Consider the following 115,343-nt stretch of genomic DNA (forward strand, 5'->3'; position numbering starts at 1 on the left):
CAGACGTGCACAGAAAACAGCAATTCAACAACGAAATCTGAATCCTGTGCTTGACTTGGAAATGTCCATATAGGACATTTCTATTTGGTTATTAGGTAGGACATTTCTACTTGGGAATAACAGCAATATAAGTTAAATAATATCAATGTCTTAAAATCTGTAAAAAAGCTGAGTAGCTAAAAATTCAGATTTTACATGACATTTCAACGTTTCATTAAAAAACCGCCCTTTCGAGCGGTTTTTTTACATCTCAATGCAAATTATTTCTTCACATCAAAACGGTCTGCATTCATCACTTTAGTCCAAGCGGCAACAAAGTCTTTGACAAATTTTTCCTTGTTATCATCTTGCGCATACACTTCTGCGTAAGAGCGCAGAATCGAGTTAGAACCGAACACCAAGTCCACACGTGTTGCAGTCCACTTAGGTGCACTAGTCGCACGGTCTACAATTTGATAATGGTTCTTGCCAACTGGTTTCCAGTTGTACTTCATGTCAGTCAGGTTCACAAAGAAGTCATTCGTTAATACACCTTCTCGGTCTGTAAACACACCTTCTTTGGCGCCAGCGTAGTTGGTACCCAGTACACGCATACCACCGACAAGCACCGTCATTTCAGGTGCAGTTAAACCCAGTAACTGAGCACGGTCTAACAACATTTCTTCAGGCTGTACCACATACTCGTCTTTCAGCCAGTTACGGAAACCATCTGCTTTAGGTTCAAAATCTTCAAACGAATAAGCATCAGTCTGTTCTTGAGTTGCGTCGCCTCGTCCTGCAAGGAATGGAACCTTAATATCCACGCCCGCAGCCTGAGCCGCTTTTTCCACCGCCGCCGTACCACCGAGTACGATCAAGTCTGCAATGCTAACTTTTTTCTCAAGGCCTGCCTGAATTTCTTCAAGTTTTGCCAGCACTTTAGTCAGACGTTCAGGTTCGTTACCGACCCAGTTTTTTTGCGGTGCCAAGCGGATACGTGCACCGTTTGCACCACCACGATAGTCTGAACCACGGAATGTACGTGCGCTGTCCCAAGCGGTATTAATGAGTTCAGCAGAAGTTAAACCGCTGTTTAACAATTTCGCTTTGAGTTCGTCAATTTCAGCTTCAGACAACACATAGTTCACAGATGGAATCGGATCTTGCCAAATTAAATCTTCAGCAGGAACGTTAGGACCCAAGTAACGGGATTTTGGTCCCATGTCACGGTGAGTCAACTTATACCATGCACGTGCAAACACTTCAGCGAAGTAAGCAGGATCGTTATAGAAACGCTCAGAAATTTTGCGGTACTCAGGATCGACTTTCAGTGCCATATCGGCATCTGTCATCATCGGGTTGCGTCGTACATTCGGGTTGTGCGCATCAACAGGCTTGTCTTCCTCTTTGATGTTGGTCGGTTCCCACTGGTTCGCGCCTGCCGGACTCTTGGTTAATGCCCAGTCGTAAGTGAACAAGAGATAGAAGTATTCGTTGTCCCATTTGGTTGGATGCGTGGTCCATGCCCCTTCCAGACCACTGACCATGGTATTGCCGGCATTGCCTGTACCTTCAGGGTTATGCCAACCTAGACCTTGAAATTCAACATCTGCGCTTTCAACATTAGCACCTAAAAGTTCTGCTTTACCGTTACCATGTGCTTTACCTATGGTATGACCACCAGCGGTCAATGCCACGGTTTCTTCATCATTCATACCCATACGGTCAAAAGTGACACGCATGTCTTGGGCGGTACGCAATGGATCAGGCTTGCCGTCTACGCCTTCAGGGTTCACGTAGATCAAGCCCATTTGCACTGCAGCAAGCGGGTTGTCTAGGGTTGAACGGTCTTCATCATTTTCGTAACGGTTTTCAGTCGGTGCGAGCCATTCACGCTCTTCACCCCAGTAAATGTCTTTTTCAGGCGCCCAAATATCAGTACGACCCCCACCGAAACCGAAGGTTTTTAGACCGGCTTCTTCGTAGGCCACTGTACCTGCCAAGATAATCAAATCACCCCATGAAATTTTATTACCGTATTTACGTTTGATTGGCCAAAGCAGGCGACGACCTTTGTCGGTGTTGACATTATCTGGCCAGCTGTTCAATGGCGCAAAACGCTGGTTACCGGTGTTCGCACCACCACGACCATCCTGCTTGCGGTAAGAACCTGCCAAGTGCCATGCGGTACGTACGAACATGCCAATATAGCTGCCCCAGTCTGAAGGCCACCAGTCTTGGCTGCTATTAATCAATTCACGGAGGTCTTGTTTAACTGCTTCTAAATCCAGTGAATTGAATGCTTTCGCATAATCAAAGTCCGGATCCATTGGATTGGTTTTTTTGTCGTGTTGGGAAAGAATGTCGAGATTTAGAGCATTGGGCCACCAATTCGTATTTGAATTAGTCGCACTGCTATGTCCGCCCTGTTGATGGAATGGGCATTTGCCTGTAGCTTGTGAACCGTCTGTCATATCTAAGCTCCAAATTGAATCATTAAGTGATTATTGTCATGAACCGTTAAATGCAATTTTACCTTTTCAACATAGTCTTTTTTTATGCCTAGCTAAAGCTGATTTTACAAATAGAAACCATCGTTTTCCTCTATCTAAGATATTAGGAAAAAAAGATTTTTTAAATTTAAAAAGTTACAATCGAATCTCTAAAGCTATATTTAAAGTACCTATAAAAAAAGAATTTTTTCATAGTTTGATAATAATTTTGACCAACAACAATACTGATAATCCCCCTAAAAATGACTTTAAATTTTGGATTTACAATCTGATGATCAAAGCATTAAGCTGTATACAATATATACTCATCCTAGTCACTTATAACTCAATAAAATAAGACCTAAACCTATGCAAAATAAGATTGAGCACATCATCCAACAACATGACATTATTTTATTTGATGCAATTTGTGTCATATGCAATGGTTGGGCAAAATTTTTAATCAGGCATGATCGAAAATCTAAATTTAAATTAGTGTCTGCCCAATCCCCTTTAGGGGAAGAAATTCTCCAGCATTACGGCATGTCAACCACTCACTACACTACGATGGTAGTCATTCTTAATAGTCAGCTTTATACAGAATCAACTGCACTGCTTAAAGTCATGCAGCATCTCGGCCTGCCATTTTCCCTGATGAATTTAGGTTATCTCGTTCCACGTTTTATCCGGGATTTTCTCTACAGACGTGTAGCCTTAAATCGCTATCAGCTTTTTGGAACAACCGATCACTGCTTGCTTCCATCCGCTGAAAATAAAAGTCATTTTTTGGAGCACGCTATTCGTGACTCATAAACCAACCTTAGAAAGACCACTGCAACTTATTCAGATCACGCTTGCTGTACTTTGGATTTATCAGGGACTCATACCAAAAATTCTATTTCAATCCAGTGCTGAAATAGGTATTTGGCAAACGATCGGGTTAGAACTGCATTTAGCGAAAATAGCTGTTGCCCTATCGGGTATGATTGAAATTATGTTTGGCTATACTTTTCTGATTTGGCAAAAAGCAGCCTTTATCCATCAGCTTAATATTTTAGGTCTGAGCGGATTATTACTGCTTATTATGTTTACAGATCCCTTACAGCTCACCACTGCATTTAATCCAGTGGTGATGAAATTGCCATGATCGCCCTTTCAATGCTTGCCATTCAACTTTTAAATTTGAGCAAACAGCAAGCTTAAAAAAATCAAACCACCAAACGTCGCCCTTCGCGTACACAGATAAACGGTGTCATCAATTTGGAGGTATTTTTCATCGCTGCTTTTAAATCCAACTCAGGTTGTTCGCGACTTTCATCGGTCAGCTGAAAGGTTCGATAATGAACCGCCAACGAACATTTGGAATGTAAATCCTTATGCGCCTGAAAAGCATCCTGCGGATTCAGATGCATATAGCGCATCAGCTCACGCGGCTCATAGGAACCAATCGGTAACAATGAAATACGCGGTGCACCCAAACGACTCTGGATCTCTTTAAAATGCGGTGAATAACCGGTATCTCCGGCAAAGAAGCAGTGATCTTGTCCAGCAAGCACTGAAAAACCACCCCACAGTGCCCGATTCTGATCACGCAAGCCGCGACCCGAGAAATGCTGTGCAGGGGTATAGATAATTTTTAAGTCATGTAATAAAGATGATTGCCACCAGTCCATTTCCAGTACCTGAAAACTTTTTGGCAAATACCATGAATTGCCCAGTCCGGTATAAATCGGCATGGCAAATTTGTCATGCAACCACTGTAAAGTGGCTAAATCCATATGGTCATAATGATTATGGCTAAGTAGCACTGCATGAATGGTCGGCAATTCTTCCAAGGCAATTCCTGCGGGAATGACCCGTTTTGGACCTTTGCCCTGCTTAGGACTGGCATATTCACCCCACACCGGATCGGTGAGCAGGTTATATGGCCCGATCTGCAACAGTACAGTGGCATGCCCCACAAACCACACTTGCCAGTCGTCGATGCTGGCCTCCGGACGATCTTGTGGAATCGCCCGTTTCGCCGTAGCAGATTCAACATACTCATTATTATTTACATCCATCTTCCAGGTGGATGACTTACGCGTGATCAGCCATTTGAAGAGATCGGCACGTCTAGGCCCTTCAGGACGCGGTAAGATATTCAAGAATCGCTCACCATTGTGGTGATTCGAATACATAAATTTGAATGAGGGTTGACGCCAGATATGTGACCAGCAGTCTTGGGTGGGGAGTTGAAAGTGTAATTGTTCAGTCTTTTGCTTCATGTACATTCAATTTCTTAGTCTGACCTAAATATTCAAAATCCGATATTTTGAATATTGCGCCATATATAGCACGTTTTTATTCCAAACGTCCTTTCATACGTTCCAACCACACCTTTTTAGTCTGCGGTTTAATAAACAATGCCACAATTTCAGGATGAATCTGTTTAATTTTCGCTTCAATTCTGTTGACGCAAGCTTCAATGTCATCAGAACTCAAGTTGTCTTCAAACTCCAGACTTAAAGAGGCCACTACCTGATGTGCCCCCATCTGTTCAGTCAACACGCCATTGGCAGAGAGCACCGCTACATCTTCCTGGGCAATCAGCAAGATATTATTACGTAACTCAGGAGCCGCCGACTCACCCAGTAATAAGCCCTTGGTTTCCCGTCCCAGTAAAATAGCCGAGACGGCCAAGACAATCCCAATCAGGATTGAAGCAACACCATCCAGTTCGGGAATATTTAAAGCATGCGCCAGATAAATTCCGATCAAGGCAATGAACAGGCCACATAAAGCTGCGGTATCTTCAAACAAAACCGTGAAGGTCGTAGGGTCTTTACTGCGACGAAAAGCCTCGAAGTAACCTTGCTCACCTTTGATCTTCCGAAAAGCTTTTAAAGCCACAAACCAGGATATCCCTTCACATAAAATCGCGATGCCTAAAACAATGTAATTCAGAGTCGGATTGAGCATTTCCTCAGGGTGACGCACATGTTGTATGCCCTGATAAATAGACACCACTGCGCCTAATGCAAAAACCATCAATGCCACAATAAACGCCCAGAAATACAGTTCACGACCATAACCAAAGGGATGTTTTACATCTCCCGGGCGTTGCGATTTTTTCATGCCGTAAAGCAGTAAAATTTCATTCAGCGTATCGACAACCGAGTGAATCGCTTCACTGAGCATGGCCGAACTGTTGGTAATATAGGCGGCAACAAACTTCACCAAAGCGATGGCCAAATTACCAAGCAAAGCTGCATAGACCACCACTTTATTCGAATCAGACATGCAAGTTTGTCCTAAATTTATTGTTATCAAATAGATCGATTTGATTTTTCTCTATATCCAATTTCATATTAACCAAACTGTCGCGATAAATTCTTTACGTTTTGTTGTTGTATTCTTTAGAGCACCAATCTATTTTTGAAATTCTCCAATAGTTCAAACACATAGCCGCCAAAAATGGATATTAAAGCAAATCCTTTTTCGATTTTGCATCTCAAATTAAACAGCGAAAAAAAGGAGGCTTAAGCTTCCTTTTATACTTTCCGAGATGGATTTAGAGTTTAGAAAAATACTGCTCGCGCCATTCTTTCCAGAAGTACATCATAATCCCGAACATCACTACTGCAATGCCGATGAAAGCATTCGGGCTGATATGCTCATGATTTAAGGTTGCACCTAGTACCAGAGCAATGATTGGCGTCATTACATTACTTAGCGATACAGTAGAAGCTGCCAGACGGCGAATCAGCCAGAAGTAACACAGCATTGCCACAATCGAAGACATGATCATGGTAAACACAAAACCGATGATGGTGTGCATGCCCGGCATTTGAGTTGGGATGTGTTGCCAGATAAAAGGCAATAAACACAACGAGCCTAGCGCTGAAATGATTAGTGAACCGGTGGCTTGTGACATTGGACTTAATGGTGCATTAATCTGTTTGACCCAAAAGATCGAGCTGATATAAGACACCATACTGATCAGCATCAATACCACACCAATCGGATTAATCTTGCTGTCGGCAGAATCGGCAAAAACAAAGCTTAAACCTGAAACGGCAATTGCCATACCCAGCCATTGCAACCCGATTAGCTTTTGGGTTTTGAGAATGACGTGTCCAATTAAGCCTGCAATGAGTGGTGAAAAACCGAAAATCAGGGCCATTAAACCCGAAGTTAAATAGTTCGCCGCAAGGTAAATAAACAGCTGTGCACCAATTAAATTTAAGCTCCCCGCCAGATAACTTTTCATGGAAGTCTGATCAAATGGCAACGGATCACGCATCAGCTTCAATAAAAACAGCGCAATGATGGATGCCCCGAAGTAACGGATAATCAGCACCCACATTGGATGGACTTCCTGCACACTCCACACAATCGCCAGTGGTGTAGTCGCCCAAATCAGAACCAGTAAGGCATAAATACTTGCCGTCACCGGCAATGAAGATGAAGAACTCATAAGTCTCCTAAACGAGGCCAAGAAGTTCTGGATCAGCAACTTCGGAAATAGCGTATAGCGAATTCATTCTGAGATGAAGGTTTAATTTTTGATAAATTCATCAAGTTTCGCGCATAAAAAACAGACCTGAGCAAAGCAAAGGTCTGTTCCGGATTGAGCAAACTAAAACTTAAGCAATCTTGCGTAAATCTTGTGCCAAATCTAAATGTTTTTCAGCTTCGAAAGCAGTATTTTTGCTGATCATTTTTTTCAAATGACGCATTTCTTTCGCAGCATTAACGGTAATACCAGCAACGATTTGACCATCCGTCACACCGTACATCACGAATGAATTGTCTGCACCTTTGGCTGCATCCATTTCACCACGAACCAGCCATTGAGCCGCAGCCATATCACCGACAAACTGGAAATTGATATCCAGTTGGTCAGTCCAGAACCAAGCTGGATTGGCTTTTGGATGTTCAACGCCCATCACGTGACGTGCGAAAATACCGGCTTGAAGGTTGGCATTTTCCCAAGTCTCCACACGACGGTATTGACCATCTGCACGAAGTTGAGTTGCCACATCGCCTGCTGCATAAATATCAGCATTTGAAGTCTGGCAGTTTTCATTGACTTTAATCGCAACATCAACATCCAAACCTGCAGCCACTGCAAGCTGAGCATTGGGCACAATCCCGATCCCGTAAACTACAGCATCAGCGCGAAGTTCTTCGCCACCTTCGAGAGTAACAACCACTTCTTCGCCATCAAGTCGACAATCTGCAATCTTGGTTTCAAGACGAACGTCCACACCTTTGGCACGGTGCTGTTCAAGCAGGAATTCGCTCAGAATACGTGGAGAACAACGACCCATCACCATTGGACCCTGTTCAATCACAGTCACTTGGCAATCTTTGAAACGTGCAGATGACGCAAGTTCAAGACCAATCACACCGCCACCGATGAGCAAGATACGTTGACCGGCTTGAAGCACAGGAACCAGTGCTTGTGAATCTTCAAGGTTACGCAAGGTATAAACGTGTTTACCCAAAGCATCGAAGTTCGGTAAACGACGTGCTGCTCCACCGGTTGCAAGCAGCAACTTGTTGTAGCTGATCACATCGCCATTTTTAAGTTCAATGCTGTGTGCTTCCGCGTTGATTTTCACCACACCATTGCCACGAATCACTTCAACATTCAAATCAGCCAGTTTCTGTTCTGACAGAATTTCAATCTTGGTTTCTTCAGGTTTTAAGATCACATCTTTAGATAAAGGCGGACGTTCATAAGGAAGATGAGTTTCATCACCCACCAAAATGATTTTGCCTTCATACTTGTTGCCACGAAGTTCCAAAATGGCGCTCGCACCGGCTTGACCAGCTCCAACAATAACGATGGTTTCGATGTTACTCATGTGCTTTACCCTTTTAATTCTGCAGATACAATGCCGAAGCCTGCAATCCATTCACTGATTGCTTCATAGACCTGAGTCGTCATTTCGTATTCGCCCAATTCAGAGAGTGCTGCAAAGGCTGCAATCCATGAACGAACTTCCTGACCACCACGGCCACCTTCACGGCGGATTTCAGCTTCAGTCATCGCTTCAATCGCTGCGAAATCGGCATTCTTGAAGGTTTCAAGTAATGCGATATCCCATTCAGCATTTAAAGGCACTGCAACAGAGGTATCCCCTGCTGCCAGTTTTTGACCGACTGCAATGACTTTCGCTTGACGTGCTGTACGTGCTTCAGGACTAGGATTACGACCACAAATCAGGAATTCTTCCACTTCAGGCGGAACAGAACCCATTTGTGGTGTTGGTGGATCATGCGAAAGACCACCTGTTCCTAAAATAAGAACACGTTCATTTTCAAGATTTAAAGATTTGATGAACTGACCAATCGCGCGACCTAAAGCCACTGTACGCTTCGTGGTTGGCATAGGCGCTGCTGCACCATTAATAAATACCGGAATCGTTGGATAACGATCGAGTTGACCCTCGCACAGGAAATGCAAAGGTTGAGTCACCCCATGATCGGCCTGCATGCGGTAAGAATAGGCAACATCTACCCCTTCATCCAATACGCAGCGCACAAGGGCAAGCGCTGTATCTTCAGGCACATTAATCTTGTTGTTCTCTGCACCATAATTCCAGTCGCCTGCGGCTGTGGCACGAATACCCACGCAGAAACTTGGCATTAAGTCGTAAAAGAAACCGTTAAAATGGTCGGGTCCAAAAGTAATAATTAAAGTTGGATCAAAGGCTTTGACTTCAGCTGCCATTTTCTCAAACGCGGCACGAACATTGGTTTCCTGTTCTACACGTTGTGGCGAAGCAAATTCCATTAATGGGCTGTGTGAGGCACAAATAAGTTTAACGGCCATGTTTGACTCCTAAACGGAAGGCAGCCAAAAGGCTGCCGAGTATAGTTCTTTGTATTTAAACGCTTTAACTCTTTAAAGATTTAGTCTTCAAAGAAACCTGCACGCGGCTGACGTAAACCACGAATACCCAAACCACATTCAGCGTTAATTAAAACACCAGTCAGCGGACGGTTATTGGCACGAGACGCCAGCAATACATAAGAACCAGTCATATCTTCAGGTTCTGGTAAGAAATTCAACGGCATGCCACGGGCAATTTTCTCAGGATCACGTGCATCCAGCAGACCAAGATTTTCCTGACCTAACGACGCTGCACCTTTGATATTCACGTTCATGCCTGATGGGGCAACTGCATTGACTCGCACTTTCGGTGCAAGTTCATAAGCAAGTTCTTTCATGATGCCCACGCCCGCATGTTTAGATGCGGTGTAGACTGGACCACCACCCGCTGAATACAATGCAGAGTTAGACAATGTGAAGATGATTGAACCTTCAGATTTCACTAACTCATCCAGCGCAGCTTTGGCACCAAGAATTAACGACTTGGTGTTAATGCCCATGATTTCATCAAAGGCTTTTTCCAGCTGCTCGCCAGAGGTATTCACGATATCAGCGTAGTGATCCCAGATGCCGGCATTACCCACGAAACAGTCAAGCTTACCAAAACGCTCAACGGTCGCTTGAACAGCACGGACATTGTCTTCATAGTTGGCAACATCACCAGCGATTGCAACAATCTTGTCACCAAAGTGTTCTTTCAAAGCATCCACTTTAGCTTGTGAACGTTGCAATACTGCAACCTGCGCACCTTCTTCAAGGAATCGCTCAACTAAAGCCCAACCCAGACCTGAACCGCCACCAGTGATAAGTGCAACTTCGCCTTCTAGCCAACCCATGATTACTCTCCTGCCATCTCTACGAACAATTGACCATCTTCAACAATCACAGGGAAAGTTTTGATTGGATCAGTTGCAGGTAGACATAAAGCTTCACCTGTTTTCAAGCAGAAACGTGCTGAATGCAATGGGCATTCAACCGTACCATCATCTTCAAGATAACCTTCAGACATAGAAGCATTACCATGTGAACAACGGTCATTCATGGCGAAGAACTCTCCGCCATTGTTGAACACTGCAAGTGCTTCAATACCGTTTACGCCGCAATCTACTTTTAGCGCTTCGCCTTCGTCCAATTCATCAACTTGGCAAACAAAAATCTTATTCATTAGAAGAATACACTCAGGTTGTGTGAGTTATAGGTCACTTGATCTAACGTAATTTTACGGTTGAAAATCTGGAAGCCCAAATCACTTTCAACTTTACGGATCTTGTCGTGACGCTTACCACAGTAAATCGTTACGTCTTTCTCTTTTTGCGTACGGTATAACAAATACGTTACGTACACGTCGTATTCGCCTTCAACTTCAGTTGGCTCTACAATCACGTTGCTCACCATGTGAGTAGTACGTGATGGAGGCTCTTCAGCCCAAGCCATACCGGTTTCAAGACGCGCAACACGACGTTCTAAAAGATCTTTGGTGTCGTTAAATACCCAAGTCGTCGGTGGTTCAACTGAACGGCGACGGTCACGGGTTTGTGCATTTGGCGTGGTACGCAGCGTATAAGAAATATCTTCCGCCAACATATCCAGCCAATCACGGAATTTCCAGTCGTCTAGTGCTTTGCCTTCGCGATATAGAAACTGACTAATTTGATGATGAAGTTCTAAACTGATCTGACTCATTTCATTAGCTCCTTCTCGTATTCGTCAGCTGCTTTTTCTACGTCTTCCCATTTTTCATGGATCAATAAATCTGCCCAACGGCGGTACATACCACGTGCTGCAGTTTCAGAGAAAATGTAGTTGGTAATCCCTGGGATACCATCTTCACGTTTTTTCTCGTTACCCAAGCCCATTTCCATAATGAGTGGATTATTACGTGCTTTATAACCACGTAAAACTTTTTGGATTTCAATCCAGTTCTCAGAGTCATCTTGCTCTAGGAAGCCAGCTGGACCGAAGGCACGAGTTGCAGAACGTTCAAATGCTTCTTTCACTTCTTGCGAAGCTTCAGCATCGGCAATACAGAATGCCCACACTTCAGTTTTGTTTGGACCACGTGGGTGCCATACGCGAAGAGTTGCAGTACCGTTCAACCAAGACAGTGTCGGGAACATGGTGTTGTGACCTGCAAGACGCAGTGCACGAACTTCACCCAGACGTTCTTTCACTTCCTCAAAAGTTTCACGGAAGTAGTTGGCAACTTCACCGTCTACCCAAACGTTAGCATCTGGTTTTTCTGTAAAGAAGAAGCCTGAACCATGACCACGTGAACCGTACTGGATCGCGTCTTTAGCCGTTTCCCAAACTGGGCGAGCCGTTTGAGCAGCACCTAATTTCTTGGTCGATTCGTCATCTGGTTTCGCACCCAAAACCTGGATTGCAGATGCGTGAGAGAACAATGCGTGATATTGGTCAGATGCAAACTGTTCAGCTGCAAATTTCCAGTTACATTCGATTTCCCACTTGTGCACACCACCGATGATTTCAGTACCACCTGGACGACGGTCAAGAACACCATCAAGATACCAAGCGATGTCACCCATGTATTCGATCAAGTCAGGTGTGGTTTCATCCCAGCAAGCAAAGATTAAGCCTTTGTAAGACTCAACACGGTTCACTTCAACCAGACCCCATTTTTCTTTGCATGCGCCTTGCGGGAAAGCACGCTCTTCAAGCGGGATGTCTTTCAATGAACCGTCAATACCGTAAGACCAGCCGTGGTATGGGCAAGTGAATGCACGCGTATTACCACAGTCTGCAAAGCTCACACGCATAGAGCGGTGACGGCACTGGTTTAAAAATGCTTTGATTGAGCCGTCTTTTTGACGTGCCACAATAATTGGATCTTCACCCATGTAGGTATTGAAGAAGTCACCAGCCTTAGGAATTTGGCTCTCATGGCAAAGGAACAACCAGGTACGACCGAAGACACGCTCAAGTTCTAATTCGTATAGATCCGGGTCTGTATAGATCGACGGTGAGATACGTCCATTTTGTGCATCGACTAAAGCGTCGATTTCGCGCACATCAATTTTTCCACTCATGAAAAGCTCTCCTGTGACCAGTAACGGCACAAAGTAAATAGACTCAACTTTTAGTGGATAATGGTTTTATAGCGGCTTTTAGTGAAATATTTTTTTTGTTTCAATTAAGATATTTTATGGATTATTAGTAGTGTTATTTCCTATATTAAAATCGTCATGAAAAATGCAAGACCATTTATTTTCTAAATGGCAGAATCATCTTCACGGAATAGTTGTTTATAGATTATACTTCCTCCAAATTATAGTAAGACATTTTTTGGATTACTCATTGGACTGGTTATATGGAATTACGACATCTTCGATATTTTATCACCGTTGCAGAAGAACTGAACTTTAGTAAAGCTGCGTTAAAGCTTTATACCGCCCAACCTTCTTTAAGTCAGCAAATTAAAGACCTTGAAGAAGATGTAGGCGTACAACTGCTCTATCGTACCAAACGGAAAGTTGAACTCACGGAAGAAGGCGCGGTATTTCTAGAACAAGCCCGTTTGACGCTGGCACAGGCAGACAAAGCCATTGCCATGGCACGTCAAGTCTCGCAAGCCAAACAGCAAATGCTGCGTATTGGTTTTGTACCTGTGGCGGAAATGAAAATTTTCCCCTATGTACTACCGAATTTACGTGTGCAAAACCCGGATTTAAAAATTGAATTGCTCAGTCTGAACAACAATGAGCAGATGAAACTATTGAAGAAAGGTGAACTGGATGTCACGTTTACCCGACACAATTCCAATAGTGATGAAATAGAAAGTTTATTTGTTTTACGTGAACCACTTATCTTTATTTTGCCAGAAAACCATCCTTTGGCGAAGTATGAGCGCATTCCAGTTAAGGCATTGAATGGGATCGATTTTATTATTCCTGCTGCTGAACAGTCTTTAACGCTACACAACGCGATTCTGGATTTTGCCAAAGCCAATGGAATTGAATTCAACATTGTGCAAAAAGCAGACAACATCTTGTTTAACATCAACTCTGTAGGCATGGGACTAGGTTGTACCATTCTGCCGGGTTATGTTGCACCCTTGACCACCAGTAATTCTGTCATTCGTACGCTAGATGTTGAGCTTCCTTATCTCGACCTTTATGTGAGTTACCACAAAAACAGTAGCTCTGTCGCTGTACAGAAATTTATTGAATTACTGACCCGAGTGTTTTATCTGAATATCAATCGCGATTGATCAATTTTTTACACATTCACTTTTTTCAATTGAGCACACCATTATTTATCAGAAAAATAATGGTGTCTTTTTTTGCACCATTTTGATTATTTTTCTCTCACATTAGACTGAAGTCTTATAAAAATTCACCGTTTTAAAGCCCCTCATTATGGGAAATAACGTATAACTTTTCTTTCAATCATTTATAAAAATATCTCATAATTAGAAAATTACAACTTAAGTCTAATAAGCCCAGCACAACCTTTTTTAAAATATTTGTAAAAAATAAAGACCAATATAGGGAAAATTATGCAAATAGACCCGCTGCATCGTATAAAAGTAGGTGTTCGATACCACCCTTATTTCTTTTTTACTTTTCCTGCCATCGCTATTTTCTATTATTTTTTGCACTGGCTGACCCCATGGGGCTGGTCTACCTGTCTTTTAATCAGCTGGAATATCGCGATTTATGGCTATTTATTGTTAACCCTAAAGCAATTATGGCATACAGAACATACCAATATTTTGCAACGAGCACGACAACAAGATGCCAGTAAATGGCTGATTTTACTCCTGGTGATCATGACTTTAATCATGTGTTTCATTGCCATCGTTATTGAAATTAATCATTTACCCGCAGATACCACCATTCGAACAGGTCACTTAATCTTATCCATCCTCACCATTAGTTCTGCTTGGTTTTTTATGCATACCATCTTTGCGATTCATTATGCCCATGACTTTTATCTGGCATTGGAAAAACATAAAGATGGCGGACTGGATTTTCCCAAATCACCACAGCCGACATATCCTGACTTTCTGTATTTCAGTTATGTCGTAGGAACTTCAGCGCAAACAGCGGATGTCTCGATTACCACCCAATCTATGCGGGTATTAAACACTTTACACTTGCTGTTGGCGTATGGATTTAACACCACCATTTTGGCCATCAGTATCAATGTGACAGCTAACTTTATTAGCACTTAATTGTTAGGACTTAATTAAAGGCATAAAAAAAGGATGACTGTCGCCATCCTTTTTCATTGTATTCATACAGCGTGATTAAACACCACGAGCTGTTAAATAATTTTTAATTACCGTATTAAATTCTTCAGATTTTTCAACTTGAGACCAGTGACCACATTGGCTGAAGATGTGTGCATCAGCATGTGGAACAATGTTCAATATATCCCATGAACGAGACACAGGAATCACCACGTCTTGTACGCCATGAATCAAAAGTACAGGAACTTTGATTTCTTTCATTTTTTCGAAATCAAGCGGGAATTCGAAACGGTCACGGTCACGTGCGCCAACCACATCCATCAGACGGTCAGACGCGTAATCGTTTTTCGCAGAATCAAAACGTACTTTAACCAGTTCATCAGTGATCAAGTCTTTGTTCACCACAAACATAGACAAGGTTTTCTTGATGCCTTCTTCAGTAAGTACCGGATTTGCATGAGCTTTAAGTGCAGCAGTCTGTTTCGCACCACCAGTACCCATAGACACGATACCCAAAACACGTTCAGGGTAATCAAGTGCCATCTGGAATGCTAACCAGCCACCCAAAGAGTTACCAACTAACCAGGTTTTTTCGATCCCTAAAGCATCTAAAGTACGAATTGCATGATCAACCCAAGCGCGGATACCATAAGCTGTACCTGGTGCAACCACACTTTGACCATAACCGATGGTATCAATTGCGATACAACGTGCTTGCTCACCAATTTGTGGCAAGTTTAACCACCAGTTTGCAGCAGCAGATACGCCTGTACCTGAACCGTGTAAAAATAGAATAGGTGTACCTTCACCAATTTCGTGGTAATGCGTCAACTCGCCTTCAGCGGTTTCAATCCATTTGTCTTCTAAGCCAAAGAATGGATCTGTTTGATAGTCAGGGATTTGAACAGTGCTCATATGGATTCCTCTTACAGTCTTTCGCTTGCGTGTCCCTCTATTACAAGAATTCGACGTCAAGTTGACTCATTAAAATGACTTTTTACATCTTTATATTAACCGTTCAAGACCTGCAAACTGATACAAATTTACGATCAAATCCTATAAAAAAACGATTATTTATGTCTTTGTTTTTATGCAATTAAAATAAAATCATACCCATAATTTGCTTAAGGTATTTCAAGCCAAAATATTGTGAGCTCAAAAAAAAGAGCGACTGATCAACAGTCGCTCTTTTTTCATGCAATGATTTAGAACTTATAGGTATAGGTAGTTGCTACACGATATTCCTTAAGGTCGCTTTTCCAGTCATAGTCAGCATCAATATACATCGCTTGGAAGCCTAAACCTTTCAACTTACCTTCAGGCACTGTGTAGTTCACAATCAAATTCAGCTCATCAGACTTTTGGTCTTTCAAAGTAGTCGTTGGAGATGTTTTCACATCTGCATCTGAACCGATGAAGTACACTGCAGTAGCATTTAAACCTTTCGCACCCAATTCAGAGAAGTCATAACCATAGGTGAATCCCCATGATTTTTCATTCGCATTGGTGAAGGTTGCTACACCCCAGTTTACAAGGTAAGGCTGTGGCACCCAGCCACCCAATGTCGGGAATGCTGTTTCGCCAAACATTTGCTGATAGCCCAACCCGACTGTGTGTGCGCCGTAATTAACTTTTGCACCTGCAGATAATGCCTGGTTATCAATTGGACCATACAGCTTGTCACCTGACTCCGAGTTATCGAAGTAACGGATATGGCTGTCTAATTTAGCTTTTTCACCTAATGTGGTTTTGTAATTCGCACCGACATAATGCTGCTGGTAGATGTCTTTTACATCTGCATACCAGTAGCTTGCACCAATCTCTTTGTTGAATTGATGATCTACACCTGCGATATACATACCGTCGGCAGTTTTACCCGTATCAAACTGACCTGCACCCGGATTGAACTTGGTTAAATCACGAAACTGATTATCATAACGGTTGTTAATGCCATCAATATAAGCAAGGGTTAACTTGGTATCTTTAATGTCTTTAGATTCTAACCATGCACCGCTAAAAGTCGTCAGCAACTGACGTGATGGATCGAAGACCAATACTGGAGATACCGGCAGTAATTCACCGACTTTCAATTCAGTTTGTGAAACCTTGGCTTTTAAGGTCGCACCCACTTTACCAAAATTATCTTTTTGCCCTTTGCCCGGTCCTTCATGCGGTAAAACCCAGTCAGGATTATTGTCACGACCATTCAAACGGAACGCATGCTGAATAAGAAGATCTGCACCAACTTGTACACCGCCACCAATATCTTGATAGCCGGACTTCGCATCCAGGGTAATCCCTTGTGACCATGAACCCCAGTTTTTATCTGGTGTTGCTGCAATCTGACGGTCAAGATAGAAATTTTTGAATTTTAATTGGACTTGGCTATCGTCGATAAATTCTGCATTCGTTGCAGTTGTACCTAGTGTTGCAGCAGCAACACAGATTGCTATCCATAGTGTTTGACGACGCATGGCTCATTCCCAGTGATCAAATTAAGCTATGACACCATCATGCTCAACAATGCAGCCAAAAAAAATCAGACCAGAGTATTAAGATTAAGCGCATTCATCCGGCTTTTTTATTTTTTAAGATTCGCCATCAACGATTGTTAAGAACTTTAAGCAATAAGATATTTTGCCCTAAATTTATTTCATTATTCTTAAAGCCTTGTTCTCTTGTTTATTTTTAAGAAAATATCAGCTTTTGGGCGTTAAATTTTTCTTATTAATCGTTTTTAGGTTTAAGCAGTTTTTAAAGCATCTTAAATAATTGATTATTTTAATATATTTTATATATTTCATGATATTTTTTATCTATAAATAGCAATGTTTAGCCATAAAAAAAGCACCCTCAATGGGGTGCTTTTTAGCACTTAATTTAAAAGAAAAATTTTAAAATTAAGCTTGAGCTTCTTTGGCTTTAGACATGGTCAATGCCAAGTCTTCAATCATGTCTTCCTGACCACCCACCGTACCACGGCGACCCAATTCCATCAGAATTTCACGAGCAGAAACACCATATTTCGCTTCAGCACGTTTAGCAAACAACAGGAATGATGAGTAAACACCTGCATAACCTAAAGTTGCTGCATCACGGTCGGCACGAATCGGTTGCTGCATCATTGGAACAATCAGTTCTTCAGCAATATCCTGAACTTTGAACAAGTCCACACCTGTTTCCATTTGCATACGGTTAGCAACCGCAACAAACAATTCAAGTGGCGTATTACCTGCGCCTGCACCTAAACCGGCAGATGCCAAATCGACACGAGTTGCACCCGCTTGAACCGCTGACACAGAGTTCGCAACGCCCATACCCAAGTTATGGTGACCATGGAAACCGATTTCGATGTCTGAAGCCAAGTTGGCACGTAAAATACCCACACGGTCAGTTACGTCATTCGGCAACATATAACCCGCAGAGTCAGTGACATAGATACAGTTTGCACCGTAAGACACCATTTTTTGAGCTTCTTCGAGAAGTTTTTCTGGAGAAGCCATGTGTGCCATCATCAAGAAGCCCACAGTGTCCATGCCCAGTTTACGCGCAGCAGTAATGTGCTGTTCAGAAACGTCAGCTTCTGTAGAGTGGGTTGCAACACGAATGGTTGCTACACCTACATCGTGAGCCATTTTTAAATGGTCAACCGTACCAATACCCGGAATTAACAGTGCAGATACTTTGGCTTGTTTAAGCTTTGGAATAACCGCTGTTAAATATTCTTCATCCGTTGCAGCTGCAAAACCGTAGTTCACAGAGTTACCGCCTAAGCCGTCACCATGTGTTACTTCGATTAAAGGCACACCAGCATCATCAAGTGCAGTTGCAATTGCAACCATTTGCTCTGGTGTAGTTTGATGGCGCATTGGGTGCATACCATCACGTAACGTCATATCATTAATAATAATTTTTGACATGGTCTGCTCCTTAAGCTTCTGCTTCAGCTTGCGCTGCTTGGTTAGCAATGAGACGTTCTGCAAACATTTCTGCAGTACGTGCAGCAGCTGCAGTCATAATGTCCAGGTTACCGGCATATTTAGGCAAGTAATCACCCAAACCTTCCACTTCCAGGAACATCGAAACACGGTTGCCGTCAAATACTGGACCATTTACAAGTTTGTAACCTGGTACATATTTTTGAACTTCTTTAATCATGGCATGCACAGATGCTGTGATTGCAGCTTGATTAGGTTCGCCTTCAACAAGACAGTGCACAGTGTCACGCATCATTAATGGTGGCTCTGCAGGGTTGATGATGATGATGGCTTTACCTTGTTTCGCGCCACCTACTTGCTCAATTGCACCCGCAGTGGTACGTGTAAATTCATCAATGTTTTTACGTGTACCCGGACCAACCGATTTCGTGGATACCGTTGCGATGATTTCACCATAGTTCACAGCTTGAACACGTGAAATCGCTGCCACCATAGGAATGGTTGCCTGACCGCCACATGTCACCATGTTTACATTCGGTAATTCACCTTGTTCAAGCAAAGCTTCCAGATTTACTGGCGGTACGCAGAATGGACCAATCGCTGCAGGCGTCAAGTCAATCATTTGTACGCCAAGGTCATTCAACTTGCGGCTGTTTTCAGCATGTACATATGCAGAAGTTGCATCAAAAGCAATTTGAATATTGTCTGCTAAAACGTGTGGCAATAAACCGTCCACACCCTCAGCAGTGGTTTTGATACCCATTTTCGCTGCACGCGCCAAACCTTCAGAAGTCGGGTCAATCCCCACCATCCATACAGGTTCTAAAACTTCACTACGTTGAAGTTTGTAAAGCAAATCTGTACCGATATTACCCGGACCGATTAATGCACATTTAATCTTTTTCATTAACGTACTCTCTTAAAATACAGACTTATTCAGCAGCAAATGCAGCAACAACAGAACCAAAGCCTTCAATTTCAACTTTAAATTCATCACCCGTGTGTGCAACAACCATTGGACCCAATGCACCGGTCAATACGATGTCACCCGCCAACAGTGGACGACCACGACGAACCATTTCATCCGCCAGCCAAACCGCAGCGTTTAATGGATTTGCAAGGCAGGCTTTACCTACACCTTGAGAGACCACTTCATCACTACGGGTCATGGTCATTTTGCAGTTCACCAAATCCAGGTTTTCAAGTTTCACTGGACGTGAACCCAAAACAAAAGCCGCTGAAGAGGCATTATCGGCAACAGTATCAATCAGTGAGATTTTCCAGTTTTCGATACGGCTATCCACCACTTCTACCGCGGGCAAGGCATATTCAGTCGCACTGATAATGTCTGCATAGGTATGATGTTCTTTAGTAAGATCTTTATTAATCACCAATGCGATTTCTGCTTCAACTTTAGGCTGAATCAAGAGACCTGCCGGAATTGCTTCGCCATCCCCATACGACATGTCTGCAAACAACATCCCGAAGTCAGGCTGATCTACACCGAGTTGAGCTTGTACAACTTTTGAAGTCAAACCGATTTTGCGGCCGACTAAACGACGTCCTTCGCTTAGGGCACGTTGGGTATTTACTTCTTGAACTGCGTAGGCAATATCTACATCCGCACTTTCACCACCCAGTTGCGGGCGAATCGGTGCAATCGCAGTTTGTGACAACTCAGCTTCTCTAAGCGCTAAGGCGACTGATTCAACAACAGCAGAATTCGACATCAATGTTTCCTTAAACTGCAAAAAATTGGACTTATACCGTGATCGATGGAAATGGAATGAACAATCAGAAAAATTCTATGCAAATGATCAAACCGATCAGCAAATCGGTGCTGCCCATCTTGGAAAAACGTGTATATGTATAAACTGATTTAGAATCTAAAAAATGCGCTTTTTATGCCAATACTTATTTTATTTTTTACAATAGCTATTACCTATAAAAGGAATTCTACTTTTTTGATTGATACAAAGCACTTAGCCTAGATATTGCATGATATCCGAGTCAGCAGCTCTGCAATACAGGTGATTCATTTTAACAATCAATCCCGCCTACGACTAAAAGATGAGAGTATCGCTGTATTTTGGGTAAAAACGACATATTCATTGTTCAATCAACATGATATTTTTAAATAATTAAAAACAAGGACTTAAAATATTAGCAATGAAAATCAGAACACTGTTGTTAACGGCTTTACTCACCCCTTTATGTCATACAGCCTTTGCACAAGATTATCAAAACCAACTCAAAAACAAATATTTAATTTTAAATGGCGCAAGTTGTGCAGGACTAAAATTTAATCCTCAAGCAACCGCTGCGGCCTGGCAAAATGAAATGGAATGTAGTCGTGGCTACTCCAATACCGATGCATGGCGTATTAGCTGGATTACACCAGAAATTTTTATGATGACTGAAGTCATTCGTCCCAATGAAATTTCACCGCCGCGTAATGATCTTTATAAAATTATGAGTATCCAAAATAAAACCGTCACTGTGGTCAATTACTGGACCGGTTGGGGTAACCACAAACCTGATGTGCAAAAATTTAGAATTCAATAAGTTAATTTAGAATTTAATACGTATAAAAAAGGGTGATTTGAAATCACCCTTTTGAGCATCCGATGGATCTTAAACTGCCTGTTTTAAATTCACCTGATTTAAGAGCACCTGATGCAGACTTGCGACATCCTCTGCAATGGCAAGCGGATTATATTGGGCCAGCGTTTCAGGTGTATGCACCCCATAACTCACCCCAATACGTGGCATGGCAATGTTTTGTGCCATTTCCAAGTCATAAGATGTATCACCGACCATAATCGCATTTTCAGCATTGACACCGGTAATGTGCAAAATTTCTGCCAGCATCAGAGGATCAGGTTTAGATTTGGTTTCACTTGCTGCACGGGTCACGACAAAAAGCGCATGACTCTGGGTTTGACTTAACACACGGTCTAAACCTTTACGGCTTTTCCCGGTGGCAACCGCAAGTTTTACCCCCTGCTGCATTAGATCATTCAACAATTCCGCCACACCCTCAAACCATGCATCACCTTTCGAGTTTTCAACATAGTGAGTCGCATAACATTGCAAAATATCAGCGTGCAATTCAGGCACCTCTGGAAATAACACTTGCGCGACTTCCGGTAGACCTAAACCAATGATGCTTTTCGCAGCTTCATGCGTTAAGGGTTGCTGAAATTGCATGGCAGCAAATTTTAGGCTGTCAACAATCTGACCGACTGAATCAAATAAAGTGCCATCCCAATCGAAAATGACAAGTTCTACCGCTTTTTTCATGAATTAATCCAATATTTGATTCAATGCAAAACCTAGCATTTATCTTTAAATATCTCGGTCGATCTCTTTACCCACAAAAGAGGAATAAAATTTTCAGAGAAAATTCAAAACAAATATCTGCCATGCAATGGCGACATGGATGTCGCCATTGCATATCGTTTTTACATCATAAATTTTTTTAATTACTCTTGGGTGACGGGACTACTCATCGAATACTCCCGCTGCTTGAGAGAAGAACTTCAGTCTTGGTCACGATCCGTTAAAACCGGTTCTTTATCTTTCTTCTGTGCACGTAACTGTGCCACCAGACTCTGCATGTCTTCAGGCAATGGCGCTTCAATGGTTTCATAACCCGGAATTTCCAGACGCAATGCATGCAAACATAAACGACGTGCTTTCGGACCTTTGTATGCAGTTTCATGACCATATTTTTCATCGCCAATTAAAGGATGACCAATACTTAAACCATGTACACGAATCTGATGGGTACGACCTGAAAGCGGCGATGCATAGACAAGCGTTGCATGCATAAAGCGCTCAGCCACATTCCACTGCGTTTTAGACTCTTTACCTTCTTTAGAGACGCATACACGACGCTCGCCATTGGCAAGCTCATAACGGTGTAAAGGTGCATCAATCAGTTGACGATCGATCACGACATTGCCTTTCACAATCGCCGCATAGGTTTTTTTAATTTTGTGTTCACGCAGTAAATCTTGCAGGGTTTTTAAAGTACTGCGCTTTTTACTGATCATCACCAGGCCGGAAGTATCACGGTCAATACGATGAATCAGTTCCAGATATTTCTTGCCGGTTGCTGCGCGTAAACCTTCAATCAGACCATAGGCCACGCCACTACCACCGTGCACGGCAATCCCTGAAGGTTTATTCACCACCATCAGGCCTTCATCTTCATAAACCACACGGCTGAGCAGGCTTTGAGCCACTTTGTCCGATACCGGTACCGGCGTTTCATCTTTAGGCTCATAACGAATGGGCGCAACGCGAATTTGGTCGCCAATTGCAAGTTTCGTTTCCGCTTTGATACGCTTTTTATTGACCCGAACTTGTCCTTCACGCATCAAACGATAAATACGACTTTTAGGCACACCTTTAAGCCGGGAAAATAAAAAATTATCGATGCGTTGGCCTGATTGATGCTCGTCCACTTCAAACCAAGTGACACTTTGCCATTCTTGCGTAGAATTCATACAGTTACTATGACCCAAAAAAATACTAAAATTGATTAAAAACTGATCACTTAGGCTATGCTTTACACAAGAAACATAAGCTTAACCCATAGGCAGATGATGCAAGGTTTGATATAGTCAGCACACGGATACCACTGTTAGTGTGAAAAAATTTAATCACTTCAATATTTTTGAAGCTCAACATTAAATTTCACCATTCACATTAAATACGGAAAGGTCCCTAAAGAATATGCCGACGCCGAAGGCTTATTATATCGGCAAAAAAGCAAACTGTTGCGTTTAATTGTACTTATGTACATAAATCAGTTTGCCCTAAAAAATATGTCGCCAACCTCAAGTTGGTTTTTAAACGTAAACTGATACACATCAGATTAGTCGCACCCTGAAGTCGCATTCAGGCTACAACGTTGATGCATTGGATCTGCACATAAAGCAAAGATACGATGATAATTCCGTATCAAGACGCTCTATCTTAATGGAAGGGATGATCTTCAAGCTGCGTGACAGTGAAAGTTACTCACATCTAATGCACCGTTTGTCCGCCAGTGAAGCGTTCAGGTGACTTTAATCGTTTAAAGATTGAAGCCGTATTGCCATCCTCAATACGTGAATCAAAAACCGAAGCCCCAAAAAAAGGCCGGTAAAAAAGCTCAGACCACAAGCGTTTATTTGAGATCTGGGTATTGATCCGTAATGTGTGATGTTCGCTACGTGAATAGCGATGTTTTGTTGTGTATCACTATTAGGTGTTACACCCATGAAACGTATGTTGATTAATGCAACACATGCCGAAGAGATTCGCGTTGCACTTGTCACTGGTCAGCGTCTTTACGATTTTGATTTAGAGAATCGTACCCGTGAACAAAAGAAATCCAATATCTATAAAGGTCACGTGACTCGCGTTGAACCTTCTTTAGAAGCTGTTTTTGTTGAGTATGGTGCCGGTCGTCAAGGCTTCCTCTCTATGCGTGAAATCGCAAACTCCTACTACAAAGCAGACCCTCGTCAAACTTCAAATATCCGCGAATTGATCACTGAAGGCACAGAACTTCTTGTTCAGGTGGAAAAAGAAGAACGTGGCAATAAAGGTGCTGCCCTTTCTACCTTTATCTCGCTTGCCGGTCGTTATTTGGTGCTTATGCCAAACAACCCTAAAGGTGGCGGTATCAGTCGTCAAATTTCCGGTTCAGTTCGTGAAGAATTGAAAGAAATGTTGGCATCACTGAATATTCCTCGTGGCATGAGCGTGATTGTTCGTACTGCAGGTATTGGTCGTTCACAGGAAGAATTGCAACTTGACTTGCAACACCTGATGGATCTTTGGGCACAAATCCAAACCACAGCAAGTTCTGGTCCGTCACCAATGTTGGTGCATCAGGAAGCTGGCGTGGTAACACGTGCCATTCGTGACTATTTACGTGACGATGTTGCAGAAATTTTAATTGACTCTGAACAAGCGTATACCGAAGCCTATAACTTCGTAAAAGCCGTGATGCCGCGTCAGTTAGAAAAACTCAAAACCTATACTCTAAATGAGCCTTTATTCGCGCATTTTGCGATTGAAAGCCAAATTCAAACGGCCTATGAACGTGAAGTAAAACTTCCTTCGGGCGGTTCAATCGTGATCGACCAAACTGAAGCTTTAGTGTCTATCGACATTAACTCGGCGAAATCAACACGTGGTAGCGACGTTGAAGACACGGCGCTAAATACCAACCTGGAAGCAGCTGAAGAAATTGCACGTCAACTGCGTTTACGTGATATCGGTGGTTTGGTGGTGATCGATTTCATCGACATGACCAAAGACCGCAATCAACGTATGGTTGAAGCAAAACTTCGTGAAGCAACCCAAAGCGATCGTGCCCGTATCCAGTTCGGTCAATTGTCTCGTTTTGGCTTAATGGAAATGAGCCGTCAACGCTTGCGTCCATCGCTTGAAGAAGCTACGGGTTATGTATGCCCGCGCTGCCATGGTACCGGCATGGTGCGTGACTTACGCTCTCTCTCGCTGTCTATCATGCGTAAAGTGGAAGAAATTGCACTGCGTGAACGTCATGGTGAAGTTCAGGTTGAAGTTCCAGTTGAAATTGCAGCATTCTTATTGAATGAAAAGCGCCACACGCTGGTTTATTTAGAACAGACTTCAAATGTACGTGTAACCGTGTTGCCACATCCGCACTTGGAAACACCGCATTACGAAATCACTTATAATGCTGAAGGTTTTGCACCAACCAGCTATGAACGTACAGAAGCAACCCGTTCAAGCGAAAAAGAGTTGGGTTACGAATCTTCTGAATGGCATTTGGAAGGTGAGCAACAAGCTCTAGCTGCCGCACAAGCGCCTGCTCAGCAACAAGCCAAAAACCAAAACAACAAGCCACAACGTCGTCCACAACAAGTGGCTCAAGAAGTACAGCAACAACAGCCAGCTCAAGTTGTGCCTGCTGCTCAAGCTTCAGCAAGCCCATGTGCATGGTTAGAAAACCTGTTTGTGCAAAAGCAAGCAAAAACAGTTGATCAAGCACGTACTGCAAACAATGCTGCTGCTGCCATTGAACAAATGATCAATGAGGGTGCTGTGAGCCGTGGCCAATTCGGTCAGGTTGCCACATCTGCACCTGCTCCAAGCGCACCGGTTGCAACTGCAAGCAACAATGTTTACTTAACGCCAAATGCAGCTGTAACTCCAAAACAGGAACAGCGTGAAGTTGCGGATAAGTATTCTGATAGAGAAGAAAAAGCGCAACGTCACAATAAAAAGCGTAACAAGCCTAAAGAGCAACGTGAACAAGTTCAGCATGACAATCAACAAAATCAAGTGCATGAAGAAATTGTTCAGGTTCCTCGTCACGAGCAGCGTCAAGAACAGCGCCCAGAACCACGTCAAGATCAGCGCCAAGATCAACGTGACAACAAGCGTCCGACTCGACGTCAACACGTTGAACAACAAGCGTCTGAAACTCAAACAGAGCAAAATGCTGTTCCACGTCGTGACCGCAATAGCCCGCAACGTCCAAACCGCCCAAATCGTCACCGCGATCAAAGCGTATTGAACGAACAGGCTGCTCCACAACAAGCCATTGCAGCTCCTGTAGTCAATGAACAACAACCTAAAGTCGAAGTGATTGATACGCCTCGTCAGGATGTTATTCCAACTGCATTGGTGGTCAATGTCGATCAGGCGAAAAGTGAAATTGTCGCGTTAAATGCAACAGCAGCTATTGTTGAAGCGCCAATTGCTCAAACTGCAGCTGTTGCTGTTGCCGAAATCAAAGCACCTGTCGTTGAGAAACCGGTCGTTGCGAAGGAAGAAAAACCAGCCGCAACGACTGAAACTCGCGAGCCACAGCAATCACGTCCTGCTGACAAACGTGCAAGCAACGATCCGCGTATGCGCCGTCGTCAAAAACGTGAAGCTCATGCAAAACAGGCTCAAGCTCCAAAATTGAACCCATCTCAGGTTCCAACTTTGGGTCAATATACAGTGGGCAGCTTAATTCGCCATGTTTATGGTGAAGACTGTTCAGTGCTGATTGAACAATTTGGCTTAATCCCAACCTTCAACCGTGCATTGGTGAAATTCACTGAGCAATATGCGGCGACTATGCTGTCTCAGGCCACTGAAGCGGAAGCACCAGCACAGCCGGTTACACGCGATGTTGCTGTAGTAACCAAAGCTACACCTGAGGCTGAACCAGCGCCTGTATTGGACTTAACCCCACCTCGTGCTGTTTCGGACAACCGTGTTGCCAACGATCCACGTGAACGTCGTCGTTTAGCAAAACTTGCTGCGGAACAAGCTTTAGAGCAAGCCAAGCAAGCACATAGCGAACCTGAAGCTGCAAAGAAAGTTGCTGAAACAACTACTGCTGAAGTTGCTCCGGTTACAGAACCAGAAGCTGTGATCGAAGAAGCACCGGTGACGGAAACTCCGGAAGTTACAGTCGAAGAAGCACCAGTGACGGAAGCTGCTGAAGTTGTAGTCGCTCCAGAAGTGGTTGCAGAGCCAATCGAGGAAGCTGTTCAAGCAGCCCCTGTTGAAAAGGCAGTAAAGCCAAAACCGGTTCAATCTGAACTGCCGGTAGAGGTTGCTCAAGACGTACAAGCACTGGCTGAGCCAAAAGCTGATGCGGACACCCCTGATGCTGATGATGACGCTGACAAACCTGTCCGCCCCCGTCGTCCTCGCGGTCGTCCACCGAAGAAAGTAACTCCTGCAAATGAGTCATAATTAGCTCTAATGCAGCGAATAAAAAAAACCTAGTCATTTCGGTGACTAGGTTTTTTTTGATACTTTTGTCAAATTAGGTTGATTGCACTAGGATTAAACGATTAAAAAGACAACTGTACAGATGACCGCAAACAAATAGACATATTGGATTATGAAAAATAAATAGGATTCTTATGAACCACAGCACACAGAGCGATCTTATTGGTATTGCTGATGTCGCAGCAAAATTACCCAAATTCATGAGCAAAGTCCCTCATCTATTGAGTGGTCTGAAGCAAGCCTATTTACGCACATCCAACACCCCTGCAGGCTTAGGCATCGCCTTTGAAAAAGCCGTAAAACGCAATCCTCACGGTACAGCGCTATTATTCGAAGATCAAAAATTTAGTTATCAAGAACTGAATGAATGGGCCAACCAAATCGGACACTTTTATCTGTCCCTTGGCGCCTGTAAAGGCGATGTCATTGCCGTGATGGTGGAAAACCGCCCTGAACTGGTCGCGACCGTCGTTGCTTTAGCAAAAATTGGCGTGACCTCAGCTTTGGTCAATACATCGCAAACTGGTAAGGCACTGACGCATAGCATTAACCTGGTGAAACCCATTGCAGTCATTGTCGGTGAAGAATGCCGTCATGCTGTAGAAGAAGTCCGTCAAGACTTAGCACTTGCAGCAGACCGTTTTCACTGGTTTGCAGATCAAGCCACCCGAATTGATGCAGGTACAGCACCAAAAGACTGGGCAAATCTTGCGGATAAAGTTGATCATTTTCCCCAATTTAATACCCCGACCACGCATACCATTCAAGGTAAAGACGGTTTATTTTACATCTACACTTCGGGTACCACCGGTTTACCCAAAGCGGTCATTTTCACGCATAGCCGCTGGACTTTGGCCTATGGCACCTATGGGCATGTGTTAAACCTGAATAAAGATGACGTCATGTACGTGACCTTACCGCTCTACCATGCGACGGGGATCGTGGTTTGTTGGTGTGGTGTCATTGCAGGCAGTGCCACACTAGCATTAAGACGCAAATATTCAACCTCTGCTTTCTGGAAAGATGTGCAAAAATTTGATGTCTCGGCAATTGGCTATGTTGGTGAATTGTGCCGTTATCTGATGGATGCGCCTGTATCTGAACTTGAACACGGTCATCGTGTGAAAAAAATGATCGGTAATGGCATGCGCCCGAATATCTGGGACAAATTCAAGGCACGTTTTGGTATCGAAGAAATTCTTGAACTCTATGCTTCAAGCGAAGGTAATGTCGGTTTCAGTAACGTATTTAACTTTGACAACACCGTCGGCTTCTCCCCTACACCTTATGCCATTGTTGAGTTTGATAAAGAAAGCAATGCACCGGTGAAAGACACCAAAGGCTGGTGCAAGAAAGTCAAAAAAGGTGAAGTCGGTTTATTGATCGGTAAAATTACCCGTCGCTCACCCTTTGATGGCTATACCGATCCTGAAAAGAATAAATCCGTCATCATGAAAGATGTGTTTAAACATGGCGATGCATACTTCAATACGGGCGATCTGGTACGAGATATTGGCTTCCGTCATGCCCAATTTGTAGACCGTTTAGGTGATACATTCCGCTGGAAAGGTGAAAATGTATCTACCACTGAAGTGGAAAATGTAGTCAGCGAATATGAAAAAATTGCTGAAGCTGTGGTTTATGGCGTAGAAATCCCCAATACCAACGGTCGGGCTGGTATGGCGGCAATTACGCTGGCAGAGGGTGCAGAATTAACCGCAGAAGATTTAAAGCAAATGGCAACCGAGTTTAAAAAATGCTTGCCTGCTTATGCTGTTCCGGTGTTTTTACGCATTCAAACACAGGTGGAAACCACCGGTACTTTTAAATACCAAAAGAACAAGTTAAAAGAACAGGCTTTTGATTCCCATAAAACCGATGAACGCTTGTTGGTTTTACTGCCAAATGCCACAGAATATTGTGATTTAACGGCAGAAATATTCAACAATATTCAAGCCTATCAATATCGTTTCTAATTCAAAACGTATGTTTTTTGACTAGATAAAGCAAATTTGTTGCATTTATAATCAAACATCAACAAGTTTGCTAATTTTTTACTTGCGCTCGTTTAATAACTTGCTACAATACGCCCATCAAAACGAAGTGGTGTTTAGAAAATACAATATTTTCTTGCACTGTACATCCAAGCAATGCTTGAATGTTGGTTTCGGGCCGTTAGCTCAGTTGGTAGAGCAGTGGACTTTTAATCCATTGGTCCCGCGTTCGAGTCGCGGACGGCCCACCACTTATTTTGATTATCTTGGGCCGTTAGCTCAGTTGGTAGAGCAGTGGACTTTTAATCCATTGGTCCCGCGTTCGAGTCGCGGACGGCCCACCAAGATTCTAAAGAGCTTCTCTACAGGGAAGCTTTTTTACTTCTCAGATATTTTCTCTGAAAATATGGGCCGTTAGCTCAGTTGGTAGAGCAGTGGACTTTTAATCCATTGGTCCCGCGTTCGAGTCGCGGACGGCCCACCATATCTTTCTTAAGGCTTCTTTCTGTACTAAAATATACGTACTCAAATAGAAACGAAACCTGCAAATATTCCGACCAAGACAAACCATACCCCTTCGGTAGATTCGCCATTCTCGAAATTTTGCTATACCGATGTTGCAAAATAAAGTGCTTTAATGCACCTTTAAAAATCATAGATTTTTTCTTGCACTCGGGTGAAACGTTGTTTCACTAATCCTCGTTCAGGGTTGTTAGCTCAGTTGGTAGAGCAGTAGACTCTTAATCTATTGGTCGAGGGTTCGAGCCCCTCACAACCCACCAAATTTAACCCCCATTATTCCAATAAATTTTAATTTTATTCAAAAAAATACTCCGCATTGGGAGTATTTTTTTGCTTAAATTTTAGGATTTATTGGTTTTTACTGGCGTACTTTTTTTGACTAAACGATAGGCCTGTTGGGGAAATGGGTGACCTTCAGCAAAATATTGTTTATTTTGTTCTGAAGCATTGGCAATTTTATCTAAATCCATTTGCAAGCTCTGATCTTGATCCACATTATAGAAAAACTTTACCCCATTTGACCGATGCAAAATCACTTGATGATGCTCTTCATCATAAGACCAAGAATCTTTATGATAATAAGAGTCCGAATCAAATGTAATTTGGCCTAAATGGATAATGCTGCTATGTGCGGTACCATCTGCTAATAAATTGATAATCAAATCTCCACTCCCCTCTTTGCATTTCATCAAAGGATCAGCACAGCTAATCGAACTCTGATAACGTCCCACATAGAGTTCAGCATTTTCTGGAATTTTTTTCCGGGTAGCGGTTGTAGTATCCGCGGGCATGGTGGCCTTTCCGGCTACCTCAGTCAGTTTTTTGCCTTGAGTATTGGCAGCAGCGTAATTAACCAGCTGATTTTCGGATTCAATTTTTTCAGCGATAGAGTCTTCTAGTGGCTTATTACAGCCCACAAGACCCAATAAAACACTCACCAGGATACATCTACAATAATCTGCTGTTAGAAACACTTACTTACCCCGAAATCATAAATTTTCTTTAGCTGCGTATGGGTACATTCAATTATTTATTGGATCAGTGATCTTGATATTCATGCCATTGCATCATAATACAATTTATATATTTAGTTGATTTTTATTGATATAAATCAACTTTTTCAAGATAAACATATTTTACGTCGCAGGACAGAGATCAGGCATAGCCAGTTACATAACTTAACTATTTTCTATGCTGTATCACTTTAAAAAGTCTTTTTCATCACCATTTTCTAATTATGGATGAGTTGTTTTAACTTCATATATTTTCTAATTTTAAGGAGACCTAGATGGCCAATGTTGGTTTATATCGCTCTAACCGACAGAATATGATTGCAGGTGTGATGGGTGGTATTGCTGAACGATTTGGTTGGAATGCAAATTTACTCCGCATTATATTTGTACTTGTTTCTGTTATGAGCGCAGCATTTCCAGGAATTTTAGTCTATTTGGTTTTATGGCTCATCATGCCTAAAAAACAGTTTCAAATAGATGCTGGATCAGGCTATCAGAATCCGGTTCGTACGGTAAATCAGGACTCTAATCCATACCGTTAATAGTTTACCGTTTTATGCTACGGCTCTTACCCCAATGAGTCGTAGCTTTTTTTTGCCTATTTTTTAGATGTTGGCCGCCAGATTCAACTGTTGATTCAATGCTGCAATCATATCGGCACGGCTAATGATCCCGATCATTTTTTGGTTTTCTACCACAGCAATATAATTAAATGAACGCTCCACAAAATACGGTACCAAATCCTGAATCGGTTGCTCCGGTTTTACCGTAACCACTTGACGCACCATAATATCCTTAACCTGACGCTGCCATGTAGTTCTTAAGTCTGTCGCTCGCTTGAACCACTCTACCACTTCATATAAAGCCAGTGTGCCTACCAATTGCTGCTGGGCATCGACCACAGGCAAGCTCATTAAATTCATCTGTTTGAATTTATCCAAAGCCGAATGAATATCCTCATTTTCATCCAAGCTAATGACGTCTTTGGTCATGATATCCTGACACTTGAACTGGCTCACTGCCCTTGCATTGGCTTTTTCTTGCGCCGCTAAAATAATTTTTTGTAAGTCATATTCACTGATATCCAACAGCTCAGTTTGTTGATCCAAAGTTTCCTGAATATCATGGGGTTGAATCGTGACTTTTTGAGTGGGCGTTGGGTCTTTGGAACGCTGGTTGATTTGTGCGACTTGCGGATATTGCTTGCCCAGCATGCGATTAAATACAATCGCAATCATCATTAATAAAAGTGAATTCAATAAAACCGGATAAAAGATAAAATTGTATCCAAGCTGGTGTACCGCTTCCCCACCCAAAACGGCAGTAATTGCCACTGCGCCACTAGGTGGATGCAAGGAATCTGTGGTCATCATTAAGACAATCGAGAGACCGACCGCAACACTGAAGGCTTCCGTCAAGTTAGGAATATACATCGCACAGGTCACACCAATAATACCTGCAATACTATTTCCGACCACCATATTCCACGGTTGAGCCAATGGACTGGCAGGTACGGCAAACAGCAATACCGATGATGCCCCCATTGGCGCGATATACCAGGCGTTGATATCGCCTAATACCCACCAGCTGATCAGCGATGAAAGTGCAAGCCCGATCAATGCGCCTATGCCACACAGCAGGCGGTCTTTTAGCGGAAGGACTTTGAAATTGGGTTTTAAGGTATTGAGCCATTCAAGTTGTGGATGAAACACAGCACGCCTTTTGTGGTTTTTAAGTTGAAGATTTGAATTATAGAATGATGCTGCATAAAGGTGTATTTATTTTATATCTTTCCATTATCAATTTATTGATAGATTTTTAAAATAAAAAATGTCCATCTTGTTTGTAGTAACCATGAGGATTTTGCAAAATTTATCATTCATGATCTACGGCGATTTAAACAAGATAAGGATATACAGTCAGCGTACTGCACTTCTTTAAAATGATTGTACTTAGCAACACTTTTAGTCCCTTTAAATGGCGGCTAGTCATCTAACTCCTGCGTAATAATCGGCTCAATTTTGATCAGCTTGATTTCGCCATAGAAGGTCGAAAATGCCACATCTCCGGCATCTATTCCAGTGCCAATTCGAATGAGATTTTCTACCGGAGCCAATCGGGTCGGATCAAATAATACCCAACTACCGTCTAAATAGGCTTCAAAAATAGCATGAAAATCCGGTAGAAATTTTTCAATTTCCACATAACCGACCACCATGCGTGCCGGAATACCCAAAGCACGACACAGCGCAATGCCTAAATGGGCAAAGTCACGACATACCCCCGCCCGATGGATGAGTACATCTGTCGCAGTTGTAAATTGATCAGAGCTGCCAGAAACATAAAAAATGTTGTTGTAAATCCACTGCTCAATCGCCTTGACTCGGCTATAGCCCGGCTCCATCCATCCAAAGGATCGGTTCGCCATTTCTACAAATAAATCTGAATTACAATAACGACTGGCTAGCAAATAAGATAACACCTCATCGGGTAAATCTGGAATTACCACTTCATTGAGGTTTTGCAGAAGATCTGCATTCTTTACAGGATGACGTTCAACTGTCGCACTATAGTTCACTTCAAAATGATCACAAGCTTCGGCATGCAACCTGATATAACGGTTTTGCTGGCTCGGATCGTGAAATTCACGCCATGCGACAGGCGGATTAAACGTCAGTTGTTCTTCAATAATGGTTTGATCGGAATGATGTACAACATGAATCAGAAAAATGAATTCTGTGGCTTGGACAATCTTGTATTTTAAATGGCACTGAATTTTACAAGTTGTCATGAACGTCCTTATTTTTTAAGCATTATTTTATTCTATGCAGATTAAACCAATTTCACCTAAATAAGCGGATGAGATTCGTTTATCTTTATCACCATTTCATTTAAATAATGCTATACATCTGATTTATTCTTGGTTTTTAGCTCAGCGTAAATCGGTCATCAAACACCAAATAACAGGATGCAAATAGATAACTGTTATCTTTCAAGGGCATTTTGATTTTTTTCAAAAAAGTCTCGGCGCATTAACCCTTTGCCACTCCTCCGGAAAATCCTTATAATTGAACACAATTTTTCTCTAATTTTAAGTGGATGACCATGAGTCGCGCCATATCGCATATTGATACCTTCCAAGGCTTAATTCTTGCCTTACAAACTTACTGGGCTGAACAAGGTTGTGTCATTTTACAACCTTACGATATGGAAATGGGCGCAGGCACATTCCACACTGCAACCTTCCTTCGTGCTTTAGGGCCTGAAACCTGGAATGCTGCCTACGTTCAGCCTTCACGCCGTCCGAAAGATGGCCGTTATGGTGAAAACCCAAACCGTTTGCAACATTACTACCAGTTCCAGGTGGTGCTGAAGCCAAACCCGGACAATATCCAGCAGCTTTACCTCGACTCGCTTAAAGCGATTGGGATCGACCCTCTGGTACACGACATTCGTTTCGTAGAAGACAACTGGGAATCTCCAACATTGGGCGCTTGGGGCTTAGGTTGGGAAGTCTGGCTAAATGGCATGGAAGTGACACAGTTCACTTACTTCCAGCAAGTTGGTGGTGTTGAATGCTACCCGGTGACAGGTGAAATCACTTACGGTCTTGAGCGTCTTGCGATGTACTTGCAAGGTGTAGACTCAGTTTACGATCTTGTTTGGACCAAAGGCCAGTTTGGTACTGTGACTTATGGCGATGTGTTCCATCAAAACGAAGTTGAACAATCGACCTATAACTTCGAATATGCCAACGTTGAAAAAATGTTTGAATTGTTCGACTTTTATGAGGCTGAAGCGACTCGTTTAATCGAAGCTGAACTTCCACTTCCTGCATACGAACAAGTGATTAAAGCTTCACATAGCTTTAACTTGCTCGATGCGCGTGGCGCGATTTCGGTGACTGAACGTCAGCGTTATATTTTACGTGTCCGCACTTTGGCGCGTTCGATTGCCACCAGTTATGTGGCAGCACGTGCGAAGCTTGGCTTCCCAATGGCCGAACCTGAGTTACGTGATGAAGTTTTAGCACAGTTAAAAGCACAAGTTGAAGCAGAAGCGGCTCAAGCAGAAAAATCAGCGGAGAACAAATAATGTCTAAACATACTGTTTTATTTGAACTTGGCTGTGAAGAACTTCCACCAAAAAGCCTGAAAAAATTACGTGATGCGCTTCAAGCTGAAACAGTTAAAGGCTTAAACGATGCTGGTCTTGCATTCGACGCTATCGAAGCATATGCAGCGCCACGTCGTCTGGCACTTAAAATTGTCAATGTTGAAGGCGCGCAAGCAGATACACAAAAACGTTTTGACGGCCCTGCTAAACAAGCAGCCTTTGATGCTGAAGGTAACCCGACTAAAGCCCTTGAAGGTTTTATGCGTGGTCAAGGCATCACAGTGGATCAAATCTCAACGTTCCAAGCAGGTAAAGTTGAAAAAGTTTGCTACTTAAAAGACGTGAAAGGTCAAAGCCTTGATGCGCTTTTACCGCAAATTTTACAAGCAGCTTTAGACAACCTTCCAATCGCAAAACGCATGCGTTCTGCTGCAAGCCGTACTGAATTCGTACGTCCGGTAAAATGGGTTGTATTGTTAAAAGACAATGATGTGGTTGATGCAACAATTCAAGATCACAAAGCAGGTAACGTGACTTATGGTCACCGTTTCCACGCGCCTGAAGCGATCACACTTGCAAATGCAGATGCATACCTAGATGCACTTCGTAATGCTCACGTTGTGGCTTCTTTTGAAGAGCGTCAAGCAATCATCGACCAACAAGTCAAAGCACTTGCTGATGAAGTGAATGCGATTGCGATTGTGCCAAGCGATTTACGTGACGAAGTGACTGCACTGGTTGAATGGCCTGTTGCGCTTCGTGCCAGCTTTGAAGAACGCTTCCTTGCCGTTCCTCAAGAAGCCTTGATCACAACCATGCAGGACAACCAAAAGTACTTCTGTTTGGTGAATAGCGATAATAAACTTCAACCGTACTTCATTACTGTGTCAAACATTGAGTCAAAAGACCCGACACAAATTATTGAAGGTAATGAGAAAGTTGTTCGTCCACGTTTGTCAGATGCTGAATTCTTCTTCTTACAAGATCAAAAGCAACCACTTGCATCTCGTAAAGAGAAACTTGCAAACATGGTCTTCCAAGCAGAATTGGGTACGCTTTGGAACAAGTCTGAGCGTATTGCGAAATTGGCTGTTGCGCTTGCGCCAATTACAGGTGCTAACGCTTCCGACGCTGAAAAAGCTGCCCTTCTTGCAAAATGTGACTTAACCTCTGAACTTGTGGGTGAATTCCCTGAACTTCAAGGGATCGCGGGTACTTACTATGCACGTCTTGAAGGTGAAAATGCTGAAGTTACTGAATCTCTAGGTGAGCAATACTTACCTAAATTCGCAGGTGACGTTTTACCGAAAACCAAAACAGGTACAACCATTGCCCTTGCGGATCGTTTAGATACATTGACGGGTATTTTCGGTATTGGTCAAGCGCCTACAGGTTCTAAAGACCCGTTTGCACTACGTCGTTCTGCAATTGGTATTCTTCGTCTTGTGACTGAAAACGAGCTTGATGTGTCGATTGAAGACCTGATCAAACTTGCTTTAGCAGCGTATGGCGATGTATTGAAAGATCATGACAAGACTTTGGCAGATGCAGTTGCATTCCTGGAAGGTCGTTACCGTGCGAAATACGAAGACCAAGGCGTTGCGGTTGATGTGATTCAAGCGGTTCAAGCATTGTCTCCAAAATCACCTCTTGATTTTGACAAGCGTGTAAATGCGGTCAATCACTTCCGCGCATTGCCTGAAGCTGCTGCACTTGCTGCTGCAAACAAACGTGTTGCCAACATTCTTGCGAAAGAAACTGCGCCTGAAGGTGCTGTGGTTGAAGCGAACTTGGTTGAAGATGCTGAGAAAGCATTATTCGCTGAACTTGCGAAAATCACGCCCGTGGTTGAGCCGTTATTTGCTGCGAAAGATTACACTGCTGCGTTGTCTGCACTTGCTGCACTGCGTGCGCCAGTCGATGCATTCTTTGACGGTGTAATGGTCATGGCTGATGATGCTGACTTAAAAGCAAACCGTTTACGTATGCTGGCGCAACTTCGTGACTTGTTTACTAAAGTTGCGGATATTTCGGTGTTGCAGCACTAAGTTTCAAGCTATTAAAAAACCCGCTTTAAAGCGGGTTTTTTTATTCATTCTTATTTCTATAATTCATCACCAAACTCTAAATGTTTGTAAAATAGTCAAGACCCACAATCAAAGTAATAGATTATAATCTTATACTCAAAAAATTAAATAACTATAAATTACTAATTTTTATCATTTAATTTATTGAAATTTAATATACAATTCATTCTTTAATATTATTTTCTTGAGGGGTATTAGGGACATGAAAAAATTAATTTTAGCCGCAACAGTTTCTATTTTAGCATTAGGACAAACAGGTTGCTCTGCAGTAATGGCAGCAAAGCAACCACCTAAAAAAGACCTTTCTGTATTTGCTGCTGGTATGCCACGTAGTGCGATTTTAGCTGAAATTGGTGCACCTATTTCTAGTGAAGCAAAAGAAAGCAAACGAATCGACGTATATTCTTTTAATCAAGGTTATAGTACTGCAAACCGCGTCAGCCGCACCTTATTTCATGGCTTAGCTGATGTTGCAACCTTAGGCCTTTGGGAAGTTATTGGAACACCTGCTGAAGCAACTTTTGGTGGTAAAAAAACAGCATTTGAAATCACTTATGATAATAATGACCGTGTAGAAGGTATTGTCCGTTTACAATAAAACTTGATAATCAGTAATGAATCTTTTTTCTCAGCAATCTAAGACTTATTTTTTATGATCAAAAGCCAAACCACTTTGAATATAGTGGTTTGGTGCTTAATTCCAATAACTTTTAATAATGATAAAAAACTATATTTTGAAAGAAAAACATCCCTCCTTTTATATTGCTATTTAATTGTTATTATTCCATATGCTTTGATCGAAATATTAGTTTGATAAATTATTAAAAACCACTATAACTCACCTATTTCTTCTGGATTCAACTCTTATCGTAAAAGCTATAGGTATTTCACTTTATATTTCTTATACTCAAGCTAACAACACTCAACAAGAAAGAATCATATGAAATTTAAAACACTTATTCTCTCTGGCTTCACGTGCTTATCTCTTACTGCGTGTACTTCTGCTCCTAAAATCCCGCAACTTGAAACCGGTGTATTACAAGAAGTTCAAAACCTGAGGGTCTATCCAGACACGGTCGATAACAAAGCCAAATTGACTAAATTTATTGATAAATGCGTGATTGAATTTACCGGCAACCTAGAAGCAGGAAAATCGATAGAGCACTGGTCATTTAAGGGCTTAACCCTTATTTCAGGTGGTTCTACAACATTCACTCAAGACGGCTCAAGCACAGCAACAAACTTCGACCTGCATGCTCCAGACGTACAACACAATTTCCTTGCCTTACGCCACAACTTTCATAAAGACGCTTTAGCTCAATGTAACTAAGTGACCGAATACATTACCCGATTCATTTAATCAATCCCTCATCTTTCACCTATAAATGATGAGGGATTTTTTTATTTCTCATCTTTCTAAAACACACAGCAAATGTATACAGATGTTGTAACGCTGTATTAATTTCGCCACATTTCCACTTACTTAAAAAATTTACCATTACAATAAAAATAACAATGTACAACTGAAATTACAGGCAAAAACAGGAATAAAACGCACAATGAAAAAGATGAAAACTGCATTAATTACGGGCGCAATTTTGGCTTCAACTCCGCTTTTTGCTCAAACTACAACAGCAACCGAAACTGTGACTCAAACACAGAGTCAGGCGGCACCTTATGGTGACAATCCCAATATTTTTAAAGTGATTACCCACAAGGCTCAAGCCACGGTGCAAAACACCGCTGAAAAAGTTGATCACGCAGCGCAAAAAGGGATCGCGAAAGTAAAACCTAAAGTGCAAAATGCATGGGAAGAAACCAAAGAGTTTGCCAGTGAGAAATCAGTGATTGCGATTGAAAAAACTCAAAACGCTGCAGTAAAAGTGAATAAAAAACTAAATGAAACCAAAGATAGCCTGATTGGTAGTCCCAATGACCAGCCTGCACCTATTATTTCACACCCTTTGAGTCAGTCATCCACAGGGGTTGAGTCTGCACCCGTTCAACAATCACCATCTACTCAAATACAGCCGGTACAAAATAATGGGACTGTAAACTTATAATCAATATGCCTTTCCCTTTTAGCATATGGCTAAAGTGAGAGTGAGTTAATTCACCTGTCGAATCGGCTGTCCGGCTTTAAATGCTTCAACATTGTCTAGCATCTGTTGCACGATGCGTTGTCGTGCATCGACACTGCCCCACGCGCTATGTGGAGTAATGATTAAATTTGGAATATCATCTGCCAACAGCACATTGCCCTCATTCGGTGGTTCAACCGTAAGAACATCGGTTGCAGCCCCTGCAATTTTGCCTTGACGTAAAGCATCTGCAAGTGCTTGTTCATTGACAATGCCACCACGGGCACAGTTAATTAAAAATGCCGTCGGCTTCATCGCCTCAAAAGCTTGCGCATCAAGCAAGTCGCGGGTAGGTTCGGTTAAAGGACAATGCAGGCTCAAAAAATCCACTTGCGGCAATAAATCCTCAAAAGGAACCCGACTGCTATCCGATGATGGACGATTTGCTAAAGCCCCCACCAGTACGTTCATGCCAAACGCTTGCGCCAGTTTAGTGACTGCTTGTCCCAATTCACCGTAACCAATAATCCCTAAAGTTTTGCCTTCCAGTTCAATAATGGGAAAATCCAGCAGACAGAATTGTGAGGCTTTATTCCATTGCCCTTGCTTTACTGCGCTGTCATATTTGAGTAACGAGGTCGCTAAAGCCAACATCAGGCTTAAAGTATGCTGTGCTACAGCAGCAGTGCCATAACCCTGACAATTACACACCACAATGCCCTGTGCACGTGCTTGAATCAGGTCAATATTGTTGGTTCCCGTTGCGGAAATTAAAATCAGTTTCAAATTTGGACAGTGTTGAATCGTTGCTGCATCAACCAGCACTTTATTACTGATGATGACATCCGCATGTTGTACACGTTCTAAAACCTGGGCTGGGCTAGTGCTTGGGAAAAGGGTTAATTCATCAAAAGCCGCTTCGAGCGCACTAAAGTCCAAATCATTTTGATCGAGCGATTCATAATCTAAAAATACGGCTTTCATCAGGCGCTCCTTGACTGGTTCAGATGGAGATCTGAAAAATGATTGACCCTTATATTAAAAGCCAAATTTGCGCGCTTTTTCAATTAAATTCAGGTAGCAGATATGAAAAAACCCACTATTTAGTGGGCTTGTTGATATGTAACTGAATCGATTTACGAATTTCAAAAAAGACATAGATTGCCAGGGCAAACACCAGTAGCAATCCCCCACCCATAATCATATAGGTCGGATCTACACTCTCGGCAAATGCGTAAGAAGGTAGGGTTATAGAAATTAGGGTTAAAAGCACAGCCGGCATAAAATTAACTTTCATCCTTAAGCACCTGATCAGTTTACGTGTTTATTTATTTTTCAATATTAAGCAAATATTTAACTTGCCTTATATTTTCCATCTTAGACCGATTAAAATATAAAGCAAGTGGTCAAAAATCAAACCAAAGTCCAATTTCTATTAATCAGTAACAATATTCTCAGTTGGGCTTAAAGAAGCTCAGGCTGGGTCATGAATTGAGCAGTCTCAGGACTATCTTCAATAAAATCATGACCGCCAAATTCATTATTGCTTAAATTTAAATGCTTATAACTGAGCAAATAAAAATCGCTATATTTTTTGATCACAATCGGATGCATTCCCACAGTTAAAGGCTCCTGCTCTTTAAACAGCTTCATGACCTGCCGATCATTCATTGCCACAACATAGCGTTGGTCATTTAAATTGATTTGTACCAACCCACTGCCTTTGGCAAAAATAGGAATCAGAAATTTATGATTTAAGGCAATTGCACCAGCAGCATAACTTTCAATTTTTTGGCTAATCACATTAAACACCAAGCCATGACCAAAACAGTCCATCAACAGGCTACTGTTTTCTTGCGGCAGATTGACCTGAATACCCAGTTTCAGTAAGTCTTGCTGACTGACTTGCTTGTTGCTGAGCAATTCTCGCAACAGATTCTGTTTTAACTTGGAATCAAAAAACTGGTTATCCAGCTGTAAATCATTGTTGATTAAAATCGAGCCCAGAGCATCGCGGTGTCGCGGCAATAAGTTTTCAATGACTTTGCGATAATAGAACTTGCTGTTCTTTTTGACCTGACGGATTTTTTTATAGAAATAGGGTTCATCAAACTCATGCAATAAAAAGTCATGCAGTAATTCTGAACTGGCCAAAACAGCAATCGCATCATGTCCGGTAAAAGGCAATTTCAAGGTCTGAATTTGAGGCAAAACCTGTTCAAGTTTTAAATATTGCGCCCGATCTTCAACGCAGTACGGATCATAAACCACAATGTATTCACGCTCGGCGGAAACATCTTTAGGCTGCACCTGCATATTGGCATTTAATTCCGCATGGAAAAACATGTTATAGCGCGGGTCTTCCACATCTTCAGGATTAATTGAATACTGCGGCACCAATGCAACTACGCGTTTTAAATCGAGCAAATTAGAATATTTGATTGCAGCATAACCGCCCATTGAGCCACCATAGCCAAGGCGGGTTTTAAACGGCGCAATCAATTCCTGAATCTCGGCAAACATCTGTCTCATTGAGCTTTCAGGAAACCACGACTTCTGCTTGGGCATAATCCCAATCACATTAAAATCATGTTTATGCAAAGATTTTTCGGCATTAATTGACAACCCTTTGGCACGGGTAATTAAATCGCCAAATGAGAAAATCAGCTCATCCGATGAACCTTTTAGGAATATTGCACGAATTTGTTCGTCTTCAAAAATAATGTGTTTTTCCATTTCCACACCGAAGCAAATCGGCCCTTGTTTTTTACAGTCAATAAAACAAATAGACACCTTGCCTATTTACGAAAAGCGACTATGTTATTTTATAGATGCCAAGAATATTAGAAAGCGCAAAATATGACACAATCACTTCATCCTGCCGCTCAAAAAGGCTTCAGTTCTGCTGCAGAACTTTATCAGCAGGTGCGTCCGGGTTATCCTGCAGAGATCGTGAGTTGGCTGCAACATCAGCTGCAACTGGGCGCAAATTCACAGGTCATTGATCTGGGTTCTGGCACGGGCAAATTCTTACCCTACTTACAACAGATTACTTCGCATATTATCGCGATTGAACCGGTTCAGGAAATGCTGGCACAGTTGCAACATGCATTTCCCGAGATTCAAACCCTACAAGCCTCCAGTGAACAGTTACCTGTGGCTGCACATAGTGTTGATGCCGTGATCTGCGCACAATCCTTCCACTGGTTTGCCAATCTTGAGACTTTACAGCAAATTCATCAAGTCTTGAAACCCTCAGGACATTTGGCACTGATCTGGAATCAACGGGATATAAACGTTGACTGGGTCAAGGCACTGGCCGATCTGATCGAACCTTTCGAGGGTAACACACCGCGTTATCATAGTGGAAAGTGGAAAAATGTATTTGAGCAGCAATCATTATTTCAGTTAGAAAATGTCCAGACTTTTCAGCAGCAGCATGTCGGTACAGTAGAAAATGTGGTGTCTAAACGTCTGCTTTCCACCAGTTTTATTGCCGCAATGCCAGCCCCAGAACAACAGCAACTAAAAGCTTTATTTGAACAGATTATCTTCAGCTACACTGGTAAATATCCACAAGATGAAATTACCTTCCCTTATATAACCTATGCCTATGATTTTAAAAAAATTGATTAGAAATAAGGAATCATCATGAAAAAACTTCAACTTAAACAACTGGGTTTGCCTGTTTTATTATGTTCAAGCGTATTCTTGACGGCCTGTGATAACAGCAAAAATTCAGCCACTCAAAACGATAAAATTCAACCTGAAGATAAAGTCATGCAGGAGTTGATTACCGAACCAGTCAAGGCGTTTGAGAAAACGCCAGATGATCAACATGATATTGCCTTACTCACCGACTTCGATACACGCTTCACCCAAATGAGTGATGACATGGAAGATGAGCTGACCAAAATGCATGAGGAGGGATCCTTAACCGATGAATTTGCGCATAATCGTAAACGTGACAATATTCAGTCAGCACTGAATATGTTGAAAGAACTGGATTTAAAAACCCAGCAAGGCCGCTATATTCAAGGCTTAATTGCAGAATACTGGCAAACTCAAGCTAAACTGTATGATCAGCATAAAGATAACAAAGCAGAGGAAATGAAAAATTCAGGCGACCGGGTTAAAGGTTTAGGTAGTTTTTTACATGCCCAAGACCAGCTTGAACATTGGCAGTCACAATATCCGGAAATGGACAAAGCTGACACAAAAAAAACTGAAGCAGCTAAATCCGAGACAACTCAATCTAGCGACTAAAATCAGGTGCATAAAAAAGGGATTATTTGATCCCTTGATCTTTGTTGTAATGGCTTATGGTCTCTCATTCGGCCTTGGAAGCAATGTTATCAATCATTTCACCCTGAATTTCATAGCACGAACCGCCACACAAACGACTTCCTGTAGATGGTGTGGCTTCTAATTTATGTATGCATTTTTATGATGACCGAGTGTGAAAATTAGCATGCTTTAAACTGCAGTCCAAAATAATCCCTGCTATATATTTTCAGCAAGCAAGATAGTCATGTACACCCTCACCGGCAGCACGACCTGTGGCAAAACATGCAGTTAATAAATAACCGCCTGTCGGTGCATCCCAGTCCAGCATCTCCCCGCAACAGAACACATGCGGATTTGACTTTAATTGCAGCTGTTCAGACAACACGTCTCGTTTGATGCCACCGGCACAGCTAATGGCTTCTTCTATTGGACGGAAGCCCTGTAAAGGGATAGGCAAATGTTTAATCTGCTGTGCCAAAGCTCGTGGATCATTCCACACATCTTTAGCCACCAATTCACGCACCAGATTGGCTTTGGCAGGATCTAAACCGGCTTTGCGCCAGACATTACTTAAAGACTGCTTTTTACTGGGTTGTAATTTTTGCGCGAGTTGCTCAACCGTCTGATCTGGAATTAAATCCAAATAGAGTTGCATGGCCTGACCATTTTTAAGCTGCTGACGTAGCACGCGACCCTGTTTATAGATCAGACCACTCTCTAAACCATAATGGCTAATCACAATATCGCCCATGGTTTTGGCTTCTTCACCTTCTACCCATGCTTCAACACGCTTTAAAGGCTGACCAAACACTGGTTGCATAAACTTGGACCATGCGCGTTCCACGCCGGCATTACTGGCTTGAAAGGTTTCAATTTCATCCTGAGATAACCATTGTTGCCATGCCCCGTCACTGCCGAGTCGTGACCAGGATACCGCACCACAGGCCATCACAATGGCATCAAACTGCTGTTCAGTAATCTGTTGGTTCAGCAAATTTTTAACTTTAAGTATGGAACCTTCTAAACCCAGACATTGATGTCGATAATGAAAAATTACACCTTGTTCGACCAATCGTTTTAACCAGGCGCGAAGCAGTGGCGCAGCTTTCATTTCAACGGGAAATACTCGTCCCGAAGAACCGATATAGGATTCAACCCCTAAGCCCTTCATCCATTGCTGAATCCATTCGGCATCCCACTGTTTTACCCAGGGCTGCAGCCATTCCGCTTGATCATAGCGCTCTATAAATTGAGCTACAGGCTCGGCATGGGAAATATTTAAGCCGGTTTTTCCGGCCATTAAAAATTTACGTGCTGCCGATGGTTTCTGTTCATAGACATGCACGTCGTAATCGTACTGAGTTAAAACTTCTGCCGCCATCAATCCCGCAGGACCTGCGCCAATAATTGCAACACGTTTTTTCATAGCCAACTTATTCAGCATCTTTTGGATCAGTTTTTGATGCAGTTTCGATAACTGCATTTTGACCTTGCAGCGGCATAAAATCATCAAAACGGGTGGTGTAGCCTTCTGGCTTGGTGATGATGAGTTGCTGACACAATTCACCGCGCTCTAAATATTTAATTTCAAAATGAGTGCGTGCTGATGTAGCTGGAATTACTTCTTTAACAAACGGTAATTTCCAAGTCTCAATCAACTGCTGTTGTGCTTCTTCTATATATTCAGGAATATTACTGGCCAAAGTCACTGTGCCACCGACCTGTAAACGTGACAGTAAAAATTCAAAAAATGGCATATTCAACCAACGCTGCGCTGGGTTATGCGGTTCAGGATTTGGATACAGAATAAAAAATTGCTGAACTTGCCCAGGATTCAAGGCATGGACAATCCATGGCATGGCATCGGCATGAATCGCTTGTAAATTGGCTTGCCCTTCTAAAGCATGCTGTTTTTGCATCGCCACATATTTTTCACGGGTGCGTTCAATGGCAATCAATTTATGTTCGGGATGCTGACTCGAAAAAAGCAAGGCATGTTTACCTTTACCTGCACCAATTTCCACACAAATTGGCTCTGGGCTAATCATTTGAAAATCACGAGGCGCATGCATACGCTGTGCTTGAAATTGACGAATTGGCATAATCAGATCAAACTAACAAAAATCCGCTCAAGTCTAGCAAGAGCGGCTGAGTTTGACTAATCGAATCATCATTTTTATCCGGAGAATAAGATGCCTCGCACTTTTCCTTGCCCACGTTGTGGCAAACCTTCGACTTGGGAAGGCAACGAGTTCCGTCCTTTTTGTTCAGAACGCTGTAAAATGATTGATCTGGGCGCTTGGGCAAATGATGAATATAAACTGCCTACTCAAGATGCACCGCAAGCGGATGGCAGTCGTGAAGAAGATGAGTTTTAATTATTTCCAAAAATTGCACATATAATAAAGTCTGCATCTGCAGACTTTATTACCACAAAATTCCAAGTATTAACCGGCTTTACCTGCAACAAAGGGATTATGCTGTTTTTCAAAACCAATGGTACTGATTGGACCATGACCTGAAATAAATTGAGTTTCATCCGGCAGACTGAAACATTCACGCTGAATTGAATCGAGTAGTTGTTGATGATTTCCACGTGGAAAGTCGGTACGGCCAATCGAACCTTTAAACAGCACATCGCCAGTCCATAATAGAGCATAATTTTTGTTATAGAACATCACGTGACCCGGGGTATGACCTGGGGCAAAACGTACTTCAAATTCTTCATCGCCCAGCTTTAACACTTGTCCGCCTTCAAGCCATTGGGTAACGTCCACTTTTTCTGGAATAGGAAAGCCATAACGCGCTGAAGTCTCTTGAATCATATCTAGCCAAAATGCATCTTCTTTATGCGGACCAATCACAGGAACATTCCACACTTTGGTTAATGCTCCCACTGCCCCCGCATGATCCAAATGACCATGAGTCAACCATAAAGCTTTCACGGTCAAACCGAGTGCTTCAACTTCAGCTGCTAATTTTTCAGGCTCACCACCCGCATCAATCAAAACTGCTTCTTTACTTTCTGAATCCCAAACAATTGAACAATTTTGCTGAAATGCCGTAACCGGAACAATTTTAACTTGCAACATAATGGCGAAACCTCGGTGAAATTAGTGAGCGAATGTCTGCGTTAATGCATCAAGATTAGCTTGAAGCAAAGTTGTGAGCAATGCGATATGATCTGCACGGCTATTTAATGCAGGAATATAAGCATATTGCTCCCCTCCCCCTGACTTAAAGGTTTCAGCATTTTGCAAAGCCAGTTCCTCTAAAGTCTCGAGACAATCCGCAGAAAATGCCGGACTTAGCACTTGTACTGATTTCACCCCTTGCTCTGCCCATTTGGTCAACAGCGTATCCGTATAAGGTTTAATCCACTCTTGCTTACCAAAACGGGATTGGAAACTGGCTGCCCACTGATCGTCCTGTAAACCCAAAGCCTGCGCCACAAGTTGCCCGGTAATACGACAACGGTCTGCATACGGATCACCCTTATCCGCATACGGCTGTGGAATACCATGGAATGACATCAACAGTTTTTCTGCACCACCATGTTCAGCCTGATAATCCCGTACACTTTGCGCCAAAGCCTGAATATATAAAGGGTGCTGATAATAATCACGAATAATCGACAAGCCGGGTAAATTTCGCTGGGTCAGTATCCACTTGGCAACCGCATCATACAGTGGAGCGGTAGAGGTTGCCGAATATTGAGGAAACAGGGGAAGTAAAATAATGTGATCTTGTGGATTTAAGCTTAATTTTTGCAGCAATTCTTGAATACCCGGATTGCCATAACTCATGGCAGGGACAATATTTAATTCAAATTGCGGATAGTGCTCAATTAATTGCTGTTGAACCGCTTTAACTTGTTCTAAGACAATTTCACGCATCGGTGAATCTTGCCCCCAGACCATTGCATAAGCATGAGCCACACGCTTGGGACGAAACGGTAAAATAAACAGTCTTAAAATGATTTGCCAAACGGGTTTTGGAATTTCAATGACCCGCTGATCAGATAAAAACTGCTTCAAAAAGCGACGTACTGCAGGAACAGTGGGTTCGTCTGGCGTACCCAAATTGGCTAAAATAATGGTGACTTTCGCTTTAGGTGCAGAAAACATCAAACCCTTTCCAATATATATGAACTGGTCTACTTTAACAGTTTTCTGCACTTTCTCTATATAGATTAATAGTTAGACTTAAATTGAAAAACACGATGATTATCCAGCAAATTACTTTCTAAAAGCTTTTGCCCTTTGGGCGTGATTTGCCACAACATACGCTGACGGTCGTCACGTCCAGATTGTACAATCCAGTCATTTTGACGCATTTGCATTTTAATACTGTGCAAGGCACGAATATTAATTTGTGCACGTGCCACTGCATGGGCACGCGGCATTTCCACACGTGCATCTTCCAGCCCAGTGTCATTTAAATAGTCATTCATACATTTAGAAAAATATTCTTCCGGCGTCGGATTGACAAACATGCTGCCTAAAATATTCAGTAACTGTGCCCAAGTCAGTTTCTTTTGAATTTTCAGCTCTTTGAAATTGCCATCTTGATAGGCATGCATTCGATATTCAAAAGAAAATAATTCATGCATTGAAACTTTGGGTAAAGACAGGAAAGGATCGACTTCTCGCTTGCCCACTTCAGTTTCAAGTTGCTCAATTTTAGCTTTGAGTTGATCAATTTCATCATGCAAGGACTGCGTGTTCTGCGGTCGAACCCAACCTGAAACAGGATGGCGTTCAAGCATTTGCGGCATATTAAAGCGCACCGCCATTTCCAAATCACGAAGGCTACGGTAAGTAAAAATCTGATCCGCTTCTTGTTGTAATAATTTACGGAATTCTAGGAATTTTTCGCGAAGTTCCGGCTTTTTATCCTGTAAAGCCGAGTCCCGGGATGCCGGATCTTCATGCATAAAGACAATAATCGGCTTCTGCTTGGTGACCGCATAAATATATTCGAGGTGCATATACCCGACACCTGACACAGATTGCTCGCCATATTGACTGCCCAAAAGAATCACCACATAGTCGCAGTCGTCAATTTGACGACGTGCAAATGCCGTACTCAGGGGTGTCCGTTGTTCCAATCCCCAGGAAAAGAACCCCATTCCCACGAGAGTTTGAGCTAAAACAATACGTTCTGGTTGCATTTCACTGCCAGACGTAGAAATAAAAACCTGATAACGCTTATCGAGCATTGGTTATCCTCTTCCAATTGCATATTACATCCCCAACTGTAGCCATGCTGATCAGTTGTGCTGTAATCGACCACCCCAATCTAAAATTTATTTTTTTCTATATTTCAAAAGACTAGCTGCGTTTCTTTGCTTATTCAACACTAATGTTGCGAATATCCCAAGTTAAATTATCTTGAATCAGGTACTGCAACACAGTTTTTAAATTTTCTGCGTTATTGCCACTGACATGACATTCAATTCGTAAGCCGTCTTTTTGATCTTGCTCAAATAATAACTCATTTTTAATCAAAATTCGGGCTGTTTGTCGCGCAACAGGTACACCAGAGTCAATTAATGTCAGTTTCTGACCAAAAATCGATTCAATCGCAGGTTTCAGGAAGGGATAATGAGTACATCCCAAGACTAAATAATCTGCGCCTTGATCCACCACAGGTTGTAATATTTCTTTTAAAGTCGCTAAGCATTCCGCACTCATTTGTGAACCACTTTCCACAAAGGGCACTAAATCCAGACAGGTCACAGGAATGACATTCACATTGGCAGGCAGGGCAAAACGTTGCATCACATCTTGAATCAGTTTGCCCCGAAAAGTTGCTGGCGTTGCAAGAACCGCGACTGTTTTTGATTTGGTTTGTAATACAGCAGGTTTTAATGCAGGCACTAAACCGATAATCGGAAAATCTTCACCATAATAATCACGCAAATAATCCAGGCTAAAAGCAGAAGCGGTATTGCATGCCACCACTGCCACTTTACAGCCTTGACGATATAGCCATTCAATTGCATCGGCGGTCAGTTCACGAATATTTTGATCTTCCCGCGGTCCATAAGGCACATTGGCAGTGTCTGCATAATAAAGGATGCGTTCTTTGGGTAAATAATTCGCAATTTCCTGCGCGATAGACAAACCACCTATTCCAGAGTCAAAAATCCCAATAGGTGCATCAGCTTGCGCCTTGGGCATTGGATTTATTAAAGGATCGATAGGATGAATGGCTGTCATAACTTCACTTTCAGCAGTTCAAAAGACGGGAGAACAAAGCTTAAACCTCAGGTGCCCAATTGCAAGTAAAAATCGCCACTTTGTAAGCTTAAGATGGTATCACCTTGAGCGTTTTCAAGGAGCTGTCCCATTTCAATTAAATGAAAAAAAGCAGAACGTTGAATTAAGGCATTGATGCCAAAACGAACATGCACATAAGGACGTAGTTCACCTGAATATTCACGCATAAAAACTGAATGTTCCTGATCCACAATCACTACATCCTGCGTGGTGGTGGTGAATTGAATATAGGTTTTACCCTCAATTTTGACCTGATCCACCTGATTGACGAATAAAGGTTCATCTTCAACTTCTATTTCAATTTGTTCTACGGGAGTCTTTAAGTAGAACTTACCGTCTTCTTTCCAGAGTACGGTCGAGAACAGGTCAATCAAGGCTTGTCGTTTGATCAATTGACCTTCGTGCCACCATTCTCCATTGGTTTTTACCTTTAAATCCATTGCGCCACAATGCTTTGGGTTAAATTGGTCCAATGGGGGGATTGACCTTTTGTGACCGGTCTGTGCATCTTTTAAGTATTGTGTAATACCCATTAAATTTTTATCATCAGGAATAGCGACATTTTTCGTCTGATTTGGTGAATTATTTTGATTAACCATACGGAATACCCCTGCTGACGGAAAAATAATATGATTCAGCCAATTGGCTAGATCAAGGTTTAAAACTATACTAGCCCACAATATAAAAGACACGATAATAAAATTGTGTCTGGGCATTAAGAACACTCATGGCAGCACCGAGTGAAATCATTACGGTTGCCACCTTCAAATCATATGAGGAGTCCTACATGGAACACATCGAACGTGAATCGATGGAGTTTGACGTCGTTATCGTAGGCGCAGGCCCTGCGGGTCTTTCTGCGGCGATTAAAATTCGTCAACTTGCAATTGAAAACAACCTGAACGATCTGTCCGTTTGTGTGGTGGAAAAGGGCTCCGAAGTTGGTGCACATATTTTATCCGGTGCGGTGCTTGAACCGCGTGCCATAAATGAACTGTTCCCGAACTGGAAGGAAGAAGGTGCGCCTTTAAATGTTCCAGTGACAGAAGACAAAACCTATTTCTTATTGTCTGATGAAAAATCACAAGAAGCGCCACACTGGATGGTGCCGAAAACCATGCACAATGATGGCAACTATGTCATCTCGCTCGGCAATGTGGTGCGCTGGTTAGGTACGAAAGCGGAAGAACTGGAAGTGTCGATCTTTCCAGGCTTTGCAGCATCAGAAATTCTTTACCATGCAGATGGCACGGTTAAAGGCATTCAAACTGGTGACATGGGCATTGGTAAAGATGGCGAACCAACCCATAACTTTACTCCGGGTTATGAACTGCATGCCAAATACACCATTTTTGCAGAAGGTTGCCGTGGTCACTTGGGTAAACGTCTGATTGCAAAATATAACTTGGACAAAGATGCCGATCCACAGCACTACGGTATCGGGATTAAAGAACTTTGGGAAATCGATCCGGCAAAACACAAACCCGGTTTGGTGATGCATGGTGCGGGTTGGCCTTTAAATGAGACCGGTTCTTCAGGCGGTTGGTGGCTCTACCACGCTGAAAACAACCAAGTGACTTTGGGCATGATCGTGGACCTTTCCTACACCAACCCGCACATGTATCCATTTATGGAAATGCAGCGCTGGAAAACCCATCCTTTAATCAAGCAGTATCTTGAAGGCGGCAAACGTATTTCTTATGGCGCGCGTGCCGTAACCAAAGGCGGTTTTAACTCACTACCGAAGTTCACCTTCCCAGGTGGCTCTTTAATTGGTGATGATGCAGGCTTCCTGAACTTTGCCAAAATCAAGGGCTCACACACCGCGATGAAATCTGGCATGCTCTGCGGTGAAGCGGTGTTTGAAGCGATTGCTGCAGGTGTAGAAAAAGGCGGTGACCTGGCGGTTGCGCGTGTAGTTGAAGGTGAAGATTTCTTTGTTAAAGAATTGACAGCGTATACCGACAAGTTCAACAACAGCTGGTTGAAAGAAGAGCTGTATAACTCGCGTAACTTCGGTCCGGCAATGCACAAATTCGGTCAGTGGATCGGTGGTGCATTTAACTTTATTGACCAGAACGTGTTTAAAGTGCCTTTCACTTTGCATGATCTTGTCCTTGACTATACCGCACTGAAAACTCAGGCTGCTGAAACCTTCAAGCCCAACTATCCAAAACCGGATGGCAAGCTGACTTTTGACCGTCTGTCTTCAGTCTTTGTATCGAACACCGTGCATGAAGAAAACCAGCCGGCGCATTTAAAACTGACTGACGCTTCGATTCCAGTAAATGTGAACTTGCCAAAATGGGATGAACCTGCGCAACGTTATTGCCCTGCCGGTGTGTACGAAATCATGGAAGAAAATGACGGCTCGAAACGCTTCCAGATCAATGCAGCCAACTGTGTACACTGCAAGACCTGTGACATCAAGGATCCGTCTCAGAACATCACTTGGGTAACACCTGAGGGTGGCGGTGGTCCAAATTACCCTAATATGTAATTTTTAATAAAAAATCCCCTTTCGAGGGGATTTTTTATTGTCATCTTAAAATGAAGACTAAAATATTCTGAATTAGCCTTTCTTGACTAAATAATGAAATTCTTTATTGCCCGCTTCATCCAGCACTTCTTCTTGTAATAATAATTCATGACCTAAATGCATACAGAATTTCGGAATATCCCATGAAGTCGAATTATCTGTGGCAAACACTTCAACCACATCACCTGATTTTGATTTACGAATCGCTTGATGCAACATCATTACAGGTTCAGGACAACGTAGTCCTCGTGTATTCAGCTGAATAGTGGGAGTAACAAGCGGTTCAGACATTCTTAAACTCGGTATTAAAAAATTATCGCCATTTTAACATAAACTTAAATGCTGTCTTTTGCTTTCAAAGCACGGATCCAAATGATAGAAAATGATGACTCATGCATTCATGGATTACAGCGATTTTATAGATAGACATCTATATTTTCTCGAGTATGATAAAATTTGTTTTTTTTAGATATTAAGAGTCTTTAGGAAAGATCATGCACGAGGAATCAGGCCCGTCGTGGGGCATGCGCGGCTTACGTAAATGGTTAAGCACAGCACCCGAAACTCGCGACGAACTGCTAAAATTAGTACAAGATTCACGTCGTTTTTTAGAACCCGATACTGTTGCAATGCTTGAAGGCGTACTTGACCTTCCTGCAACAAAAGTCCGTGAGGTCATGACCCCGCGAACATCGATGATTAGCCTACAAGAAGATGATCAGCTGTTAGACATCTTACATACCCTTGTAGAGTCTGCACATTCACGCTTCCCGGTATTTTCATCCGATCAACCAGACAATGTGGTCGGCATTTTATTGGCCAAGGATTTACTGCCATTTTTGACAGAACCGAACAATAAGGTCGATATTCGTGCGCTTATGCGTCAGCCGATCTTTGTTCCGGAAAGTGCCCGATCTGACCAAGTGCTGCGTATGTTAAAAAATACGCAAACCCATATCGCTGTGGTCATTGATGAATATGGCACAACCTCTGGACTGGTAACTTTAGAAGACATTCTGGAAGAAATTGTCGGTGAAATTGAAGACGAACACGATAAGGTCGATGAAGAGGCCCAATACATTATTCCGGATAATGATCCTCAAACGGCGAATACCTGGCTCGTTCAAGCACTTACACCAATTGAACACTTTAATAATGTTTTAGATGCTGATTTTTCCGATGATGAAGTAGAAACTGTCGGCGGTTTATTGCTTCAAGAAATTGGTTTAGTGAGCGATTTACAAGGTCAAGTGATTGAGCTTGAAAATTGGGAATTCACCATTGTAGAAGCAGATGCACGCACTATTCATCTGATTCGAGCTGTCCGTAAATGAGAACATACTTTAATAAGCTGTTAAATCCATCTCAACAAAAAAATCAGCTCCCCTTTATTTACCCCTTTTTAATTTCGTTATTTTCAGGTGCCATGTTCAGTTTTGCGCTGGCACCTTATTATTACTGGTGGCTTGCACTACTGTCCCCGGCCTTGCTCTATGCTTCACTGCGTAAACGTTCGGCACGCCAAGCCTTTGGTATTGGCTGGGCTTATGGCTTTGGCTTATGGTTTGTCGGAGCCTTTTGGCTGTATACCTCAATCCATGTCTATGGTGATACCAGTGCCTTTTTAAGCGTACTGATGATTGCCTTTATGGCCTTGGTGATGGGTCTATTTACAGCCCTGCAAACCTGGATCTATCGTCGATTCTTCCCGGAAACGCCACTGACTTTTGCGCCACTTTGGGTGTTCTTTGAGTGGGCAAAAACCTGGGTATTCACTGGTTTCCCGTGGTTATTTGTCGGCTATGCCTTCACTGAACGCTTCTTAGATGGCTATGCACCATTATTTGGGATCTTCGGTGTATCGTTTGTGGTGATTATACTGGCCTGTGCGCTCGTTGAAATCTTGAATAAACGTGTGTTCTGGATTATCCCTTCCGCGATCTTATTGCTCGGTGCTTGGGGAGCTTCATATCTCAACTTTGTAGAACCAAAAGATGAGAAACCGCTTTCTGTTTCGCTGATTCAAGGCAATATTCCACAAGACCTTAAATGGCTGACAGAGTATCAAGTGAAAACCTTGATGATCTATGCCAATTTAAGTCGTACAGAATGGGGACGTGACCTGATCGTGTGGCCAGAATCTTCCATTCCCATGTTCCAGACCGATATCGAACCCTTTTTGGATGCCATGAAAGTTCAGGCAGAAAAATCAGGAACGGCATGGGTCACTGGTCTTCCCTATTGGGATTTGAAAGAATCAAAAATAGAACAGCACCCGATGTACTACAACAGTATCATGGCTACGGGTGATGACACTGAAGGCTTATATAAAAAGCAACGTTTAGTCCCGTTTGGTGAATATATTCCTTTATCTGGCTGGCTGAGCTGGGTATTGCCTGCATTGCAGAATGACCCCTCGATGAGTGGTTTCTCTCGTGGTGCAGATGACCAAAAACCATTGAATGTGAAAAATCATGCCCTGGGTGCGGCTATTTGTTATGAAGTGGCTTATCCAAACCTGACCCGTCGTAATGCCAGTCAAAGCGATTACCTGGTTACCGTATCCAATGATGCATGGTTTACCGGAACTGCAGGGCCTTGGCAACATTTACAAATGGTGCAAATGCGTGCCAAAGAAAATGGGCGCTGGTTTATTCGTGCCACCAATACCGGAGTGACAGCATTTATCGATCATAACGGACATATTGTGAAACAGGCACCGACAGATCAAACAGCCATCCTTCGTGGTGAAGTTCCAGCGATGCAGGGTGAAACATTATATATGCGCCTGAGTGATTGGCCAATTCTGGGTTTCTCATTGTTATTGTTGATTCTAGGCTGGATTTATCGTCCACGTAAGGTCGATGTGTCGTTTAAATCACGGCGTTAGCTTTAAGTGTTCCCTCTCCTTCTAGGAGAGGGCTAGGGAGAGGTAAATTGTTTATGATTAATCACCCTCATCCTAACCTTCTCCCAGAGGGAGAAGGAATAAAAAGGCAATAAAAAACCGAGGTCAATGCCTCGTTTTTTTATTCAATTGATTTTAAAACTGGGTCACTAAATAAGACATCATTGCGGTTAAAAACAGCATCGGGATATAACGATAAACTTTCACTACACTTTGTTCTAAACTTGAAATCTGTTCTTGTTTTAATCTTAATACAGTCGCTTTTAATGCAGACCAAAAGCACAATACAAATAATGCACTGAATAAACTGATTGCAAAAAAGCCCACCATAATCTGGCTACTTCCTTCCGTCGCATTCCATAAGGTTAAAATGCCCTGACTCATTGGAAGCAAGCTTAAAATTAAAAGAACAGACTTGAGCATTACTCCATGAAATTGGTTAATTTCATCCGATATGATTAATGCTTTCACTCCACCCTCCTTGGCTAAAAAAGTGCCATCAAGGATATTATGCTCAGTTTTAATTAAATAAAAAGACTATATTTCTTCATATCTTACGATTATTGTAACCATCACATATGCTAATCATTCTTATTATAAGTCTCAAACAGAGATTATTATCTAATTTCAATAAATCCAATTATTTAACATATATTTTATAATTAAGAGGTATTATCACTTCACTTAGTATTGCAGCACACCACTCAGTGAAGTGATCTGTTTTATACCCTTAAAATAGTTAAGGGTTTTTAATTAAGGCTGATAATAAATATCGGCATCTGTACCTTCGCCGCCTTCTTTACCATCGCCGCCAAAAGAATATAAATCGAATGGACGACCTTCGGCACCGGGGATCACATATTGAATATCATTTTCCCAACTGTCTTTCGGATAGCCACCTTTCACATAACCACCCGGCACCCAGTTCTTTGCAGTCGCTGGCTGATTTACCAGTGCATCCAGACCGCCGTCCTGCATACTTGGATATTTGCTATTGTCCAGCTTATATTGGTCCAGTGAACCTGCAATGCTCTGCAACTTGATTACGGTGGTATCTACTTTGGCCTTTTCACCACGCCCCATCACATTAGGAACAATCAGTGCTGCCAATACCCCTAAAATCACAATCACCACCATCACTTCAATCAGGGTAAAACCAGATTGCTTGACTTGATATCGTTTCCCTTGCATCTCACTCTCTCGCAAAATCATTATCTTTATAAAAACGGGTTAAATCATATTATTCATATTTACAATCGGCAGCATCACCGCAATCACAATCACCAAAACAATACTGGCCATCAATACCAACATTAGCGGTTCAAGCAGGGCAAGCAGAGTTGAAATTAGGGTGGTGACTTCCCGATCCTGCATGGTTGACGCACGCTCCAGCATACGATCCAGCTCACCCGATGCTTCACCACTTTTGATCATTTGTACCATCATCGGTGGGAAATAACCACTGCGCTCCAGTTGCGTTGCCAGGTTGCCACCTTCGGTGACTTTCTCGGCTGCCAGATTAACAGAATCACGAATCACCCAGTTGTTGCTCACCGCAGCACCAATTTTAAGTGCATCTACCAAAGGTACGCCAGACTGGGTCAAAATCGATAAGGTACTGGCGAAGCGTGCTGCATTTATACCACGCGATAATTTACCAAATAATGGCAATTTGAGCGTTAAACGGTCAAATGCATAATGTCCTGCAGCGGTTCTTAAAAAACGAACTAAAGCCGAAAAACCGACCACACTCGCGACGAACAAAAACGGCCATGCCACACGAATAAAATCACTGGTTTTCATCAATGCCACAGTAATCCAGGGCAATGCATCTTTATTTTGATCAAAAGTTTTTACAATGTCGGGAACCACATAGGTCATTAATCCCATCACAATCGCAAACGACATCAGCATCAAAATAATGGGATAAATCATCGCACCCTGCACTTTCTTTTGCATGGCAAAACGGTTTTCGGTGTAATCTGATAACTGGTCTAGAATTAAATCAAGATGTCCCGAGCGTTCACCGGCGGCAATGGTAGCGATATATAAATCAGGTAAACGTCCGGCTTGCTGCAAGGCATGGGCCAGTGAATGCCCTTCCATAACTTTTGAGCGCACTGACATCAACAAATTTTGTACGTGGGCTTTTTCACTTTGCTTGCCCACAGCACGTAGCGCTTCTTCTAAAGGAATCCCTGCTGCAACCAAAACTGAAAGTTGGCGGGTAAACAATGCCAAATCATAAGCGGTGATTTTTTTCTGAAACCAGCGTTCTGAGTTATGCTTATCTTTTTGCTCAACAGGATCAACAGTCACAGGAATGAGTTCTTTGTCTCTTAACTGTTGACGAATTTGACGTGCTGAATCCCCCTCTAACACGCCTTTTTGCTGCTTCCCTGAAGCATCAATGGCAGTAAATTGATATGCAGGCATTGTGATGCTCTAATTTTCTAAAATTTGCTTCAGCGCTGTTGCGTCTGACCACCAAAATCATTCATATTCTTATATAAATGATTTGCTCACTCTACCATAACTCGATCTTGAGCACGACGAAATTTGATCAGGACGCTTTGACCCTTATTTATGCCAAATACATCCTCGATACCCGCCAACCTTTATCGCATTCGTGTTGCCGTACCGGTCTATATTTATGACTGTTTTGATTACACCTTAACGGCTGAACAATATCAGCAGGCAGAAGTAGGTGCGCGGGTTGCCGTATCATTCGGACGGCAAAATCTGGTCGGCATTATTGTTGAAAAATTAACAGCAGATACCCCGATTGATCCACGTTTTAAACTGAAAGCCATTACAGAACTGCTGGATGATCAGCCGATTTTAGACAGTAAGATTTTAAGTTTATTGACCTGGTCAGCTCAATATTATCAATTTCCGATTGGTGAAGTTTTCCAAAGTGCCTTACCGACCTTCTTGCGTCAGGGTAAACCGTATAATTTATTGGCCCGGATGTGGAAAGTTCTGGATTTAGCTGCTGAAGCAAAAGTAAAACGGTCTGAAAAACAGCAACAAGCTTATAAAGTCCTGAAATTGCATCCTCAGGGAACCACAGAAAATATTTTAAATTTGGCCGGCATTGAAACAGCAACACTGAAGGCTTTAGAAAAAAAAGACATTGTGGAGTGTGTGCTGGAAAATCAGGATTTTAGTCCGCAGCCGGTTACGTTGGCGCAAATGCCGCTCACGGCGAATGAAGATCAAAAGCATGCCATTCAACAGGCACTTAAAGCACAAAAAAAATATCAGGCTTTTTTACTGGATGGTTTAACCGGAAGCGGTAAAACCGAAGTCTATTTGCAAATCATGCAAGAGGTACTGAAACAAGGCAAACAGGTCTTGGTTTTAGTGCCTGAAATTGGTTTAACCCCACAAACGATTAGCCGTTTTCAGTCGCGCTTTCATGGTAATATTGTGCTGCTGCATTCAGGATTAAATGATTCTAAACGTCTCCAGGCTTGGCAAGCGGCGCAAACCGGTAAAGCCTCGATTATTTTAGGCACCCGTTCAGCCATTTATACCCCGCTGCCCAATCTGGGCTTAATCATTCTCGATGAAGAACACGACCTCTCTTTTAAACAACAAGAAGGCTTTCGCTATCACGCCCGTGATGTCGCGATGTATCGTGCTCATTTAGAAAGCTGTCCGATTATTTTGGGTTCGGCTACCCCGAGCATTGAAAGTTATGCACTGGCTGACTCAGGAAAAATGACCCGTTTAGAGCTGAATCAGCGTGCGGGTATTGCGCTGATGCCCAAGATTCATCTGATTGATCTAAAAATTGCCCAAAAGCAAAATGGCATTAGCCAAAGCCTGATTGAGGAAATTCAAAAACGTCTGGATAAAAAAGAGCAGGTGTTAGTATTTTTGAACCGCCGTGGTTATGCACCGGTACTAATTTGCGAAAGCTGTGCCTGGCAAGCGAAGTGTCCACATTGCGATGCCAACTTTACCGTGCATCGACAGCCTTATCAGCATTTGCATTGTCACCACTGTGGTAGCATTCACCGCATGCCCGAGCATTGTCCGCAGTGCAAACATACTGAACTGAAATCGATTGGCATGGGCACAGCCAAAGTGGAAGAACAGCTGCAACAGCTTTTTCCCAATTTCGATGTGATTCGGGTCGATCGCGACTCCACCAGCAGGGTCGGTAGCTGGCAAAAAATTTATGACAAAATCCAGAAAAGTGAACCCATTATTTTACTTGGCACGCAAATGCTGGCCAAAGGACACCATTTTCCTTATGTCACTTTAGTAGCTATTTTGGATATTGATTCTGGCTTGCTCAGTGTCGATTTTCGTGCCACCGAACGCACGGCGCAATTGATTATCCAGGTCGCAGGTCGTGCCGGACGGGGTGAACGTAAAGGTGAAGTCTATTTACAAACCTTGAGACCGGATCACCCCCTGCTCAATACCTTAATTGAAAAAGATTACCGACATTTTGCCCAGCAAACCTTAACAGAACGTCAAGCAGCACTGTTACCGCCTTTCCGGTATGCAGCACTGATTCGCTGTGAATCGAAAAGTCAGGAACAGAATCAGGAATTTTTACAGCAGCATGCTCAAGCACTCAGACAGGTTTCTGAAAACCTGATTGATATCTGGGGACCGATTCCTGCCCCAATGGAACGTAAAGCTGGGCGTTATCAGGCGCATATGGTGCTGTTGTCGCAAGATCGTGCCCGATTACACTTTTATATTCGTGCGTGGTGGCAAAACATGTTGCATCAAAAGCCCTCAACCATGAAACTGACACTGGATATAGATCCTCAAGAATTAAGCTAAGTTAAATTTCATGTTTTACTTAATTTTTTTGAAATTAGAATAAATACCAGGACGAACTGATGTCGCTACTGTTACAAATTACGATTTTCCTTGGTGCTTCGCTACTCTTGGTACCACTGGCCAAGCGCTTTGGAATCGCCACCGTACTCGGCTATTTGTTTACAGGAATTTTGCTCGGTCCCAGCGCATTAAATCTAGCCAGTGACCCTGAATCGATACAGGAACTGGCGGAATTTGGCGTTATTTTATTGATGTTCATTATTGGTCTGGAACTACGTCCACAACGCTTGTGGGAGATGCGCAAATCCATCTTTTTAATGGGCAGCTTACAGGTCGGCATTAGCGGCATTATTCTTGCCATCCTTGTCTTTTTTGCCTTAAACCAAAGCCTCTCTGCAAGTTTTGTGATTGGAACTGCCTTGGCTTTATCCTCTACGGCCTTTGTCCTGCAACTGCTTTCTGAAAAACAACAACTCAACACTACCTTTGGGCAGCAATCTTTTTCAATCTTATTGTTTCAGGATATTGCCGCTATTCCGCTATTAGCGATTATTCCGCTACTCGCTGGTACTGAATCGACCCATCATGGCGTGGCTTATTTTGCTGCAATCATTGCGACCTTTAGCGGTTTGTTCCTGTTTAGCCGCTATATGATGCGTCCGTTTTTTCGCTTTGTGGCAAAAAGTGGCGCACATGAACTGATTACTGCAGTCGGTTTGTTTATTGTCTTGGGCGTGGTTGCACTGATGGATGTACTCGGGATCAGTACCACGTTAGGGGCTTTCTTAACGGGGGTGTTGCTCGCAGACTCTGAATTCCGTCATGAACTTGAAGCCAGCATTGCTCCATTTAAAGGGTTGTTACTGGGTCTGTTCTTTATGACGGTTGGCATGACCACACAATTGTCACTCTTGGTCGATATGCCTTGGCTGATTATTGGCGGTGCACTCATTTTAATGCTGGTCAAAAGCCTGACTCTCACTGCAATCGCCCGTTATTTAAAATATTCATGGCGCAACAGCTTGCTGCTTGCCACCTGCTTGGCTCAAGGCGGTGAATTCGCCTTTGTGGTGCTCAAAGTCGCGAGTAGTGAAAAAGTATTAACCCAGGCGATTCTTGAGCCTTTAACATTAATTGTTACACTTTCAATGGTGCTGACCCCGATGTTGTATTGGCTGATTAGCCGCTGGATTATTCCATTGATTGATAAAGAAAAAGCTCCTGTTTATGATGAAATCCCCAACATCCATAACCCGATGATCATTGCCGGATTTGGGCGTTTTGGACAGATCATTGCCCGTATTGCCCATTTACAGCATCAATCCTTTACCGCAATTGACAGCAATTTAGAAAAAGTCGATTTCGTACGAAAGTATGGCGGTACGGTATACTATGGTGATGCCACACAACCGGATATCTTACGTTCTGCAGGTGTTGAACACGCCAAAATTTTTGTTCTGGCGATTGATGACATCGAAGACTCGATGAATGTCGCCCGTCATATTCGCTTAAACTATCCGAATCTGAAACTTTTGGTGCGTGCACGAGATCGCCATCATGTGCATTTACTGCGGGATTTAGGCGTAGAGCATATCTGGCGTGAAACCTATTTGTCATCACTGGGTATGGCCTATCGTGCCTTGCGTGAATTGGATATCAGTGAAGAAGATGCTTATAAAAGCATTGAATTGTTTCGTGATTACGATGAAAAATTATTGATTCAGCAACAACGGGTCTATACCGATGAACAAAAGATTTATGAAACTCATCGTAATGCATTGGCAGAGCTGGAACACTTATTTGAAAGTGATGCTCAAATTCGTCAAGAACCGACTGGCGTCAATTTACAACGCGGCTTAGCACATCAGCGTATTGATGTCACAAGAGATGATAGTAACTAGCTTGTGTTTTAGAATGTAGACACCATTAACACGGGCTATTGGAGAAATTTATGTCTGAATTACGTCAACGCTTTTATATTGAAAATTGCCCGATTCGTGGTGAAGTGGTGCATCTTGAAAGTGTTTTGCAAACCATTCTTGCCCAACGTGACTATCCGCAAGCCATTCAGGTACTTTTAGGTGAAATGCTCAGTGCTACAGCCCTACTTGCAAGCACCCTTAAAATTAAAGGACGTATTAGCCTGCAAATTCAGGCAGCAGGTACCTTCAAATGGGCCATGGCGGAATGCAACCATTTAGGTGAATTACGTGCTTCAGCAGATTACGAAGAAGACCCGCGCTTCTTTCAAGCAGAAGACAGCAGCACGGTTTTCAGAGCGCTTGTCAGTCCCGTACTGTTTATTAATATTGAACCTGAATTTGGTGAACGCTATCAGGGCATCGTTCCAATTGAGCATGACACCTTAGCCGGTTGTTTGATGCAGTATTATGATTTATCTGCACAAATTCCAACTAAAATCCGCTTGGCCAGTACTGCAGAACGTTCTGGCGGTTTACTGATTCAACTGTTACCGCGTATTAATGAAGAAGAGCAGCAACTTGTCGATGACGATCTCTGGCCACGCCTGACCATGTTGACTGACACCTTAAAGCCAGAAGAGTTAACTGAGCTTGAAGCCACAGAAATTCTCTATCGTTTGTACAATGAAGAAGATGTTCGGTTGCCAGAAGTCGAGCAATTAAGTTTTGGTTGTACCTGTTCTAAAGACCGTTGCGCCAATGCATTAATTCAAATTGGTGTCGAAGCAGTACGTGAAACCTTGGAGTTTCAAAATCCGATTACCATGGATTGCCAGTTCTGCAGTACCCGATACAGCTTTACAGCCGAAGAAGCCTTTGGATTATTTGGTAAACATCTGAGTTAATTCAACTCAAGCGGTAAAAAGAGTAGCCATATGGCTGCTCTTTTTTTAATGCTAAATTTAACTTTCCTCCTGTCTGTTTCCTGATTTGGATGCAGGTATGTGACTTGTAATCTGGTTGTTTTTCAGTAAAATTCCATACCGAAATAAAGCAAATAATGTCAATAAAGCTTTTATTTCTAATACATAAAAATAAATTAATGAGTGGAATTTTTACATGAACACAAAAATAATTTTGAGTGGATTAGTACTTATTGCCAGTAGCATGATTCATGCAGAAACACCTGACTTAGCCGGCATATGGAAAACCATTGACGACAAAACAGGATATGCTCGTGCAGACGTTTTAATCACCAAACAAAAAAATGGAATTTACCTTGGAAAAATTATCAAAGTTCATGCCATTCCAAACCGCCCTGCTATTGATCATTGTGAAAAATGTAAAGGCGCATTAAAAAATGCACCGCTAATCGGTCTTGCTATCTTTTCAGGCTTTAAGCAGAACCCTAAAAATAAAGATGAATTTATTGACGGTCATGTTCTAGACCCGCTTTCAGGTCATGTCTATCAGGGCAAAGGACGTCTTAATGTACGCGGAAATGTGCTTACACTACGCGGATTTATTGGCACAAGCCTGTTAGGTCGAACAGTGTCATGGATTAGGACTGAATAAAAATCATCTTCAGTCATCACAGGTTTTCCTATCAAAACTTGTGATTTTATCCAGCCCATTTCTTAATTCATTTTTACAACCTTATTCACATAATAACGTTATTAATTTTTACTTATTTAACTGGTAATAACCGCTTAAATTCGTTATAAATAAAACCATAATTTTCTTATGCCTTTATTGTGTTAGGTATTTTTCTCTCATTTTACTTGGGGTTAAACGGTTTATGAACTCAAAATTACGTACTTCTCTTTTTATGTTGTTGACTGGAACAATCAGCTTTTCTAGCTTTGCTTCTACCGATCCTTTAATTGGCAAATGGAAAACAATTGATGACAGAACGGGCTACTCATTATCGGATGTGATTATTCAAAAAGATAAGAATAATCATTATTCCGCTACAATTATCGATGTTCGCGCTGTACCCGGTGCTTATCAGAATACAGTTTGCGAAAAATGCATAGGTGCCAATAAAAATAAACCCCTTATTGGTATGACCATGCTTTCAGGTTTAACCCTGCATCCTGATAAGAATAATGAATTTATTGACGGTACTTTTTTAGATCCTGTTACAGGACAGCAATACCCTGCTCGTGCACGACTGGGCAATCATGGAAAACATTTGATTATTCGCGGATCTAAAGACGGCTCCGCTGTCGGTCGAAATATTACCTGGGTCAAAAATTAATCCTCTACAAGCCCTGTTCGGGGCTTTTTTTTAATATCAATTAATCTAAAAAAATAAAGCAACAAACATAATTCATTGTTTCTGTGAGACATTTGGCTTTTATTTGTTTGATTTTTCAAGTAATTATCGCTATAAATTAGGTGTTTTACTCTAAAACTAAAAACATTTCATTTTAAGGGGAGATTAATGAAGAAGTTATATAAAGGTATTTTCGCAGGGATAATTTTGGCAACACTTTCTTCATTAAGTTTTGCTGAAAGCGGAAATGATCCTTTAGTCGGCAAATGGAAAACAATTGATGACCGTACCGGTTATTCGCGTGCCGATGTTGAAATTAGCAAAAAACCCGATGGTACTTATGAAGGCATTATTGTCGCGACCCGCAACGTTCCGGGATCAGAAAAAATGGGGATCTGTTCCAATTGCCCGGGCAACTTAAAAAACAAACCCTTTCTCGGTTTACCTTTTATCTGGGGTTTTAAACAAAATCCGGATAACCCACGTGAATTTAATCATGGTCGAGTACTGGATCCTATTGGCGGCAAAGTCTACAAAGGTAAGGCACGTCTAAGTGCAAGTGGCAGGCATTTAAATCTTCGTGGTTATGTCGGAGTTTCAGTAATTGGACGTAGTGTAACCTGGATTAAATATTGATCTTATTCAAGATTTCTAAAGGCTCCTAAGAAGGAGCCTTTTTTTTGTCATAACTTGAAACAATAAGGTACATATCTCTACACTATTTCAGTTTTATGAAAGGCACAATAATGATTAAAACATAACCAACTCTAGCTTAAGATTTTATGTCTAAAAGTCATTATGAAGTTCTTGGCATTCAGCGTAATGCCACACCCGATCAAATAAAGAAAGCCTATCGAAAATTGGCTCGAAAATATCATCCGGACGTAAGTAAAGAAGCGGATGCAGAAGAAAAAATGCAAGCAATCAACGTTGCTTATGACACTTTAAGCAATGAAGAGAAAAAAGCTGAATATAATTTTCAGCTTGATCATCCTGAAGCTTTTTATCAATCTGGGGCACAAACAGGTACAGGCGGTTTTGATAATAGCCGCTTCTACCGCCAAGGATTTGAGCAACAGGGTCATTCAGACTTTAGTGGCTTTGAAGATCTTTTCGGACGTTTCGGTTCTGGCTTTGGTGGAGGGAATTATCAATATCAAAAGCAACAAAGACAGCAGCAGCGCAGTTATCAAGGTGAAGACCAACACGCCAGTATCGAAGTCGATGTGGCGATTGCATACCACGGATCAACCCAACAGATCACCTTGCAAATTCCGACTTTAAATGCATTTGGTGAAGCTGAAGTTCAGCGCAAAACATTACAGGTAAAAATCCCGAAAGGGATGAAAGAAGGTCAACACATCCGCCTTGCGGGACAAGGCCAAACAGGAGTCAATGGCGGAAAAAATGGCGATCTTTATATTGAAATTCACTATAAAGACACCGAGAAAATTCGAGTTGAAGGCGCAGATATTTACTACACCATCAATGTTACGCCATGGGAAGCAGCACTAGGACAAAGTATTGAAACTTCAACACCTGAAGGGACGAAAGTTCAGGTGAATCTGCCTAAAAATGCCAAGACAGGTCAGCAACTTCGGCTAAAAGGCAAAGGGATACCCAGCAAAACACCAGGTCATTTATTCCTGGTTTTAAATATTGTGTATCCAGCTGCGCAAACTGAACATGAACAGCAGGCTTATCAAGCTTTTGCGAAAGCTTTTTCAGCATTTAAGCCTCGCAATGCTTAAGGAGAGAATCATGACCACTATTCATTATCGTGAAATTATATGTGATGGGTTTAATCATGCGGAAGTCATTGATGAGCATCATAGTTTTGATTTAAAGCATTTTGCTGATGCCTGTGGACAAAGTCCGGAATGGGTTTTACAACTTCTCGAATACGATATTTTAGACACCCGCCCAGAAGAACGTATTCACCAGTTCTTTGGTGATGATGTTTCTCGTGCGCGTCGGGCTTACCGTTTACAACGCGACTTTGATGCCAGTCTTTCTGCGGTGGCGATGATGTTGGATTTAATCGACGAAGTACAACAATTACGCAAGCAAGTTAAACACATGAATGTAAAAGACTCTTGATTGAGCCTTTAAAACTGAATCGTACTGTTCTATAGGGACAAGTATGTAGGTGTTATTTCTATCCTAAAAACCCATTTTGTGAGAATAATCTAGGCTTATGAAAACCAAAGAATGCAATAAAAAAGTGAAAAAGATGTTTCCTGAACATCAGGAACTGATCCATAAACTACGTCATGATGACCCTCATTTTGCCAAGATATTTGAGAGTCATCAGGAGCTGGATAAAGAAATCGCTCAACTTGAACTCAATCCGGTCAATCTGATTAATGATGATATTGAGTCAATGAAGCGCAAAAAACTAAAAATAAAAGATGAGATTTATAAAATACTGACGCGAACTGCTCAAGTGGTTAATCTTTCTTAACTTTGAACCTTAATAAGGAAAGACAGATCATTCCACTTATCTGAGTTTAAGTTTAGGTCAACCTATCTGGTTGCGCTTAAAAACAGGATTGCTTTTTATAAAAGCGATTTATAAAAAGCAAACCCCTATTTTAACTTGGTCAGTTTTTCGACTTCTTTCATGGTTTCTTTAACCGATTGCTTAATCGGCTCATAATCCAGGAACCAGAATAGATTCACACGCTGATCTTTATGTTGCTGGGCGAGTAAATCAATCACGCTCTTTTCCCCTCGCCCAACCAAATGTCTGCGATAAAAATAATAGACCAGCAACACAGTGGTGATGAGCATGACAATCAACATACTCCAAAATCCAGTCGGTGATTTCAAACCTGGAATAAACTCAAAGTTCATTCCATACACTCCGGTCAATAAAGTGAGCGGTGCAAAAATGGCGGTAATAATGGCCAGGATGCGCATATTTTCATTGGTTTGATTGGCGATGGCTGAAAAATGCAAGTCGATTGCAGCTTGAATGGAAGCACGAAGACGAATGGTATGTTTTTGAATTCTTTCCACATGGCTGACTAAATCATTCATACGGACCAGCATGATATCCTGTCGTTCAAACTTCTTTTTGCCTTTTAAATGCGGGTAATTATCGACAATTTCATCACGCAGTTCTTGTAAAGCATCAATTTGTTCTTCGCAAAGATTTTCCACTTGTTGAAAAGACATGCTTTCTTGCAACAACTGATTCCACTTGGTAAACCGGCGATGACCTTGCAACAATTCCTGCTGCCAAAACTCAACCCGTCGGGTCAACGGTACACGCAAATCCAGATAGCCATCGACCATACTGTTCAGCAAGCGCAAAGATAAATCGAGTGGGGTAAGAGGAAGTTTTCGTGACTTATTTTGTTCTTGTGTAGAACGGATAAAATTGGTTTCAATACGGGAAATATAATTTTCTATCGCTTTATTACCTTGCTCACGCACCGTAATCAGCACTTGATGCGTCATGATAAAACTAATCGGTGTGGTGGCTAAACCAAACATGTTTTCATGTAGTTCAAGCGCCTGCTCACCCGTTTCTATTTCATCATCTGGGGTAATGAGTTTACGAAAAATAAGTAAATCATAGTCATCCATGGTATCAAATGCGCAAGGATGCTCTAAATTCAGAATATCTCTGACATGAAATTCGTTTAAGCACACAGGTGTATGCTGATATATTTCTTTTTGCCATGCCTCCGCACGAGTGACCACATCCCCCCGAGTACAATCGATCCAGATAAATTCAGGTTCGGCTTCAGCATTGAGCTCTTTTTGTATAAAAATATGATGTTCTGTCGGATGTTGGTAGAAATAATAAACCTGCATTAAAACAATTCTCTATTCACAATTTTGCTTTGTTGTTGTTACTCGACAGAAACCTGAGCAACCCAATCTATCGGTCTTAAAATTATGAGCTGCGCTAAAAACTTAAGCAATCAAATAACACCTTATTTCCAAATCTCAATCCAAGTTAAATCCCAAAAAAAAGCCCTGAGCAAGCCAAAGTGATGACTTTGACGAAGCTCAAGGCTTTTCATAGATTTTCATTCACATGAGTTAGCCCATGTGAATATTCAAGACATTAAACTTGTTCGATGTCTTTCATCGTCAATTTAATACGACCACGGTTATCAACGTCAGCAACTTGTACTTTAATTTCCTGACCTTCTGTCAATACGTCTGCAACATTGGCAATACGTTCGTTAGAAATTTGAGAAATATGAAGTAGGCCGTCAGTACCTGGCATGATGTTTACAAACGCACCGAATTCAACGATACGGATGACTTTACCCGTATAAATTGTACCTGGTTCGATTTCAGCAGTAAGCGCCTGGATTTTAGCAACCGCAGCAGCCGCAGCTGCTTTAGTTTCACCAAATACGCGAACTGTACCGTTATCTTCGATATCAATTGCCGCTTTAGTTTCTTCAGTAATTGCACGAATAGTCGCGCCGCCTTTACCGATTACATCACGGATTTTGTCCGGGTTGATGTTGATCACCTGGAATGTAGGCGCATGCATAGAAATTTCAGGACGAGCGCGTGAAATCACTTGATTCATTGCGTTCAGGATGTGCATACGACCCGCATAAGCCTGGTTCAATGCAGCTTCCATGATTTCTTCAGTGATACCTTCGATCTTGATATCCATTTGAAGCGCAGTAATACCGTTTGCAGAACCGGCTACTTTAAAGTCCATGTCACCTAAGTGATCTTCATCACCCAAGATGTCAGAAAGAACTGCAAAACGCTCGCCTTCTTTCACTAGACCCATTGCAATACCCGCAACTGGTGCTTTCAATGGAACACCTGCATCCATAAGTGATAATGAAGCACCACATACAGAAGCCATTGAAGATGAACCGTTAGATTCAGTGATGTCAGATACGATACGGATTACATACGGGAAGCGGTCAGCTGGTGGAAGCACGGCTTGAACACCACGACGCGCCAAACGGCCATGACCGATTTCACGACGTTTAGGACCAGATTCACGACCCGTTTCACCTACAGAGTATGCAGGGAAGTTGTAGTGCAACATGAAGTTGTCAGTTTTAGTACCAGACAAAGTATCAACCATCAATGCATCACGTGTGTTACCCAAAGTTGTAGTAACTAATGCTTGAGTTTCACCACGTGTGAATAATGCTGAACCGTGTGCACGGTCAAGAACGCCTACTTGTACGTCTAAGCCACGAACAGTTTTCGTGTCACGGCCATCAATACGTGGTTTACCAGACAAGATGTTGTCACGAACGGTACGGTATTTTAAGTCTTCGAATAATTCGTTCACTTCATCAGCAATACCCGTTTCGTCATTTTCTGGAACGAATTGAGCAACTGCTTCAGCATAAAGTGCATCAAGCGCCGCATAACGGTCTTGTTTAACTGCAATGGTGTATGCTTCAGAGATTTTCGCTTCGAATGCTTCTTTTAATTTAGCAAGAAGCGCTTCGTTTTTAACTGGAGCAGTCCAAGTAGATTCAACCGCGCCTGCAGCAGCAGCAAATTCTTTAATCGCTTGAATCGCGATTTGCATTTCGTCATGACCGAAAAGCACTGCACCCAACATTTGGTCTTCTGAAAGCTCTTTCGCTTCAGATTCAACCATAAGCACTGCAGATTCAGTACCCGCAACAACAAGATCAAGATCAGATTCTTTCAATTGTTCGTAGTTCGGGTTAAGAATGTATTCGCCGTTGATTAAACCAACTCGCGCACCCGCGATTGGACCACGGAACGGAGTACCTGCAATTGACATTGCAGCTGAAGTACCGAGCATTGCAGCAATGTCAGCATCCATCGTTTTATCAGAAGAAATAACAGTTGCTGTTACTTGGATTTCGTTGAAGTAACCTTCTGGGAACAACGGACGAATTGGACGGTCGATTAAGCGTGAAATTAAAGTTTCAGCTTCAGATGCACGACCTTCACGTTTACCATAACCACCTGGGATACGACCGGCAGCATATTGTTTTTCTTGATAGTTAACAGTAAGTGGGAAGAAGTCCTGACCTGCTTTTGCTTTTGGTTGAGCAACAACAGCAACAAGTACAGTTACACCGCCCATAGTGATTACAACTGTGTTTGCTTGACGTGCAACACGACCAGTTTCTAGCACAACCTGGTGTTGACCGAACTGGAATTCTTTACGAATAATATTAAACATCGACATGTATTTTTGTTTCCTGATTTTATTCTAGTGGAGACCCCTAAGGTTTGGCATTCACATTACTCAGCTGTAAGTATAAATGACAAAGCTTAGAAGCCGACCTCACCAGATTGCCAAAACACTAATTTAAGACACAAAGAAGGAGCGAAACAATCGCCCCTTCCCAATACCTGGCCGAAGCTAGGTAGACTTTCTTTTTCAGTCTGACAGCATTCAAAATGCAATAGTCCGAAAAATAAGTTTAATCGAATTAACGACGTAAACCTAAAGCAGTGATCAAAGCGCCGTAACGAGTAGTGTCTTTACCTTTAAGGTAGTCAAGAAGCTTACGACGTTGGTTAACCATACGGATAAGACCGCGACGGCTATGGTGGTCGTGTTTGTGTTCTTTAAAGTGACCTTGCAAATCATTGATTTGTGCAGTCAACAAAGCTACTTGTACTTCAGGTGAACCAGTGTCGTTTTCAGCGCGAGCATATTTAGCAACGATCTCTGCGCGATCTGCGTTTGTTAAAGCCATTCGATTTCTCCGAGATGCTTAAAAAATTACATATGATAGGAATCAATTGATCACTCAATTGACTGCCGTGCATCACTACAGCAAGTGCGCTATTTTAAGGGAAAAGTCAGGTGATTGCAAAAATAGAAACATGTTTTCATCTTTTTATTTCAATTCGCTGATCAGCTACAGTTTTTATTTTTCTATCTTTAAATTTAGCTTAGCAATCCAGCAATGAAATCACGCGCTCCAGATCGGTTTTTCATTCTTTTTTTATATGTTGAGAAGCGTCATTCTAAGCATTCGCATCCATTGCATACATCATCATACCCATACAGGATAAAAAAAGCCCAAGCTAGGCTTGGGCTTTTTTTGCGCTGTAGTTTCTTATGTTTTAATAATTATTATTTTATTTATAGTAATAATGTTCGCTGTTTCGCGGTTATTATTATAAACAATCCCTGTGTAACTAGTACTTCCCTGTGTGATCGATTTTGCCATAAAGCTTTATGTAAAGAAGTCGCCTTTTGCGTATCTATTTGTAAGCTTTTACGTACATTAATTATTTTTTTATTACCCGGTTAATGTGACCTACCTAACAATATTATTTAAATACAATAACTAATCATTAATTCAATATCTATCGAATACAAACCCTGACATTCAACCCTTACTTTAAAATAAACCCACTCATATTTTTGGTGTCCATGACAGATTAAGCAAATCATTTTGTGAAAAGTGATATTTTTTACATATAAAAAAGCCCTGTAGTCTCTCCCAAAACTACAAGGCTTAGCGGCTGTAAGTTTCCTCTTTTACTTACTTCACTGTAAGTTCGCTGTCTCTCGACATTATTATTATATTTTATGGCGATTTTACCCAACTTTCCGTGTTGAGCTTTTTATGTGCAGCCATCATCTCAAAAACATTCATAAAGCTCTATGCGGCAATTTCTCGAATCGCTGTAAGCAATTTCGTACAAAAGCAAAGTTTATTTATTTATAGTTAACAATTTAGTCAATAACCTAGAAATTATTAATCTTCTCTAATAACCCGCTTTTTCTCATAGTTTTGACGGTTAAAGATTGTACTAGAGCGTCTTGATCAGCCAAAAGACTCACCACCTTTTTGGCACGGGTAATAGCGGTATACAGTAATTCTTTACTTAATAAATCCTTTGCTGTTTCATCTAAAACCACCACGGTATGGGTAAATTCTGAACCTTGAGATTTATGAATCGTCAGCACAAATGCCGTTTCAATACTTTTCGGTAAGCGGGTAGCAGGTACCCATTTTTCCAAACTTGGGAAATAGACCTCAAACTGTGATTGTCCATCTCGACTGCGTTTAAAACAGATTCCGATATCACCATTCGACAAGCCCAGTTGATAATCGTTATACGTCATCATCACTGGACGACCGACATACCAGTCCCCTTGCTTGCTCATCTGTAGTGATAAAGCATCAAGTAAGCGTTGTTCGATGTGTAGATTCAACTGGGTCAAACCCAAGGCACCGTGTCGAATGGCGGCCAAAATTCGGTAATCATCAAAAACTTTGACCACTTGTGGTACCCAAATTTCCGGCTCATCGGCAGTTAAATAGCTTTTCAAGACTTCAATATAAGGTTGATACCCCAACATCAGTTTGTCGTAATAAGGGGTTCGGTCAAATTGCTTGGACATATGCTGTGGCAGATATTCCAGCTGAATTTGATCCTCCATGTCAGATTGAAGGGGTACAGATTTTATTTCACTCGGATGAACCACTTGCTCGGCAAACTTCTCTAACAATGCTGCACCATTTTGAGTGGGTTGTTGCGCTTGAATAAATTTCGCCATTTGACCAATCAATGCACCCTCTTTAAAACGGCGACTGGTGACCAAATTCACTCGATTCTCGGCTAAAGCGGGGACTTGCTGTAAATCTGCCAAGACTGAACCGACATCGACTGCTGCCAACTGATCCGCATCGCCCAATAAAATTAACCGTGCCTGATCAGGCACCGCAGACAACAACATATTGGCCAAACTTAGGTCCAACATTGAGGCTTCATCGACCACAATCACGTCATAAGGCAAAGGTTGTTTGGCATGAAACCGCGGTTGGTAGTTAGTTCCCAAACCCAATAATCGGTGAATGGTAATCGGATTGAGTCGTTTTAAATCATCAGTGACCAAATCCTGCAACTTTTCGTCATTCAGCGAATTTTGCAGCGCCTCTTTCATACGCTGTGCAGCTTTACCCGTCGGGGCTGCCATGGCAATACGGATATTCGGCAGCGCTTGATTCAGCACGGCAATAATACGTGCCAGCGTGTAGGTTTTCCCTGTCCCTGGCCCACCGGTAATAATATTCAGCGCTTGCTTCGCCACCATACTTAAGGCTTGAATTTGGTGTTCATCTGTTAATAAATCGGGATAAGCCGAAATATCAACCGCTTCGATATTTTGCTGTTTTAAACGTGCAACTTGCTGAGCCAAAGACTGTTCCAATACCCAATAGCGATATAAATACAAACGATTGTCTTCATAAACAAAGGGGGCAATCTGCTGCTGAATATTGGATACTGAAACCACTAAATCATGGAGTGTATCGGCTTGTGCTTGAGTTGCAGAAATACAACTGTCGCCTTGTTGAATCGCTTCCAGAACTTGCTCGATAATATCGCTGCTATTTTCCTGCTGTGATGCATGACTAAAAGGTTTCTGGCGAATAAACTGACTCCAAGTGCTGATCCATTCAGCGCTTTGGCCCTCTTTATATTGTTTATTTTCCACACATTTACCCTCAAAGTTATCCACAGCTTAATTTGTTGTTTAAAATCTACTAATTTCGACAAATCAGGCAATTTTGCTGCTTTTATCTTCAGCAAAGTAGCCCAAAATAGCATCAAGACGCAGGACAAATTCGGCATCCGGTTTCCAGTGATAAAAACCATGTTCAGCTTGTCCATTCATTCCGCGCAAATACAAATAACTTGCACCACCCAAATGCATCTCAATGTCATAGTCCTGCATTTGAACCGTTAAATAACGATGCAACGCCACCAGATACAGGCCTGCCTGCAACCAGTAACTGGCTTGCGACATACTTTGCCTGATTTCCGTTCCGGCATAATGCGCTTGATCTGTGCCTAAAAAGTTACTTTTATAATCGGCAATGTGATATTGCTGACCATCAAAATAAACCAGATCGATTGAACCTGTTAAATAACGTGCAGAATTGGCTTGGTTAAAATCCAGCATGTCTATGCCATATTCTGCGTACAGTTGATGAATACGTTGAATCGCCAAGACATGATCGGACAGAGACAAATAAAAGGGAAATTCAGCCAGATGTTCATGTTCGGTCAGTTGATTCAGCTGAAAATCCTGATGCAAAGGCGTGACTAAAACCTGTTGCAACCATTCACTCATCCAGGCAATCAGCTGTTCTTCATCCTGCTGCTGAAATTCCTGTTCATATTTATTTGATAATTCTAACCATAAACCTGGATAGTCATTTTTAAAACGGCGGCGAATTTCCAAAGGCCAATCCTGTTGATCTTTGAAATCGATATGTTCAAAAATTTCATGCAGGAAGGTTCCCGCCACAGTACCCATTGGAAAGTTACGTTTGATCCATGACAGTGGTTGGTTCGAAACGGTTTCAACCGGTTCAACCACGTGAATTTCATCCGCTGCACTGAGCATTGGTTCGGTATTGACCGCCAAAGCATCCATCGCTTGTTTACGGCTTAAATGCTGTGCCAGTGCGCTGAAACTGGTTTTGGAACGTGGGTAAAAACGTTGTGTGGGAAATTCCAAAGCCTGTAATGGTAACGGTTCCTGCTGTTGTCTGAGCTGTAACTTGATCGGCTTGTCATTCAGCAAAGCTTCATCTGCACTCCCCGGATGAGCAAAAATTTGTGGTGCTTGCCCGCGCCAGAACGCCAAACCATGATTCGATTTGCCATCCTGATCCTGCAACATCGCATAGACACGATGGCTTGCTCGAGTGAGTGCTACATACCAGAGTCGATGCTGCTCTGCGACTGCACGTGCATTGTGCTGATCAATTGCAACTTGTTCCAGCAGATTCTTGTCATTCACCGCAACCACACGCTGCACTTCAACTTTACCTGTCACCAGATGCACATGATCTACGGTAGAAAAGTTCAGGGTTTTGTTCATTTCCCTGAAGTCTTTATCTGCACCCAATAAAAAGACAATTTTAAACTCCAGTCCTTTGGACTGATGAATGGTCATCAGTTGCACCCCTGCCTCATTCGACAGTTTGCGTTCCAGTTCCCACTCCCTTTCCGCAGGAGATTGCAACTGTTTCAAATACCAGTAATAAAGTTTTTGTGCACCTTGATATTGTTCACTGTGCTGACTGAGTAATTCAGTCAGATGACGTAAATTCACTACCGTGCGTTCATTATCCCGGCTTTGGGTGGCCACCAGATTTTTCCAGACCTGAAACAGGTTCAGACAATACTGCCACGCGGTTAAAAAACCTTTTTCCAGCCACATTTCACGAATACAGTCGAAGTCGTAAATGAACTGGCTTAAACCATCTGCCTGCGCTTCAAGTTGAATTAGTTGCTGCAAATTAAAGCCCAATAATCGGCTGAGTAAGGCACGCTTGATTTTGCCTTCGTCATAGGGATGCATGATGGCAGTCAGCACCGCCCCGACATCTTTAGCAACCTGATGATCAAACACGCTACGTTTCGATGGGCGATTGACCCGAATGCCTAAACGCTCTAATTCATATTGGACTTTATCCAGACCATCATGGTTTTTCGATAAAATCGCGATGTCATTTTCGATCAGATATTTCGGGCCAGTTTTTTCTGCCAGATAGAGTTTTTCTTCTATGCCCTGATTGAGTAAATCCCGAATTTTCCACGCAACCTGAATCGGCTCTGCTTTTTTATCACTCAATTGTAGCCAGCGTAAAGGTTGGTGATTTTCACCTTGTCCATCAATCAGCGGTGGATGGGGACGAACACCGACTTCAACTGGACTGTAAAACACCTCTTCACCAAAATCCATCTGACGCTGGAATAAAGCATCGACAGCTTCTACTAATGCTTTAACTGAACGATGGTTGTGTCGCAAACTGTATTCCTGACCTTGTTTGGACAGCACATCGGCACGAGCTTTGTTATAGGTCAACATGTCGCCACCGCGAAAGCCATAAATCGCCTGTTTTGGGTCACCGACCATGATCATGCAACCTTGCATATAGCGCTTCTGATCCCGCCAGATCCGCGACAGCATATCGTCCTGATCCTGGTTGGTGTCCTGAAATTCATCCACCAAAATCAAGGGATAATGTGCCTGCACAAACTTGGCAAAACGCAAACCTTGCTCACCTTGCAGTGCTTCCGACAATGTCCGAATTTGCTGGGCAAAGGTGGTTTCGCTTTTCTGTTGCAGCACTTGCGGTAAACGCTTTTTCACTTCCCGGCTTAAATAAAATTTCAAATAGGCATCCAGTAAATCCAGATCCATATTCAGTTTCGACAAAGCCTCACAGAAACTTTTCAGCGATTGTATTACCACATGCTGCTCGAACTGATTCAGCACATCTTCGGCACATTTATTCAGGACTTTTTTGGTGGCGAGATCAGTCAAGTTTTTTAGTGTTTTTTCAAAATGCGGTGCAAATAAAGCATAGCTGCGCTGTTCAGCCAAAGCCTGAATAAAAGCCGGCAAATCATCACATAGCGTGCGTTGTATCAAGCCATCAGTGCGCCATTTTTTCCCAATCACCGAGTGATATTGTCCATCAGCCGAATAGTATTCGCTCAGGGTGGGAATCAAGCTTAAATCCAGCTGAATAAAGTTATCCACCAGCTGTTCAAACTGGTTTAAATCCAGCTCTGGCGCAGTGACTTCCTGAAACTGTGCCGAAGCAAAGTTCAAGGTATTTTCCACCACAGGGACATAAGTGTCCTGCGATTTTAACTTTTGATTGAGCAGTAGATAATTAACCACATTTTGCGGTTGCAACTGAATCCATTCACGCAGTACATCATGAATCAGTTGATGGGTATAACTCTTGGCATCATCGGTGATATCGGCACGTTCAATTTTGCCACTTTCAAATGAAAACTCACGCAACAGCTTTTGACTGAAACTGTCCAGTGTTCCCACAAACAGTTCATCCAGCTGATCAAGCACCAGTTTTAAACGTTCACGGGCAAAATCCACACGCGTTGCATAATCGGTCAGGACTTTTTGAAATAAGGGATCGGTTTCAGCGGAAATTTTGGCCTGAATTTCAGCATCGGTTAATTTTTGGCAGCTTTCAAAATAACGTAAGGTTTCAACCAGACGCAGTCGAATCCGGTTTTTCAGTTCTGCTGCAGCTTTACGGGTAAAAGTAGTGGCAATCACCTGATTCGGCAGATACTGATTCAGTAAAATCCGCACCATCAAACTGGACAGGGTAAAGGTTTTTCCTGTGCCGGCCGAAGCCTCAATCCAGTGCAAGCCTTTGAATTGCATATCCACAATCGGGTTAAAGGAAATATTTCTTAAACTTTGAGGATGATTCATTTATTGTTATTCCTCAATCACTTGTTGATGCCAGAACACGGGCTGATAAAGCTGATAGGAAAATTGCGTGCAGGCATCTTCAAGCAAGGCAGTCGCATCCTGTTCCTGCAAAATAAACTGCCAGTCACGATGCATTTTAGTAGCTTCATTATCCGCGACAGAAAAACCGCTGAACTTGCCATCTTCATGCCAGTCTTTATAGATCACATCCATATCATCAATGCACATCTGGTTCTGTTCATTTGGTTGCCAGTCATGCTGTTTGTCTTTTTCAGCAATTTTAAGCAGCAATGCCGCAGGCAAAACCAAAGGTTGGCTTTGCCCATATTTCCAGGCCGCCAGCCAATGATCCAACCACTCGCGCGCTTTATTGGAAGTGACGCCATGACATAAAATGGTTCGGTCACTGAACACCACTATCCGTGCCAGTTTTTCGCCACCCTCCCCCATATTCAGATAAGCCAGCCAGAGTAAATATTCCAGCCAAACTTTGGCACGACGTTTGGCACGCGCACTCGATGCTTCCAGACTGACCCATTTTTCAGCACTATTTTTCGGCAGGTTAATGTTCATATACACATGATCATTCACCTTCCACACCTGCTGCGTGGTCGGTGTGACTTCAGGAGCATATTTCAACAATCGTGCTTTTAAACGTTCTTGCTCCACCACGCTCATCTGCCAGCTACTGTGTTGAAGTTTTCCAATCGGCAGCTGATCCATCAATAATTCAGGTTGCGCGGCACCCTCCTGCTTTTGCAAGAACTGGCGCACTGCATAACGTCCCAAACCATCCAGTAACAAAGGTTCCTGTACCGCGGGCAAATCTTCAGGATGCAAATTTTCCACACCGAGCGTTTTTAAATATAAGCGTGCCGGGAAAGTGACATCCTGAATCCATTGATGACTGTCCAGCACCTGAACATCTTGCTGCAGATTTTGATACGGCGTATTCACCCAAGACGAACGTTGCCCAGTTGCATGCCGCAGCTGCCCCGCCACACAGAACCACTGATCCTGATAACGCACCGGTCGAGCCGACTCAAAACCCACCGGATCAAATGGTAATAAAGGATGTACATGATAAAGTGACTGTAGTTGTTCAGGCACCTCCACCCCATTGATCTCCACGGTTGCATCCGCTTCTGTGTCGGGCTGTTTGGTCTGAACAATAAAGGCCAGATGCTGAATCAGTTCCTGCAACACGGTCGATGGATCACGCACTTCACCATCATTAATATCGAAGCCGTTATAAAACAGCCACAGGTTATCCTGCGCCAACAGCAGATTATCTAAAAATGCCCCCTGATCATCTTCCAGGCGGGAACGATCGCCTAACTGGGGTTTCAGTAAATCCATCAAATCGAAGGGTAAATGTTGGGTTCGATTCGGAAACTTGCCGCTGTCGAGTCCAAGCATCACAATCAATTTATATGGCACAGGACGGATCTGTCCGATTTGGCTAAAAGTAATCTGCCCAGTCGGTTCAGCATGTTCCAGCTGTGCTTCCAAAGTGGTGTTAATTTCCGCCAGCAAATAAGGCAACGGCAAACTTAGACTGCGCAAAGCATGATGATCATGTTCATCATAGAAACTCGCCAGTGTCAGCATTCGTTCCTGTTTTTTAATAATTTTATAAACAGCCGTTAAGGATTCAACACCTGCCTGTTCAAACTCGGCAATGTCCTGCATCAGGTATTTTAGCCACTGCTCGACAGGTACTGTTTTACCCTGTTCATGTGCAATCATCCAGTCACGGCGTGCATCAAAATCCTGATAAATCTGAATCAACTTGGCAATCAGTTCAAAGTCGCTTGGTAATACTTTGGCAAAACTCAGCGTGCCTTGAAACAAGGTATGTTCGGGAATGGCAATCCCCAAAGCCAAACGATCAAGCGCAAATTTAAAACTAAAACGGTAGTCTTCATCACCTGCGGACAAACTGCGTTGTAAATGCTCTGCATCCAGTCCACGTTTAAAACCGGCATCCACTAGTAATTCAGTGATACGTTCTATTGAATTGACTTCTAAAGCGTAGCGCTGCTGGGTAGCACCCAGACTGAGCCAATCGGCAAAATCCTCAATAGTAAAACGCCTTTGAATCAGCTCAATGCGCCCCAGCACGGCTTTCCATGCATTCAGGGCATCCAGCTGGGTCACACCGGCAATTTTAATCGGCAAATAAACACTGTCTTTAGAGAGTTGATGACTGCTGCCCGTTTTTTGCTGAATCAGATCACGTTCACTGGGTGGCGGTGCAAATACACTACGAATCAGCGGTTCAAGTTCACTCAAACTTGGGCTTAAAACCAAGATGTCACTCGGCCTGCGTGGTGCATCTTTAGTGCCTTGCGCCAGCCAGTGAATCAGTTGTTCTTTTAAAACTTCCAGCTGGCGCAAACTGGAATGGCAGACATGAATCTGTATCGAATCATCCTGCTCATCTAAAGCATATTGATGCTGTTCAGGCTCGACCAGATACAACACATCAGACTGAATTTTACCGAGCAGATTCTGTTTATATTCATCAACAAAGGCATCTGCCCAGACCCCATCTTCGCCGGAAGACAAGTTGGACAATAAAGAGAAATGATCACGTGCCTGTTTACCAAAACGGGTCAATAAGGGATGGCGTGACTCACGCTGTTCCGCATTAAAGTTTAAGGTAAATTCCTGAAAGAATTTTTCAATATCAGCATCACTGGCTTTCGGGTTTTTGGCAATAAAGCGTTCTTTGACCCTTACATCGTAACGTGCTTTCCAGTTCGGATCGACACTGTCTGCCCAATATTCTTGCGAAGGGTTGTAATGCAGAATATAGATATCGATGTACTGCCCCAAACGGCGTAAAAACTCCAGTTGCATTGGGGGTAAATCGAGCAAGGTGAAAATCACCAATTGTCGCGGCAGTTTTTTTAAGGCTGCTTTACGTGTTTCTGGATCATCCAGAATTTCCCAGAACATTGCATCAATACTTTGCATTTGCTCAAAGTCCTGATGAAACACTTCCTGCCACAACCAGCGCTGCCAAGCTTCCAGTTCGCGTGCCTGATTCAGGGTAAATTCAGAAATCTCAGTATTGGTTTTAAAGAACATATCTTCAATGGAGAGTTCTTTATTTTGCCCCCAAGCCTGTAACCAGTTGCTTGGACAACTGCACATATTCGGTGGACAATTTTTCTGGCAATGCCCGCGATATTCCATGTAATGGCTAAACAGGCGTGATACCTGTTCCGCCACCCAATACAGCATGCCCTGCTTTTTCAGCTGTTTTTCTACGCCTTGTTCCAAACGGTCGGCACTGTCATAAATCCGTTGCACAATGGAATGTAAAGGATGATCTAAGGCTAAAGGATTTTGTTCTGCCTGAATAAAGCTTTTCAGTGCCTGAAACACGCGCCACTTAATAATAATGCGGGGAATATTGGCTTTACGGACTTGTTCTTTTTGATCGACCAGCACCCATTGATAGGCTGACCACTGAAAACCACGAATACGGTGATGAAACTGGGTATTGGCACTGATGCCTTTTTGTTCTGCCAGTTTTTGCGTGAGCCATGTTTCCATAGCATGTGATGGCACAATAAAATGCTGAGTTTGCAGAACCTGAAAAGGCGTATTGGCAGGCTTATTCACGGTCGTCAACATGGCATGTACCAGTACATCAATACGCTGACTTTGAATCACATGAATTGCCATTAATTACCTACTCCTGTTTTTTCAAAATGAAATATCTACAAAACCACAAAGATTATTTACTATACATCTGCATCTGTCTATGTCACTTTTAGATTTCGGTTCGATTCAAAAATGCTTTGAAATTCGTACTTTAATAATGATTGAATAGAAAAACCAACACCAAGTTCAAGGTATTTAGATTATGAAAATAGATAAAATTCCAGACTCAATAGACCCAGCATTAGATCTGGAAGCCATTCGTGCGGAATGCTTAGAACTTGTCAAAAAACGTGCTTACTGTTCTGCAGGTGCTGCAGTCGTACCTGTTCCGTTTCTGGATGTTGTCATCGACGTCGGGATTTTGTCACAACTCATTCCAGAAGTGAATGCACGTTTTGGTTTGGCCCCTGAACAAATCAGCGTCTATGATCCAGAAACCAAACAAGTGCAGTGGAATGAACTGCGTAAACGTGGGGTCGAGTTTTCTGGTTTGGTGGTTGCCCGTACCGCTGTCAAAAAATCCCTCAACAATGTGGCAGCCAAGGTCATCACCAAACAAGTGACTAAATTTATCCCCTTAGGCGGACAAATTGTTGCGGCAAGTTTAGGCTATTTTGTGATGAAAAAAGTCGCTGGAGCCCATGTAGAAGAATGTTACAAAATTGCCAATGGTATTCAACAAAAACAAAAAGCACAGGTGGTGAATTAAACCATCTGTGCTAAGTGCTGGATGATCAAGGCAGATTAATCTCGCCGATGAGAGTCTTAATTCGCTCTCAGCTGTTTTAAAATGGCCCGTAATACTTCTAAACGTGTGGTGTTTTTATCATTGGCGGCAATAATATGCCACGGTGCATGGGCTGTACTTGTTCTTTCAAACATATCTGCTGCGGCATTTAAATATTCATCCCATTTTTCCCGATTACGCCAATCATCCGCGGTAATTTTGAAGCGTTTATGCGGGGTTGCTTCACGTACTTTAAAGCGCGCTTCTTGTTCATCCTTACTAATCGCCAGCCACAATTTAATCACCACCGTTTGACTATTGACTAAATCTTTTTCAAAACGGTTAATTTCATCATAGGCACGTTGCCATTCGGCGTCGTTGACAAAACCCTCAACACGCTCAACCAATACCCGACCATACCAGGAACGGTCAAAAATGGTAATATCCTCCTCCGTTTGTAACTTGGTCCAAAAACGCCATAAATAGGGATGACGCGCTTCATATGTCTCAGGTGCGGAGATGGGGTGAATATCATATTCACGTGGATCAAGATTTTTGACAATGCGTTTAATCGCTCCACCTTTACCTGCCGCATCCATTCCTTCCAAAACAACAATGGCCTTAAGATCATCAAAACGTAGGGCTTCTGCCACTTTAAGAGACAGGTTTTTCAGCTCTTTTTTATAATCTTCTTTGGTAATCGGCTGATTTTCAGGATGCAATAACAGTTCTGGAACAGCAGCTTGTTTCCATGTGGCTGTGCTTTGACTTAAATGTTTAGGACAATGATTCATGGCTGCCAAAATGGTCTGCGCAAATTGTTGATCTCGCATTTTTTCATCTTCACAATCGATAATTGTCCAGTCTTGAGTAAAGCGCTGACGTAGCTTTTGCACGTTGTCATATTGTTTTTTATTGCGCCAGTCCAGACCATGCAATTTGTGCCAATGCACTTCACTCGGATCAATATTATCGAGTCGTTTCTGCAAAGATTTCCACGACAAGTCAAACCAGACTTTAATCACGTCAACATGATTGTTTTTTAAATCCTGCTCAAAAGCACGCATATCTTCAATGTACGCATCAAACAGCGTTTCATCCAAGGGCTTGGACACATGCAAGGCGGTGACCAGCAAATCAGTGTACCAATTACCAAACATCACCATAATTTCACCTTCAGCAGGAATGGATGGTGCATAAGGTTGCCAAAAAGTTTGCTTCTGATCCAACATGATTGGTGGATCTGCTTTGACTCGCAAATAACGGGGATCGACCCATTCTCGGAGTTGCTTGACTGACTCCCCCTTGCCCGCCAATTCAATTCCATTGACTAAAACCAGAACACTTTTAGCATTCTTTTGATCGCGGGTATTTTTTAAAAGATATTGTGCTTCAATCAGATTCAAGGAGAGCTCATCTTCATCTAGCAGCTGACTTTCTATTTTTTCTGAAGGCATATAATTCTCAAATCTATCGTTCTTCATGGCAGTATAGCGAAGCTGAATACGACACAACATAGCAAGATGTGCAGTTTATGTTGCTTAGAATTGCTTATTTCCAGATCAAATTGACCTGTTTAAAATCATTTTTTCATCATTTTGTCATAGCAGCTTTGTCAATCTACCTCTAAGATTTACCCAACTAAAAAATAATAGGGACGCATAATGTCGAAACTGGCTGCATTGGATGACTTGTTAGAGTTGTACTATCAATTGAATTATCATCAAAACCCTGACATTTTCCAGCGTCTTCAAAATGTGCAAGCCTGGCAAAAAAACCGCATGCAAAACACGCATGTCGAACAGTTTGCAGAAAAACACAATATTTTAATGTCTGAATATTTTCTGAATCGCTTGTATGGTGGTCCAGATTTCGATGCTTTGGCAGAGCAAATTGCACGTTTAGCAAAATATGCCCACAAAGCTGAAAAGCTGATTCCTGAAAATGCGATTAAAACCGGTACCTCTGGGGTTGAACTGGCAATTTTAGCGGTACAACTGGATGAACAAGTGGCGATGCAACTGCTCGAAGATTATCATCCCCATGAAAGCTTAACCGATGAGATGATGCGTCTGACTTATCTCAAACTGGATCAAGGACAACAACGCCTGAAACAGCTGGATTTACTGGATCAGCTGGGCTTCAGTTTAGATAAATACATGCGCTCATTTATGGTTCAGGCCGCTTTTAAAATGTGTAAAGGCACTGCTCATAAATATAACTTTCAAGTAATGTATGAGTTTATGCAGGATGGCTTTCTAGCGATGAAACCGTTAAAGTCGGCAGAGAAGTTTGTTAAAGATTTTACTGCAGTTGAACGTCAAATCATTCATAAAGTTCATGCAGGTGATCCGAATCCATTTCAATGTGATGGAAACAACACAATGAGCTACGAATAAAAACACAGAGTAAATTTCTGTATATTATTCATAACAATTGCATGCGGATTGCTGTACAACGTCTTAGAATCTGTCATCATGCAAGCACTGCAATATTAACCCTATTTTTATGTTAGGAGTGACTCTATGTCTAACGAAAATCAAACGCCTACCTCTACACCTGAGTCGGCACAAAATACAGACAAAGTGAGTCCATTCTTAACTGAACCATTACCGCAAGGTACAGCGCAAGGTCAGCAACAAACTTTACAACAACAGTTGACCGATACGCCTGTAACCGGTTCAGTGCCTAAATACAATCTGCCGCGTGGCGCAAACACCGGCAATGTCGGTGAAACAACCCATTTTGGCTTTCAAACTGTAAGCAGCCAAGACAAAGCACAAAAAGTGGCAGAAGTGTTCCACTCTGTAGCCAGCAAATACGACATCATGAATGACTTGATGTCATTTGGTATTCACCGTTTATGGAAACGCTTTGCCATTAACATGTCTGGCGTACGTCGTGGTCAGCATGTCCTGGATATTGCAGGCGGTACAGGTGACTTGGCCAAAGTTTTCAGCCGTGAAGTCGGCCCTACCGGTCATGTGGTTCTTTCAGACATTAACGAATCGATGTTGAATGTCGGTCGTGACCGTTTAATCGATGCCGGCTGTACCAATGTGGACTTCGTTTTAGCCAATGCTGAAACTTTAGAACCATTTGCAGACAACAGTTTTGACTTGCTCACCATCAGCTTCGGTTTACGTAACGTAACCGACAAAGATGCGGCACTCGCGGCAATGTACCGCGTGCTTAAGCCAGGCGGTCGTTTATTGGTGCTTGAATTCTCTAAACCAGTGTTTGAGCCCTTCTCTAAACTGTATGATTTGTATTCATTCACAGCTTTACCAATCATGGGCAAAATCATTGCCAATGACTCGGAAAGTTATAAATATTTGGCCGAATCGATTCGTATGCACCCTGACCAACGTACCCTAAAAGGTATGATGGAAAATGCCGGATTCCAAAACTGTGATTACCACAACTTAACCGGTGGTATTGTCGCGGTTCACCGTGGCTTTAAACTTTAAGGTTTCGCACTATGTGGTCGATTCTAGCACTTGGTGCAGTTGAACGATTAATTCATCATGTGATTGATCTGGATGCGATTACCCGCATCCAGCTGAATGAATTACAAGGCAAAATGTTGCGGGTGGTCATTGACTCGCCGCAACTGTCTGTCGATGTATTCTTTGACCAAGACAAAGTTCGTTTAGAACCGACTGTCACTGGTCAAAGTGATACGCCATCGATCTTCGAACAACGTCCGTTTGATAAAAACCAGCAAGTTTCTGAAGCGACTGCGACCTTACAAGTTAAAAATGTAGTCGAGCTTTTGAAACTCTTATTGGCGGACGATGTCGGCAATATTCCGCTGCAAGGTGACTATCACCTGTTGCAGGATATTCAACGCATTATGCAACAGGCCGAACCGGATTTAGCCTCGCATTTAAGTCCGTGGATTGGTCCCGCCCTTGCACATGAACTGGGTAAGATTCAACTTGCACCGAAACATTTAAAACGCACGCTTGAAAGCTATGTGTTCTTTGCTGAAGATGCATTAAAAGAAGATACAGGTCTGTTTGCCTCACGTTGGCAGATGGATGATTTAAACCAAGACACTCGAATTTTCAATCAAAATTTAGATCGTGCTGAAGCTAAAATTCAACAACTTCAGGCACAGATTGATTCAACTCAAAACTAGGTATAAGCATTTATGATTCCGCACGTTTCACGTTTACTCGAACTTTGGCGCATCGCCGCGCACTATAGACTCGACACGTTGTTTCCTGCGGAAGAATTACCTGAAAAAGCCCGTCATGCTTTAAGCCTGATTCGTATGCACCCTGCGGCATGGTCAAGCCGTGAACGTAAAAATCCACTCAAGCTGAAAGAAGCTTTAGAGGAAATGGGACCGCTTGCGATCAAACTGGGGCAATTGCTCTCCACCCGGCGTGATTTGATTCCACCTGAAGTTTTACAACAACTGGTACTGCTGCAAGATCGAGTCAAACCCTTTGACAACAACGTTGCCAAAATGCGCATTCAGGAATCACTGAAAGCCGATGTAAATACCTTGTTTGCCCGTTTCGATGAACAACCGCTTGCAGCGGCTTCCATCGCTCAGGTGCATACTGCGGCTTTGCATGATGGTCGTGAAGTGGTGGTGAAAGTCACCCGCCCCAATATTCGTCAGCAAATCTTACAAGATTTTGAAATTCTCGATTGGCTCGGTGCTGCCTTAGAAAAACGTCTAGAAGCAGCACGCGCCTTACATCTTTCTGAAATTATTCAGGACTATCGTCAAATCATTCTGAATGAACTTGATCTGACTTTAGAAGCCGACAACACTCGTCGTATGCGCCATTACTTTACCGGCTCAAGCATGATGTATGTGCCTGAAGTGTATATGGACAGCAAAGACGTGATGGTCGCTGAACGCATCACCGGTGTTCCAATTTCTGACATTGCCACTTTTGACCGTATGGGGATGAATCGCGCGGACTTGGCAGAGAAAGGTTTAACCATTTTCTTTACCCAGGTGTTCCGTGACAACTTCTTCCATGCCGACATGCATCCAGGGAACGTATTTGTCGAAACCATTAACCCGAGTAATCCACGCTTTATTGCGCTGGATTGCGCGATTATGGGTGAGCTATCCAAACACGATCAAATGACTGTGGCACGCATGTTACTGGCGGTGATGAACAGTGACTTCATGCAACTGATTTTGGTGGTGCATCAAGCCGGCTGGATTCCACCAGGGACTGATCAGGATGCTTTAGCGCGTGAAATGCGTCGTACCGTGGGGCCAATGGTATCGAAACCGATGCATGAGCTAGATTTTGCTGGCATCCTGATTCAAGTGATGGATATTGCCCGTCGTTTCCATCTGGAAATTCCACCCCAGTTGATGCTGTTACTGAAAACACTGGTGCATGTCGAAGGCTTGGGAACCGACCTTTATCCTGAACTGGACATTTGGAAACTGGCAAAACCAATCCTCACCGATTGGATTAAAGCGCAAATGAATCCGCAGAAGAACCTGAAGGAATTGGGACAAAAAATTCCTGATCTTCTTCTGGGTGCACAAGACTTGCCAAGCTTGATGATCGACAGTTTAAACGGTCTAAAGAATCAGTCTGCTTGGCATTCCAAACAGTTAAATGAATTGCAAAGCATGCGTTTGCAAATGGAACATCAGCAAAAACGCAGCTGGATTTTCGGTAGTTTGATGGCGATCTTCTTGTCCATTGCGATTATTGCACCATGGTATGTTTCGATTCTTTTGATTGTATTTTCCAGCTTGCTTGCTGTTTGGCGTGTGGTGAAATAACAAAGTCCACTTACCGCCTAGATCTACCTTATAACAGCCTGATTATTTAAATCATCAGGCTGTTTTTCCATCTAATGACTGAGCAGTCAACAACTGATGACTCTCGCCATTGCTGCCTCAGCACAGCAACCTAAAATAACAGCACACTTGTATATTTAATCATAGATCATGACGCAAATCTTGCATAAACGCCCTCCTTCATTAAATATCCGTGCTGGCAAATTAGCACGCCAACTGATTGAAAAAGAAGGTTTGCAGGCAAGCTTTGTCGATACTATTCCCGGTGCTGCAGGTGGCCCGAAAGGTATTGGTATTCAAGGCTTGGATCAAGCCATTTTTGGCAATTTCCTTGCACAAGCACCACAACGTAGAACCCTAATTGGTTCATCGATTGGCAGTTGGCGTTTTGCCAGTATTCTGGCTTGGGGTGCAAAAGAAGGAACGCAGCGTCTTTCCGATCTCTATACTAATCTGTATTTTCATAAAAAAATGTCGCGTCAAGACGTGGGTAATATTTGCCGAGGCATGTTGATTGATCTGATTCAAGGCAAAGAACAACAACTGGTTGATCATCCTGATTATCATCTCACTGTGATTTCAATTAAAGCACAGCATATTTTCCAAAGTGATAAGAACCTCCCACTCCTTGCCTCTATCGCGGGCATTGTTGGCAGTAATGCACTCGGTCGTAAACACAACCGTCTGTTTATGCAACGTGTGATTAGTCAACCAAAAATGGGGACACAATTTAAAGTAGATGATGACTTTGTTACCCATTATCAAACTTTAAATAGCGACAATGTCACACCTTGGCTAATGGCTTCTGCGTCTATTCCAGGAGTTATGGCGGCTATTCGCGATATTCCAGATGCGCCTAAAGGCAGTTACCGTGATGGGGGGTTAATTGACTATCACATTGACCTACCATTTGAGAGCCAAGGCATTGTGCTGTATCCGCACTTTAGCGACCGCATTACACCGGGCTGGTTCGATAAAATGTTAAAAAATCGTAAAGCCAATCCTGAAAATCAGGCACGAACTTTACTACTTTCCCCTTCCGCAGAATATTTGCAATCGCTGCCACTTGGGCGTCTGCCCGATCGTAAAGACTTCACTTTAAAAGGCTTAGATCAGAAACAGCGCATTCAAATGTGGAACCAGTGTGTAGCCGAAAGTCAGCGCTTGGGTGATGAATTTTTAGAATTGGTGGAAAAGCAAAACTTGCCGCAATTTATGCAAGATTTATAAAACTACTCTGAGTTGAGCTTATCCATGGATAGGCTTAATTTTAAGTGGCATATTTCAATCAGTTGGTTTTTGATCCGTTTTACCCATAAAAATAATGAAATACATTTGCATGAAAAAAATATACAACTGCGTGATAAGTAAACCAAATGATCATACGTATATTTTTTTCTCAAACACTCGCTAATCACGTACACTATATAGCTGCGATTTTTTATTCGCTCTTTTCCATTTTGAACATATTTTTGGTGAAATTCTCATGAACAACTTGCAATGGCTCGATGAAGTAAAATTTAACGAACAAGGTCTAATTCCTGCCATTGCACAGCATCATCAAAGCGGTCGTGTGCTCATGGTCGCATGGATGAATCGTGAAGCTTTAGCCTTAACGGCAGAAAAAAACCAGGCCGTTTACTTCTCCCGTTCACGTCAAAAATTATGGCATAAAGGCGAAGAATCAGGTCATTTCCAAACCGTGCATGAAATCCGTTTAGACTGCGATGCAGACGTGATTGTGTTGCAAATTGAACAACATGGCGGCATTGCCTGCCATACCGGTCGTGAATCGTGTTTCTATCGTAAACTCACACCAAATGGTTGGGAAATTGTCGATGCGCAATTAAAAGATCCAAGCCAGATTTACGCTGAAAAATCAGTGAATCCACATACGCTTGCCATGAATGCCTCAACTGCCCAATCTGAACAAGTGGAAGTGCTGGACTATTTAGGGCAGATGATGAGCGAGCGCAAAGCGGCAGATCCTGACTCCTCTTATGTAGCGAAGTTGTATCACAAAGGCTTAAACAAAATTTTAGAAAAAGTCGGTGAAGAAAGTATTGAAACCATCATCGCAGCAAAAGACTTTAAAGCTGAAGCGCATGAAGATAATAAAAATGACCTGATTTATGAAGTGGCTGATTTATGGTTCCATACCATTGTCATGCTCGGCTATTTCGATCTTGAACCACAAGTGGTTTTAAACGAACTTGCACGTCGCCAAGGCTTATCTGGATTGGTTGAAAAAGCCAATCGTCAACACTAAGCCAATGACTGTGTCTAATTCGCAAAAACCGAGTGCAACCTATGAGCAAGCCATTGCCATAGACAATGCACGTTTGGGCAAATCCTTTAAAGTGATTGCTTATGCCGGCACAGGTAAAACCACCACTTTACAAATGATCAGTGATGCCATGCCAGAGCGGCGCGGCATGTATCTGGCGTTTAATAAAGCCATTGCATCAGAGGCACAAAGTAAATTTCATCGTGGTGTCGACTGTCGTACTTTTCACTCGCTGGCTTTTCGTAGTGTGCCGCGTGGCGTGACCGACAAACTGCGTTTACCGCGTTTAAGTCCAAGTTTTATTGCCAAGGAATATCGACTGCAACCGATTACGCTGCGTCGGATGATGGGTGGACGTTATGAAAAATACGTGATGATGCCGAGTCGTTTGGCGAGCTTGGTGGCCAATGCAGTCAGTTATTTCTGTTCGACCAGTTCACAATATCCTGCGCCACGTCATCTACAAGCACCGAGCTGGTTACATCCGGATGATATTGATGAGTTGCAAAAGCATCTTTATCCCGCGATTGAACGGCGCTGGTTAGAGTCGATTGACCCGAATCATCAAGCCGGGATTGGTCACGATATTTACCTGAAACTTTGGGCTTTGTCTGAGCCGAATATCCTCACAGATTATGTGTTGTTTGATGAAGCACAAGATGCCGACCCTCTGATGCTTGGAATTTTGCTTAGACAGCGTAATACCCAGGTGATTTATGTGGGGGATGCACATCAACAGATTTATGCCTGGCGCGGCGCGGTCAATGCCATGCAGCAATTGCCCTTGCCTGAATCCAGATTAACGACATCATTTCGTTTCGGTGAAGAAATTGCCTTAAATGCAAATGCCATTCTGGGCGCCTTAAACGAAACCGTGCCACTATTGGGCAATCCGTATCTCAATTCAAAAGTGGTCAATAAACCGCATACCAAACAACGCGATGCGATTTTATGCCGTACCAATGCCCGGGCGATGGAGTTATTGCTCGCTGGTTTAGTGCATGGCGACAAGGTCAGTTTACAAGCCGACCATGTCAAACTGAACCGTTTTGTTGATGCCGCCAGCATGCTGAAACAAGGCAAACGAGTGACTGATGTGCCTGAACTCGCCTGGTTTAATTCATGGCATGACGTGCATGAATATTGTGAAACTAATGATGGCAGTGACATTAAACCCTTGGTGAAACTGGTCGATGATCACGGTACCGACCCACTCAAAAGAGCCTTGGCGAAAATCACCCCGATTGAACAGGCCGACTACATTATCTCGACTGCACACAAAGCCAAAGGTCTGGAATGGGATCGTGTGCATATCGAAGATGACTATCAATTTAAGGTCAATGAAAAAGACCATAAAATTAGTGACGAAGAGTTAAGATTGCTTTACGTTGCCTGCACACGTGCTAAAGTAAGTTTAAATATTCACCACATTTACGATTTGGTACAACAACTCAAAAAGCAAATGCCATTATCGTTGCGTAAAGCCGTGGGAGAATAATTCAGCTCATTTCGCAATGCAGGTGTTTTATGAAAATCGAATCTGTTCAACTCAAACACGCCCTTCATTTTGCTGATCTCAAGCTGAAATTTAGCGATAAATCGATCACCCTGATTCTGGGGGATCAAAGCTCGGGTAAAACTGGCATTTTAAAATTCACTTATCAAGCCCTGACCTGGTTTGCAGCACGTTATAAAGACTTTCGTGCTGCCGGTGTGGTGATGCTTGATCAAGACATTATGTTCACGCGCTTGCAATCCAAAATTGATATTCGGGTTCGAGTTCCCAATGATATTAGTACTTTAACCGAAGCCAGTGAGCCGCAAGACAAAGCACTTTCTTACTGCGATTGGCAGCTGTATAAAACCTTAAATAGTCATGGTATAGGCACCAGCAAAGCCGAAACCCAACAACTGGAAAACTTGGTCGAACTTTATCAAAATGCGATCAAACATGACCAACTGCAAGGCTTACCCTTAATTGCCTATTATCCTGCGGAACGCTTCGTCAATGAAATGAATATTCAGAGCAAGAATAATCCTGTCATTTTCCAGACCTCACACGCCTATGAAATTTCAACTATTCCTTACACCACCTTTAGCCGTTTTTTTGAGTGGTTTCGTGAAATCAGTGATATTGAAAATGCCCAAATTGCCCAACTGTTTCAACAATTGCTGTCCAATCCATCCATCCAGAAAAACAAAGATAATAGCTTCCTGCAACAATTGGTCAATGCTCAAAAGCAAATGAACGCACCGAGCCTGGATGCGTTGAAACAAGCCTTAAGCACGGTCATTCCTGCTTTAGAAGACATTTATATCCAGTACCAACCTAAATTACAGTTGATGGTGAGCTATCAGAATAAAACCATGCTCTATCAACAACTCTCCAATAGCGTTAAAAACTGGATCGCGTTGGTGGGGGATATTGTGCGCCGCTTATGCTTGCTCAATCCAAACAGTTTATATCCCTGCCTTGAAGGGGATGGAATTTTATTGATTGATGCCATTGACCATCAGCTCGATCAAAATACGTCTCAAGTGATTTTGCAACGCTTACATCAGGCTTTTCCGCGCCTACAGATTATTGCTACCGGCAATCGCAGCGAATTACTGGAACATGCAGCAGACTATCAATGTTTGAAACTGGAAAATAAACAGATCTTTGATATGCAGCTGCAACCTTTGCAAGACAAGTTTGACACGATTTATGAGAACCTGGTTTTTAACGAAGAAGTGATTGAAACCGATCCATTGCTTGAACCCGAATTAGAAAGCATCACCCCACAAAGCATCATGCAACACATTCAACAGCATTTAAGTGCAGAACAACAAACTGAATTGCTTCATTTATTGAATCAGCAGGATGATAGGTCTTCGCACCATCCCCTGCCATAACCCAAAAGATTGAATTTAATTACCAAACAGATTCGATATTTCAAAGCGCCATTTTCAAGAATCATTTTTAAGTTTTCATCTGTCTAAACACTCGGCGCCTAGAAAGAATGGATGAGCGTATAATAGGTTAGCTGTGCGCAAAAATAATTGATGTTGTTTTCTTCATGTAATAAGATCAAGTATATTTAAAGTTTTATAGTAAAATCCGATTTTACTATCGCTTTTTACAAGTTGCGCAACACAGCTTGTTTTTCCATATTTTTAATTTAATTTGGCTTTCAAGATTGAGAAGTTTGGATGGTTCTTTGCTGTCCTGTAGTCCTTGAAAGATAAGATTCACCCTTAGGTTTTTACCAACCTGATTCACGACAATGGATATGAGTGTGCTACCGATTATTATATTGTTACCGTTAGTACTGGGCACTACCCTTGTCTCGTGGCTGAAGCAATTTTCACGCGGGGTAACGGCTTTAGCGGCCATTGCAGTCAGTTTAAGCAGCCTGATCTTGTTACTGACTCAAGCAAAAGATGTCTTTAATGGTGCAATAATCACCCAGACTTGGGCTTGGTTACCTCAATTAGGTATCGATTTAAGCTTCCGTATGGATGCCTTAGGCCTGTTGTTTTGTTTACTGATTAGCGGTATCGGTACCCTCATTTATATTTATGCCTATTATTATTTAAGTCCTAAAAGTTCCCTGAGTAAACTGTATCTATTGCTGATGCTGTTCATGGCAGCCATGCTGGGGATATCACTGTCCAATAATTTAATTTTATTGCTTATTTTTTGGGAACTCACCAGTATTTCCTCGTTCCTTTTGGTCGGTTACTGGAATAACTACCAAGCTGCGCAACGCGGTTCACGGATGGCGCTTACCATAACCGGGATGGGCGGTCTGTCGATGCTCGGTGGCTTTATTCTGCTCGGTCAAATGACCGGCACCTATCAGATAGACCAAATTTTAACAATGAAGGATCAGATTCAAAGCCATTCGCTGTTTGTTCCCACCTTGCTGCTCATTCTAATGGGTGCCTTTACCAAAAGTGCCCAGTTCCCGTTCCATTTTTGGCTACCCAATGCCATGGCAGCCCCGACACCGGTATCCGCCTATCTGCATTCGGCGACCATGGTCAAAGCCGGAATTTTCCTGCTGGCACGTTTTACTCCCATTTTTGTCGGTGCAGCGCTTTATCATAATATTGTAACTTTTGTGGGGTTATTTACCCTGTGTATGGCAGCCTTTTTTGCCATTTTTAAAGAAGATTTAAAAGGCTTACTCGCCTATTCCACCATCAGTCATTTAGGCTTAATTGTCTGCCTGTTGGGGATTGGATCACCACTGGCGATTGCCGCAGCCATTTTCCATATCATTAATCATGCGACCTTTAAAGCCGCATTGTTCATGATTGCCGGAATCATTGACCATGAAACGGGAACCCGTGATTTACGCAAGTTAAACGGGATTTGGCAACTACTGCCGTTTACTGCGACCCTAACCATGATCACTGCTGCCTCGATGGCGGGTGTACCCCTGACCAATGGATTCTTGTCTAAAGAGATGTTCTTTACTGAACTACTGGCCAATCTCTCTGGGCCAGTCATGATTTTCTCGGCGGTGGTAGCAACTCTCGCGGGAATCTTTGCAGTCGCCTATTCGGTGCGTTTGGTTCACGGGGTATTTTTCGATGGTCCGCTGGGACGACAAGTTCCCAATCAACATGCACATGAACCGCCTTTTGGTATGCGTGCACCCGCAGTTCTGCTTGCTGTTTTATGTATTTTAGTCGGTCTGGCACCTGCCCTTTTAGTTGAAAAAATTGTCAATTCAACTGCGCGTGCCAGCACTCAACTCCCTGACTTTGCCGGCACACATTTAGCCATTTGGCATGGCTTCAATCTGCCTTTAGTGATGAGTATGATCGCGCTGTTTGGTGGGGTAATTTTCTATTTCGCTTTCGCCAAAAACGGTAAAATTCGTGAGATTGATTTAGATCTGAGCTTGGGACAATTCCAAGGCAGAATCTTGTTTGATTTATTCCTCAAGCATCTGTTACTAAATTCACGCAAGTTCAAACGTAAAACTGAAAATGGTTCCCTGCAAAGCTATTTAATGTGGATTGTGTTATTCAGTGCTGCTTTGCTGGCCATGCCACTCATCAATCAGGGACTCACCACAGGTACGCGTGAATTAACCCATGCGCCTGCGCTTGCCATTGTACTGTGGCTATTATTATTCTCTGCATGCTGGATGATGTTGTGGTTCCACCATGAACGGATTAAAGCAGTGCTGATTAGTGGTGCAGTCGGTTTAGTCGTGACTATGGTTTTTGTGACCCTGTCTGCACCGGATCTGGCTTTAACCCAGATTACCGTTGATGTGGTCACCACTGTACTCTTACTCATGAGCTTATCATTACTGCCACAGCTGACGCCTTATGAGTCCAGTGTTTCACGTCGTTGGCGTGATGCACTGATTGCGATTGGCGGCGGTCTCGGTATTGGCTGGATTAGCTGGTTAATCTTGACCCGTGACCACAACTCGATTTCATGGTTCTTCATGCAGCAATCCATTCCACTGGGTGGCGGTACCAATGTGGTCAATGTAATTCTGGTCGACTTCCGTGGTTTCGATACCTTTGGTGAAATTACTGTACTGGGTATTGCTGCCATTGGTGCCTTGTGTTTAATGGATGGCATGCGTACCCACGGTACCACCATCACTCAAGGCTTGACCTACCGTTTTAATCCCTCTCCCTTGATGTTCAGGATTACCGCGTCTTGGGTTTTACCTTTGGCACTGGTGGTAAGCCTGTATATCTTCCTGCGCGGTCATAACTTACCGGGTGGCGGATTTATTGCCGGCTTGATTACCGCTTTAGCCTTAATCATCCAATATATTGCCCTTGGTCAAGATCAGGCAGAACAAATGCTGAAAGCCAAATCCGGACGTTTATATGAAATCTGGATTGGTTCTGGTCTGGTGATTGCCGGACTGACTGGACTCGGTGCATGGTTCTGGGGACGTCCATTCCTCACCAGTGCACACATCTACATCTCACCACCAATTTTAGGTGAAATTCATCTGGCATCTGCTGCCTTATTTGATGTCGGGGTCTATGTCACCGTTGTTGGTGCAACCATGCTGATGATCTCGGTTTTAGGCGATTCACGTCACTCCAGTATGGCTGGCCCGGTACTCAAGGGAGAAGAAAATGATTAGTATCGAATTTTTACTCGCCTCGGCTATTGGCCTACTGACTGCAACGGGAATTTATCTCATTTTACGTGCCCGTACTTTCCCTGTGGTTTTAGGTTTGGCCATGATTGGTTATGCAGTCAATTTATTTTTGTTCGCGATGGGACGGATTCAGGTCAATGCCCCGGCGGTCCTGACTGAAACCAGCAAAGCAACCGATCCCCTGCCCCAAGCCTTGGTGTTAACCGCCATTGTGATTGGTTTTGCGACCACGGCTTTTATTGTGCAACTGGCTTTGCGCAGTCGCTATGAAACAGGTACAGATCACGTTGACTCCAAAGAAGATATTGTGCCGATTGACCCGCGTGAGGATGAGCCTTAATGAATGCTTTCATCCAGTTTTGGACTGAACATACCCCTATTTTTATCATTTTAATTCCAGCTTTTACTGCTTTTTTACTGGTTCTTTTGGGGAATCCAGGCGCAGGCGCATTATCACAGGATTGGCGTCAACCTTGGCGTCGTGGGATTAGTTACGTTTCTTCAATTTTAGGTTTAGTCACTGCCATTCTTTATTTGAACTTGGCCAGCAGTGGACAAATCAGCATCTATAATTTAGGTGAATGGTCTGCACCCTTCGGGATTGTCTTGGTGCTAGACCAACTTTCCGCCCTGATGCTGGTACTGACCTATGCCTTGGCGACACCGATCTTATGGTATGCGAGTCACGAGTGGGATGCCCGTGGACGTTATTTCCATGCCATGTTCCACTTCCTGCTCATGGGCTTATGTGGCGCATTCCTGACAGGCGACTTATTCAACTTATTCGTATTCTTTGAAATCTTGTTGATGGCGTCCTATGTCCTGCTGGTACACGGGCAAGGCAAAGCACGTTTTCAACTCGGCATTCATTACGTCACCATTAACTTACTGGCCTCTGCCCTGTTCCTGATTGGACTCGGCATGATTTACGGCAGTGTCGGCAGTTTAAACATGGCAGATGTCACACGCCTGCTCCCGCTATTAGAACCCGATCAGCACAAACTGGCAGTCGCAGGTGGCTTACTGTTATTTGTGGTGTTTGGGATTAAAGCCGCCATGTTACCGGTGGGTTTTTGGTTACCGAAAACCTATGCCGTGGCAACAACCCCTGTTGCAGCAATTTTTACCATTATGACCAAAGTGGGCATCTACGCCATCTTACGTGTTAATGGCACCGTTTTTGAAGATGACTTGAGCCACAGCATTTTGGCAAACTGGTTGCTTCCGATTGGTTTAATCACCTCTATCTACGGTGTCATTGGGGCGATTGGCGCAGAACGCTTGCGTCGTTTCGTCGGTTTCATGATTTTGTCTTCGATCGGAACCCTCTTAATCGCGATTTCCCTGTTTAATACCTTGGCCTGGGCTGCGGCACTTTATTATTTAGTGCATAGCACCCTGATTGCAGCGGCATTTTATTTGCTCTCGGGCTGGATTACGTCACAACGTGGAGCATTCAAGGACCATTTCAATATTGCACCGCAAATGAAACAACACAAGGTAGTGTCATTAGTCTTCTTTTTAATTGCCTTGATGATGGCAGGTTTACCTCCATTCAGTGGCTTTTTGGGCAAGGTCTTTATCTTGCAGGCGACGTCACATTCACCTTATCAACTGGTGATTATTGCGGTTGTGCTGATTGTCAGTTTACTCAGTATTATTGCATTTACCCGGATTGGCTTTGTGTTATTTTGGCGTGCCACGATGCCTGAAGACAATCCAGATACAGATGAGTTTAAGGCCTATCAAGCTTTACCTGAGCAATCGCCTGCACGAAATGACAAAACCATCTATTTACTGCTTTCAGGTTTAATCGTATATATGGTCTGTGCGGGTCCTATTCAGCAATACATGTTTAAAACGGCTGAACAAATCCCAAATAATGCCTTATATGAAGGAGTTATCCTGCATAAAGATAATCTTAATCAGGTGATTAGCGTTCAACCCTATGATCCTGAAAACCTGCCTGAAACCAAATATGGCGGTGAAACTGTTGATCCGAATGCGCACCTTATTCCTTACATTATTTCGGAAGATACGTTGGAAGGTGAACATATTTCAGAGTATAAGCACCGCCAAATTGAACAGCAGCAATTGCAGGAACCGGTGGATGTGGATGATGCCAAACTCAAACCTCAGGAGCCTTAACCATGCAAAAAACATCGTTCTGGGAAAACTGGCTACCGCATCCATTTGTATCTGTAATTGTGGCTTTAAGCTGGATTATGCTGACGCATAGCCTCGATTCAGCAACAGTACTTATAGCTTTGCTCCTCGGAATTCTGATTCCGCGTTTGGTACAACCCTTTATTACCCGTACTCCCGATATCAACTGGGTATTGGCTTTAAAACTCTTCTTTGTGGTGTTGTGGGATATTATTATTTGTAATATTAAAGTGGCTAAAATGGTTCTTGGACCAACACGCAACTTACATCCCAAATGGTTTCGCGTGCCTTTAGAAACGCAACATGAACAAGTCAATGTGCTGCTGGCACTGATTATTACCACCACACCGGGTACAGTCACTGCAGGGATTGACCATGATCGTGGCGATATTTTGGTGCATGCCTTAAGTACGGATAATGCTGAAATAGACATTCTAGAAATTAAAAATCGTTATGAAAAAGCGCTGATGGCTATTTTTGCTGTGGAATTAGGAGAAGATTCATGACTATTTTGCCTTATGCACTCGGCATATGTATGGTGGCCATCACCATTTCAATGTTTTTTTGCCTGGTCCGCCTAGTCATGGGTCCCTCCATTGTCGATCGTCTTTTAGCCTTGGATACATTGTTTCTGAATGCCACCTGCCTTGTGGTGATTCTTGGCATCTACTGGGCAAGTACCGCCTTATTTGAAGGGGCTTTATTGGTTGCCATGCTTGGATTTGTTTCCACCGCAGCGCTTGCTCGCTACTTTACCACTGGCCATGTCGTAGATTAGGAGAAACAGTAATGCAACTCGTGATGGAAATCCTGGTCTCAATTTTTTTATTGATTGGCTCATTCTTTATGTTGGTCGGTGGTATTGGCATGGTGCGCTTACCTGACTTATTTATGCGTCTGCATGCTCCGACAAAATCCAGTACTTTGGGACTAGGCAGCTTTTTAATTGCTGCGATGATTTTTTCAGCATTTCAAGGCCGTTTTGGTTTTGCCGAACTGTTATTGACTTTACTGGCGTTCATTACCGCGCCCGTATCTGCCAATTTAATGGCACAAGCCGCTCTACACTTACGGTTACGCTCAACCGGTGGTGAAGTGCCTGAAACACTTGAGCGCCCCTTACCTTGGCAACGAAGCCGCCGTCCTCCTCCTACGAAAGACAAAAACAACTCACATGATGACCTAAGCTAAATGAAGACTAGATGCTTTAGTATTTTGAGTCCTTTGGTCGTTTCCAGTTTAAATTCAGTCTACTGCATGCGCTGATATATCAATTTTGTCCTAAACAAAATTTTAACGTACAAAAAAAGCCACCCGAAGGTGGCTTTTTTATTACATCAATTATTCATCATCTTGCTTTGCTTCAGCAGGCGGTAAATCCTTCACTGCTTCTGCAATCAGACCAAACATATAATTGCCGTAAGCATTGGTTTTGTCATAATGGAAACGCAAACGTGGCGTAATACGTGTCTTGATACGACGACTCAATTCGTGACGCAAGAAACCCGATGCTTTGTTTAATACATCTAAAGTTTCTTTATTCGCGGCTTCGCTTTGATCATCACCCAGTTCACGACCCATTACAGTCACATAAACTTCGGCATATCCTAAGTCTGCGCTAACTTTCACCGCAGAGATAGTCACCAGACCACCTAAGCGTGGATCTTTAAGCTCTTGACGAATCAGTTCAGAGAGTTCTCTCTGAACTGTATCAGCCATACGCTTAAGACGCTGACTACCCGCCATTAAAGACTCCGTTTAATCAATTGAACATCGTACACTTCGATCTTATCGAGTGCTTTGATGTCTTTATAGCCTTTCACAGCAAGACCACATTCCATACCGGCACGAACTTCTTCAACCACTTCTTTGTAGCGACGAAGAGATTCAAGCTCACCTTGGAATACAACCACGTCATCACGTAATACGCGAATCGGTTTGTTACGATGCAATACGCCTTCAAGCACCATACAGCCCGCAGCCGCACCGAATTTACTTGAGTGGAACACTTCACGTACTTGCGCAACACCAAGAATCGTTTCACGATGCTCAGGAGCAAGTTTACCGCTCATTGCCGCTTTCACGTCATCAATCAATTCATAGATGATGCTGTAGTAACGAATGTCGATGCCGTCTGCATCCGCTTTTTGACGTGCAGTATTATCAGCACGTACGTTAAAGCCTAGAAGTACTGCTTCAGAAGATTCAGCAAGCGTAACGTCAGACTCAGTGATTGCACCTACGCCAGAACCGATTACACGAACGCGAACTTCATCTGTTGCCAATGCTTGCAAGGCTACAGTCAAGGCTTCCAATGTACCGCGTACATCAGTTTTAAGCACAACGTTCACATAAGGAACATCTTTTTTGCCCATAGACGCCATGATGTTTTCAAGACGCATCGCACTTTGACGCTCAAGACGTTTTTCACGCTCACGCGCCATACGTGCATCAGCAACTTCGCGTGCTTTTTTCTCATCATTTACAACAAGAACTTCGTCACCCGCCATCGGCGCTTCAGGAAGACCCAAGATTTCCACTGGAATCGAAGGACCTGCTGATTTAATACGTTTACCGTTTTCATCTACCATCGCACGAACACGACCGTAAGATGCACCGGCAAGCACTAAATCACCTACATTTAATGTACCGTTTTGTACAAGAATAGAAGCAACGGCACCGCGGTCTTTGTCTACACGCGCTTCAATCACAACACCTTGCGCAGCACCTTCTTCAGATGCTTTCAATTCAAGCATTTCTGATTGAATTAAAATAAGGTCAAGCAATTCATCGATACCTTGACCCGAATGTGCAGAAACCATGGCTACTGGTACGTCACCGCCCCATTGTTCAGGCACGATTTCTTTGGTGGTCAATTCGTTCAATACGCGATCTGGATCAGCGGATTCTTTATCCATTTTGTTGATTGCAACAATGATTGGCGTACCTGCAGCGCGTGCATGATCAATTGCTTCAGCAGTTTGTGGCATTACACCATCATCAGCCGCAACAACAAGAACCACGATATCAGTCGCTTTCGCACCACGTGAACGCATTGAAGTAAACGCTGCGTGTCCCGGTGTGTCTAAGAAAGTGATAATGCCTTTATCTGTTTTAACGTGATATGCACCGATATGCTGTGTAATACCGCCCGCTTCGCCCGCAGCCACTTTGGTACGACGAATACGGTCAAGAAGCGATGTTTTACCATGGTCAACGTGACCCATGATCGTAACAACAGGAGCACGAGTCGTTTGAACGCCACGCGCTTCTTCAGCTGCTTCAAGCAGGTTATCCTCAGCTTGAGTATCAGAAACCAGAACTGGGTTATGACCCATTTCTTCAACGACAAGTGCTGCAATTTCTTGCTCAATCGCTTGGTTTTGAGTCACAAGCTCGCCCATTTTCATGAGTGATTTGATAACTTCGCGAACCTTGATCGCCATTTTTGCAGCTAAGTCAGCAACAACAATGGTTTCACCAATTTCAACATCATAAACTTGTTTCTTAACAGGTTTTTCAAAGCCATGCTTGTTGCCTTGGCTAGTTTTCAAACCACGTTTAGGCTGTTTACTGAAGCTTTGCTCTTCCTGACCACGACGTCCACCTTTTTTCGGTGCACGTGCAGTTGTGGTGTTACCACCACGTTTAATTTCACGGTCTTCTTTGGCAAATGAATCTTCATAAGCCTGACCAACAAGACCCGCTGCCAATGGAGAATCATCAACCACACGAATCGTTGCAGTGGTATCTTCAGAGGTGTACTTAGAAGCCATTTGACGCATTTGTTCAAGCGTACGTTGTTGCGCTTCTTCAGCCGACTTACGACGTGCTGCTTCTTCAACTGCTTTTAATTGCGCAGCTTGAGCTTCACGTGCTTTTTTCTGTTCAGCTGTTTCAACTTGTTTAACCGTTTGTTTTACAATCGGTTTGTTGTTTGATTTACGCTTCACAACAACAGCAGCTTTTGGTACTTCTTGCTTAGCCGTTTCTTGCTTAGCAGCAGCACGCATTGCTTCAAAAGCTTGTTTCGCTTTAGATACGCCTGTTTGAGGTGCGTCATCCGCTTTTTGTTCAGCATTCGCAGGAGATGCAGTTGCATTCTTGTCTGCTTGTGCTTTCGCTAAAGCTTCAGCTTTAATTTGTTCAGGATCAGGCTTAACAAACGTGTGCTTTTTACGCACTTCAACGTTAATTGTCTTCGCCTTACCTGATGTACTGGCCACTTTAGCAGTACTGGTTGTTTTACGTTTCAACGTGATTTTTCCTGCATGCCCATCGTCTTGACCATGAAGTTTCTTCAAATGGTTAACGAGGGTATTTTGTTGTTCAGTGGAAATAATATCTTCAGCTTTACGTTGCGGTAAACCTGCGTCACGAACCTGCTCTAGGAGCTTCTCAACTGGACGTTCTACGCTGAGAGCTAACTCTTTAATCGACTTGTCCGTCATATATTTCCTCCTAGTTAAACCATGATTCGCGCGCTTTCATAATGAGTTGACCTGCTTTTTCAGCACCTAAACCTTCAATATCTTCAATATCGTCAGTTGCCTGGTCAGCCAAATCATCTACTGTTACCACATCGCGAGCTGCAAGTGCATACGCGATTTCCTGTGTCATCCCAGCCATTGCAACGAGTTCTGCACTTGGTTCTTGGATATTTTCTTGTTGTTTTAATGCATCTGCCAATGTAATTTCTTTCGCACGGCTTTGCAATAATTCAACAGTTTCAGCATCAAGTTCAATCTCATCGAATGTTTCAGCTGGAACATAAGCAATCTCTTCAAGAGAAGTGAAGCCCATTTCAACCAAAGCCATTGCCAAATCTTCTTCAATATCAAGACGTGTTACAAACATGTCGAGGTATTGTTGAGCTTCATTTTGTTGACGCGCGTAGAATTCTTCTTCGAGCATCATATCCAATTTGTAGCCAGTCAATTCAGATGCTAAACGAACATTCTGACCTTGTGAACCAATGGCACGTGCCAACTGATCCGTTGCGGCAAAAATGATATCGGCGCTATGTGCATCTTCATCAATCACAATACTTGATACATCAGCAGGCTCTAAAGCGCTTGCAATGTACTGTGCCGGATCATCAGACCATACAACAACATCAATACGCTCACCGTTCAATTCTGATTGTACTGCCTGGATACGTGTACCACGCATACCAATACAAGCACCCACAGGATCAATACGATGATCGTTCGTTTTCACAGCGATTTTAGCACGAACACCCGGTTGGCGTGCAGCTGCTTTAATTTCGATGATTTCTTCAGAAATTTCAGGAATTTCTTTCTTCATCAAAGCAATCAGCATTTCAGGACGCGCACGTGACAACAATAATTGTGCACCACGACCTTCACGGTTCACGCTATATAAAATAGCGTTTACACGTTGTTTCGGGCGAAGAATTTCCTTAGGAATCATTTCTTCACGTGAAAGATATGCTTCAGCATTGTCACCCAAGTCAATAATAAAGCCATCTTTGGTTTGTTTTTTAACTTCACCGTAGATGAGTTCACCAACTTTAGATTCGTACGCATCAGCAACTAAAGCACGTTCAGCTTCACGAATTTTTTGCACAATCACCTGTTTTGCAATTTGTGCAGCAATTCGACCGAAATCAATCGATTCAACTTCGAGTTCACGAATGTCACCGATTGACCATTTTTCAGGATCCAAATCCGAGATCGCATCCTGACATGCAGGCATTTCATGATCTTCGTCAGCAACCACTTCCCATTGACGAAAAGTACGGTAATCACCGGTCTTACGATCGATTTCTACACGTAAACGTGCTTCTTCCGAGTTTGTGCCTTCGTAAAATTTCTTTTTAGTCGCAGCAACTAAAGCTTGTTCAAGCGCTTCAAAAATTGCATCACGACTTACACCTTTTTCGTTACTAACCGTTTCTACTACGGTAAGAATTTCACGAGCCATAAGTCACCTATTCGTTCAGATTCTTATTTATTGAATGAATTAATCTTGAAAGATCAAATTTGATTTGTCGATATTATGACTGTCAATTTCAAGTACCTGTTGATTTTCAACTTCGACTTGAATGACTTCATTTTCAAGATCAACAGCAATGAGTTTTGCTTGAAATTTACGACGGTTATCTACAGCACTAATCAGACGTAAAGCAATTTTATGTCCAATATAGGCTGGCATTTGGTCAAGCTGAAAGAATGGTCGATCCCATCCTGGAGAAGACACTTCAAGTGAGTATTCGCCAGAAATTGGATCATGCACGTCAAGCATTGCGCCAACTTGCTGTGTTACGCGGACACAATCTTGCACGCCAATACCACGACCTTCTTCAAGTTCGCCATCTTCATTCATGACAGGTTGCGTGTTGTTTTCGTTGGTTTTATCAATATAGATACGTAATAAAGAACGTTTACCCTGAGGAAGGAATTCGATTCCCCAAAGTTCTACATTACAAGCTTGCACTGCAGGAGCTATAAGGTCTTGGAGTGCTTGAGTTTTATTTGATAGCTTCATTTACTCTCGTCATTGTTGTGCGATTCAATAGTCGCTGTGACCGGTTCAGACTAACTCAACTATATTAGTAGTGAAACATGACGATTTGACCAATGGATGTCGACACTACACGATAGCCAATAAAAAAGGGCGTAATCGCCCCTGTGTACACAGAAAAACCAAAGTCCACTGTGCAAAAAGGCCCACCATTTTTGTGAGCCTTTTAGAAACTTGGTAGCGGGAGCTGGATTTGAACCAACGACCTTCGGGTTATGAGCCCGACGAGCTACCAGACTGCTCCATCCCGCAACAACGTGCAAAAATTATATACAATTCACTGAGCATTTTCAATCAAAAACTGTTCAATGGTTGCTTGATTAAGTTGCACCTTAATCAAAAAGTGGTAGCGGGAGCTGGATTTGAACCAACGACCTTCGGGTTATGAGCCCGACGAGCTACCAGACTGCTCCATCCCGCAACAACATGCAAAAATTAATCACCATTTAAATATTATTTAAATCGCCTATTTAGTTTGCTTCTAAATAGTATTGGTAGCGGGAGCTGGATTTGAACCAACGACCTTCGGGTTATGAGCCCGACGAGCTACCAGACTGCTCCATCCCGCATCAACAGATTTGCTGCTTACACCAACTTATGTTCTGGATTACAAGTTGGTGCGGAAGGGGGGACTTGAACCCCCACGCCCGAAGGCACTACCACCTCAAGGTAGCGTGTCTACCAATTCCACCACCACCGCAGCTGTGTCGCATTCTAGTCGGATCATGTCCAAAAAGAAAGAACTAAATCAGGTTATTCACCTGTTTTCGGTGCGACTGGCGAAGTTTCATTCGAATTCGCCGGAGCAGTCGTGGTTGTCTGCACTGATTTTAAGCTATAAGCATCAGTCGTTTGTTTTTTGGCAAACACCGCTAAAGTTAAACTGGTGACAAAGAATAAAGCCGTCAAAATACCTGTCAAGCGAGTCATGAAATTCGCTGAACCTGAAGCACCAAATACAGTTGCAGCACCGCCACCACCAAATGATGCGCCTGCATCTGCACCTTTACCATGTTGTACCAGAATCAATACAATCATTAAAATGGCTAAGATAATATGTACCACCAGCACAAAAGTTTGCATGCTGAACTCCTAATTATTTTGTATTTGCAAAAGCCTGAGCAATTTTATAGAAAGACTCTGCATTTAAAGATGCACCACCAACCAGGGCACCATTAATATCTGGACAGGCAGCCAACTCTACTGCATTTTCAGCCTTGACACTACCGCCATACAGAATGGCGATGCTTGGACCGAACGATGTAATTTGAGTTAAGCCTTCACGAATCTTGGCATGCATGGCTTGTGCATCTTCAGGTGAAGCTGTTTTACCCGTTCCAATTGCCCAAATCGGCTCATAGGCAATTACAATTTTTTGCCACTGTTCAGCTTGAACAACTGCGGCAATGTCACAGATTTGTTGCAACACCACCTGCTCTGCTTGACCATTTTCACGTTGTTCCAGGCTTTCACCTACGCAATAAATAATGGTTAATCCCGCATTTAAAGCATTTTTAACTTTTTCATTCAGTATTTGCGCAGTTTCGGCAAAGATTTCACGGCGCTCTGAATGACCAATCAGTACAAAATCAATTTGATGATCTTTCAGAAGTTCAGCACTCACTTCACCGGTATATGCACCCGTACCTGCAATACGCGAAACATTCTGTGCAACGGTATAAACAGATCGGACTGAACTTGCCAATTCCGCCTGAACACTGGCCAAGGCAAGCATGGTAGGCGCAACACCTAAATGACAATTTTCTTCTTTAATTTCATTATTTTGCAATAATTCTTTAAAACTACTTACCAGCGCTTTGGCGTCTGCCTGCATTGGGTTCATTTTCCAATTGCCAACAACCCAAGGAGTAATAGCCGAACCCGACATACAGTAACCTATTAAAAACAATTCATTTAACCGCGCACATTCTACACGGAATTCAGTATTTTTTAGAAAATTTTCACATGGCTTTTTTTAAGCCATTCTTAATTTTTGCAAGTCATCACGGCATTCTCAAGAAAAACTTCAGCATGTAATTACGACTAGTTCAAAGTTTTATCTAATATTAAGTAGATGACAACGTTTTCAGATATGGTATTTTTATATAACAAAAGTATAATTTAAAGATACCAATTATAAACAAATTGATTGAGCGGGCATATTAAAGCATGACAGCATTACAAGGTTCACCAAGATTCACTGGTTTTATTCGCCGTTTGGTTGAAGACGGCTCAGTTTCTGCTGAAAACATGCAGAATGCAGTATTAAGTGCAAAAAAAGCCAATCAAGATATTGTTCCTTTCCTCATTGAGCAATTAAAAGTTTCCTCATTAGATATTGCAGAAAAAATTTCTCAAGAGTTTGGAGAACCGCTTTTCGACCTCAGTGTTTATGATTCTGCACAAATTATCCGTGAAGGAATCGATGAAAAACTGATTACCAAACATCATGTGCTGCCTATTTTTAAACGTGGTAATTTACTTTATGTAGCCACCAGCAATCCAACCAATATGGATGCCATGGATGCGATTCGCTTCAGTAGCAAAATGAATATTGAAGCCGTGATTGTTGAACATCCCAAATTAATAAAACTGATTGAACAAAACTTTGCCGAAGCAGATACTTTTGAATTCTCAGATGATGATATTGACTTAAATCTTGAGCAAGAAGATCTCAGTCAAAAAGACGATGAAGATGATAATCAAAAGGAAGATGAAGCGCCGATTGTTAAATATATTAATAAATTACTGATTGATGCCATTCGTATGGGCGCTTCAGATTTACACTTTGAACCTTACGAGAAAAGTTATCGTGTTCGCTATCGAATTGATGGTGTGCTACGTCAAATTGCCACCCCACCCTTACAACTCGCCACACGCTTAGCCTCGCGTTTAAAAGTGATGTCACAAATGGATATTTCTGAAAAGCGCTTGCCTCAAGATGGACGGATTAAACTCAAACTTTCAAAAAGTAAAGCTATTGACTTCCGTGTCAACTCATTACCCACCTTGTTTGGTGAAAAACTGGTACTGCGTATTCTTGATCCATCGAGTGCGATGCTAGGTATTGATGCATTGGGCTATGAACCCGAGCAAAAAGAGTTATTCATGCAAGCGCTGGACAAACCGCAAGGCATGCTCCTCATTACAGGTCCAACAGGTTCGGGTAAAACCGTCTCTTTATATACCGGTTTGAATATTCTCAATCGTGAAGACACCAATATTTCAACCGCCGAAGATCCGGTGGAAATTAACTTGGAAGGCATTAACCAAGTCAATGTCAATGCTAAAGTGGGCTTAACCTTCTCTGCGGCTCTCAAGTCATTCCTGCGTCAAGACCCTGATATTGTCATGGTCGGTGAGATTCGAGATTTAGAAACGGCCGAAATTGCCATTAAAGCGGCTCAGACGGGTCATATGGTGATGTCAACGCTACATACTAACAGTGCACCTGAAACATTGACGCGCTTAAGGAATATGGGTGTACCTTCCTTTAATATTGCCACCTCTGTAAACTTGGTGATTGCGCAACGCTTAGCTCGACGTTTATGTCCACAATGTAAAATTCCTGCTGATGTTCCAGAACCAAGTTTGTTGGAAATGGGATTTCAAGAAGACGATCTTAAACATCCAGATTTTAAAGTTTATCAACCCGTCGGCTGTTCAGAATGTCGTGAAGGTTATAAGGGTCGTGTCGGTATTTATGAAGTAATGAAAGTGACACCTGAAATTTCGAAAATTATTATGGAAGATGGCAATGCACTTGAAATTGCTGCAGCATCTTCAAGGTCGGGGTTTAATAATTTACGTCGTTCAGGATTAATCAAGGTCATGCAGGGGGTGACTTCTCTTCAAGAAGTCAATCGTGTGACTAGCGAATAGATCAAGCATTTAAAAATAAGGATAAATTCATGGCTGTCAAAAAAGCACAGATGATGCCCACCTTCAGTTATGAAGGGGTTGATCGTAAAGGGGAAAAACTTAAAGGAGAATTACCTGCACGTAACATAGCACTGGCTAAAGTGACTTTACGTAAGCAAGGGATTACCATTAAGACGATTCGGGAAAAGAGAAAAAATATTCTCGAAGGCTTAATGAAAAAAAAGGTATCTACACTCGATATCACCATTTTCACGCGCCAATTGGCGACCATGATGAAAGCAGGTGTACCGTTGGTACAGAGCTTTGAAATTGTTGCTGAAGGTCTTGAAAACCCGTCGATGCGTGAAGTGGTCTTAGGCATTAAAGGTGAAGTCGAAGGCGGTAATACCTTCGCAGGCGCACTTAAAAAATATCCTCAATATTTTGACAATCTTTTTTGCTCACTCGTTGAGTCTGGTGAACAATCCGGTGCTCTGGAAACCATGCTAGATCGGGTCGCAATCTATAAAGAAAAAAGTGAACTTTTAAAACAAAAAATTAAAAAAGCCATGAAATATCCTATAGCTGTTATTGTGGTTGCTCTGATTGTCACAATTATCTTGATGGTAAAAGTAGTTCCAGTCTTTCAGGAATTGTTTAGTTCATTTGGTGCAGATTTACCCGCATTTACAAAAATGGTGGTGAATATGTCTGAATGGACGCAAAAATACTGGTTTGTTTTAATTATTGTCATTGGTGCCATTATTGCAGGCTTCATGGAAGCCAAAAAACGCAGTAAAAAATTTCGTGATTTCCTCGATAAAGCAGCGCTCAAAGCCCCTATTTTTGGTGACCTAGTTTATAAAGCCATTATTGCACGTTACAGTCGAACTTTAGCGACCACATTTGCTGCCGGTGTCCCCCTGATTGATGCCTTAGAATCCACTGCTGGTGCAACCAACAATTGTGTCTATGAAGAAGCGGTCATGAAAATTCGCGATGATGTCGCCACAGGTCAACAGCTGCAATTTGCTATGCGTGTCACCAATAAATTCCCCTCTATGGCCGTACAAATGGTGGCGATTGGTGAAGAGTCAGGTGCACTTGATGCCATGCTGGATAAAGTAGCGACCCATTTTGAAAATGAAGTCGACAATGCTGTCGATGGCCTAACTTCAATGATGGAGCCGTTAATTATGGCTGTACTTGGCGTCCTCGTCGGTGGTCTAGTCATCGCCATGTATCTCCCAATTTTCCAAATGGGTTCTGTCGTTTAATGCAAGAATTTATCTCTTATTTTATCAATAACCCAACTGCACTTTATCTTGCAGTTGGGCTTTTTAGTCTATGCATTGGTAGTTTTCTCAATGTGGTGATCTACCGCACCCCCAAGATGATGGAGCAAGAATGGCGTACCGATTGCCAATTATTTTTGCATCCCGAACAACCGATCATTGACGAATCTAAACTAACACTCAGCAAACCTGCATCGACCTGCCCTAAATGTCATACAGAAATTCGTTGGTATCAAAACATTCCATTAATTAGTTGGTTAGTTTTAGGTGGCAAATGCGGCTCTTGCAAAAATCCAATTAGTATTCGCTATCCATTGATTGAGCTACTCACTGCAGTATGTTCATTGGTCATTGTTGCAGTCTTTGGGCCGACCTTACAAATGCTCTTTGGTTTGCTTTTGACCTGGATGCTCATCGCACTGACCTTTATTGATTTTGATACTCAGCTTCTACCGGATCGTTATACCCTGACTTTAGCAGCACTAGGTTTAGGCATTAATAGTTATGCTATTTATACCTCTCCTACCTCTGCAATCTGGGGCTATATTATTGGTTTCTTGTGCCTTTGGATCGTGTATTACCTGTTTAAAATTATCACAGGCAAGGAAGGTATGGGCTATGGAGACTTCAAACTTCTAGCAGCTTTAGGTGCCTGGATGGGTCCTTTAATGCTGCCATTGATTGTGCTACTTTCATCAATGGTCGGAGCAATCATTGGTATCATTCTGCTCAAAATCCGCAAAGAAAACCAGCCTTTTGCTTTTGGCCCCTATATTGCCATTGCGGGCTGGATTGCGTTTATTTGGGGCGAGCAAATTATGAAAGTTTATTTAGGCCAATAATTTTTAGGTGAGTACATGACTTTTATCTTGGGTTTAACAGGTGGTATTGGCAGCGGAAAATCTGCAGCAAGTACATGGTTCGAGACCCAAGGAATCACGGTTGTTGATGCCGACATTGTGGCACGTGAGATTGTAGAAAAAGGACAACCTGCGTTGCAACAAATTCACGCTGCTTTTGGGGATTGGGTTCTTTTAGACAATGGAGAACTGAATCGCCGTGCTTTACGTGAACAGATTTTCAAAGATCCAGATGCACGTAAAGTACTAGAAAGCATCACCCACCCTGCTATTCGTCAATCGATTATTCAGCAACTGCAGGCAGCAACCAGTCCTTATGTGATTCTGGTCTCTCCCCTGCTGTTTGAAACCAATCAGCACGAACTGACCGATCATACCTTACTGATTGACGCATCGATTGACTTACAAATCCAGCGGGCTGCCATGCGTGATCACCAATCGATTGCTCAAATTCAGAAAATTATTCAGTCACAAATGCCACGTGAAAAAAAGCGTAGTCTTGCTGATGATATTGTGCTCAATGATGGACATCTCGATCATTTATACAGCCATTTAAAACCATTGCATGAAGCTTATTTACAACGCAGCAAGCAAAAAAAAGCAGTCAATTAAGACTGCTTTTTTTGTTGATCGAGTTGCTGCTGCAAACTGTCTTTATGCATGATCCAGCGCCATGGTTGCAAAGCACCAATCGCCATTCCAATCAAGCCACAAATAATTGCCAGACTTAAGGGTTCACCTAAAAGTGGCACAGCTAAAATTGCTGCCATAAACGGTGCCAAAGTCACGATACTGCCGGTCTTAAATGCACCTAAGCGCTTGATCGCTTCCACATAAGTCAGTGTCGCCACAATTACCACGAAAATGCCGTGAAAAATTACCTGCATCAGTAAATGCACAGGTGCAGGTTCAGTTAAATTTTTCGGTAAAAATAACAGATAAATTGGCACATAAACAATCGCTGACCAGATCGCGACACCTGCCATGGAATGCCATGCAGAGAGTTTCCATTGACGCAATAAAACGGTAAATACACCCCACCAGATTGCGCTCAAGAAAAATAGCAAGTCACCAAAACCAAAGGCGATACCTGTTTCCTGATACATTAAAAAACTCATCGCGCTGATCGCGGTCAGCATAATGCCCAGACTGATCCAAGTATGCTGATCAAAAGGCTGTTTAAACAGCAAAAAAGCTGCAACTGCGGTACACAAAGGAATACAACCATTCAGAAAGATGGCTGCATGGGCTGCGGGTACATAGTGAAAGGCACTGTATGATGTCAGGCAGTACCCGACCCCGCCAATCATCGCCAAAAGAAAGGGTTCTTTTTTCCATAAAAAGGCGAGGTCTTTTTTATAGATCAGGATCGGCATTAAAATACAAAATGCCAAAGCAAAACGTAAAGCCGTGATATCCCACGCGCTGATTCCCCACTGTGCATTGAGGCGGGAAGTAATGGTAAATCCCCCCCAGATGCACATGGTAATGGCGATATAGAGATAACCTTGAGACCGGGGAGACATAACAAACAACTTTTAAATTGAGATAGTAAAATTACACATTACGCTGACGGCAAGCTTCATATAAAGCCATACCTGTTGCCACACTCACATTCAAACTTTGCAAGTTTCCTGCCATCGGGATGTAAACCGTCTGATCACACTGTGACTGGGTAATTGGACGCAGGCCGGTATCTTCAGCGCCCATCACTATACACACACCGGTTCCGGTGAAATCAAACTGTTGCACGGGTAATGCTTTTTCATCCAGCATGGTGCCTACAACACGCACATTAAACTCGTCTTTGATGTTACCCAAGGTACGTGCCAAGTTGGTCACTTGAATAAACTTCACTTTCTCTGCACCACCCGCAGCAATTTTACGTGCTGTCGGGGTTAAACTTGCAGAACGATCACGCGATACAATCACCGCTTCAACACCCATCGCTGCTGCTGTACGGATACAGGCACCTAAGTTATGTGGATCAGTGACTTGGTCTAAAGCCAACAACAGTGCTTGAGGATTCTGTTTCAGCAAATCATCCAGATCTTGTTCATTCAGGGTTGGATGCGGACGAACTGCGGCAACCACCCCCTGATGAAAAGGCTGACCCGCCAATTTTTCCAGTTTGTCACGACTGGCCTGTTGTACACTGATCCCAAAAGGATCAGCCAAAGCCAAAACGTTTTTCAAACGCTGATCGTCACGACCTTTTAGCGTAAATAAAGTAAGTACACGCTCTGGCTCAAGCTCAAGTAATGACTCCACTGAGTGAACGCCATAAAAATATTCGGTTTTTGCCATGAACGGCCTCTAAAAAATGTCTATACAATGCAAAAAAGAAAAATCCTGCAAAGCTGACTTTACAGGATTGATGCTTAAATCTAGTTTAACTGATTCAGGCTAAAATTTCTTTGCCTTAATCCAATCCGACTTATGCTTAGCCTTCTAAATGGCAAACATAATCGAGTACTTCATCGGTCTCGATTTTAAAACGGCTATTGCCCGGGACATAAAAAGACTGTCCTGCGCGGAACAATTCACTCTCGACTTTATCCGCGATTTGTACACGGCATTCCCCTGAAATAATTTCCATACGTTCAGGTACATGCGTTTCGAAAGTGAGTGCCTGTTCAGTCGGTAAAATCACCCCTAATGTCTTTTTTGTGCCATCTTCGAATTGCACGGTATGACTAATACATGAACCGCCGAAATAAACATTCGATTTTTTGATAACAGAAACATGATCAAACTGATTTGACATGCGTATTCTCCAGATAATGCGCATTTATAATTTTTGATTGATGTAGTTTAAAGGCCTGCATTCAACTAATCAATCGGTGTTTCATACGGCTAAATCAATATTTTACAAATTGTTGCAGATATTTTCCTGCATCAATCAGAAGAAGATTCACCCCGAGTTTGCGAGAGTCTAAATCAACCGTCGCATAAGCACAAATAAGTTTTTGTATTGTATCGACTAAAAGTTAATCTGCTTTTCCAAGTAGCAAATCTTGTACCAAAACAATGACGATTAATCTGGCAATCCTCTATAGATCCAAAGCCTAACTGTATGCCTAAATTCAGTATGTAAATCTCAACCCAAAACACTCGCTAGAAATGCTGATCCATGATTTGCATCAACCGATATTTAGCCATTTTTGTATCATCATGAAGCATGTTTTCAATATTATGAAAAAAATCGCAACTCTAAAATATTCCTAAAATTAACCGAGCGTGTAGATAAAAATCACGCAGACTATTCAAGCAGATGTTGTTTTTATAGCGTATCTTCAGTAAAAGATATTTTCATCTTGAATATCAGGTAAAATAGTGATGTTTTACGTCATCTTAAAATTAAAAGCTGGCTTGTGACCAAAACAGAATTTCACTATCTTAGATTAAAACTTTTCGCAGCTCGGATGCGTTTATGCTGACACATTTAACTCTGATCAATTTTGCTTTAGCCGATCATTTAGCCATTGATATTGAACCCGGTTTCAATGTCCTGACCGGTGAGACAGGTGCAGGTAAATCTTTATTACTGGATGCCCTTTCTGCCTGTTTGGGTGAGCGCACCGATACCAATTATGTCCGTTTTGGTTCTGATAAAGCCGATGTCACCGCTGTTTTTAGTTATAAAGACCAAAGTCCCGAAGCTGAATGGCTTAAAGCACATGAGTTGGATGATGAATCTGGCGAGATTCATTTAAGACGGGTGATTTTTGCGACGGGCCGCAGTAAAGCGTGGATTAATGGTCGCCCAAGCAGCCTGGCTGAACTGAAAGAAATTGGTCGTTTACTGGTGCAACTGTATAGTCAGCACAGTCAGCAACAATTGTTGGAGCATCCTTATCCCAAGCATTGGTTAGATCGTTACAACAACTTTTATCAACCGGCACAAGATGTCCGTGATGCCTATAGCACCTGGCAAAAAAATATTCGTCAGCATCAAGCGGCATTGGATGCACAAGCGACCCGCAAACAACGGATTGAAACTTTAGAATTACAGCTCGAAGAACTCGAAGAAATTACTCAAATTGACTATAAAGAGATTGAGCAAGAGTTCGACCGTTTAAGTCATCATGAACATATCATGCTGGATTGCAGCTACAGTTTAAATGCCTTGGATGAAGCGGAACAAAATATCACTCAAGAAGTTTCTTCGATTATTCGCCGCCTCGAATCGCATGCCGGTCGCAGTGAGCAACTCGCAGAAATTTATAATTCGTTAGTGAATGCGCAAAGTGAACTTGATGATGCAACTGCCAATTTGCGTCAATTTATTGACCGGCAAAGTTTTGACCCTGAACGCGTCGATGAACTGAATGTACAACTGGAAATTTTCCATCGTTTAGCACGTAAATATCGCACTCAGCCGGAAACATTAAAAGAAGAATATCAAACTTGGCAAACTGAGCTTGAACAGCTGCATCAGTTGGAAGATCCTGAAACTTTAGCTGAGCAAGTTGAATTGTCTCATCAAGACTTTTTAGCCAAAGCCCAGCACTTAGATGAGATTCGTCGTGAAGCTGCGGCTCCTTTAGCTAAAAAACTCACAGAACAGGTCAAACAACTGGCATTGCCTGAAGCCTATTTTGAATTCAAGTTTGAACCGTTGGAACAGGCGTCATCA

At 42.6% G+C, this 115,343-nt stretch carries 97 protein-coding genes, 8 tRNA genes and 1 pseudogene (1 of these 106 running past the window's edge); 52 read left to right on the forward strand and 54 right to left on the reverse strand.

Annotation, left to right across the window (positions count from 1 at the left end; genetic code table 11):
* Positions 1–260: 260 nt before the first annotated feature.
* Entirely contained in the window at positions 261–2,453 is a 2,193-nt protein-coding gene (katG, locus tag HLH16_RS04170) for a catalase/peroxidase HPI (RefSeq protein WP_171528373.1), read from the reverse strand.
* Between the two features lie 387 nt (positions 2,454–2,840).
* Between katG and HLH16_RS04175 the strand changes: the two genes are divergently transcribed.
* Together HLH16_RS04175 and HLH16_RS04180 are read left to right on the forward strand one after the other, a co-directional pair.
* On the forward strand, positions 2,841–3,284 hold the full coding sequence (locus tag HLH16_RS04175) for a thiol-disulfide oxidoreductase DCC family protein (RefSeq protein WP_171528374.1): 444 nt from the start codon (positions 2,841–2,843) through the stop codon (positions 3,282–3,284).
* Positions 3,274–3,674, forward strand: a pseudogene (locus tag HLH16_RS04180) (DoxX-like family protein). The gene HLH16_RS04175 and the pseudogene HLH16_RS04180 overlap by 11 nt, the downstream one beginning before the upstream one ends.
* A 5-nt stretch (positions 3,675–3,679) precedes the next feature.
* Here HLH16_RS04180 and HLH16_RS04185 read toward each other — a convergent pair.
* The 9 genes from HLH16_RS04185 to hcaE form a co-directional block, all read right to left on the reverse strand.
* Positions 3,680–4,738 carry an MBL fold metallo-hydrolase gene (locus tag HLH16_RS04185; protein WP_171528375.1) on the reverse strand — a complete coding sequence of 353 codons (1,059 nt, stop codon included), beginning with the start codon at positions 4,736–4,738 and terminating at the stop codon, positions 3,680–3,682.
* Positions 4,739–4,814: 76 nt separating this feature from the next.
* Entirely contained in the window at positions 4,815–5,753 is a 939-nt protein-coding gene (locus HLH16_RS04190) for a cation diffusion facilitator family transporter (RefSeq protein ID WP_171528376.1), read from the reverse strand.
* Positions 5,754–6,024: 271 nt separating this feature from the next.
* Entirely contained in the window at positions 6,025–6,930 is a 906-nt protein-coding gene (locus tag HLH16_RS04195; protein WP_171528377.1) for a DMT family transporter, read from the reverse strand.
* Between the two features lie 169 nt (positions 6,931–7,099).
* On the reverse strand, positions 7,100–8,326 hold the full coding sequence (gene hcaD / locus HLH16_RS04200) for a 3-phenylpropionate/cinnamic acid dioxygenase ferredoxin--NAD(+) reductase subunit (protein ID WP_171528378.1): 1,227 nt from the start codon (positions 8,324–8,326) through the stop codon (positions 7,100–7,102).
* Between the two features lie 5 nt (positions 8,327–8,331).
* Positions 8,332–9,297, reverse strand: a complete 966-nt coding sequence (locus tag HLH16_RS04205; protein ID WP_171528379.1) for a 3-carboxyethylcatechol 2,3-dioxygenase — start codon at positions 9,295–9,297, stop codon at positions 8,332–8,334.
* 80 nt (positions 9,298–9,377) lie between these two features.
* Complete coding sequence (gene hcaB / locus HLH16_RS04210) at positions 9,378–10,193, reverse strand: 3-phenylpropionate-dihydrodiol/cinnamic acid-dihydrodiol dehydrogenase (RefSeq protein ID WP_131287640.1); 816 nt, start codon at positions 10,191–10,193, stop codon at positions 9,378–9,380.
* A 2-nt stretch (positions 10,194–10,195) separates the two neighbouring features.
* On the reverse strand, positions 10,196–10,522 hold the full coding sequence (gene hcaC / locus HLH16_RS04215) for a 3-phenylpropionate/cinnamic acid dioxygenase ferredoxin subunit (protein ID WP_067722172.1): 327 nt from the start codon (positions 10,520–10,522) through the stop codon (positions 10,196–10,198).
* Positions 10,522–11,040, reverse strand: coding sequence for a 3-phenylpropionate/cinnamic acid dioxygenase subunit beta (gene hcaF, locus HLH16_RS04220; protein WP_067722174.1), 519 nt, complete (start codon positions 11,038–11,040; stop codon positions 10,522–10,524). Before hcaF ends, hcaC begins: the two co-directional genes overlap by 1 nt.
* Entirely contained in the window at positions 11,037–12,404 is a 1,368-nt protein-coding gene (gene hcaE / locus HLH16_RS04225; protein ID WP_131287647.1) for a 3-phenylpropionate/cinnamic acid dioxygenase subunit alpha, read from the reverse strand. Before hcaE ends, hcaF begins: the two co-directional genes overlap by 4 nt.
* A 281-nt stretch (positions 12,405–12,685) precedes the next feature.
* Here hcaE and hcaR point away from each other — a divergent pair, with 281 nt between their 5' ends.
* Both hcaR and HLH16_RS04235 read left to right on the forward strand, forming a co-directional pair.
* Positions 12,686–13,585, forward strand: a complete 900-nt coding sequence (gene hcaR, locus HLH16_RS04230) for a DNA-binding transcriptional regulator HcaR (RefSeq protein ID WP_131287650.1) — start codon at positions 12,686–12,688, stop codon at positions 13,583–13,585.
* 288 nt (positions 13,586–13,873) lie between these two features.
* On the forward strand, positions 13,874–14,551 hold the full coding sequence (locus HLH16_RS04235; RefSeq protein ID WP_171528380.1) for a DUF1345 domain-containing protein: 678 nt from the start codon (positions 13,874–13,876) through the stop codon (positions 14,549–14,551).
* Positions 14,552–14,626: 75 nt separating this feature from the next.
* On the opposite strand, the gene HLH16_RS04240 is transcribed toward HLH16_RS04235, so the two are convergent.
* From HLH16_RS04240 to mhpD, 5 genes are all read right to left on the reverse strand, one after another.
* Entirely contained in the window at positions 14,627–15,484 is an 858-nt protein-coding gene (locus HLH16_RS04240; RefSeq protein ID WP_171528381.1) for an alpha/beta fold hydrolase, read from the reverse strand.
* A 290-nt stretch (positions 15,485–15,774) separates the two neighbouring features.
* Complete coding sequence (locus tag HLH16_RS04245) at positions 15,775–17,043, reverse strand: OprD family outer membrane porin (protein WP_171528382.1); 1,269 nt, start codon at positions 17,041–17,043, stop codon at positions 15,775–15,777.
* A 426-nt stretch (positions 17,044–17,469) separates the two neighbouring features.
* The gene (gene dmpG / locus HLH16_RS04250; RefSeq protein WP_171528383.1) at positions 17,470–18,489 is read right to left on the reverse strand and encodes a 4-hydroxy-2-oxovalerate aldolase; all 1,020 of its coding nucleotides are present in this window, start codon (positions 18,487–18,489) and stop codon (positions 17,470–17,472) included.
* Between the two features lie 10 nt (positions 18,490–18,499).
* On the reverse strand, positions 18,500–19,414 hold the full coding sequence (locus HLH16_RS04255) for an acetaldehyde dehydrogenase (acetylating) (RefSeq protein ID WP_171528384.1): 915 nt from the start codon (positions 19,412–19,414) through the stop codon (positions 18,500–18,502).
* 25 nt (positions 19,415–19,439) lie between these two features.
* Positions 19,440–20,237 carry a 2-keto-4-pentenoate hydratase gene (gene mhpD, locus HLH16_RS04260; RefSeq protein ID WP_171528385.1) on the reverse strand — a complete coding sequence of 266 codons (798 nt, stop codon included), beginning with the start codon at positions 20,235–20,237 and terminating at the stop codon, positions 19,440–19,442.
* Positions 20,238–20,676: 439 nt separating this feature from the next.
* Here mhpD and HLH16_RS04265 point away from each other — a divergent pair, with 439 nt between their 5' ends.
* Positions 20,677–21,072 (forward strand): hypothetical protein, encoded by a 396-nt coding sequence (locus HLH16_RS04265; protein ID WP_171528386.1) that lies wholly within the window; start codon positions 20,677–20,679, stop codon positions 21,070–21,072.
* Between the two features lie 69 nt (positions 21,073–21,141).
* Here HLH16_RS04265 and HLH16_RS04270 read toward each other — a convergent pair whose 3' ends face one another.
* Both HLH16_RS04270 and HLH16_RS04280 read right to left on the reverse strand, forming a co-directional pair.
* A complete protein-coding gene (locus HLH16_RS04270) occupies positions 21,142–21,810 on the reverse strand; it encodes an HAD-IA family hydrolase (RefSeq protein WP_171528387.1) in 669 nt (222 codons plus the stop codon).
* Positions 21,811–22,049: 239 nt separating this feature from the next.
* Positions 22,050–23,021: an RluA family pseudouridine synthase gene (locus HLH16_RS04280; protein ID WP_131287678.1), complete on the reverse strand. Its 972-nt coding sequence runs from the start codon at positions 23,019–23,021 to the stop codon at positions 22,050–22,052.
* Positions 23,022–23,778: 757 nt separating this feature from the next.
* On the opposite strand from HLH16_RS04280, the gene HLH16_RS04285 reads away from it, so the two are divergent.
* The 6 genes from HLH16_RS04285 to HLH16_RS04310 all read left to right on the forward strand — a co-directional run bounded on the left by HLH16_RS04285 (position 23,779) and on the right by HLH16_RS04310 (position 30,067).
* A complete protein-coding gene (locus HLH16_RS04285) occupies positions 23,779–27,252 on the forward strand; it encodes an Rne/Rng family ribonuclease (protein WP_171528388.1) in 3,474 nt (1,157 codons plus the stop codon).
* Positions 27,253–27,425: 173 nt separating this feature from the next.
* Positions 27,426–29,267 carry a long-chain-acyl-CoA synthetase gene (locus HLH16_RS04290; protein WP_171528389.1) on the forward strand — a complete coding sequence of 614 codons (1,842 nt, stop codon included), beginning with the start codon at positions 27,426–27,428 and terminating at the stop codon, positions 29,265–29,267.
* 193 nt (positions 29,268–29,460) lie between these two features.
* A tRNA-Lys gene (locus HLH16_RS04295) sits at positions 29,461–29,536 on the forward strand.
* A gap of 17 nt (positions 29,537–29,553) precedes the next feature.
* Positions 29,554–29,629, forward strand: a tRNA-Lys gene (locus HLH16_RS04300).
* A 64-nt stretch (positions 29,630–29,693) separates the two neighbouring features.
* Positions 29,694–29,769 (forward strand) — tRNA-Lys (locus HLH16_RS04305).
* Between the two features lie 222 nt (positions 29,770–29,991).
* Positions 29,992–30,067, forward strand: a tRNA-Lys gene (locus HLH16_RS04310).
* Between the two features lie 81 nt (positions 30,068–30,148).
* Here the strand turns inward: HLH16_RS04310 and HLH16_RS04315 are convergent.
* A complete protein-coding gene (locus tag HLH16_RS04315; RefSeq protein WP_171528390.1) occupies positions 30,149–30,745 on the reverse strand; it encodes a hypothetical protein in 597 nt (198 codons plus the stop codon).
* A gap of 350 nt (positions 30,746–31,095) precedes the next feature.
* On the opposite strand from HLH16_RS04315, the gene HLH16_RS04320 reads away from it, so the two are divergent.
* Positions 31,096–31,362, forward strand: a complete 267-nt coding sequence (locus tag HLH16_RS04320; protein ID WP_067722205.1) for a PspC domain-containing protein — start codon at positions 31,096–31,098, stop codon at positions 31,360–31,362.
* Positions 31,363–31,425: 63 nt separating this feature from the next.
* On the opposite strand, the gene HLH16_RS04325 is transcribed toward HLH16_RS04320, so the two are convergent.
* Positions 31,426–32,532, reverse strand: a complete 1,107-nt coding sequence (locus tag HLH16_RS04325) for an HPP family protein (RefSeq protein WP_171528391.1) — start codon at positions 32,530–32,532, stop codon at positions 31,426–31,428.
* A gap of 272 nt (positions 32,533–32,804) precedes the next feature.
* The gene (locus tag HLH16_RS04330) at positions 32,805–33,611 is read right to left on the reverse strand and encodes a transglutaminase-like domain-containing protein (protein ID WP_171528392.1); all 807 of its coding nucleotides are present in this window, start codon (positions 33,609–33,611) and stop codon (positions 32,805–32,807) included.
* A gap of 314 nt (positions 33,612–33,925) precedes the next feature.
* Here HLH16_RS04330 and glyQ point away from each other — a divergent pair, with 314 nt between their 5' ends.
* From glyQ to HLH16_RS04355, 5 genes are all read left to right on the forward strand, one after another.
* On the forward strand, positions 33,926–34,915 hold the full coding sequence (gene glyQ / locus HLH16_RS04335; RefSeq protein ID WP_171528393.1) for a glycine--tRNA ligase subunit alpha: 990 nt from the start codon (positions 33,926–33,928) through the stop codon (positions 34,913–34,915).
* Positions 34,915–36,984, forward strand: a complete 2,070-nt coding sequence (gene glyS / locus HLH16_RS04340; protein WP_171528394.1) for a glycine--tRNA ligase subunit beta — start codon at positions 34,915–34,917, stop codon at positions 36,982–36,984. Before glyQ ends, glyS begins: the two co-directional genes overlap by 1 nt.
* A 241-nt stretch (positions 36,985–37,225) precedes the next feature.
* Positions 37,226–37,621 carry a hypothetical protein gene (locus tag HLH16_RS04345; protein ID WP_131287700.1) on the forward strand — a complete coding sequence of 132 codons (396 nt, stop codon included), beginning with the start codon at positions 37,226–37,228 and terminating at the stop codon, positions 37,619–37,621.
* A 342-nt stretch (positions 37,622–37,963) separates the two neighbouring features.
* Positions 37,964–38,353 carry a hypothetical protein gene (locus HLH16_RS04350; RefSeq protein WP_171528395.1) on the forward strand — a complete coding sequence of 130 codons (390 nt, stop codon included), beginning with the start codon at positions 37,964–37,966 and terminating at the stop codon, positions 38,351–38,353.
* Between the two features lie 229 nt (positions 38,354–38,582).
* A complete protein-coding gene (locus tag HLH16_RS04355; RefSeq protein WP_250850224.1) occupies positions 38,583–39,086 on the forward strand; it encodes a hypothetical protein in 504 nt (167 codons plus the stop codon).
* Positions 39,087–39,131: 45 nt separating this feature from the next.
* Here HLH16_RS04355 and HLH16_RS04360 read toward each other — a convergent pair whose 3' ends face one another.
* The 3 genes from HLH16_RS04360 to HLH16_RS04370 form a co-directional block, all read right to left on the reverse strand.
* Entirely contained in the window at positions 39,132–40,088 is a 957-nt protein-coding gene (locus HLH16_RS04360; RefSeq protein ID WP_171528396.1) for a 2-hydroxyacid dehydrogenase, read from the reverse strand.
* 115 nt (positions 40,089–40,203) lie between these two features.
* Positions 40,204–40,386: a hypothetical protein gene (locus HLH16_RS04365; protein WP_171528397.1), complete on the reverse strand. Its 183-nt coding sequence runs from the start codon at positions 40,384–40,386 to the stop codon at positions 40,204–40,206.
* Between the two features lie 182 nt (positions 40,387–40,568).
* Positions 40,569–41,840, reverse strand: coding sequence for a hypothetical protein (locus tag HLH16_RS04370; protein WP_171528398.1), 1,272 nt, complete (start codon positions 41,838–41,840; stop codon positions 40,569–40,571).
* Between the two features lie 123 nt (positions 41,841–41,963).
* On the opposite strand from HLH16_RS04370, the gene HLH16_RS04375 reads away from it, so the two are divergent.
* Positions 41,964–42,740, forward strand: a complete 777-nt coding sequence (locus tag HLH16_RS04375) for a class I SAM-dependent methyltransferase (RefSeq protein WP_171528399.1) — start codon at positions 41,964–41,966, stop codon at positions 42,738–42,740.
* A gap of 15 nt (positions 42,741–42,755) precedes the next feature.
* On the forward strand, positions 42,756–43,370 hold the full coding sequence (locus tag HLH16_RS04380; RefSeq protein WP_171528400.1) for a hypothetical protein: 615 nt from the start codon (positions 42,756–42,758) through the stop codon (positions 43,368–43,370).
* Positions 43,371–43,617: 247 nt separating this feature from the next.
* Here the strand turns inward: HLH16_RS04380 and HLH16_RS04385 are convergent, their stop codons facing one another.
* Positions 43,618–44,817, reverse strand: a complete 1,200-nt coding sequence (locus HLH16_RS04385) for a TIGR03862 family flavoprotein (RefSeq protein WP_171528448.1) — start codon at positions 44,815–44,817, stop codon at positions 43,618–43,620.
* A 7-nt stretch (positions 44,818–44,824) separates the two neighbouring features.
* Entirely contained in the window at positions 44,825–45,499 is a 675-nt protein-coding gene (locus HLH16_RS04390) for a class I SAM-dependent methyltransferase (RefSeq protein WP_171528449.1), read from the reverse strand.
* Positions 45,500–45,583: 84 nt separating this feature from the next.
* Between HLH16_RS04390 and HLH16_RS04395 the strand changes: the two genes are divergently transcribed.
* A complete protein-coding gene (locus HLH16_RS04395) occupies positions 45,584–45,769 on the forward strand; it encodes a DNA gyrase inhibitor YacG (RefSeq protein WP_086193021.1) in 186 nt (61 codons plus the stop codon).
* A gap of 69 nt (positions 45,770–45,838) precedes the next feature.
* On the opposite strand, the gene HLH16_RS04400 is transcribed toward HLH16_RS04395, so the two are convergent.
* From HLH16_RS04400 to HLH16_RS04420, 5 genes are all read right to left on the reverse strand, one after another.
* Complete coding sequence (locus HLH16_RS04400) at positions 45,839–46,483, reverse strand: MBL fold metallo-hydrolase (RefSeq protein WP_171528401.1); 645 nt, start codon at positions 46,481–46,483, stop codon at positions 45,839–45,841.
* 21 nt (positions 46,484–46,504) lie between these two features.
* Entirely contained in the window at positions 46,505–47,518 is a 1,014-nt protein-coding gene (gene hemH, locus HLH16_RS04405; protein ID WP_171528402.1) for a ferrochelatase, read from the reverse strand.
* 65 nt (positions 47,519–47,583) lie between these two features.
* Positions 47,584–48,612 (reverse strand): DUF4062 domain-containing protein, encoded by a 1,029-nt coding sequence (locus HLH16_RS04410; RefSeq protein ID WP_171528403.1) that lies wholly within the window; start codon positions 48,610–48,612, stop codon positions 47,584–47,586.
* A 130-nt stretch (positions 48,613–48,742) separates the two neighbouring features.
* Positions 48,743–49,615 (reverse strand): glutamate racemase, encoded by an 873-nt coding sequence (murI, locus tag HLH16_RS04415; protein WP_171528404.1) that lies wholly within the window; start codon positions 49,613–49,615, stop codon positions 48,743–48,745.
* A 47-nt stretch (positions 49,616–49,662) separates the two neighbouring features.
* A complete protein-coding gene (locus HLH16_RS04420; protein ID WP_171528405.1) occupies positions 49,663–50,274 on the reverse strand; it encodes a DUF1285 domain-containing protein in 612 nt (203 codons plus the stop codon).
* Positions 50,275–50,462: 188 nt separating this feature from the next.
* On the opposite strand from HLH16_RS04420, the gene HLH16_RS04425 reads away from it, so the two are divergent.
* On the forward strand, positions 50,463–52,175 hold the full coding sequence (locus tag HLH16_RS04425; RefSeq protein ID WP_171528406.1) for an electron transfer flavoprotein-ubiquinone oxidoreductase: 1,713 nt from the start codon (positions 50,463–50,465) through the stop codon (positions 52,173–52,175).
* Positions 52,176–52,247: 72 nt separating this feature from the next.
* Here HLH16_RS04425 and tusA read toward each other — a convergent pair whose 3' ends face one another.
* Positions 52,248–52,505 (reverse strand): sulfurtransferase TusA, encoded by a 258-nt coding sequence (gene tusA / locus HLH16_RS04430; RefSeq protein ID WP_004649978.1) that lies wholly within the window; start codon positions 52,503–52,505, stop codon positions 52,248–52,250.
* A 203-nt stretch (positions 52,506–52,708) separates the two neighbouring features.
* On the opposite strand from tusA, the gene HLH16_RS04435 reads away from it, so the two are divergent.
* Both HLH16_RS04435 and lnt read left to right on the forward strand, forming a co-directional pair.
* Positions 52,709–53,548 carry a CorC family transporter gene (locus tag HLH16_RS04435; protein ID WP_131287747.1) on the forward strand — a complete coding sequence of 280 codons (840 nt, stop codon included), beginning with the start codon at positions 52,709–52,711 and terminating at the stop codon, positions 53,546–53,548.
* Positions 53,545–55,104 carry an apolipoprotein N-acyltransferase gene (gene lnt, locus HLH16_RS04440; RefSeq protein ID WP_171528407.1) on the forward strand — a complete coding sequence of 520 codons (1,560 nt, stop codon included), beginning with the start codon at positions 53,545–53,547 and terminating at the stop codon, positions 55,102–55,104. Before HLH16_RS04435 ends, lnt begins: the two co-directional genes overlap by 4 nt.
* Before the next feature lie 153 nt (positions 55,105–55,257).
* Here the strand turns inward: lnt and HLH16_RS04445 are convergent, their stop codons facing one another.
* From HLH16_RS04445 to gspF, 3 genes are all read right to left on the reverse strand, one after another.
* Positions 55,258–55,593, reverse strand: coding sequence for a hypothetical protein (locus tag HLH16_RS04445; protein WP_171528408.1), 336 nt, complete (start codon positions 55,591–55,593; stop codon positions 55,258–55,260).
* 282 nt (positions 55,594–55,875) lie between these two features.
* Positions 55,876–56,313 (reverse strand): type II secretion system major pseudopilin GspG, encoded by a 438-nt coding sequence (gspG, locus tag HLH16_RS04450; RefSeq protein WP_171528409.1) that lies wholly within the window; start codon positions 56,311–56,313, stop codon positions 55,876–55,878.
* 39 nt (positions 56,314–56,352) lie between these two features.
* A complete protein-coding gene (gspF, locus tag HLH16_RS04455; protein WP_171528410.1) occupies positions 56,353–57,558 on the reverse strand; it encodes a type II secretion system inner membrane protein GspF in 1,206 nt (401 codons plus the stop codon).
* A 150-nt stretch (positions 57,559–57,708) separates the two neighbouring features.
* Here gspF and HLH16_RS04460 point away from each other — a divergent pair, with 150 nt between their 5' ends.
* From HLH16_RS04460 to HLH16_RS04500, 9 genes are all read left to right on the forward strand, one after another.
* Positions 57,709–59,931 (forward strand): primosomal protein N', encoded by a 2,223-nt coding sequence (locus tag HLH16_RS04460; protein ID WP_171528411.1) that lies wholly within the window; start codon positions 57,709–57,711, stop codon positions 59,929–59,931.
* Positions 59,932–59,990: 59 nt separating this feature from the next.
* On the forward strand, positions 59,991–61,832 hold the full coding sequence (locus HLH16_RS04465; protein ID WP_171528412.1) for a monovalent cation:proton antiporter-2 (CPA2) family protein: 1,842 nt from the start codon (positions 59,991–59,993) through the stop codon (positions 61,830–61,832).
* A 50-nt stretch (positions 61,833–61,882) separates the two neighbouring features.
* The gene (hslO, locus tag HLH16_RS04470; RefSeq protein WP_131287765.1) at positions 61,883–62,758 is read left to right on the forward strand and encodes an Hsp33 family molecular chaperone HslO; all 876 of its coding nucleotides are present in this window, start codon (positions 61,883–61,885) and stop codon (positions 62,756–62,758) included.
* A gap of 214 nt (positions 62,759–62,972) precedes the next feature.
* The gene (locus HLH16_RS04475) at positions 62,973–63,428 is read left to right on the forward strand and encodes a DUF2147 domain-containing protein (protein ID WP_250850225.1); all 456 of its coding nucleotides are present in this window, start codon (positions 62,973–62,975) and stop codon (positions 63,426–63,428) included.
* Between the two features lie 223 nt (positions 63,429–63,651).
* Positions 63,652–64,113 (forward strand): DUF2147 domain-containing protein, encoded by a 462-nt coding sequence (locus HLH16_RS04480; protein ID WP_171528413.1) that lies wholly within the window; start codon positions 63,652–63,654, stop codon positions 64,111–64,113.
* A gap of 186 nt (positions 64,114–64,299) precedes the next feature.
* Complete coding sequence (locus HLH16_RS04485) at positions 64,300–64,767, forward strand: DUF2147 domain-containing protein (RefSeq protein ID WP_171528414.1); 468 nt, start codon at positions 64,300–64,302, stop codon at positions 64,765–64,767.
* Between the two features lie 146 nt (positions 64,768–64,913).
* A complete protein-coding gene (locus HLH16_RS04490) occupies positions 64,914–65,882 on the forward strand; it encodes a DnaJ C-terminal domain-containing protein (protein ID WP_171528415.1) in 969 nt (322 codons plus the stop codon).
* A gap of 10 nt (positions 65,883–65,892) precedes the next feature.
* Entirely contained in the window at positions 65,893–66,231 is a 339-nt protein-coding gene (locus HLH16_RS04495) for a chaperone modulator CbpM (protein ID WP_131287777.1), read from the forward strand.
* A 97-nt stretch (positions 66,232–66,328) separates the two neighbouring features.
* The gene (locus HLH16_RS04500) at positions 66,329–66,595 is read left to right on the forward strand and encodes an HP1242/YdcH family protein (RefSeq protein ID WP_131287780.1); all 267 of its coding nucleotides are present in this window, start codon (positions 66,329–66,331) and stop codon (positions 66,593–66,595) included.
* A gap of 125 nt (positions 66,596–66,720) precedes the next feature.
* On the opposite strand, the gene HLH16_RS04505 is transcribed toward HLH16_RS04500, so the two are convergent.
* The 6 genes from HLH16_RS04505 to HLH16_RS04530 form a co-directional block, all read right to left on the reverse strand.
* Positions 66,721–67,956, reverse strand: a complete 1,236-nt coding sequence (locus HLH16_RS04505) for a magnesium transporter CorA family protein (protein WP_171528416.1) — start codon at positions 67,954–67,956, stop codon at positions 66,721–66,723.
* 256 nt (positions 67,957–68,212) lie between these two features.
* Entirely contained in the window at positions 68,213–70,300 is a 2,088-nt protein-coding gene (gene pnp, locus HLH16_RS04510; protein ID WP_171528451.1) for a polyribonucleotide nucleotidyltransferase, read from the reverse strand.
* Between the two features lie 253 nt (positions 70,301–70,553).
* Positions 70,554–70,823, reverse strand: coding sequence for a 30S ribosomal protein S15 (gene rpsO, locus HLH16_RS04515; protein ID WP_131287789.1), 270 nt, complete (start codon positions 70,821–70,823; stop codon positions 70,554–70,556).
* Between the two features lie 1,004 nt (positions 70,824–71,827).
* Entirely contained in the window at positions 71,828–73,582 is a 1,755-nt protein-coding gene (gene recD, locus HLH16_RS04520; RefSeq protein WP_171528417.1) for an exodeoxyribonuclease V subunit alpha, read from the reverse strand.
* 63 nt (positions 73,583–73,645) lie between these two features.
* Positions 73,646–77,356: a UvrD-helicase domain-containing protein gene (locus tag HLH16_RS04525; RefSeq protein WP_171528418.1), complete on the reverse strand. Its 3,711-nt coding sequence runs from the start codon at positions 77,354–77,356 to the stop codon at positions 73,646–73,648.
* A 6-nt stretch (positions 77,357–77,362) separates the two neighbouring features.
* Positions 77,363–81,055 (reverse strand): exodeoxyribonuclease V subunit gamma, encoded by a 3,693-nt coding sequence (locus tag HLH16_RS04530; RefSeq protein ID WP_171528419.1) that lies wholly within the window; start codon positions 81,053–81,055, stop codon positions 77,363–77,365.
* A gap of 181 nt (positions 81,056–81,236) precedes the next feature.
* Between HLH16_RS04530 and HLH16_RS04535 the strand changes: the two genes are divergently transcribed.
* Positions 81,237–81,743: a hypothetical protein gene (locus tag HLH16_RS04535; protein ID WP_171528420.1), complete on the forward strand. Its 507-nt coding sequence runs from the start codon at positions 81,237–81,239 to the stop codon at positions 81,741–81,743.
* A 56-nt stretch (positions 81,744–81,799) separates the two neighbouring features.
* On the opposite strand, the gene pap is transcribed toward HLH16_RS04535, so the two are convergent.
* Entirely contained in the window at positions 81,800–83,218 is a 1,419-nt protein-coding gene (gene pap / locus HLH16_RS04540) for a polyphosphate:AMP phosphotransferase (RefSeq protein ID WP_171528421.1), read from the reverse strand.
* A 207-nt stretch (positions 83,219–83,425) separates the two neighbouring features.
* Between pap and HLH16_RS04545 the strand changes: the two genes are divergently transcribed.
* From HLH16_RS04545 to HLH16_RS04610, 14 genes are all read left to right on the forward strand, one after another.
* On the forward strand, positions 83,426–84,160 hold the full coding sequence (locus tag HLH16_RS04545) for a DUF8198 family protein (protein ID WP_171528422.1): 735 nt from the start codon (positions 83,426–83,428) through the stop codon (positions 84,158–84,160).
* Positions 84,161–84,286: 126 nt separating this feature from the next.
* Positions 84,287–85,231 (forward strand): bifunctional demethylmenaquinone methyltransferase/2-methoxy-6-polyprenyl-1,4-benzoquinol methylase UbiE, encoded by a 945-nt coding sequence (gene ubiE / locus HLH16_RS04550; RefSeq protein WP_131270436.1) that lies wholly within the window; start codon positions 84,287–84,289, stop codon positions 85,229–85,231.
* 11 nt (positions 85,232–85,242) lie between these two features.
* A complete protein-coding gene (locus tag HLH16_RS04555; RefSeq protein WP_171528423.1) occupies positions 85,243–85,905 on the forward strand; it encodes a ubiquinone biosynthesis accessory factor UbiJ in 663 nt (220 codons plus the stop codon).
* 12 nt (positions 85,906–85,917) lie between these two features.
* On the forward strand, positions 85,918–87,537 hold the full coding sequence (locus tag HLH16_RS04560; RefSeq protein ID WP_171528424.1) for an ABC1 kinase family protein: 1,620 nt from the start codon (positions 85,918–85,920) through the stop codon (positions 87,535–87,537).
* A 168-nt stretch (positions 87,538–87,705) separates the two neighbouring features.
* Entirely contained in the window at positions 87,706–88,785 is a 1,080-nt protein-coding gene (locus HLH16_RS04565) for a patatin-like phospholipase family protein (protein WP_171528425.1), read from the forward strand.
* Positions 88,786–89,041: 256 nt separating this feature from the next.
* Positions 89,042–89,824: a bifunctional phosphoribosyl-AMP cyclohydrolase/phosphoribosyl-ATP diphosphatase HisIE gene (gene hisIE / locus HLH16_RS04570; protein WP_171528426.1), complete on the forward strand. Its 783-nt coding sequence runs from the start codon at positions 89,042–89,044 to the stop codon at positions 89,822–89,824.
* 10 nt (positions 89,825–89,834) lie between these two features.
* Positions 89,835–91,340: a UvrD-helicase domain-containing protein gene (locus HLH16_RS04575; RefSeq protein ID WP_171528452.1), complete on the forward strand. Its 1,506-nt coding sequence runs from the start codon at positions 89,835–89,837 to the stop codon at positions 91,338–91,340.
* A gap of 29 nt (positions 91,341–91,369) precedes the next feature.
* Positions 91,370–92,737, forward strand: coding sequence for an AAA family ATPase (locus tag HLH16_RS04580; RefSeq protein ID WP_171528427.1), 1,368 nt, complete (start codon positions 91,370–91,372; stop codon positions 92,735–92,737).
* A 371-nt stretch (positions 92,738–93,108) separates the two neighbouring features.
* Entirely contained in the window at positions 93,109–95,958 is a 2,850-nt protein-coding gene (locus tag HLH16_RS04585) for a monovalent cation/H+ antiporter subunit A (RefSeq protein WP_171528428.1), read from the forward strand.
* Positions 95,951–96,316, forward strand: coding sequence for a Na+/H+ antiporter subunit C (locus HLH16_RS04590; RefSeq protein ID WP_131287831.1), 366 nt, complete (start codon positions 95,951–95,953; stop codon positions 96,314–96,316). Before HLH16_RS04585 ends, HLH16_RS04590 begins: the two co-directional genes overlap by 8 nt.
* A complete protein-coding gene (locus HLH16_RS04595; protein ID WP_171528429.1) occupies positions 96,316–98,124 on the forward strand; it encodes a monovalent cation/H+ antiporter subunit D in 1,809 nt (602 codons plus the stop codon). Before HLH16_RS04590 ends, HLH16_RS04595 begins: the two co-directional genes overlap by 1 nt.
* Positions 98,125–98,126: 2 nt before the next feature.
* A complete protein-coding gene (locus HLH16_RS04600) occupies positions 98,127–98,648 on the forward strand; it encodes a Na+/H+ antiporter subunit E (protein WP_171528430.1) in 522 nt (173 codons plus the stop codon).
* Positions 98,645–98,920 (forward strand): monovalent cation/H+ antiporter subunit F, encoded by a 276-nt coding sequence (locus HLH16_RS04605; protein WP_171528432.1) that lies wholly within the window; start codon positions 98,645–98,647, stop codon positions 98,918–98,920. The genes HLH16_RS04600 and HLH16_RS04605 overlap by 4 nt, the downstream gene beginning before the upstream one ends.
* A gap of 11 nt (positions 98,921–98,931) precedes the next feature.
* Positions 98,932–99,333 (forward strand): Na+/H+ antiporter subunit G, encoded by a 402-nt coding sequence (locus HLH16_RS04610; RefSeq protein ID WP_171528433.1) that lies wholly within the window; start codon positions 98,932–98,934, stop codon positions 99,331–99,333.
* A gap of 150 nt (positions 99,334–99,483) precedes the next feature.
* On the opposite strand, the gene HLH16_RS04615 is transcribed toward HLH16_RS04610, so the two are convergent.
* The 10 genes from HLH16_RS04615 to tpiA all read right to left on the reverse strand — a co-directional run bounded on the left by HLH16_RS04615 (position 99,484) and on the right by tpiA (position 106,576).
* On the reverse strand, positions 99,484–99,888 hold the full coding sequence (locus HLH16_RS04615; RefSeq protein ID WP_067722362.1) for a ribosome-binding factor A: 405 nt from the start codon (positions 99,886–99,888) through the stop codon (positions 99,484–99,486).
* Entirely contained in the window at positions 99,888–102,593 is a 2,706-nt protein-coding gene (gene infB, locus HLH16_RS04620; RefSeq protein WP_131287843.1) for a translation initiation factor IF-2, read from the reverse strand. Before infB ends, HLH16_RS04615 begins: the two co-directional genes overlap by 1 nt.
* Positions 102,594–102,603: 10 nt before the next feature.
* Positions 102,604–104,088, reverse strand: a complete 1,485-nt coding sequence (gene nusA, locus HLH16_RS04625; protein ID WP_171528434.1) for a transcription termination factor NusA — start codon at positions 104,086–104,088, stop codon at positions 102,604–102,606.
* 39 nt (positions 104,089–104,127) lie between these two features.
* Entirely contained in the window at positions 104,128–104,652 is a 525-nt protein-coding gene (gene rimP / locus HLH16_RS04630) for a ribosome maturation factor RimP (RefSeq protein ID WP_131287848.1), read from the reverse strand.
* 211 nt (positions 104,653–104,863) lie between these two features.
* Positions 104,864–104,940, reverse strand: a tRNA-Met gene (locus HLH16_RS04635).
* 92 nt (positions 104,941–105,032) lie between these two features.
* Positions 105,033–105,109, reverse strand: a tRNA-Met gene (locus tag HLH16_RS04640).
* A 71-nt stretch (positions 105,110–105,180) separates the two neighbouring features.
* Positions 105,181–105,257 (reverse strand) — tRNA-Met (locus tag HLH16_RS04645).
* A gap of 46 nt (positions 105,258–105,303) precedes the next feature.
* Positions 105,304–105,388: transfer RNA gene (locus HLH16_RS04650), tRNA-Leu, on the reverse strand.
* Positions 105,389–105,441: 53 nt separating this feature from the next.
* Entirely contained in the window at positions 105,442–105,771 is a 330-nt protein-coding gene (gene secG, locus HLH16_RS04655; RefSeq protein ID WP_171528435.1) for a preprotein translocase subunit SecG, read from the reverse strand.
* 13 nt (positions 105,772–105,784) lie between these two features.
* Positions 105,785–106,576 (reverse strand): triose-phosphate isomerase, encoded by a 792-nt coding sequence (gene tpiA, locus HLH16_RS04660; RefSeq protein WP_171528436.1) that lies wholly within the window; start codon positions 106,574–106,576, stop codon positions 105,785–105,787.
* A gap of 281 nt (positions 106,577–106,857) precedes the next feature.
* Here tpiA and pilB point away from each other — a divergent pair, with 281 nt between their 5' ends.
* The 4 genes from pilB to coaE are packed head-to-tail and all read left to right on the forward strand — an operon-like array spanning position 106,858 to position 111,316.
* The gene (gene pilB, locus HLH16_RS04665) at positions 106,858–108,570 is read left to right on the forward strand and encodes a type IV-A pilus assembly ATPase PilB (protein ID WP_171528437.1); all 1,713 of its coding nucleotides are present in this window, start codon (positions 106,858–106,860) and stop codon (positions 108,568–108,570) included.
* Between the two features lie 29 nt (positions 108,571–108,599).
* Positions 108,600–109,826 (forward strand): type II secretion system F family protein, encoded by a 1,227-nt coding sequence (locus tag HLH16_RS04670; RefSeq protein ID WP_171528438.1) that lies wholly within the window; start codon positions 108,600–108,602, stop codon positions 109,824–109,826.
* Positions 109,826–110,686 (forward strand): prepilin peptidase, encoded by an 861-nt coding sequence (locus HLH16_RS15835; RefSeq protein ID WP_171528439.1) that lies wholly within the window; start codon positions 109,826–109,828, stop codon positions 110,684–110,686. The genes HLH16_RS04670 and HLH16_RS15835 overlap by 1 nt, the downstream gene beginning before the upstream one ends.
* A 15-nt stretch (positions 110,687–110,701) precedes the next feature.
* The gene (gene coaE, locus HLH16_RS04680) at positions 110,702–111,316 is read left to right on the forward strand and encodes a dephospho-CoA kinase (protein ID WP_171528440.1); all 615 of its coding nucleotides are present in this window, start codon (positions 110,702–110,704) and stop codon (positions 111,314–111,316) included.
* Here coaE and HLH16_RS04685 read toward each other — a convergent pair.
* From HLH16_RS04685 to ppnP, 3 genes are all read right to left on the reverse strand, one after another.
* On the reverse strand, positions 111,313–112,230 hold the full coding sequence (locus HLH16_RS04685; RefSeq protein WP_171528441.1) for a DMT family transporter: 918 nt from the start codon (positions 112,228–112,230) through the stop codon (positions 111,313–111,315). The two genes, coaE and HLH16_RS04685, sit on opposite strands and share 4 nt — an antisense overlap.
* Positions 112,231–112,261: 31 nt before the next feature.
* Complete coding sequence (rlmB, locus tag HLH16_RS04690; RefSeq protein ID WP_131287870.1) at positions 112,262–113,011, reverse strand: 23S rRNA (guanosine(2251)-2'-O)-methyltransferase RlmB; 750 nt, start codon at positions 113,009–113,011, stop codon at positions 112,262–112,264.
* Between the two features lie 136 nt (positions 113,012–113,147).
* Positions 113,148–113,471, reverse strand: coding sequence for a pyrimidine/purine nucleoside phosphorylase (gene ppnP, locus HLH16_RS04695; protein ID WP_171528442.1), 324 nt, complete (start codon positions 113,469–113,471; stop codon positions 113,148–113,150).
* A 666-nt stretch (positions 113,472–114,137) separates the two neighbouring features.
* Here ppnP and recN point away from each other — a divergent pair.
* Positions 114,138–115,343, forward strand: partial view of a DNA repair protein RecN gene (gene recN, locus HLH16_RS04700; protein ID WP_171528443.1) — the 5' portion only. The gene runs 456 nt beyond the window's last position; 1,206 of the gene's 1,662 nt are visible here — the first part of the coding sequence; the start codon lies at positions 114,138–114,140; the stop codon falls past the right edge of the window.

Origin of the sequence: Acinetobacter sp. ANC 5378, assembly GCF_013004315.1 — a bacterium.
GTDB lineage: Bacteria > Pseudomonadota > Gammaproteobacteria > Pseudomonadales > Moraxellaceae > Acinetobacter.

Coding starts and splice junctions, on each gene's coding strand:
- katG (WP_171528373.1), bottom strand. CDS start 2,453: ATGACAGACGGTTCACAAGCTACAGGCAAATGCCCATTCCATCAACAG.
- HLH16_RS04175 (WP_171528374.1), top strand. CDS start 2,841: ATGCAAAATAAGATTGAGCACATCATCCAACAACATGACATTATTTTA.
- HLH16_RS04185 (WP_171528375.1), bottom strand. CDS start 4,738: ATGAAGCAAAAGACTGAACAATTACACTTTCAACTCCCCACCCAAGAC.
- HLH16_RS04190 (WP_171528376.1), bottom strand. CDS start 5,753: ATGTCTGATTCGAATAAAGTGGTGGTCTATGCAGCTTTGCTTGGTAAT.
- HLH16_RS04195 (WP_171528377.1), bottom strand. CDS start 6,930: ATGAGTTCTTCATCTTCATTGCCGGTGACGGCAAGTATTTATGCCTTA.
- hcaD (WP_171528378.1), bottom strand. CDS start 8,326: ATGAGTAACATCGAAACCATCGTTATTGTTGGAGCTGGTCAAGCCGGT.
- HLH16_RS04205 (WP_171528379.1), bottom strand. CDS start 9,297: ATGGCCGTTAAACTTATTTGTGCCTCACACAGCCCATTAATGGAATTT.
- hcaB (WP_131287640.1), bottom strand. CDS start 10,193: ATGGGTTGGCTAGAAGGCGAAGTTGCACTTATCACTGGTGGCGGTTCA.
- hcaC (WP_067722172.1), bottom strand. CDS start 10,522: ATGAATAAGATTTTTGTTTGCCAAGTTGATGAATTGGACGAAGGCGAA.
- hcaF (WP_067722174.1), bottom strand. CDS start 11,040: ATGAGTCAGATCAGTTTAGAACTTCATCATCAAATTAGTCAGTTTCTA.
- hcaE (WP_131287647.1), bottom strand. CDS start 12,404: ATGAGTGGAAAAATTGATGTGCGCGAAATCGACGCTTTAGTCGATGCA.
- hcaR (WP_131287650.1), top strand. CDS start 12,686: ATGGAATTACGACATCTTCGATATTTTATCACCGTTGCAGAAGAACTG.
- HLH16_RS04235 (WP_171528380.1), top strand. CDS start 13,874: ATGCAAATAGACCCGCTGCATCGTATAAAAGTAGGTGTTCGATACCAC.
- HLH16_RS04240 (WP_171528381.1), bottom strand. CDS start 15,484: ATGAGCACTGTTCAAATCCCTGACTATCAAACAGATCCATTCTTTGGC.
- HLH16_RS04245 (WP_171528382.1), bottom strand. CDS start 17,043: ATGCGTCGTCAAACACTATGGATAGCAATCTGTGTTGCTGCTGCAACA.
- dmpG (WP_171528383.1), bottom strand. CDS start 18,489: ATGTCAAAAATTATTATTAATGATATGACGTTACGTGATGGTATGCAC.
- HLH16_RS04255 (WP_171528384.1), bottom strand. CDS start 19,414: ATGAAAAAGATTAAATGTGCATTAATCGGTCCGGGTAATATCGGTACA.
- mhpD (WP_171528385.1), bottom strand. CDS start 20,237: ATGTCGAATTCTGCTGTTGTTGAATCAGTCGCCTTAGCGCTTAGAGAA.
- HLH16_RS04265 (WP_171528386.1), top strand. CDS start 20,677: ATGAAAATCAGAACACTGTTGTTAACGGCTTTACTCACCCCTTTATGT.
- HLH16_RS04270 (WP_171528387.1), bottom strand. CDS start 21,810: ATGAAAAAAGCGGTAGAACTTGTCATTTTCGATTGGGATGGCACTTTA.
- HLH16_RS04280 (WP_131287678.1), bottom strand. CDS start 23,021: ATGAATTCTACGCAAGAATGGCAAAGTGTCACTTGGTTTGAAGTGGAC.
- HLH16_RS04285 (WP_171528388.1), top strand. CDS start 23,779: ATGAAACGTATGTTGATTAATGCAACACATGCCGAAGAGATTCGCGTT.
- HLH16_RS04290 (WP_171528389.1), top strand. CDS start 27,426: ATGAACCACAGCACACAGAGCGATCTTATTGGTATTGCTGATGTCGCA.
- HLH16_RS04320 (WP_067722205.1), top strand. CDS start 31,096: ATGGCCAATGTTGGTTTATATCGCTCTAACCGACAGAATATGATTGCA.
- HLH16_RS04330 (WP_171528392.1), bottom strand. CDS start 33,611: ATGACAACTTGTAAAATTCAGTGCCATTTAAAATACAAGATTGTCCAA.
- glyQ (WP_171528393.1), top strand. CDS start 33,926: ATGAGTCGCGCCATATCGCATATTGATACCTTCCAAGGCTTAATTCTT.
- glyS (WP_171528394.1), top strand. CDS start 34,915: ATGTCTAAACATACTGTTTTATTTGAACTTGGCTGTGAAGAACTTCCA.
- HLH16_RS04345 (WP_131287700.1), top strand. CDS start 37,226: ATGAAAAAATTAATTTTAGCCGCAACAGTTTCTATTTTAGCATTAGGA.
- HLH16_RS04350 (WP_171528395.1), top strand. CDS start 37,964: ATGAAATTTAAAACACTTATTCTCTCTGGCTTCACGTGCTTATCTCTT.
- HLH16_RS04355 (WP_250850224.1), top strand. CDS start 38,583: ATGAAAAAGATGAAAACTGCATTAATTACGGGCGCAATTTTGGCTTCA.
- HLH16_RS04360 (WP_171528396.1), bottom strand. CDS start 40,088: ATGAAAGCCGTATTTTTAGATTATGAATCGCTCGATCAAAATGATTTG.
- HLH16_RS04365 (WP_171528397.1), bottom strand. CDS start 40,386: ATGCCGGCTGTGCTTTTAACCCTAATTTCTATAACCCTACCTTCTTAC.
- HLH16_RS04370 (WP_171528398.1), bottom strand. CDS start 41,840: ATGGAAAAACACATTATTTTTGAAGACGAACAAATTCGTGCAATATTC.
- HLH16_RS04375 (WP_171528399.1), top strand. CDS start 41,964: ATGACACAATCACTTCATCCTGCCGCTCAAAAAGGCTTCAGTTCTGCT.
- HLH16_RS04380 (WP_171528400.1), top strand. CDS start 42,756: ATGAAAAAACTTCAACTTAAACAACTGGGTTTGCCTGTTTTATTATGT.
- HLH16_RS04385 (WP_171528448.1), bottom strand. CDS start 44,817: ATGAAAAAACGTGTTGCAATTATTGGCGCAGGTCCTGCGGGATTGATG.
- HLH16_RS04395 (WP_086193021.1), top strand. CDS start 45,584: ATGCCTCGCACTTTTCCTTGCCCACGTTGTGGCAAACCTTCGACTTGG.
- HLH16_RS04400 (WP_171528401.1), bottom strand. CDS start 46,483: ATGTTGCAAGTTAAAATTGTTCCGGTTACGGCATTTCAGCAAAATTGT.
- hemH (WP_171528402.1), bottom strand. CDS start 47,518: ATGTTTTCTGCACCTAAAGCGAAAGTCACCATTATTTTAGCCAATTTG.
- HLH16_RS04410 (WP_171528403.1), bottom strand. CDS start 48,612: ATGCTCGATAAGCGTTATCAGGTTTTTATTTCTACGTCTGGCAGTGAA.
- murI (WP_171528404.1), bottom strand. CDS start 49,615: ATGACAGCCATTCATCCTATCGATCCTTTAATAAATCCAATGCCCAAG.
- HLH16_RS04420 (WP_171528405.1), bottom strand. CDS start 50,274: ATGGTTAATCAAAATAATTCACCAAATCAGACGAAAAATGTCGCTATT.
- HLH16_RS04425 (WP_171528406.1), top strand. CDS start 50,463: ATGGAACACATCGAACGTGAATCGATGGAGTTTGACGTCGTTATCGTA.
- tusA (WP_004649978.1), bottom strand. CDS start 52,505: ATGTCTGAACCGCTTGTTACTCCCACTATTCAGCTGAATACACGAGGA.
- HLH16_RS04435 (WP_131287747.1), top strand. CDS start 52,709: ATGCACGAGGAATCAGGCCCGTCGTGGGGCATGCGCGGCTTACGTAAA.
- lnt (WP_171528407.1), top strand. CDS start 53,545: ATGAGAACATACTTTAATAAGCTGTTAAATCCATCTCAACAAAAAAAT.
- gspG (WP_171528409.1), bottom strand. CDS start 56,313: ATGCAAGGGAAACGATATCAAGTCAAGCAATCTGGTTTTACCCTGATT.
- gspF (WP_171528410.1), bottom strand. CDS start 57,558: ATGCCTGCATATCAATTTACTGCCATTGATGCTTCAGGGAAGCAGCAA.
- HLH16_RS04460 (WP_171528411.1), top strand. CDS start 57,709: ATGCCAAATACATCCTCGATACCCGCCAACCTTTATCGCATTCGTGTT.
- HLH16_RS04465 (WP_171528412.1), top strand. CDS start 59,991: ATGTCGCTACTGTTACAAATTACGATTTTCCTTGGTGCTTCGCTACTC.
- hslO (WP_131287765.1), top strand. CDS start 61,883: ATGTCTGAATTACGTCAACGCTTTTATATTGAAAATTGCCCGATTCGT.
- HLH16_RS04475 (WP_250850225.1), top strand. CDS start 62,973: ATGAACACAAAAATAATTTTGAGTGGATTAGTACTTATTGCCAGTAGC.
- HLH16_RS04480 (WP_171528413.1), top strand. CDS start 63,652: ATGAACTCAAAATTACGTACTTCTCTTTTTATGTTGTTGACTGGAACA.
- HLH16_RS04485 (WP_171528414.1), top strand. CDS start 64,300: ATGAAGAAGTTATATAAAGGTATTTTCGCAGGGATAATTTTGGCAACA.
- HLH16_RS04490 (WP_171528415.1), top strand. CDS start 64,914: ATGTCTAAAAGTCATTATGAAGTTCTTGGCATTCAGCGTAATGCCACA.
- HLH16_RS04495 (WP_131287777.1), top strand. CDS start 65,893: ATGACCACTATTCATTATCGTGAAATTATATGTGATGGGTTTAATCAT.
- HLH16_RS04500 (WP_131287780.1), top strand. CDS start 66,329: ATGAAAACCAAAGAATGCAATAAAAAAGTGAAAAAGATGTTTCCTGAA.
- HLH16_RS04505 (WP_171528416.1), bottom strand. CDS start 67,956: ATGCAGGTTTATTATTTCTACCAACATCCGACAGAACATCATATTTTT.
- pnp (WP_171528451.1), bottom strand. CDS start 70,300: ATGTTTAATATTATTCGTAAAGAATTCCAGTTCGGTCAACACCAGGTT.
- rpsO (WP_131287789.1), bottom strand. CDS start 70,823: ATGGCTTTAACAAACGCAGATCGCGCAGAGATCGTTGCTAAATATGCT.
- HLH16_RS04525 (WP_171528418.1), bottom strand. CDS start 77,356: ATGAATCATCCTCAAAGTTTAAGAAATATTTCCTTTAACCCGATTGTG.
- HLH16_RS04530 (WP_171528419.1), bottom strand. CDS start 81,055: ATGGCAATTCATGTGATTCAAAGTCAGCGTATTGATGTACTGGTACAT.
- HLH16_RS04535 (WP_171528420.1), top strand. CDS start 81,237: ATGAAAATAGATAAAATTCCAGACTCAATAGACCCAGCATTAGATCTG.
- pap (WP_171528421.1), bottom strand. CDS start 83,218: ATGCCTTCAGAAAAAATAGAAAGTCAGCTGCTAGATGAAGATGAGCTC.
- HLH16_RS04545 (WP_171528422.1), top strand. CDS start 83,426: ATGTCGAAACTGGCTGCATTGGATGACTTGTTAGAGTTGTACTATCAA.
- ubiE (WP_131270436.1), top strand. CDS start 84,287: ATGTCTAACGAAAATCAAACGCCTACCTCTACACCTGAGTCGGCACAA.
- HLH16_RS04555 (WP_171528423.1), top strand. CDS start 85,243: ATGTGGTCGATTCTAGCACTTGGTGCAGTTGAACGATTAATTCATCAT.
- HLH16_RS04560 (WP_171528424.1), top strand. CDS start 85,918: ATGATTCCGCACGTTTCACGTTTACTCGAACTTTGGCGCATCGCCGCG.
- HLH16_RS04565 (WP_171528425.1), top strand. CDS start 87,706: ATGACGCAAATCTTGCATAAACGCCCTCCTTCATTAAATATCCGTGCT.
- hisIE (WP_171528426.1), top strand. CDS start 89,042: ATGAACAACTTGCAATGGCTCGATGAAGTAAAATTTAACGAACAAGGT.
- HLH16_RS04580 (WP_171528427.1), top strand. CDS start 91,370: ATGAAAATCGAATCTGTTCAACTCAAACACGCCCTTCATTTTGCTGAT.
- HLH16_RS04585 (WP_171528428.1), top strand. CDS start 93,109: ATGGATATGAGTGTGCTACCGATTATTATATTGTTACCGTTAGTACTG.
- HLH16_RS04590 (WP_131287831.1), top strand. CDS start 95,951: ATGATTAGTATCGAATTTTTACTCGCCTCGGCTATTGGCCTACTGACT.
- HLH16_RS04595 (WP_171528429.1), top strand. CDS start 96,316: ATGAATGCTTTCATCCAGTTTTGGACTGAACATACCCCTATTTTTATC.
- HLH16_RS04600 (WP_171528430.1), top strand. CDS start 98,127: ATGCAAAAAACATCGTTCTGGGAAAACTGGCTACCGCATCCATTTGTA.
- HLH16_RS04605 (WP_171528432.1), top strand. CDS start 98,645: ATGACTATTTTGCCTTATGCACTCGGCATATGTATGGTGGCCATCACC.
- HLH16_RS04610 (WP_171528433.1), top strand. CDS start 98,932: ATGCAACTCGTGATGGAAATCCTGGTCTCAATTTTTTTATTGATTGGC.
- HLH16_RS04615 (WP_067722362.1), bottom strand. CDS start 99,888: ATGGCGGGTAGTCAGCGTCTTAAGCGTATGGCTGATACAGTTCAGAGA.
- infB (WP_131287843.1), bottom strand. CDS start 102,593: ATGACGGACAAGTCGATTAAAGAGTTAGCTCTCAGCGTAGAACGTCCA.
- nusA (WP_171528434.1), bottom strand. CDS start 104,088: ATGGCTCGTGAAATTCTTACCGTAGTAGAAACGGTTAGTAACGAAAAA.
- rimP (WP_131287848.1), bottom strand. CDS start 104,652: ATGAAGCTATCAAATAAAACTCAAGCACTCCAAGACCTTATAGCTCCT.
- secG (WP_171528435.1), bottom strand. CDS start 105,771: ATGCAAACTTTTGTGCTGGTGGTACATATTATCTTAGCCATTTTAATG.
- tpiA (WP_171528436.1), bottom strand. CDS start 106,576: ATGTCGGGTTCGGCTATTACTCCTTGGGTTGTTGGCAATTGGAAAATG.
- pilB (WP_171528437.1), top strand. CDS start 106,858: ATGACAGCATTACAAGGTTCACCAAGATTCACTGGTTTTATTCGCCGT.
- HLH16_RS04670 (WP_171528438.1), top strand. CDS start 108,600: ATGGCTGTCAAAAAAGCACAGATGATGCCCACCTTCAGTTATGAAGGG.
- HLH16_RS15835 (WP_171528439.1), top strand. CDS start 109,826: ATGCAAGAATTTATCTCTTATTTTATCAATAACCCAACTGCACTTTAT.
- coaE (WP_171528440.1), top strand. CDS start 110,702: ATGACTTTTATCTTGGGTTTAACAGGTGGTATTGGCAGCGGAAAATCT.
- HLH16_RS04685 (WP_171528441.1), bottom strand. CDS start 112,230: ATGTCTCCCCGGTCTCAAGGTTATCTCTATATCGCCATTACCATGTGC.
- rlmB (WP_131287870.1), bottom strand. CDS start 113,011: ATGGCAAAAACCGAATATTTTTATGGCGTTCACTCAGTGGAGTCATTA.
- ppnP (WP_171528442.1), bottom strand. CDS start 113,471: ATGTCAAATCAGTTTGATCATGTTTCTGTTATCAAAAAATCGAATGTT.